Source organism: Microbacterium testaceum StLB037 (assembly GCF_008763945.1).
Lineage (GTDB): Bacteria > Actinomycetota > Actinomycetes > Actinomycetales > Microbacteriaceae > Microbacterium > Microbacterium testaceum_G.
Genome location: NZ_VTQH01000002.1, coordinates 152957 through 268299, shown reverse-complemented (window position 1 = coordinate 268299; position 115343 = coordinate 152957). Strand labels below are relative to the sequence as shown.

The 115343-nt window shown below is 70.5% G+C and carries 105 protein-coding genes, 4 tRNA genes and 1 pseudogene (2 of these 110 running past the window's edge); 83 read left to right on the top strand and 27 right to left on the bottom strand.

Going from position 1 to position 115343, the window contains the following annotated elements:
* Positions 1 to 5, bottom strand: partial view of a type I glutamate--ammonia ligase gene (gene glnA, locus F9B98_RS09910; RefSeq protein WP_150956692.1) — the start only. Its footprint begins 1420 nt before the window's first position; the window shows 5 of its 1425 coding nt (coding positions 1-5); the start codon lies at positions 3 to 5; the stop codon falls past the left edge of the window.
* A 133-nt stretch (positions 6 to 138) separates the two neighbouring features.
* On the opposite strand from glnA, the gene F9B98_RS09905 reads away from it, so the two are divergent.
* Positions 139 to 567, top strand: coding sequence for an RDD family protein (locus tag F9B98_RS09905; RefSeq protein WP_225310300.1), 429 nt, complete (start codon positions 139 to 141; stop codon positions 565 to 567).
* A gap of 47 nt (positions 568 to 614) precedes the next feature.
* Here F9B98_RS09905 and F9B98_RS09900 read toward each other — a convergent pair whose 3' ends face one another.
* Entirely contained in the window at positions 615 to 1325 is a 711-nt protein-coding gene (locus F9B98_RS09900) for a DUF4191 domain-containing protein (RefSeq protein WP_150956687.1), read from the bottom strand.
* Positions 1326 to 1443: 118 nt separating this feature from the next.
* Between F9B98_RS09900 and F9B98_RS09895 the strand changes: the two genes are divergently transcribed.
* Complete coding sequence (locus F9B98_RS09895; RefSeq protein ID WP_150956684.1) at positions 1444 to 2457, top strand: hypothetical protein; 1014 nt, start codon at positions 1444 to 1446, stop codon at positions 2455 to 2457.
* Positions 2458 to 2474: 17 nt separating this feature from the next.
* On the opposite strand, the gene sucB is transcribed toward F9B98_RS09895, so the two are convergent.
* Genes sucB through F9B98_RS09880 form a run of 3 tightly spaced genes read right to left on the bottom strand, consistent with a single transcriptional unit; the run spans position 2475 to position 7162 of the window.
* Positions 2475 to 4271: a 2-oxoglutarate dehydrogenase, E2 component, dihydrolipoamide succinyltransferase gene (gene sucB / locus F9B98_RS09890; RefSeq protein ID WP_150956681.1), complete on the bottom strand. Its 1797-nt coding sequence runs from the start codon at positions 4269 to 4271 to the stop codon at positions 2475 to 2477.
* A gap of 54 nt (positions 4272 to 4325) precedes the next feature.
* Positions 4326 to 5699, bottom strand: a complete 1374-nt coding sequence (gene lpdA, locus F9B98_RS09885) for a dihydrolipoyl dehydrogenase (RefSeq protein WP_150956679.1) — start codon at positions 5697 to 5699, stop codon at positions 4326 to 4328.
* Complete coding sequence (locus F9B98_RS09880) at positions 5696 to 7162, bottom strand: leucyl aminopeptidase (RefSeq protein ID WP_150956674.1); 1467 nt, start codon at positions 7160 to 7162, stop codon at positions 5696 to 5698. The genes lpdA and F9B98_RS09880 overlap by 4 nt, the downstream gene beginning before the upstream one ends.
* A gap of 84 nt (positions 7163 to 7246) precedes the next feature.
* Here F9B98_RS09880 and F9B98_RS09875 point away from each other — a divergent pair, with 84 nt between their 5' ends.
* The 3 genes from F9B98_RS09875 (at position 7247) to F9B98_RS09865 (ending at position 10448) form a co-directional block, all read left to right on the top strand.
* Positions 7247 to 8173, top strand: a complete 927-nt coding sequence (locus F9B98_RS09875) for a proteasome assembly chaperone family protein (protein WP_150956671.1) — start codon at positions 7247 to 7249, stop codon at positions 8171 to 8173.
* A gap of 257 nt (positions 8174 to 8430) precedes the next feature.
* On the top strand, positions 8431 to 9753 hold the full coding sequence (locus tag F9B98_RS09870; RefSeq protein WP_150956667.1) for an RNA polymerase sigma factor: 1323 nt from the start codon (positions 8431 to 8433) through the stop codon (positions 9751 to 9753).
* Positions 9750 to 10448 (top strand): coenzyme F420-0:L-glutamate ligase, encoded by a 699-nt coding sequence (locus tag F9B98_RS09865; RefSeq protein ID WP_150956664.1) that lies wholly within the window; start codon positions 9750 to 9752, stop codon positions 10446 to 10448. Before F9B98_RS09870 ends, F9B98_RS09865 begins: the two co-directional genes overlap by 4 nt.
* 195 nt (positions 10449 to 10643) lie before the next feature.
* Here the strand turns inward: F9B98_RS09865 and F9B98_RS09860 are convergent, their stop codons facing one another.
* Positions 10644 to 11666 (bottom strand): sugar-transfer associated ATP-grasp domain-containing protein, encoded by a 1023-nt coding sequence (locus F9B98_RS09860; protein ID WP_150956661.1) that lies wholly within the window; start codon positions 11664 to 11666, stop codon positions 10644 to 10646.
* A 44-nt stretch (positions 11667 to 11710) separates the two neighbouring features.
* Between F9B98_RS09860 and F9B98_RS09855 the strand changes: the two genes are divergently transcribed.
* Positions 11711 to 12361 carry an alanine racemase C-terminal domain-containing protein gene (locus F9B98_RS09855; protein ID WP_150956658.1) on the top strand — a complete coding sequence of 217 codons (651 nt, stop codon included), beginning with the start codon at positions 11711 to 11713 and terminating at the stop codon, positions 12359 to 12361.
* Positions 12358 to 13401, top strand: coding sequence for an alanine racemase (locus F9B98_RS09850; RefSeq protein WP_150956655.1), 1044 nt, complete (start codon positions 12358 to 12360; stop codon positions 13399 to 13401). The genes F9B98_RS09855 and F9B98_RS09850 overlap by 4 nt, the downstream gene beginning before the upstream one ends.
* A 57-nt stretch (positions 13402 to 13458) precedes the next feature.
* Here F9B98_RS09850 and F9B98_RS09845 read toward each other — a convergent pair whose 3' ends face one another.
* Positions 13459 to 13680, bottom strand: coding sequence for a hypothetical protein (locus F9B98_RS09845; protein WP_150956652.1), 222 nt, complete (start codon positions 13678 to 13680; stop codon positions 13459 to 13461).
* A 165-nt stretch (positions 13681 to 13845) separates the two neighbouring features.
* Here F9B98_RS09845 and F9B98_RS09840 point away from each other — a divergent pair, with 165 nt between their 5' ends.
* On the top strand, positions 13846 to 15915 hold the full coding sequence (locus F9B98_RS09840) for a DNA gyrase/topoisomerase IV subunit B (RefSeq protein WP_412177035.1): 2070 nt from the start codon (positions 13846 to 13848) through the stop codon (positions 15913 to 15915).
* Positions 15916 to 16069: 154 nt separating this feature from the next.
* Here the strand turns inward: F9B98_RS09840 and F9B98_RS09835 are convergent, their stop codons facing one another.
* Positions 16070 to 18535: a DNA topoisomerase (ATP-hydrolyzing) subunit A gene (locus F9B98_RS09835; RefSeq protein WP_150956649.1), complete on the bottom strand. Its 2466-nt coding sequence runs from the start codon at positions 18533 to 18535 to the stop codon at positions 16070 to 16072.
* Positions 18536 to 18606: 71 nt separating this feature from the next.
* On the opposite strand from F9B98_RS09835, the gene F9B98_RS09830 reads away from it, so the two are divergent.
* The gene (locus F9B98_RS09830) at positions 18607 to 19734 is read left to right on the top strand and encodes an alkaline phosphatase family protein (RefSeq protein ID WP_150956647.1); all 1128 of its coding nucleotides are present in this window, start codon (positions 18607 to 18609) and stop codon (positions 19732 to 19734) included.
* A 98-nt stretch (positions 19735 to 19832) separates the two neighbouring features.
* On the opposite strand, the gene sepH is transcribed toward F9B98_RS09830, so the two are convergent.
* Positions 19833 to 20861 (bottom strand): septation protein SepH, encoded by a 1029-nt coding sequence (gene sepH, locus F9B98_RS09825; RefSeq protein WP_150956642.1) that lies wholly within the window; start codon positions 20859 to 20861, stop codon positions 19833 to 19835.
* A 221-nt stretch (positions 20862 to 21082) separates the two neighbouring features.
* Here sepH and F9B98_RS09820 point away from each other — a divergent pair, with 221 nt between their 5' ends.
* Positions 21083 to 21376, top strand: coding sequence for a DUF4193 domain-containing protein (locus tag F9B98_RS09820; RefSeq protein ID WP_055837222.1), 294 nt, complete (start codon positions 21083 to 21085; stop codon positions 21374 to 21376).
* On the opposite strand, the gene F9B98_RS09815 is transcribed toward F9B98_RS09820, so the two are convergent.
* Positions 21351 to 21842, bottom strand: a complete 492-nt coding sequence (locus tag F9B98_RS09815; protein WP_150956639.1) for a DUF3093 domain-containing protein — start codon at positions 21840 to 21842, stop codon at positions 21351 to 21353. The two genes, F9B98_RS09820 and F9B98_RS09815, sit on opposite strands and share 26 nt — an antisense overlap.
* 12 nt (positions 21843 to 21854) lie before the next feature.
* Here F9B98_RS09815 and dut point away from each other — a divergent pair, with 12 nt between their 5' ends.
* The 5 genes from dut to dxs all read left to right on the top strand — a co-directional run bounded on the left by dut (position 21855) and on the right by dxs (position 28961).
* Positions 21855 to 22310, top strand: coding sequence for a dUTP diphosphatase (gene dut / locus F9B98_RS09810; RefSeq protein ID WP_056231552.1), 456 nt, complete (start codon positions 21855 to 21857; stop codon positions 22308 to 22310).
* On the top strand, positions 22307 to 22951 hold the full coding sequence (locus F9B98_RS09805; protein ID WP_150956636.1) for a DUF3710 domain-containing protein: 645 nt from the start codon (positions 22307 to 22309) through the stop codon (positions 22949 to 22951). The genes dut and F9B98_RS09805 overlap by 4 nt, the downstream gene beginning before the upstream one ends.
* Positions 22948 to 23703 (top strand): DUF3159 domain-containing protein, encoded by a 756-nt coding sequence (locus tag F9B98_RS09800; RefSeq protein WP_150956633.1) that lies wholly within the window; start codon positions 22948 to 22950, stop codon positions 23701 to 23703. The genes F9B98_RS09805 and F9B98_RS09800 overlap by 4 nt, the downstream gene beginning before the upstream one ends.
* A 133-nt stretch (positions 23704 to 23836) precedes the next feature.
* On the top strand, positions 23837 to 26677 hold the full coding sequence (acnA, locus tag F9B98_RS09795; RefSeq protein WP_150956630.1) for an aconitate hydratase AcnA: 2841 nt from the start codon (positions 23837 to 23839) through the stop codon (positions 26675 to 26677).
* 334 nt (positions 26678 to 27011) lie between these two features.
* Positions 27012 to 28961 (top strand): 1-deoxy-D-xylulose-5-phosphate synthase, encoded by a 1950-nt coding sequence (gene dxs, locus F9B98_RS09790; RefSeq protein ID WP_150956627.1) that lies wholly within the window; start codon positions 27012 to 27014, stop codon positions 28959 to 28961.
* Positions 28962 to 29379: 418 nt separating this feature from the next.
* On the opposite strand, the gene F9B98_RS09785 is transcribed toward dxs, so the two are convergent.
* The 4 genes from F9B98_RS09785 to F9B98_RS09770 all read right to left on the bottom strand — a co-directional run bounded on the left by F9B98_RS09785 (position 29380) and on the right by F9B98_RS09770 (position 34574).
* A complete protein-coding gene (locus tag F9B98_RS09785; protein WP_150956624.1) occupies positions 29380 to 31518 on the bottom strand; it encodes a 3-hydroxyacyl-CoA dehydrogenase NAD-binding domain-containing protein in 2139 nt (712 codons plus the stop codon).
* The gene (locus tag F9B98_RS09780) at positions 31515 to 32723 is read right to left on the bottom strand and encodes a thiolase family protein (RefSeq protein WP_150956621.1); all 1209 of its coding nucleotides are present in this window, start codon (positions 32721 to 32723) and stop codon (positions 31515 to 31517) included. Before F9B98_RS09780 ends, F9B98_RS09785 begins: the two co-directional genes overlap by 4 nt.
* A 71-nt stretch (positions 32724 to 32794) precedes the next feature.
* A complete protein-coding gene (locus F9B98_RS09775; protein ID WP_150956618.1) occupies positions 32795 to 33991 on the bottom strand; it encodes a ribonuclease D in 1197 nt (398 codons plus the stop codon).
* Complete coding sequence (locus tag F9B98_RS09770; protein WP_150956615.1) at positions 33984 to 34574, bottom strand: DUF3000 domain-containing protein; 591 nt, start codon at positions 34572 to 34574, stop codon at positions 33984 to 33986. Before F9B98_RS09770 ends, F9B98_RS09775 begins: the two co-directional genes overlap by 8 nt.
* Positions 34575 to 34599: 25 nt before the next feature.
* Between F9B98_RS09770 and F9B98_RS09765 the strand changes: the two genes are divergently transcribed.
* Positions 34600 to 35805 (top strand): alpha/beta hydrolase family protein, encoded by a 1206-nt coding sequence (locus tag F9B98_RS09765; RefSeq protein ID WP_150956612.1) that lies wholly within the window; start codon positions 34600 to 34602, stop codon positions 35803 to 35805.
* A 33-nt stretch (positions 35806 to 35838) separates the two neighbouring features.
* Here the strand turns inward: F9B98_RS09765 and F9B98_RS09760 are convergent, their stop codons facing one another.
* Positions 35839 to 36279 carry a SufE family protein gene (locus F9B98_RS09760; RefSeq protein ID WP_150956609.1) on the bottom strand — a complete coding sequence of 147 codons (441 nt, stop codon included), beginning with the start codon at positions 36277 to 36279 and terminating at the stop codon, positions 35839 to 35841.
* A gap of 34 nt (positions 36280 to 36313) precedes the next feature.
* On the bottom strand, positions 36314 to 37216 hold the full coding sequence (locus tag F9B98_RS09755) for a sulfurtransferase (RefSeq protein ID WP_150956606.1): 903 nt from the start codon (positions 37214 to 37216) through the stop codon (positions 36314 to 36316).
* Between the two features lie 118 nt (positions 37217 to 37334).
* Here F9B98_RS09755 and zapE point away from each other — a divergent pair, with 118 nt between their 5' ends.
* The 6 genes from zapE to F9B98_RS09725 all read left to right on the top strand — a co-directional run bounded on the left by zapE (position 37335) and on the right by F9B98_RS09725 (position 42479).
* The gene (gene zapE / locus F9B98_RS09750) at positions 37335 to 38372 is read left to right on the top strand and encodes a cell division protein ZapE (RefSeq protein WP_150956604.1); all 1038 of its coding nucleotides are present in this window, start codon (positions 37335 to 37337) and stop codon (positions 38370 to 38372) included.
* A 165-nt stretch (positions 38373 to 38537) separates the two neighbouring features.
* On the top strand, positions 38538 to 39812 hold the full coding sequence (locus tag F9B98_RS09745; RefSeq protein WP_150956601.1) for an ammonium transporter: 1275 nt from the start codon (positions 38538 to 38540) through the stop codon (positions 39810 to 39812).
* Positions 39813 to 39885: 73 nt separating this feature from the next.
* Positions 39886 to 40410: a type II toxin-antitoxin system PemK/MazF family toxin gene (locus tag F9B98_RS09740; protein ID WP_150956598.1), complete on the top strand. Its 525-nt coding sequence runs from the start codon at positions 39886 to 39888 to the stop codon at positions 40408 to 40410.
* Positions 40411 to 40538: 128 nt separating this feature from the next.
* Positions 40539 to 40919, top strand: coding sequence for a YbaB/EbfC family nucleoid-associated protein (locus F9B98_RS09735; protein WP_150956595.1), 381 nt, complete (start codon positions 40539 to 40541; stop codon positions 40917 to 40919).
* The gene (locus F9B98_RS09730) at positions 40909 to 41229 is read left to right on the top strand and encodes a type VII secretion target (protein ID WP_150956592.1); all 321 of its coding nucleotides are present in this window, start codon (positions 40909 to 40911) and stop codon (positions 41227 to 41229) included. Before F9B98_RS09735 ends, F9B98_RS09730 begins: the two co-directional genes overlap by 11 nt.
* On the top strand, positions 41229 to 42479 hold the full coding sequence (locus F9B98_RS09725; protein WP_150956589.1) for a hypothetical protein: 1251 nt from the start codon (positions 41229 to 41231) through the stop codon (positions 42477 to 42479). The genes F9B98_RS09730 and F9B98_RS09725 overlap by 1 nt, the downstream gene beginning before the upstream one ends.
* A gap of 175 nt (positions 42480 to 42654) precedes the next feature.
* Here the strand turns inward: F9B98_RS09725 and F9B98_RS09720 are convergent.
* Positions 42655 to 42727 (bottom strand) — tRNA-Val (locus tag F9B98_RS09720).
* Between the two features lie 152 nt (positions 42728 to 42879).
* Here F9B98_RS09720 and F9B98_RS09715 point away from each other — a divergent pair.
* The 6 genes from F9B98_RS09715 (at position 42880) to F9B98_RS09690 (ending at position 46399) form a co-directional block, all read left to right on the top strand.
* Positions 42880 to 42952: transfer RNA gene (locus tag F9B98_RS09715), tRNA-Gly, on the top strand.
* A gap of 66 nt (positions 42953 to 43018) precedes the next feature.
* Positions 43019 to 43089, top strand: a tRNA-Cys gene (locus F9B98_RS09710).
* A 27-nt stretch (positions 43090 to 43116) separates the two neighbouring features.
* Positions 43117 to 43191 (top strand) — tRNA-Val (locus tag F9B98_RS09705).
* 404 nt (positions 43192 to 43595) lie between these two features.
* Positions 43596 to 45392: a PPOX class F420-dependent oxidoreductase gene (locus F9B98_RS09700; RefSeq protein WP_150956586.1), complete on the top strand. Its 1797-nt coding sequence runs from the start codon at positions 43596 to 43598 to the stop codon at positions 45390 to 45392.
* A gap of 166 nt (positions 45393 to 45558) precedes the next feature.
* Entirely contained in the window at positions 45559 to 45966 is a 408-nt protein-coding gene (locus tag F9B98_RS09695) for an ATP-dependent DNA ligase (protein ID WP_318527707.1), read from the top strand.
* Between the two features lie 7 nt (positions 45967 to 45973).
* The gene (locus F9B98_RS09690) at positions 45974 to 46399 is read left to right on the top strand and encodes a TIGR03618 family F420-dependent PPOX class oxidoreductase (protein ID WP_225310299.1); all 426 of its coding nucleotides are present in this window, start codon (positions 45974 to 45976) and stop codon (positions 46397 to 46399) included.
* 4 nt (positions 46400 to 46403) lie between these two features.
* On the opposite strand, the gene F9B98_RS09685 is transcribed toward F9B98_RS09690, so the two are convergent.
* Entirely contained in the window at positions 46404 to 47555 is a 1152-nt protein-coding gene (locus F9B98_RS09685; RefSeq protein ID WP_150956583.1) for an SLC13 family permease, read from the bottom strand.
* A gap of 81 nt (positions 47556 to 47636) precedes the next feature.
* Between F9B98_RS09685 and thrS the strand changes: the two genes are divergently transcribed.
* The 3 genes from thrS (at position 47637) to F9B98_RS09670 (ending at position 50892) form a co-directional block, all read left to right on the top strand.
* Complete coding sequence (gene thrS, locus F9B98_RS09680; RefSeq protein ID WP_150956580.1) at positions 47637 to 49622, top strand: threonine--tRNA ligase; 1986 nt, start codon at positions 47637 to 47639, stop codon at positions 49620 to 49622.
* A gap of 107 nt (positions 49623 to 49729) precedes the next feature.
* Positions 49730 to 50242: an HIT family protein gene (locus F9B98_RS09675; protein ID WP_150957774.1), complete on the top strand. Its 513-nt coding sequence runs from the start codon at positions 49730 to 49732 to the stop codon at positions 50240 to 50242.
* A gap of 56 nt (positions 50243 to 50298) precedes the next feature.
* Complete coding sequence (locus F9B98_RS09670) at positions 50299 to 50892, top strand: hypothetical protein (protein WP_150956577.1); 594 nt, start codon at positions 50299 to 50301, stop codon at positions 50890 to 50892.
* 24 nt (positions 50893 to 50916) lie between these two features.
* Here F9B98_RS09670 and pdxY read toward each other — a convergent pair whose 3' ends face one another.
* Together pdxY and F9B98_RS09660 are read right to left on the bottom strand one after the other, a co-directional pair.
* On the bottom strand, positions 50917 to 51768 hold the full coding sequence (gene pdxY, locus F9B98_RS09665; protein ID WP_150956574.1) for a pyridoxal kinase PdxY: 852 nt from the start codon (positions 51766 to 51768) through the stop codon (positions 50917 to 50919).
* Positions 51765 to 53105 carry an aminotransferase class I/II-fold pyridoxal phosphate-dependent enzyme gene (locus F9B98_RS09660; RefSeq protein WP_150956571.1) on the bottom strand — a complete coding sequence of 447 codons (1341 nt, stop codon included), beginning with the start codon at positions 53103 to 53105 and terminating at the stop codon, positions 51765 to 51767. Before F9B98_RS09660 ends, pdxY begins: the two co-directional genes overlap by 4 nt.
* Positions 53106 to 53222: 117 nt before the next feature.
* On the opposite strand from F9B98_RS09660, the gene pdxS reads away from it, so the two are divergent.
* The 10 genes from pdxS to F9B98_RS09610 all read left to right on the top strand — a co-directional run bounded on the left by pdxS (position 53223) and on the right by F9B98_RS09610 (position 63465).
* Complete coding sequence (gene pdxS, locus F9B98_RS09655; protein WP_191966756.1) at positions 53223 to 54107, top strand: pyridoxal 5'-phosphate synthase lyase subunit PdxS; 885 nt, start codon at positions 53223 to 53225, stop codon at positions 54105 to 54107.
* A complete protein-coding gene (pdxT, locus tag F9B98_RS09650) occupies positions 54097 to 54717 on the top strand; it encodes a pyridoxal 5'-phosphate synthase glutaminase subunit PdxT (protein ID WP_150956565.1) in 621 nt (206 codons plus the stop codon). The genes pdxS and pdxT overlap by 11 nt, the downstream gene beginning before the upstream one ends.
* A 10-nt stretch (positions 54718 to 54727) precedes the next feature.
* Positions 54728 to 55486, top strand: a complete 759-nt coding sequence (locus tag F9B98_RS09645) for a YebC/PmpR family DNA-binding transcriptional regulator (RefSeq protein WP_056231653.1) — start codon at positions 54728 to 54730, stop codon at positions 55484 to 55486.
* Positions 55487 to 55534: 48 nt separating this feature from the next.
* On the top strand, positions 55535 to 56137 hold the full coding sequence (gene ruvC, locus F9B98_RS09640) for a crossover junction endodeoxyribonuclease RuvC (protein WP_150956563.1): 603 nt from the start codon (positions 55535 to 55537) through the stop codon (positions 56135 to 56137).
* A gap of 9 nt (positions 56138 to 56146) precedes the next feature.
* Positions 56147 to 56767 (top strand): Holliday junction branch migration protein RuvA, encoded by a 621-nt coding sequence (ruvA, locus tag F9B98_RS09635; protein WP_150956560.1) that lies wholly within the window; start codon positions 56147 to 56149, stop codon positions 56765 to 56767.
* On the top strand, positions 56760 to 57806 hold the full coding sequence (ruvB, locus tag F9B98_RS09630; RefSeq protein ID WP_150956557.1) for a Holliday junction branch migration DNA helicase RuvB: 1047 nt from the start codon (positions 56760 to 56762) through the stop codon (positions 57804 to 57806). Before ruvA ends, ruvB begins: the two co-directional genes overlap by 8 nt.
* Before the next feature lie 80 nt (positions 57807 to 57886).
* Positions 57887 to 58330, top strand: a complete 444-nt coding sequence (locus F9B98_RS09625) for a preprotein translocase subunit YajC (protein WP_150956554.1) — start codon at positions 57887 to 57889, stop codon at positions 58328 to 58330.
* Positions 58331 to 58378: 48 nt separating this feature from the next.
* Complete coding sequence (secD, locus tag F9B98_RS09620) at positions 58379 to 60088, top strand: protein translocase subunit SecD (RefSeq protein WP_150956551.1); 1710 nt, start codon at positions 58379 to 58381, stop codon at positions 60086 to 60088.
* A complete protein-coding gene (gene secF, locus F9B98_RS09615; RefSeq protein ID WP_150956547.1) occupies positions 60088 to 61074 on the top strand; it encodes a protein translocase subunit SecF in 987 nt (328 codons plus the stop codon). The genes secD and secF overlap by 1 nt, the downstream gene beginning before the upstream one ends.
* Before the next feature lie 141 nt (positions 61075 to 61215).
* On the top strand, positions 61216 to 63465 hold the full coding sequence (locus F9B98_RS09610; protein ID WP_150956543.1) for a RelA/SpoT family protein: 2250 nt from the start codon (positions 61216 to 61218) through the stop codon (positions 63463 to 63465).
* Between the two features lie 12 nt (positions 63466 to 63477).
* On the opposite strand, the gene F9B98_RS09605 is transcribed toward F9B98_RS09610, so the two are convergent.
* The 3 genes from F9B98_RS09605 to F9B98_RS09595 all read right to left on the bottom strand — a co-directional run bounded on the left by F9B98_RS09605 (position 63478) and on the right by F9B98_RS09595 (position 66190).
* Complete coding sequence (locus F9B98_RS09605; RefSeq protein ID WP_150956540.1) at positions 63478 to 64041, bottom strand: hypothetical protein; 564 nt, start codon at positions 64039 to 64041, stop codon at positions 63478 to 63480.
* 64 nt (positions 64042 to 64105) lie between these two features.
* Complete coding sequence (locus F9B98_RS09600) at positions 64106 to 65740, bottom strand: DUF349 domain-containing protein (protein ID WP_150956537.1); 1635 nt, start codon at positions 65738 to 65740, stop codon at positions 64106 to 64108.
* 132 nt (positions 65741 to 65872) lie between these two features.
* Positions 65873 to 66190 carry a dioxygenase gene (locus F9B98_RS09595; protein WP_225310298.1) on the bottom strand — a complete coding sequence of 106 codons (318 nt, stop codon included), beginning with the start codon at positions 66188 to 66190 and terminating at the stop codon, positions 65873 to 65875.
* A gap of 94 nt (positions 66191 to 66284) precedes the next feature.
* On the opposite strand from F9B98_RS09595, the gene F9B98_RS09590 reads away from it, so the two are divergent.
* The 11 genes from F9B98_RS09590 (at position 66285) to F9B98_RS09540 (ending at position 78603) form a co-directional block, all read left to right on the top strand.
* Positions 66285 to 67682 (top strand): replication-associated recombination protein A, encoded by a 1398-nt coding sequence (locus F9B98_RS09590; protein ID WP_150956535.1) that lies wholly within the window; start codon positions 66285 to 66287, stop codon positions 67680 to 67682.
* A gap of 188 nt (positions 67683 to 67870) precedes the next feature.
* A complete protein-coding gene (rpsD, locus tag F9B98_RS09585; protein ID WP_150956532.1) occupies positions 67871 to 68500 on the top strand; it encodes a 30S ribosomal protein S4 in 630 nt (209 codons plus the stop codon).
* Between the two features lie 401 nt (positions 68501 to 68901).
* Positions 68902 to 69183 carry an ATPase gene (locus F9B98_RS09580; RefSeq protein WP_225310297.1) on the top strand — a complete coding sequence of 94 codons (282 nt, stop codon included), beginning with the start codon at positions 68902 to 68904 and terminating at the stop codon, positions 69181 to 69183.
* A gap of 62 nt (positions 69184 to 69245) precedes the next feature.
* A complete protein-coding gene (gene alaS, locus F9B98_RS09575) occupies positions 69246 to 71915 on the top strand; it encodes an alanine--tRNA ligase (RefSeq protein WP_150956527.1) in 2670 nt (889 codons plus the stop codon).
* Positions 71912 to 72385 (top strand): Holliday junction resolvase RuvX, encoded by a 474-nt coding sequence (gene ruvX / locus F9B98_RS09570; protein WP_150956524.1) that lies wholly within the window; start codon positions 71912 to 71914, stop codon positions 72383 to 72385. The genes alaS and ruvX overlap by 4 nt, the downstream gene beginning before the upstream one ends.
* Before the next feature lies 1 nt (position 72386).
* On the top strand, positions 72387 to 74375 hold the full coding sequence (mltG, locus tag F9B98_RS09565; protein WP_150956521.1) for an endolytic transglycosylase MltG: 1989 nt from the start codon (positions 72387 to 72389) through the stop codon (positions 74373 to 74375).
* Entirely contained in the window at positions 74369 to 75205 is an 837-nt protein-coding gene (locus F9B98_RS09560) for a shikimate dehydrogenase (RefSeq protein ID WP_150956519.1), read from the top strand. The genes mltG and F9B98_RS09560 overlap by 7 nt, the downstream gene beginning before the upstream one ends.
* A gap of 4 nt (positions 75206 to 75209) precedes the next feature.
* Positions 75210 to 76436 carry a chorismate synthase gene (gene aroC / locus F9B98_RS09555; RefSeq protein WP_150956516.1) on the top strand — a complete coding sequence of 409 codons (1227 nt, stop codon included), beginning with the start codon at positions 75210 to 75212 and terminating at the stop codon, positions 76434 to 76436.
* On the top strand, positions 76423 to 76977 hold the full coding sequence (locus F9B98_RS09550) for a shikimate kinase (RefSeq protein ID WP_150956513.1): 555 nt from the start codon (positions 76423 to 76425) through the stop codon (positions 76975 to 76977). The genes aroC and F9B98_RS09550 overlap by 14 nt, the downstream gene beginning before the upstream one ends.
* Positions 76974 to 78050, top strand: coding sequence for a 3-dehydroquinate synthase (gene aroB / locus F9B98_RS09545; RefSeq protein WP_150956510.1), 1077 nt, complete (start codon positions 76974 to 76976; stop codon positions 78048 to 78050). The genes F9B98_RS09550 and aroB overlap by 4 nt, the downstream gene beginning before the upstream one ends.
* A 16-nt stretch (positions 78051 to 78066) precedes the next feature.
* Positions 78067 to 78603: a GNAT family N-acetyltransferase gene (locus F9B98_RS09540; RefSeq protein ID WP_150956507.1), complete on the top strand. Its 537-nt coding sequence runs from the start codon at positions 78067 to 78069 to the stop codon at positions 78601 to 78603.
* 75 nt (positions 78604 to 78678) lie between these two features.
* On the opposite strand, the gene F9B98_RS09535 is transcribed toward F9B98_RS09540, so the two are convergent.
* The 3 genes from F9B98_RS09535 to F9B98_RS09525 form a co-directional block, all read right to left on the bottom strand.
* On the bottom strand, positions 78679 to 79998 hold the full coding sequence (locus F9B98_RS09535) for an MFS transporter (RefSeq protein ID WP_150956503.1): 1320 nt from the start codon (positions 79996 to 79998) through the stop codon (positions 78679 to 78681).
* A 13-nt stretch (positions 79999 to 80011) separates the two neighbouring features.
* Positions 80012 to 80917 (bottom strand): shikimate dehydrogenase, encoded by a 906-nt coding sequence (locus F9B98_RS09530; RefSeq protein WP_150956501.1) that lies wholly within the window; start codon positions 80915 to 80917, stop codon positions 80012 to 80014.
* A gap of 228 nt (positions 80918 to 81145) precedes the next feature.
* Positions 81146 to 81778: a TetR/AcrR family transcriptional regulator gene (locus F9B98_RS09525; RefSeq protein WP_150956496.1), complete on the bottom strand. Its 633-nt coding sequence runs from the start codon at positions 81776 to 81778 to the stop codon at positions 81146 to 81148.
* A 62-nt stretch (positions 81779 to 81840) separates the two neighbouring features.
* Between F9B98_RS09525 and F9B98_RS09520 the strand changes: the two genes are divergently transcribed.
* From F9B98_RS09520 to F9B98_RS09485, 8 genes and pseudogenes are all read left to right on the top strand, one after another.
* Positions 81841 to 83652, top strand: coding sequence for a sugar phosphate isomerase/epimerase and 4-hydroxyphenylpyruvate domain-containing protein (locus tag F9B98_RS09520; RefSeq protein ID WP_150956493.1), 1812 nt, complete (start codon positions 81841 to 81843; stop codon positions 83650 to 83652).
* A gap of 13 nt (positions 83653 to 83665) precedes the next feature.
* Positions 83666 to 84124, top strand: coding sequence for a type II 3-dehydroquinate dehydratase (locus F9B98_RS09515; protein WP_150956490.1), 459 nt, complete (start codon positions 83666 to 83668; stop codon positions 84122 to 84124).
* A gap of 72 nt (positions 84125 to 84196) precedes the next feature.
* On the top strand, positions 84197 to 84757 hold the full coding sequence (efp, locus tag F9B98_RS09510; RefSeq protein WP_150956487.1) for an elongation factor P: 561 nt from the start codon (positions 84197 to 84199) through the stop codon (positions 84755 to 84757).
* Between the two features lie 2 nt (positions 84758 to 84759).
* A complete protein-coding gene (gene nusB, locus F9B98_RS09505) occupies positions 84760 to 85170 on the top strand; it encodes a transcription antitermination factor NusB (protein ID WP_150956484.1) in 411 nt (136 codons plus the stop codon).
* A gap of 121 nt (positions 85171 to 85291) precedes the next feature.
* The gene (locus tag F9B98_RS09500) at positions 85292 to 88240 is read left to right on the top strand and encodes a DEAD/DEAH box helicase (RefSeq protein ID WP_150956481.1); all 2949 of its coding nucleotides are present in this window, start codon (positions 85292 to 85294) and stop codon (positions 88238 to 88240) included.
* 143 nt (positions 88241 to 88383) lie between these two features.
* A complete protein-coding gene (locus tag F9B98_RS09495) occupies positions 88384 to 88848 on the top strand; it encodes a hypothetical protein (protein ID WP_150956478.1) in 465 nt (154 codons plus the stop codon).
* An 88-nt stretch (positions 88849 to 88936) separates the two neighbouring features.
* The gene (locus F9B98_RS09490; protein ID WP_150956476.1) at positions 88937 to 90529 is read left to right on the top strand and encodes a Rieske 2Fe-2S domain-containing protein; all 1593 of its coding nucleotides are present in this window, start codon (positions 88937 to 88939) and stop codon (positions 90527 to 90529) included.
* A gap of 10 nt (positions 90530 to 90539) precedes the next feature.
* Positions 90540 to 90935 (top strand): annotated as a pseudogene (locus F9B98_RS09485) (VOC family protein).
* Positions 90936 to 91113: 178 nt separating this feature from the next.
* On the opposite strand, the gene F9B98_RS16155 reads toward F9B98_RS09485, so the two are convergent.
* Complete coding sequence (locus F9B98_RS16155; protein WP_225310296.1) at positions 91114 to 92700, bottom strand: hypothetical protein; 1587 nt, start codon at positions 92698 to 92700, stop codon at positions 91114 to 91116.
* Between the two features lie 155 nt (positions 92701 to 92855).
* Here F9B98_RS16155 and pyrR point away from each other — a divergent pair, with 155 nt between their 5' ends.
* From pyrR to trpA, 23 genes are all read left to right on the top strand, one after another.
* The gene (gene pyrR, locus F9B98_RS09470) at positions 92856 to 93386 is read left to right on the top strand and encodes a bifunctional pyr operon transcriptional regulator/uracil phosphoribosyltransferase PyrR (protein WP_150956466.1); all 531 of its coding nucleotides are present in this window, start codon (positions 92856 to 92858) and stop codon (positions 93384 to 93386) included.
* Positions 93383 to 94351: an aspartate carbamoyltransferase catalytic subunit gene (locus F9B98_RS09465; RefSeq protein ID WP_150956464.1), complete on the top strand. Its 969-nt coding sequence runs from the start codon at positions 93383 to 93385 to the stop codon at positions 94349 to 94351. The genes pyrR and F9B98_RS09465 overlap by 4 nt, the downstream gene beginning before the upstream one ends.
* The gene (locus tag F9B98_RS09460) at positions 94348 to 95670 is read left to right on the top strand and encodes a dihydroorotase (protein ID WP_150956461.1); all 1323 of its coding nucleotides are present in this window, start codon (positions 94348 to 94350) and stop codon (positions 95668 to 95670) included. Before F9B98_RS09465 ends, F9B98_RS09460 begins: the two co-directional genes overlap by 4 nt.
* Positions 95667 to 96170 carry a hypothetical protein gene (locus F9B98_RS09455; RefSeq protein WP_150956458.1) on the top strand — a complete coding sequence of 168 codons (504 nt, stop codon included), beginning with the start codon at positions 95667 to 95669 and terminating at the stop codon, positions 96168 to 96170. Before F9B98_RS09460 ends, F9B98_RS09455 begins: the two co-directional genes overlap by 4 nt.
* Entirely contained in the window at positions 96167 to 97336 is a 1170-nt protein-coding gene (gene carA / locus F9B98_RS09450) for a glutamine-hydrolyzing carbamoyl-phosphate synthase small subunit (RefSeq protein WP_150956455.1), read from the top strand. Before F9B98_RS09455 ends, carA begins: the two co-directional genes overlap by 4 nt.
* The gene (gene carB / locus F9B98_RS09445; RefSeq protein WP_150956452.1) at positions 97329 to 100616 is read left to right on the top strand and encodes a carbamoyl-phosphate synthase large subunit; all 3288 of its coding nucleotides are present in this window, start codon (positions 97329 to 97331) and stop codon (positions 100614 to 100616) included. Before carA ends, carB begins: the two co-directional genes overlap by 8 nt.
* On the top strand, positions 100613 to 101473 hold the full coding sequence (gene pyrF, locus F9B98_RS09440) for an orotidine-5'-phosphate decarboxylase (RefSeq protein WP_150956448.1): 861 nt from the start codon (positions 100613 to 100615) through the stop codon (positions 101471 to 101473). Before carB ends, pyrF begins: the two co-directional genes overlap by 4 nt.
* Entirely contained in the window at positions 101466 to 102371 is a 906-nt protein-coding gene (gene gmk / locus F9B98_RS09435; RefSeq protein WP_150956445.1) for a guanylate kinase, read from the top strand. Before pyrF ends, gmk begins: the two co-directional genes overlap by 8 nt.
* A gap of 116 nt (positions 102372 to 102487) precedes the next feature.
* Entirely contained in the window at positions 102488 to 102742 is a 255-nt protein-coding gene (gene rpoZ, locus F9B98_RS09430) for a DNA-directed RNA polymerase subunit omega (protein ID WP_055837405.1), read from the top strand.
* Between the two features lie 115 nt (positions 102743 to 102857).
* Entirely contained in the window at positions 102858 to 104051 is a 1194-nt protein-coding gene (gene metK, locus F9B98_RS09425) for a methionine adenosyltransferase (protein WP_150956442.1), read from the top strand.
* Positions 104052 to 104112: 61 nt separating this feature from the next.
* On the top strand, positions 104113 to 106095 hold the full coding sequence (locus tag F9B98_RS09420; RefSeq protein WP_150956439.1) for a primosomal protein N': 1983 nt from the start codon (positions 104113 to 104115) through the stop codon (positions 106093 to 106095).
* A gap of 50 nt (positions 106096 to 106145) precedes the next feature.
* Positions 106146 to 107063, top strand: coding sequence for a methionyl-tRNA formyltransferase (gene fmt / locus F9B98_RS09415; RefSeq protein ID WP_150956437.1), 918 nt, complete (start codon positions 106146 to 106148; stop codon positions 107061 to 107063).
* Positions 107060 to 108430 (top strand): RsmB/NOP family class I SAM-dependent RNA methyltransferase, encoded by a 1371-nt coding sequence (locus tag F9B98_RS09410; protein WP_191966754.1) that lies wholly within the window; start codon positions 107060 to 107062, stop codon positions 108428 to 108430. The genes fmt and F9B98_RS09410 overlap by 4 nt, the downstream gene beginning before the upstream one ends.
* Before the next feature lie 144 nt (positions 108431 to 108574).
* On the top strand, positions 108575 to 109246 hold the full coding sequence (gene rpe, locus F9B98_RS09405) for a ribulose-phosphate 3-epimerase (RefSeq protein ID WP_150956434.1): 672 nt from the start codon (positions 108575 to 108577) through the stop codon (positions 109244 to 109246).
* 280 nt (positions 109247 to 109526) lie between these two features.
* On the top strand, positions 109527 to 109790 hold the full coding sequence (locus F9B98_RS09400) for a phosphoribosyl-ATP diphosphatase (protein WP_150956431.1): 264 nt from the start codon (positions 109527 to 109529) through the stop codon (positions 109788 to 109790).
* A 46-nt stretch (positions 109791 to 109836) separates the two neighbouring features.
* A complete protein-coding gene (gene hisG / locus F9B98_RS09395) occupies positions 109837 to 110679 on the top strand; it encodes an ATP phosphoribosyltransferase (RefSeq protein ID WP_150956428.1) in 843 nt (280 codons plus the stop codon).
* On the top strand, positions 110679 to 111443 hold the full coding sequence (hisF, locus tag F9B98_RS09390) for an imidazole glycerol phosphate synthase subunit HisF (RefSeq protein ID WP_150956425.1): 765 nt from the start codon (positions 110679 to 110681) through the stop codon (positions 111441 to 111443). Before hisG ends, hisF begins: the two co-directional genes overlap by 1 nt.
* Positions 111440 to 111778, top strand: coding sequence for a phosphoribosyl-AMP cyclohydrolase (hisI, locus tag F9B98_RS09385; protein ID WP_056231816.1), 339 nt, complete (start codon positions 111440 to 111442; stop codon positions 111776 to 111778). The genes hisF and hisI overlap by 4 nt, the downstream gene beginning before the upstream one ends.
* The gene (locus F9B98_RS09380; protein ID WP_150956422.1) at positions 111778 to 112365 is read left to right on the top strand and encodes a Trp biosynthesis-associated membrane protein; all 588 of its coding nucleotides are present in this window, start codon (positions 111778 to 111780) and stop codon (positions 112363 to 112365) included. Before hisI ends, F9B98_RS09380 begins: the two co-directional genes overlap by 1 nt.
* Before the next feature lie 105 nt (positions 112366 to 112470).
* Complete coding sequence (locus tag F9B98_RS09375) at positions 112471 to 112701, top strand: DUF6704 family protein (RefSeq protein ID WP_116239751.1); 231 nt, start codon at positions 112471 to 112473, stop codon at positions 112699 to 112701.
* Positions 112701 to 113480 carry an indole-3-glycerol phosphate synthase TrpC gene (gene trpC, locus F9B98_RS09370; RefSeq protein ID WP_150956419.1) on the top strand — a complete coding sequence of 260 codons (780 nt, stop codon included), beginning with the start codon at positions 112701 to 112703 and terminating at the stop codon, positions 113478 to 113480. Before F9B98_RS09375 ends, trpC begins: the two co-directional genes overlap by 1 nt.
* Complete coding sequence (gene trpB, locus F9B98_RS09365; protein ID WP_150956416.1) at positions 113477 to 114820, top strand: tryptophan synthase subunit beta; 1344 nt, start codon at positions 113477 to 113479, stop codon at positions 114818 to 114820. The genes trpC and trpB overlap by 4 nt, the downstream gene beginning before the upstream one ends.
* A protein-coding gene (gene trpA, locus F9B98_RS09360; protein WP_150956413.1) for a tryptophan synthase subunit alpha crosses the window boundary here: on the top strand, positions 114817 to 115343 show its 5' portion. Its footprint extends 265 nt past the window's final position; 527 of the gene's 792 nt are visible here — the first part of the coding sequence; the start codon lies at positions 114817 to 114819; its stop codon lies off the right edge, out of view. The genes trpB and trpA overlap by 4 nt, the downstream gene beginning before the upstream one ends.

The window sequence follows — 115343 nt, the reverse complement described above, 5'->3', positions numbered from 1 at the left end:
AACATGAAGACTCCAGAGGTAGAACATTCGGGATCATGCCGGCCTCGGCCAGCCTCCTCGACCCTACCCAGAACCGGTGTCCCGGTCATATCTCGCATGTTTCCGGGATGTTACGGAGCGCCGATTACGCTGGATGCCGTGAGCGTCCCCGCCGAGAACGAGTATCCGGGCCAGCGGCTCGGCCTTCCCCGCGAGGGTCGCGGCTCCATCGCCCGCCCAGGACGCCGCATCGCGGCGCTGCTGATCGACACCGCCAGTGCCGGCCTGATCGGATACGCCTTCTTCTCCACGCCCGATCCGGTCACGGGGGTGCCGTTCGCCAACCCGATCGCCACCAATCTCATCTTCTTCGCCGTGCAGATCCTCTTCATCCCGCTCCTGGGCGGAAGCCCGGGGCACCGGCTGATGGGAATGCGTCTGGAGCTGGCATCCGGGGGCTGGGTAGGTCTGTGGCGCCCGATCGTGAGAACCGTTCTTCTCGCCCTCGTCATTCCCGCGGTGGTGTGGGACGCGGATCAGCGCGGCCTGCACGACAAAGCCGTCGGGACGATCCTCGTCCGCAGCTGACACGGAAACGGCCCCCGCGGAAGCGGGGGCCGTCGTCGTAACAGGGATCAGCGAGGACGCGGGGCGCGCATCTTGGTCGGGTCGACACCCTTCGGGATGGGCAGCGACGACAGCCCCTGCGACACCGACGAGACGCGCTTGATCACGGCCGCCATGGTGGCGCGGTCGACCTTCTTCGGCAGGGCTTTGATGGTCGACGCGAGCTTGGCGATCGGTACCTCGTCGTCACCGTGTCCGACGTAGAGGACGGTGACGGGCACGCCGGCCGCGACGCGCGTCACGCGCGAGCGCTCCTCACCGACCAGGCGCGAGAGGCGACTGCGGTTGCCCTCGCCGATGAGGACGACGCCGCCGCGGCCGATGGCGCGGTAGACGGCCTCCTGGGTGCGGGGGTTGACGCCGATGGGAGCCTCGGACGCCTGCCAGTTGCGGCCCAGCGACGACGAGAGCACGTGGCCGGTCGCTCCGGGCATGCCGTCGATCTTCTTGTACATGGCCGTGGTGGACAGCCGCGTCATGGTGATCATCGAGGCCAGGATGCCGGCCAGCAGGCCCGTCACACCCCACAGGATGACGCTCCACGCCGCCAGCGGCGGGATGAGGAACCCGACGAGCACGCCGAGGGCGATGCCGACCAGCACGATGCCGGCCAGCAGGAACGGCAGCCACCGGTACTCCTTCTGGGTGAAGGTGTAGAGGGTCTTGAGCTGCGAGAAGAAGCCCGGACGCTTCTCGGGCGTGGTGGTGCGAGCGGCCATGAGAACGATTCTATCTTCGTCGTCGGACCTTCCTCCCCAGTGCGCCGTTCTCCCGACTCCTCCCCATTCGCGCTCGTGCGGCCATCTTCGCGGACGGCGCTTCCGCCACCATCTCGGCATGAGCAGTCCCGCGGCACCCGTCCTGGCCGAGCCCCTGCACGCCTACCTCCGGCGTCGAGCGCACAGCACACTCCCTCTGACGGCGGGAGAGGCGGTGACCGCCGCCGTCGGACTGCTTCGCGGATGCCGCGGGGGAGGGAGTGCGCGAGGTGGGATGACGTGGTGGCTCACCGCCACCGGGTGCCCGATCGCGGTGGATGACGACGAAGGCCTCGATGCCGTGGCGGCGACGGCCGAGGGCCTCGCCCACCTCGCCGAGATCGCCGACGACGCACCCACGCGGGAGATCGTCGGGCGGGCGCGGGAGAGCGTGTTGACCCGGCCCCCTCGAGACTGGGAGGCCGACGAGAGACGGTTGTTCTCGCACGCAGCCCCTGTCCCGCTCGTGCTCGGACCGCTCACGCCCGCCGCCCGGACGGCGACGGCCGCGCCGACCGCCGAGCGCGACGGCGCGATGGTGCGCGTGCTCGAGCTGGTCGACGCCGATCTCGCCGAAACGGCGCGCTCCGCCCTGGGCGGTCTGCGCGAACGCTGGCGCGCATCACGCGCGCTGCGGCTGGCCAGCGTCGGCGCGGGGGTCGCCGCCGTCGTCGCGATCGGCCTCTCGCTGATCCCCGACCCGCGCGCCCCCGCACCGGTCGCCTCCGCGGTGGCGATCGCGGACCCGGCACCGACCTCGACCACGCCGTGGCTGTCGGATCCGCCGCCGGTCGACGAGCGCCGGCCCTTGTCCGACGATGTCGTGCAGATCGCGCGCGACCTCTTCACCGACATCGACGGATGCCGCGGAGACGCCGTGTGCGCCTCGGCTTACGAAGAAGACTCGGTCTTCCCCCGGGAACCGGTGCTTGCCGACGCGGCTGAAGGAACCGTCACGGTGGTCGACGACTTCGGGGGAGTGACCGTGGTGCGCCTCGACGCGGGCGGTGCGACGCAGTACGTCACCCTCGTCCGGCAGAAAGACCGATGGCTGGTCCGCGCCGTGAGAACGGTCGCGGACCAGCCATCATGAGCCGGTGCCCGGTGGGATCAGATGCCGAGGTCACCCTCGAACTGCGCCGCCTCGAGGCGGGCCTTGACCGTGCCGAGGAAGCGGGCGGCGTCGGCACCGTCGATGATGCGGTGATCGTACGACAGCGCCAGGTACACGTACGAGCGCACCGAGATGGCGTCCTTCCCGTCGACCGAGACGATGCCCGGCTTCTTCACCACGGCACCGAGGCCGAGGATCGCCGACTGGGGCAGGAACACGATGGGCGTGTCGAACAGCGCCCCACGCGAACCGGTGTTGGTCAGCGTGAAGGTGCCGCCGGCGAGCTCGTCGGGCTTCAGCTTGTTGTCGCGCGTGCGGGCGGCGAGATCGGCGATCTCGCGCGCGAGCTGGGCGATGTTCTTGTCACCGGCGTCCTTGACCACCGGGGTCAGCAGGCCGCGCTCGGTGTCGACGGCGATCGACACGTTCTCGTGGGCCGGGTAGACGATCTCGTCACCCTCGACCGTCGAGTTGATGATCGGGTAGGCCTTGAGACCCTCGATGGCCGCGATGGCGAAGAACGGCAGGAACGACAGCTTGTCGCCGGTCTTCTGCTGGAACTCGCCCTTCATACGGTCGCGCAGGGCGGCGAGCTTCGTCACGTCGACTTCGACGACCGTGGTCAGCTGGGCCGTCGCCTGCATCGAGGCCACGGCGCGCTCGGCGATGACCTTGCGCAGACGCGACATCTTCTGCGTCGTGCCGCGCAGGGGCGAGACCTCGACGGGGGCGGGGGCGGCGGGAGCGGACGCAGCCGGAGCCGACGCCGCGGCCGGAGCCGCCTTGGCGGCTTCGGCGGCCTTGAGGACGTCTTCCTTGCGGATGCGTCCACCGACGCCGCTGCCCTTGACCGAGGCCAGGTCGACACCCTGCTGCTGAGCGAGACGGCGCACGAGCGGGGTCACGTAGGTGACGTCGTCGTTCGACGAGGCGGCGGGAGCCGGCTCGGCGGGCTTCTCGGCGGCGGGAGCGGGAGCAGCCGGCTTGTCGTCCGCGGCGGGAGCGGGCTGCTCGGCCGGCTTCTGCTCGGCGGGCTTCTCTTCGGCGGCGGGAGCGGGCTGCTCAGCCGGCTTCTCCTCGGCGGCGGGGGCCGGCGCGGGAGCCTCGGGCTGGGCGGCCGTGGCCGCGCCGCTGCCGATGCGCGCGAGTGCCGCACCGACGTTGACCGTCTCGTCTTCCTGGACCAGGATCTCCTGCAGCGTGCCGGCGACCGGCGAGGGGATCTCGGTGTCGACCTTGTCGGTCGAGATCTCAAGGAGGGGCTCGTCGACGGCGACGTCGTCGCCCACGGCCTTCAGCCAGCGGGTCACGGTGCCCTCGGTCACGCTCTCGCCCAGCTCCGGGAGCTTCACCTCGGTCGAGTCGCCGCCCGCGGCGGGCGCGGGCCGCTCGGCGGGCGCCGACTCCGCCGGCGCGGGCTGCTCGGCGGGGGCCGACTCCGCGGGGGCGGCCTGCTCGGCGGGGGCCGACTCCGCGGGGGCGGCCTGCTCGGCGGGAGCGGCCTCTTCCTCGGCGGGGGCGGCCTGCGGGGCGTCGTCGGACGACGCAGCGCCCGAGCCGTCGCCGATCTTGGCGAGGACGGCTCCGACCTCGACGGTCTCGTCTTCCTGGACCAGGATCTCCTCGATCACGCCCGAGACGGGCGAGGGGATCTCGGTGTCGACCTTGTCGGTCGAGATCTCCAGCAGACCCTCGTCCTCCTGGACGGTGTCACCGACCTGCTTGAGCCATCGGGTGACCGTTCCCTCGGTGACGCTCTCGCCGAGAGCGGGGAGGACGACGGAAGTGCTCATGGATATGTCTCCTTCGTACCGGATGCGGTACCTAGCTTAGTGACCGGTTCGCGGTCAGAGTGCGTGCAGGGGCTTGCCGGCGAGTGCCAGGAAGGCTTCGCCGAGCGCCTCGCTCTGGGTGGGGTGTGCGTGGACGAACGGTGCGATGTCTTCGGGGTGCGCTTCCCAGCCCACCGCGAGCTGCGCTTCCGAGATCAGTTCGCCGACGCGATCACCCACGAGGTGAGCGCCGACGACGGGTCCGTCGACACGTCGGACGATCTTCACGATGCCCGAGGTGCCGATGATCTCGCTGCGGCCGTTTCCGGCCAGGTTGTACTCGTAGGCCCTCACGGCATCGGATCCGTAACGATCCTGCGCCTGAGCCTCGGTGAGTCCCACGGACGCGACTTCGGGGTGGGAGTACGCCACGCGGGGCACGTCGACATCGGGGACGAGTACGGGCGAAAGGCCCGCGATCTCCTCGGCGACGAAGATCCCCTGCTGGAATCCGCGATGGGCCAGCTGCAGCCCGGGCACGATGTCGCCCACGGCCCACACGTGGGCGGCGGCCGTTCGAAGGCGATCGTCCGTCTGCACGAAGCCGCGGTCGAGCACGACCCCGGCCTCGTCGTAGCCGAGGCCCGCGGTGACGGGTCCGCGGCCGACCGCCACGAGGACGTAGTCCGCGACGAGTTCGGAACCGTCATCGAGGGTGACCGTCGCGGAATCGGCCGACTGGGTCAGAGACGAGAAACGACGCCCGAGCTGGAACGCGATGCCTCGCTTGCGGAACGCGCGCTCGAGAGCCTTGCTGGATGCCGCGTCCTCGGCCGGGAGCAGGTGCGGCAGGGCCTCGACGATCGTGACCTCGACGCCGAACGAGCGCCAGACGCTCGCGAACTCGACGCCGATCACGCCGCCGCCGAGCACGACCACCCGCTCGGGGATCACGTCGAGGTCGAGCGCCTGCTCGCTGGTGAGCACCCGGCCGCCGATCTCGAGACCCGGCAGGCTCCGGCTGTAGGAGCCGGTGGCGAGGATGACGTCGGTTCCGCGATAGAGGTCGTCACCGACGCGCACCGCGGGCCCGGCCTCGAGGGCGCCCTGGCCGCGGACGACACGGATGCCCCGGGCGGAGATCAGTCCCTCGAGCCCCTTGAACTTCTTCGCGACGATTCCCTCGCGGTACGAACGCACCCGCGCCGGGTCGATCCCCGAGAACGTCACGTCGACGCCGATCTCCGACGCGCCGCGAGCGGCGTCGGCGACCTCGCCGGCGTGCAGCAGCGCCTTGGTGGGGATGCACCCGCGGTGCAGGCACGTGCCGCCGAGCTTGTCCTTCTCGACGAGCACGACATCCTTGCCCAGCTCGGCGAGGCGGAGAGCGGCGGCGTATCCGCCGCTGCCGCCCCCGAGCACGACGACGTCGGCGGAGTACTCGGTCACCGGGCGCCGTCCGTGGCCAGCATCTCCACGAGCGAGCGGACCGTCGCACCCGTCACACCCTTGTCGGTGTATCCGAACGGCGCCGCCTTGTTCATGCCCACGCCCGCGATGTCGAGGTGCACCCACGGGATGCGGGGCGCGTCGGCCTCGGTCGAGACGCGTCCGACGAAGTGGCGCAGGAAGAGACCGGCGAATAGCGAACCACCGGCGGGATCGCCGATCTTCGCGTTCTGCAGGTCGGCGATGGGGGAGTCGAGGTCGTCGACCATGTGGTCGGGCAGCGGCAGCTGCCACGCGAGCTCCGCGGTGCGGGCCGACGCGGCGAGGTACGTCGCCACGGCGGCGTCGTCGCCCATGACGCCGGTGTGGCGGTTGCCGAGAGCGACCGTGATCGCCCCCGTCAGCGTCGCCACGTCCACGATCAGGTCGGGGTTCTCGCGACTGGCCGCGGCGAGGCCGTCCGCGAGCACGAGGCGTCCCTCGGCGTCGGTGTTGAGCACTTCGACGGTGGTCCCGTCGAGGGTGCGCAGCACGTCGCCCGGGCGCGTTGCACGACCGGAGGGCATGTTGTCGGCGATGCAGAGCCACGCGCTCACGCGAACGGGAAGCTGCATCTCGGCGGCCGCCTTCAGCACCGCCAGCACGGTCGCGGCGCCGCACATGTCGTACTTCATGCCGACCATCGATGCCGGGGGCTTCAGCGACAGGCCGCCGGTGTCGAAGGTGATGCCCTTGCCGACGAGGGCGACGTGACGCTCGGCACCGGCGGGGGAGTAGTCCAGACGCACCAGGCGCGGAGGCCGGTCCGACCCCTGGCCCACGCCGAGGATGCCGCCGTAGCCGCCCTCGCGCAGAGCGTTCTCATCGAGCACCTCGACCTCGACGGGCAGTCCTTCGACGGCCTTCACGGCGGCGTCGGCGAAATCGGCGGGTCCGAGCCACTCGGCCGGGGTCGTCACGAGGTCCTTCACGAGGGCCACGGCACCCGCGACGGCGGACACCGCGGTGGTGTCGGCGTCGGACGGCGCCTCGTCGGCGACGACGGTGACGCGGGTCGCCCGCACCTTCGCGGCCTTCTTCTTGTAGTCGGCGAAGCGGTACCCGCCCAGGGCCGCACCCTCGGCGAGCGGGCGCCAGGTGCCCGGTGCGAGGGACTGCACCGCGACGTGCTCGAAGCCGGTCAGCTGACGCAGGCCCGCGCCCGCGGCATCGCGGAGCGCGGCGTCGGTGGGGTTCGCGCCCGCACCGGCCACGGCGACGGGGGTCGTGACACCCGGAACATGCACGCGCTGGAACGACCCGGCGGCTCCGGTGAAGCCGACCGCTGTCACCGCCGCCGACAGTCCGTCCCAGCCATCCGGATCCGGCGCTCCCTCCGAGAGGGTGGGGACGATCAGAAGGATCGCATCGGCGTCGGACTCGAGAGCGGGGGCGTGGGTGTACGCCACAGAGGGAAACGGCATGGCATCCATCCTAGGTTCGAGCGTGTTCGCTAGGAGCGGGACGCACCGCGACCGTCGCACTCGGCACGCTCGTAGAGTGGAGGTATGCGTTCCTCCGCCCCGCTGTACGACCGCGCCCCCGCGGCGCCGCCCGTGCCGTCGGGCCTGCCGCTCGTGATCGCCCTCACCGGTTTCACCGACGCCGGGGGTGCCGTGTCCCGCCTGGTCCAGTACTTCCGCGACGACGTTCAGCCCAACCCGGTGTTCGTCTTCGACAATGACGCCCTTCTCGATTACCGGGCGCGACGCCCCGCCATCACGTTCGTCGAAGACCACCTGACCGACTACCGCCCGGCGCGTCTCGAGCTCTCGCTCGCGCACGACTCCCTCGGCCAGCCCTTCCTCCTGCTCGCCGGGTACGAGCCCGACTTCCTCTGGGAGGCGTTCGCCGAGACGGTGCTCGAGCTGTCCGCCGGTCTGCAGATCACCTCGATCACGTGGGTGCACGCGATCCCCATGCCCGTCCCGCACACCCGTCCCATCGGTACGACGGTGAGCGGTACGCGCCCCGACCTGGCCGAGGCCCACTCGGTGTGGCGCCCGCACACGCAGGTCCCCTCGACCGCCGGTCACCTGCTCGAGTACCGCTTCGCCGAGGCCGGGGCCAAGGTCGCCGGCTTCGCCCTGCTCGTGCCGCACTACCTCGGAGACACCGAGTACCCCGCGGCCGCCCTCGCCGCCCTCGACAGCCTCACGGTCGCCACCGGCCTCGTGTTCGCGGGCGACGTGCTGCGCGAAGAGAACCGCGACTTCCTCGGCAAGGTCACCGAGCAGGTCGAGGGCAGCGACGAACTGACCCGCATGCTCGAGAACCTCGAGGAGCGCTACGACGCCTACATGGCGGGCTCGACGCAGGCGACGCCGATCATCCACACCGGCGACCTCCCCAGCGCCGACGAGCTCGCCGCTGAGCTCGAGCGCTTCCTCGCCAGTCGTCCCGGCGACGACGACCGCCGCGGCAAGCTCGGCTGAGCCCGCTCGCCCCGCGCTCGATGGGATGCCGAGGAGTCGGCATCCGGGAATGTCTCCTCCTCGAAAGGCGTTGTCTACGCATAAACACCCGGCCTACGTCAAGTCCCGGTCCGGGAATGTGAGACAATGAAGAACCTGACCCGTTGTCAACCGGACCAGGAGCCCCCGCTCCTCGGTTCGGGACTTGACAAGGGTCTTACTAGTGTCCGAGAACGACCGGTGGCCGTGCAGCGTACGTTCCCGGTGAAAGGCGAAACGTGGCAGACACGACAACCAAGACCCGCTCCCGGAGTGCGAAGGACACCGAGCTCGAGAACTCCGAGGAGACCGTGACGGCGTCGAAGACGACGACCGCCAAGAAGGCCCCCGCGAAGAAGGCCCCGGCCAAGTCCAAGGCTGCTCCCGCCAAGGCGAAGACCAAGGCCAAGAAGGACGACGACCTCGACGAAGACGAGGAAGACGTCGAAGAGGGCGACATCGAGATCGACGACGCCGATGACAGCGACGACTCCGACGACGCCGGCAAGACCGACGCGAAGAAGAGCGACGACGACGACGAGGACGAGACTCCGGCGGCGCCCGCCGAGGCCCTGCCCACCGGCGCGATCGTCATCTCGTCGAGCGATGAGGACGACGTCCCCGTCTACTCGGCGCAGATCACCGGTGCCACCGCCGACCCGGTCAAGGACTACCTGAAGCAGATCGGTAAGGTTCCGCTCCTGAACGCGGCCGAAGAGGTCGAGCTCGCGATGCGCATCGAGGCCGGTCTGTTCGCCGAAGAGAAGCTGTCGAACATGTCGGCGGCCGAGAAGACGAGCCAGCTCGGACTCGACCTGCAGTGGGTCGCCCGTGACGGCCAGCGTGCCAAGAGCCACCTGCTCGGCGCCAACCTCCGCCTCGTGGTCTCGCTCGCCAAGCGCTACACCGGTCGCGGCATGCAGTTCCTCGACCTCATCCAGGAGGGCAACCTGGGCCTGATCCGTGCGGTCGAGAAGTTCGACTACACCAAGGGCTTCAAGTTCTCGACCTACGCCACGTGGTGGATCCGTCAGGCCATCACGCGCGCCATGGCCGACCAGGCCCGCACCATCCGCATCCCGGTGCACATGGTCGAGGTCATCAACAAGCTCGCGCGCGTCCAGCGCCAGATGCTGCAGGATCTCGGTCGCGAACCCACGCCCGAGGAGCTCAGCCGCGAGCTCGACATGACCCCCGAGAAGGTCATCGAGGTGCAGAAGTACGGCCGCGAGCCGATCTCGCTGCACACGCCCCTCGGTGAAGACGGAGACAGCGAGTTCGGTGACCTCATCGAGGACACCGAGGCGGTCGTCCCCGCCGACGCGGTGGGCTTCACCATGCTGCAGCGCCAGCTCGAGTCGCTCCTCGACTCGCTCAGCGAGCGCGAGGCGGGCGTGATCCGCATGCGCTTCGGCCTCGGCGACGGTCAGCCCAAGACCCTCGACCAGATCGGCGACACGTTCGGCGTCACCCGCGAGCGCATCCGCCAGATCGAGTCGAAGACCATGGCGAAGCTGCGTCACCCGTCGCGTTCGCAGTCGCTGCGGGACTACCTCGAATGAGCGCGGAGGCCAACGCCGGCAAAGCGCTCACCGTCACCGTCGAGGGCACGTCATACGCCCGCATCCCGATCCGCACGCGGGTCGTCATGCCGGGCGACGACCTCGACGCGTTCATCCTCGAGTACGCGAAGGATGCCGTGCAGCCGGGCGACCTGCTGTTCGTCACCGAGAAGATCGTCGCGATCACGCAGGGCCGGTCGTACAAGCTCGACTCGATCAAGCCGCGCAAGCTCGCGCTGTTCCTGTCGAAGTACGTCACCCGCACGCCGTACGGCATCGGTCTCGGCATGCCCGAGACGATGGAGATGGCGCTGCGCGAGTGCGGAACGCCCCGCATCCTGTTCGCCGCGGCCGTCTCGGCCGTGACCAAGGCGATGGGCCGCAAGGGCGACTTCTACCGCATCGCCGGCGACAAGGCGCGCGCGATCGACGGCCCCACCAAGGGCACGATCCCGCCGTACAACCAGGCCGTCGTGCTGGGCCCGGAGCGTCCCCGCGAGGTGGCCGTACGCCTGAAGTCGCTGCTCGGCGGTGACCTGCAGGTGGCCGTGGTCGACATCAACGACCTGGGTGGCAACATCCTCGGCTCCACGATGGACAAGGCCGGCGAAAAGCGCCTCGTCGCGATCCTCAAGGACAACCCGCTCGGTCAGGGCCACGAGTCGACGCCGCTCGGCATCGTGCGCCACAGCTGACACAGCTCGTCGAAAGGCCCGCCCCGTTCTCGGGGCGGGTCTTTCGCGTTTCCGGATGCCGGCACCCCGGCGAACCGCGGTGGCCGAGCCCATCGACGCCATCGCACCCCACGACGGCCCCGTCGTCACGCTCGGACGGTCACCACGACGAGAGGCCCGTCCCCGCGCGGGGGACGGGCCTCTCGGCATCCGGGATCAGAATCCGATGGCGGCCTGATAGCGCGGCTTGTGTCCGGTGCGGATCCCGGTGACGCTCGGCTTGTTCTCGTAGACGCCGGCGCCCCAGTTGCCCTCGACGAGCACGGGGCCGTCAGGGCCGACGACGATGTCCCAGCCGACGTACTGCACCTGGGGCACGACGCGCGCGACCTGATCGACGAAGGCCTTGACCTCGTCGATCATCGGCAACTGGAAGTCCGCGATGCGCACGCCCGAGTCGGGGTGCCGCTCGTGCACGTGGCCGTGCGAGTCGTAGCCGGCGCCGAGGGCGTGGCCGTTCTCGTCGAGCATCGTGTAGAAGCCGCCGAAGGTCATCTGGTCGCTGACCGCGCCCCGGCCGAACTTCTGCGCCATCGCGAGGATGTGGGTCTTCTCGCCGTCGAAGAACGCCGTCACGCGCGTGGTGTTGACGGTTCCGGGGCAGACGGCCGCGAGGTCGTCGTGCTGGCGGATGACCTCTTCGACGAGGATCTCGCCGCGCTCGAGCAGGCCGCGGTGGAAGGCGCTCCAGTCCTCGACCTCGGCCGCGTAGTAGCGGTGCACGCCGGTGCCGGCCTGGCCGACCGGCTCTTTCGTGACGACCGTGCCGAGGCGCTCGGTGAAGGCGCGCAGCTCGTCGGCGTTGTCGGCATCCACCACCATCCAGTCGCGGCGGAGGAACTCACTGAATTTCCGGTCGAACTCGACCTTGTCCTGGAACAGGCCGCGGTAGTCGGGGTGGTCGTACTTCTGCGAGATCTGGTTCGACACCGGGTGCGTCATGTACGTGGCACGCTCGGCGGGGGTGAGGATCGCGAAGTCGTAGTCGATGTAGTCCTGGAAGCCGACGTTCTTCACGCCGGCCTGGAAGAGCATGTCGGCGACGACGAGCGGCAGCGACTTGCCGTGCTGGGCCGAGGCCTCTCTGGCTCGTTCGACGACGGATCCGACGTCGATGCGGCGGGCGCGGCCGGCGAGGTAGCGCAGGCGCGTGACGGGGGAGAAACCCTGCTGAGGCATGTGGCTCCGGGGTCGGGGATCACGGACCTCGTTAGTCTAGAGGGGTGACCTCCACGCTCCCTGCCCGCTCGCTCGAGGCCGGGGGAGTGGCACCCGTGGCGCTCGTCTCGGAGTCCGCCCTGCGCCGCAACGCCCCCCTCGCCCTCGCCGCCGGGTCCGGTTCGGGCGCCGACGACGTCCTCGCGGCCGATGCATGGGGGCACGGCGCCGAGTGGGTGGCATCCGTTCTCTCGGATCTCGGGATGGATGCCGCGCCCCTCGACGCCGCGGTCTTGTTCGGGCTGCCCGGATCACACGCGCAGCCCGTGCTGTCGCTGCGCGGGAAAGCGCTCGGCACCAAGCCGCTGCTGCGCGGAGAGGGCGTCTCGTACGGCTACACGCACCGCGCCCCCCACGACACCACCGTGGCCCTCGTGACCGGCGGCTACGCCCAGGGCGTCGTCCGCGCGCTCGGCAACGCGGCTACGGTCGGGATCGCGGGCCGCCGCCATCGCATCGTGGGGCGCGTGGCAATGGACGTGTGCGTCGTCGACGTCGAAGACGCGAGCGTTCCGCGCGGCACCGAGGTCGTCTTCTTCGGCGACCCGGCCGAGGGCCATCCGTCGCTCTCGGAGTGGACGGATGCCACGGGCCTGACGGCCGCCGAGATCGTCGCCGTGGTGGGAGCCCGGGCCGATCGACGGGTGGCCGTGTGAGCGCCGTCTACCGCGTCGATCTCGACGCCTTCGCCCGCAACCTCCACCGGGTGCGCGAAGCCGTCGAGCCCGCCGCGCACATGCTCGTGGCCAAGGACGACGCCTACGCGCACGGGCTGGAGCCGATCGTGACCCGCGCCGTCGCGGAGGGCGTCCGCTGGATCGGGGCCTTCGACGTGATCACCGGCGCGGCCGTCCGCCGTGTCGCCGGGCCCGACGTGCGGATCTTCGTGTGGCTGATCGGCGGCGCCGACGATCTCGCGGCGGGGGTCGCGGCCGATCTCGACCTCGGCATCGGCGATGAAGCCCTGCTCGACGACCTCGCCGGGCTGGACGCCGGTCGACCGGCCCGCGTGCACCTCAAGATCGACACGGGCCTGCACCGCAACGGCATCCGTCCCGAACGGTGGGAGGCCGCCCTCGCGCAGACCTCCGCGCTGATCGGCGCGGGCCGCGCGAGCTTCGAGGGCATCTGGTCGCACATCTCCGAGGCGTCGGATGCCGATGACGACGACGCTCGCGAGGTCTTCCTGACCGCGCGCGATGCGGCACGGGCGGCGGGTCTGGAGCCGACGTTCTCGCACCTGGCGGCCAGCGCGGCCGGCTTCGCCCGCGGCGAGTTCCGCGAGGACCTCGTGCGGGTCGGGGCCTTCTCGTACGGCATCCGTCCCGCCGGCGGGCCGGGGGAGCAGGAGCTGGGGATCGAGCCCATCGCGACGCTGCGAGCCACGGTGACCGCGGTGGATGCCGCGGGCGTCCACCTCGACGTGGGCAGCCTGCACGGGGTGCCGAGCACTCTGAGCGGCCGCTTCGACGTGCGGACGCCCGAGGGTCCGCGCCGCGTCGAGACGATCACACCGGTCGAGACGGTCCTGGCACCGTGGGCAGGGGCTCGCACCGGGGACGAGATCGCGGTGTTCGGTCGTGACGCGCTCCACACAGCCACCGACCTGGCCGAACTCGTCGACACGATCGGCGAGGAGATCGCCCTCCGCGTCTCACCCACGGTCGCGCGGGCCTACATCGACTCCGACGCCTGACACGCAGAACGGGCCCCGACGCATCGAGTGCGCGGGGCCCGTTCTGGCGGTGAGGTCTTATTCGGCGGCGTTCAGTCGCGCCGTCTCATCGTGCCACGACGTGGCGACGCTGCGGAGCTTCTCTTCGTACTTGCGGCCGTGGTGCGCGCAGAACAGCAGTTCGCTGCCGTTGACCGTCGCGGCGATGTAGGCCTGCGCGCCGCAGGAGTCGCAACGATCGGCCGCCGTCAGGCGGTGATCGAGGACGGCTGACGCGTCGGGTGCAGTCGTGGTGGTCATGTCGGGTGCCCTCCTCAGGTGGTCGTGGGCGAGTCTCCATATACAACCACGCGGATGTTTCCCCTATGCCGCGGCTTGATCACATTTCGCTGTGCGCGTACGGTGACCCGACCGTCCTGTGTGTCTGGCAGTCGATGTCGGTGGCCCCGATTACGCTGGGAGATCGTGACGTCCGAGTACTCCGCCCATCATCTGCAGGTCCTCGAGGGCCTCGAAGCCGTGCGCAAGCGCCCGGGCATGTACATCGGGTCGACCGACTCCCGCGGTCTCATGCACTGCCTCTGGGAGATCATCGACAACTCGGTCGACGAAGCCCTCGGCGGCTTCGGCTCGCGCATCGACATCGTGCTGCACGCCGACGGCAGCGTCGAGGTGCGCGACCGCGCCCGCGGCATCCCGGTCGACGTCGAGCCCCGTACGGGTCTCACGGGCGTCGAGGTCGTGTTCACCAAGCTGCACGCCGGCGGCAAGTTCGGCGGCGGCTCGTACGCGGCCTCCGGTGGTCTGCACGGCGTGGGCGCCTCGGTCGTCAACGCGCTGTCGGAGCGCCTCGACGTCGAGGTCGATCGCGGCGGCAAGACCTACGCCATGTCGTTCCACCGCGGCGAGCCCGGTCTGTTCGCCGGTGACAGCCCCGACTCGGCCTTCACGCCCTTCGAGCGCAGCAGCGAACTCCGCGTCATCGGCAAGGCGCCGCGCGGGATCACCGGCACACGGATCCGCTACTGGGCCGATCGCCAGATCTTCACGAAAGACGCGACCTTCGGGCTCGACGAGCTCGTGCAGCGCGTGCGCCAGACGGCGTTCCTGGTGCCCGGCCTCGAGATCGTCGTGCAAGACGAACGGGGCGACGAGCGCGTCGAGACCAGCTACCGCTTCGACGGCGGCATCTCGGAGTTCGCCGACTTCCTGGCCCCCGACGCGCCCGTCACCGATACCTGGCGGCTCAGCGGCACGGGCACTTTCACCGAGACGGTTCCGGTGCTGCAGCCCGGCGGATCGATGATCCCCACCGAGGTCTCCCGCGAGTGCGAGGTCGACATCGCGGTGCGCTGGGGCACCGGCTACGACACCACGACCCGCTCCTTCGTCAACATCATCGCCACGCCCAAGGGCGGCACCCACCAGCAGGGCTTCGAGCAGGGCCTCATGAAGGTCCTGCGCGCGCAGGTCGAGCAGAATGCGCGCAAGCTCAAGGTGGGCAACGACAAGATCGAGAAAGACGATCTGCTCGCCGGCCTCACCACGGTGCTCACCGTGCGCCTTCCCGAGCCGCAGTTCGAGGGCCAGACCAAAGAGGTGCTGGGCACCCCCGCGGTGCGGCAGATCGTGGCATCCGTCGTTCAGAAAGAACTCGCGGCACGGTTCGCCTCGCCCAAGCGCGATGACAAGGCGCAGACCGCCCAGCTGCTCGAGAAGGTCGTCTCCGAGATGAAGGCGCGCATCTCGGCGCGCACGCACAAAGAGACGCAGCGCCGCAAGAACGCGCTGGAGTCGTCGTCGCTGCCCGCCAAGCTCGTCGACTGCCGCTCGAACGACGTGAACGACTCCGAGCTGTTCATCGTCGAGGGCGACTCGGCGCTCGGCACGGCCAAGCTCGCACGCAACAGCGAGTTCCAGGCGCTGCTGCCGATCCGCGGCAAGATCCTCAACACGCAGAAGGCCTCGATCAGCGACATGCTGTCGAACGCCGAATGCGCCTCGATCATCCAGGTGATCGGCGCGGGCTCGGGCCGCTCGTTCGACCTCGAGGCCGCCCGCTACGGCAAGATCATCCTCATGAGCGACGCCGACGTCGACGGCGCGCACATCCGCACGCTCCTGCTGACGCTGTTCTTCCGGTACATGCGACCGCTCGTCGAAGAGGGCCGCGTCTTCGCCGCGGTGCCGCCGCTGCACCGCGTGATCGTCATGAACCCGGGCTCCAAGCCGAACGAGACCATCTACACCTACAGCGAGCAGGAGTTGCACGCCCTGCTGACGAAGCTCAAGCGCTCGAACAAGCGCTGGCAGGAGCCCGTGCAGCGGTACAAGGGCCTCGGCGAGATGGATGCCGATCAGCTCGCGACCACGACGATGGACCGCGCCGGCCGCATGCTGCGCCGCGTACGCGTGCAGGACATGGAGGCCGCGGCATCCGTGTTCGACCTGCTCATGGGCAGCGACGTCGCCCCACGCCGCGAGTTCATCATCGACTCGAGCGACCGGCTCGCGCGCGAGCGCATCGACGTCTGACCCCCCTCACCGGGGGGTCGTGACGGGCCGGCCGCGCCGGCGAGCACAACGGCGGATGCCATCACCGACACGCCGCGCTGACACCCCGACGACCGGAGTGTCGCCGGAAGCGCCCGCCGATGTGCACGCCGCGGCAGCGCAGCCGCGGCGCGGGCTAGCGGACGACGGTGCCGATGGCGCCGACGACGGCCTCGAGGGGCTGCCCCGACGCATCGCGCTTGGCGCCCGACTCGGGAAGGGCCCGCACCGAACCGTCGGGGCCGACCGCGCGCGGATCCGTGCCCACCCACGCGAGCACGAGGGCGTCTTCACCGCGCAGCAGGCGCTGGGCGCGCACACCGCCGGTGGCACGGCCCTTCGCCGGGAACTCCGTGAACGCCGACACTTTCGCACTGCCTGCATCGGTACCGGGAAGCGCCGCCGACGACCCGGCGACCGTGACCACGACCGCGTCGAAGGCCGAGGCCCCGACGACGGCGAACGCGATCACCCGTGCGCCATCGGAGAGACGGATGCCGGCCATCCCGCCCGCGGATCGCCCCTGGGGCCGCACGGATGACGCCTCGAAGCGCAGCAGCTGGGCGTCGCTCGCGATGAACACGAGCTCGGCGTTGTCGCTCGCGGGAGCCGCGCCCACGACCCGGTCTCCGTCTCGGAGTGAGATGATCTCGATCTCGTCCTTCGTGCCCAGCTCGGTGGCCGCGACGCGCTTGACCACACCCTGCTCGGTGCCGAGCGCGATCGTGGGGGAGTCGACCAGCGGCACGAGGGACACGACCTTCTCGCCCTTCGCCAACGCCAGGTACTGCTCGACCTTGGTGCCCGCGGCGACCTGGACCGAGTTCGCCGGCACCGAGGGCAGGTCGACCGGCGAGAACCGAACGAGGCGGCCCGTCGAGGTGACCGCGCCGATGTCGCCGCGCGTCGTGGTGTCGACCGACGAGCGGATCGCATCGTGCTTCGACCGGCGCGCGGGCGGCACCACCCCACCGGCCGGCGCGTCGGCGACGAGCTCGGCCCGGATCATGCGACCCGTTGCCGAGAGGTACACGCGACACGGGGCGTCGGCGATCTGCAGATCGGCCGCCGCAGCGGCCTTCGCCGAGCGCGGCTGCACGGGACCGCCGTTGAGCAGCATCGTGCGCCGCGGGGTGCCGTACGCCTCGGCCGCGGCGTCCAACTCGCGAGCCACCTGCTGGCGCAGCAGCGTCTCGCTGCCGAGGAGCTCGACCAACTGGGCGATCTCGGCGTTCAATTGGTCGCGCTCGGCCTCGAGCTCGATGCGCGAGAACTTCGTCAGGCGGCGCAGGCGCAACTCGAGGATGTACTCGGCCTGCGGGTGCGAGAGGTCGAAGACCTCCTGCAGCTTCGTGCGGGCCTGCTCGCCGTCGTCGGAGGAGCGGATGACCTGGATGACCTCGTCGATGTCGAGGATCGCGATGAGCAGACCCTCGACGAGGTGCAGACGCTCGCGCTTGCGGGCCAAGCGGTACTCGCTGCGGCGCGTGACGACGCGGATGCGATGGTCGATGTAGACGCGCAGCATCTCGCGCAGCCCCAGGGTCTGGGGCTGGCCGTCGACGAGGGCGACGTTGTTGATGCCGAACGAGTCCTCGAGCGGGGTGAGGCGATACAGCTGCTCGAGAACGGCCTTCGGGTCGAACCCGGTCTTGATGCCGATGACCAGGCGCAGACCGTTGTTGCGGTCGGTGAGGTCGGTGACATCGGCGATGCCGGTGAGCTTCTTCGCCTGCACGGCGTCTTTGATCTTCTCGATCACGCGCTCGGGTCCGACGAGGTAGGGCAGCTCGGTGATGACGATGCCGGTGCGGCGCGGGCCGAGCGACTCGATCGAGGCCTTCGCTCGCGTGCGGAAGGTGCCGCGGCCGTTCGTGTAGGCGTCCTTGATGCCGTCGAGCCCGACGATGATGCCGCCCGAGGGCAGATCGGGGCCGGGCACGAACTCCATGAGCTCGTCCACCGTGGCATCCGGGTGCTGGAGGAGGTGGATGGCGGCGGCGACGACCTCGATGAGGTTGTGGGGCGCCATGTTCGTGGCCATGCCGACCGCGATGCCCGTCGCCCCGTTGACGAGGAGGTTCGGGAAGGCCGCCGGCAGCACCTCGGGCTGCTGGAACTGCCCGTCGTAGTTGGGGATGAAGTCGACGACGTCCTCGTCGAGGTTCTCGGTCAGCGCGAGGGCGGCGGCCGCCAGGCGCGCCTCGGTGTAGCGGGGAGCTGCCGGACCGTCGTCGAGCGAGCCGAAGTTGCCGTGCCCGTCGACCAGGGGCACGCGCAGCGAGAAGTGCTGGGCGAGGCGCACGAGGGCGTCGTAGATGGGCGCGTCGCCGTGGGGGTGGAGCTTTCCCATGACCTCGCCGACGACGCGGGCGCTCTTGACGTGCCCGCGGTCGGGTCGAAGGCCCATCTCGGCCATCTGGTACAGGATGCGCCGCTGCACGGGTTTGAGGCCGTCGCGGGCGTCGGGCAGAGCGCGCGAGTAGATGACCGAGTAGGCGTATTCGAGGAACGACCCCTGCATCTCGGTCGAGACATCGACGTCTTCGATGCGCTCGACGACGGATGACGTCGCGGAAGAAGAGGAACGGGAATCGGGCATAGGTACGGCCTCGGGTCGGGCGGGCGTCGCGTCTCGACGGGGATCGGGGCTCCTGTGGAAGACTGGGCCCGATGTCACTCAGCCTACCGGCGGACCCGCCGCGCTCCCGCAGCCTCACCGGTGTGGTGACGCAGTCGATCGCCGCCCTGACGGGCGAGTCGGAGTGGTTCGCGCCGGCCCGCAGCGCCATCGTCATGCTCGTCGACGGTCTGGGCTCTCACAACCTCGCGGCCCGTCGCGGTCACGCACGCTTCCTCAGCTCGGTCGGCGGCCGCAAAGACGTGGCTCGCACCGTCTTCCCCTCGACCACGGCGGCGGCGCTCACGAGCCTGCTGACCGGCACCGATCCCGGCAGCCACGGCATCGTCGGTTACCGCACGCGCATCCCGGGTACGGCCATCGCGTCGAATCAGCTGCACGGCTGGGAGACCGACGGTCTCGACCCGCTCACCTGGCAGCGGCGCACGCCCCTCTTCGCCGCGCGGGCCGAGGCGGGCCTGCCCAGCTTCGTCGTGTCGCGCCCGTCGTACACCGGCACCGGCTTCACCGAGGCCACGCTGCGGGGAGCCGAGTTCGCCTCGTCCGACGACCTCGACGAGCGGGTGCGCCTGGCGGCCGATCTGGCCGCGCGGCATCCGGGATCCCTCACCTACCTCTACGCGCCCGAGCTCGACACCGCCGGGCACCGGGACGGGTGGGAATCCGACCGGTGGACCGACGCCCTCGAGCGGGTGGATGCCGCCGCCCGACGCCTCGCCGAGACCATCGACCCCCGTACCGGCGTCGTCGTCACGGCCGACCACGGCATGGTCGACGTCCCCGCCCACAAGCACGTGCTGCTGCGCGACGGCGATTCTCTGCTCAGTGGCGTCACACTGATCGGCGGCGAGCCCCGCATGCTCCACCTGTACACGCAGGACGGTCGAACGGATGCCGTGGCCGCGCTGTGGCGCGAGTCCGAGGCCGCGCGGGCCTGGGTTCTCACCCGCGACGAGGCCATCGCGGCGGGTCTGTTCGGCACCGTCGACGACGAGGTGCGCCCGCGCATCGGAGACGTGCTCGTCGCCGCGCGCGGACGCTTCGCGTACTACGACGACCGCGAGGCCGACAAACGCCCGCAGCGGATGGTGGGCCAGCACGGCTCGCTCACCGACGAGGAGCGCACGGTGCCCCTATTGCGCCTCGGCGCGTTCGCCTGAGTCGGAGAGGGGCGCCGGGATGCCGGTATCCACCGTTCCCGCTCCATCCCGAGGCGACCGGTCCGAGGCGAGCTCCGACCGGGGATGCGTCGGGCGCGTCAGCTCTCGTCGGATCGGGCGCCGAAGACGATCTCGTCCCACGACGGCATCGAGGGGCGTCCCTTGGTGCGGCGGGCGTTGTCGGCCGCGGGACGCTCCGGCTCGCTCGGCTTGTCGTCATCGGTGTCGGCGTACCCCGGCTCGACGGCGTCGAACAACGCGACCGGCGGGCTCGACGGACGCGGCTCCGGGTCGGCGACCTCGGAGGCGCCCGGCAGCGGCTCGCGCTGCCCGCGGCGACGGCGGAGGGCCTCGAGGAGGTCGGCGGTCTCGGCCGAGGTCACGGGGGCGTCGGGCGCGCGCTTGATCGCGGCGGCCTGGACGGCGGTGGCGACGGGGCCGGTGGCCTCGACGCCCGGCTCGTCGTCGATGTCGATGCGACGCGGTCCGAACGCCCCGCTGTCGAAGCGCGAGTCGTCCTTCGATACGTTGTCGAGGGCCCGCAGGCGGGGGATGAGCCCCTCGGGGAGGGAGCCCTGGCGAGAGAGCTGGATCGCGTCGGCGTTCTGCGGCGAGAGGATGCTGCGGCGCGGATCGAAGCTCCAGCGCGCGTCGTGATCGATGCCGTTGGCGGTGAACTCGAGCTTGACGAACCAGCCCGCGCTCTCTTTCCAGCTCGTCCAGCGCTCGGCCGAGGCGCCGGCTTCGGCGAGCTTGGCACGCACGGCCGCGCCGAAGGTGATGGGGGAGTCGTGCTCGAGGGTACCGCCCAGCAGCACCGGCACGGCGAGGGCCTGAGCCACCACGTGTTCGCGCTCGGCGAGCACCGGGCCTTCGAAGCGCTCGACGTCTTCGACGCGCGCGCTCAGCAACGTCGCCACTTCGCGCGCCGACAGACCGGCGCGGATGTGCGCCTGGATATCGCGAGGGCTCGGGCGCGGGGCGCGGTCGTCGTCCTCACGGTCCCGACGCGCGCGGCGCGCCTCGGCGCGCAGCACCTCATCGAGCGCGAGGGCGAAGCGTTCGCCCGCCTGCGTCGCCACGACGAGGACGTCATCTTCGGTTCCGATGACTTTGAGCTGTTCCATACGAAACACCCCTCCGATCTGCGGTCAGCGTTCATGCTGTCACGCGCGAGGCCCGCTTCCGGGAATATCGCGGGCGCGCCGCGAGTTTCCCGTCAGGCCTGACACGCTCACCCCTCCCGGAGCATTTGCTTATCGAGGACGGGTCATGCAAACTATGGCCGCCCGATCGGGCACCCGATGGGGCACAGCACCACGAAATCCGGAAGTAGAGACCTGCACGCATGGCAACCGATTACGACGCACCGCGCAAGACCGAGGACGACAGCGAGTCGATCGAGGCCCTCAAGGAGCGCGTGCCCGACAAGGCGTCGGGGTCGATCGACAACGAGGATGCCGACAACCCCTCGGGCTTCGAACTGCCCGGCGCCGACCTCTCCGACATCGAGCTCGATGTCGTCGTCCTCCCCGCTCAGGAAGACGAGTTCACCTGCATGAACTGCTTCCTCGTGAAGCACCGTTCGCAGATCGCGGAGGAGAGCGGCCCCGGCTTCATCTGCCTGGAGTGCGCAGCCTGACCTGAGCACGCTGGATCGCCGCCACCAGGCGATCCGGCGTGCGGGTGGACACCACCCACGACGGGGTCGGGTCGTCGGGATCGATCACGGGGACCGTGACGATGCCGTCGATACCTCCCCGGATCACATGCCACGCCCGGTGGTCGAAACCACTCCCACGGGCGGTGCGGGCCTCTTCGGCGACGACGCCGGTGGGCTGCCCGAGAAGATCGACCGGGATGTGCGCACGCCCCGCGCGCAGCTCTCCGTCACGGACCTCGATGACCGGCGCGATCGCCAGCAGGCCCGACACGATGCCCACCGACACGAGCAGCCCGACGAACAGGGCCAGCGTCGTGTCGAGCGGCGAGAAGACGACGGCGGCCATCGGACCGCACACGGCTGCGGCGACCAGCGCCCACAGCGACGGGCTGAGACGCTCTCGATACTCGGCTGCGGTGCGGATGCCGCACCCCCTCTTCTGCATTACCCTCGTGGGGTGACCGAAACGGTGGACGTCCTCATTGTCGCATCCGAGCCTCCGGTCTTCGCCCACCCCGGCGACGCCGGAGCCGACCTGACCGCCGCCGAGGCGGTGCGCCTGGAGCCCGGGCGCCGCGCTCTCGTCTCCACGGGGGTGCGCATCGCCCTCCCCGAGGGGTACGCCGCCTTCGTCGTTCCGCGCAGCGGCCTGGCCGCCAAGCACGGCATCACGATCGTGAACGCGCCGGGAACCATCGACGCCGGCTACCGCGGCGAGATCAAGGTCGCCCTCCTCAACACCGACCTCGACGAGGCCTATGACATCGCGGTCGGAGACCGCATCGCCCAGCTCATCGTGATGCCCGTCCCGGCCGTGCGCTTCGTCCCCGTCGACGAACTGCCCGACAGCGTGCGCGGCCAAGGCGGCTTCGGATCGAGCGGATATCAGACTCTGCAAGGGAGCACCCGATGACCGACGACGAGTCGCAGACCACGCCCGACACCGCCGAGGCCGAGACCGAGACGCCGGGGACCGAAACCGTCCAGGCGGGCAAGAGCGGCCCGGCCGACCGCGACACCGCGGGCCCGTTCGACGAGGCCGAGGCCAACCCGGTCCGCCCCTACATCGACCTGGGCGGGATCAAGATCCTCCCGCGCGAGGGCCTCAACCTCCGCCTCGAGGTCGAGGAGCAGACCAAGCGCATCGTGGCCGTCGGCCTCGACTACGCCGAGTCCACCCTGCAGGTGCAGCCCTTCGCCGCTCCGCGCTCGAGCGGCCTGTGGGAAGAGACCCGCGACCAGATCCGCCAGCAGGTCAAGCAGCAGGGCGGCCGCGTCGAGGAGCGCGAGGGCCCGCTCGGCCCCGAGCTGCTCGCCGAGGTCCCCGTCGCCGGCGCGGACGGAGCGAGCAAGCGCCTCGCCCGGTTCGTGGGCGTGGACGGACCCCGCTGGTTCCTCCGCGGCGTCGTCGGGGGAGCGGCCACGAGCGACGTCGAGGCCGCCGCCGCGGTCGAAGACCTCTTCCGCTCGATCGTCGTGGTCCGCGGATCGTCGCCGATGCCGCCGCGTGATCTCATCCCCCTCCGGATGCCGTCGAGCCCCGGAACCGCATGAGCGACGACTCCACCCGTCCGGCGCGAGAAGACGACCGCGTCCCCCTCGACCCGCCGTCCGCGGCGGAGAGCGTGAGCGCGGCTCTCGGAAACGCCGCGCGCCGCGCGGGCCTCGACCCCGCCAAGCACACCTCGACCGGCGCTGCGGTGTGGTCGGCGATGGGCGGGGTGCGCGGCATCCTGGAATCCGTCCTTCCCTCGCTCGCCTTCGTCGTGCTCTTCACGCTGACGATCGACCCCGAGACGCGCCAGGGGAACCTCTGGCTGAGCCTGGGGGTGTCGGTCGGGCTCGCGGTCGTGTTCACCCTCGCGCGTCTGATCGCGAAGTCGCCGCCGAGCGCCGCCATCGGCGGCCTGCTGGCGACGGCCGGAGCGGCGGTGCTCTCGCTGGTGACCGGGCGCGGTCAGGACAACTTCGTCCTCGGGTTCTTCACGAACGGCGCGTACGGGACGGCGTTCCTCGTGTCGGCGCTGGTGGGCTGGCCGCTCATCGGCCTCGCCGCGGGCTATCTGCTCGGCGAGGGGACGCGGTGGCGTGCCGACAAGCGCAAGCGCCGCGCCTACACCTGGCTGTCGATCGCCTGGGCTGCGCTGTTCGCCGCGCGATTGGCCGTCCAGCTGCCGCTGTATTTCGCGGGAGACGTGACCGCGCTCGGCACGTTGAAGATCGTGATGGGCCTGCCGCTGTTCGCCCCGATGCTCGCCGTGACGTGGCTCGTGGTCCGTGCTCTCCACCCTCGGCGCGAGTCCTGATAATATCTTGACATCAAGATAAATCCGTCGCCTCGAGCGGTTAGGTCGGCCTTCCTGGAATCGACCGCTCCACGCGGGGAAGATGGAGAAATGCGGGCTGACGCCTGCGCATTCGCCGACGAAGGAGACGATCGTGTCCACGGTTGACAGCTTCGGTGCCAAGAGCACCCTGACGGTCGGCAGCACCGACTACGAGATCTTCCGCATCGACACGGTCGCCGGTCACGAGAAGCTCCCGTTCAGCCTCAAGGTGCTGCTCGAGAACCTTCTGCGCACCGAGGACGGCGCCAACGTCACCAAGGAGCAGATCGAGGCCCTCGGCTCGTGGGTCCCCACGGCCGACCCCGACACCGAGATCCAGTTCACCCCGGCCCGCGTGGTCATGCAGGACTTCACCGGCGTGCCCTGCATCGTCGACCTCGCCACCATGCGCGAGGCCGTGACCGCCCTCGGCGGCGACCCCAACAAGATCAACCCGCTCTCGCCCGCCGAGATGGTCATCGACCACTCGGTCATCGCCGACCTGTTCGGCAGCGAGAACGCCCTCGAGCGCAACGTCGAGATCGAGTACGAGCGCAACGGCGAGCGGTACCAGTTCCTCCGCTGGGGCCAGACGGCCTTCGACGACTTCAAGGTCGTCCCCCCGGGAACCGGCATCGTGCACCAGGTCAACATCGAGCACCTCGCCAAGGTCATCTACGACCGCACGGTCGACGGCGTGCTCCGCGCCTACCCCGACACCTGCGTCGGCACCGACTCGCACACCACGATGGTCAACGGCCTGGGCGTGCTCGGCTGGGGCGTCGGCGGCATCGAGGCCGAAGCGGCCATGCTCGGTCAGCCCGTGTCGATGCTCATCCCGCGCGTCGTCGGCTTCAAGCTCTCGGGCGAGATCCCCGCGGGTGTGACCGCGACCGACGTCGTGCTCACCATCACCGACATGCTGCGCAAGCACGGCGTGGTCGGCAAGTTCGTCGAGTTCTACGGCGAGGGCGTCGCATCCGTCCCGCTCGCAAACCGCGCCACCATCGGCAACATGAGCCCCGAGTTCGGCTCGACCGCCGCGATGTTCCCCATCGACGACGTCACGCTCGACTACCTGCGCCTGACCGGCCGCGACGAGCAGACCGTGGCCCTCGTCGAGGCGTACGCCAAGGAGCAGAAGCTCTGGCACGACGCCGACCGCGAACTGGTCTTCAGCGAGTACATGGAGCTCGACCTCTCGACGGTCGTCCCCTCGATCGCCGGTCCGAAGCGCCCGCAGGACCGCATCCTGCTGTCCGAGGCGAAGAACCAGTTCGAGAAGGACATCCTCAACTACGCCGGTGCGTCGGTCTCCGACTCGATCGTCGACCTCGAGGTCGACGGCACGTTCCCGGCATCCGACCCGGGCTCGGTCCCCGGCGAGGAGCACGAGGAGGTCACCGAGAGCGAGGTGCTGATCTCGTCGGGACACCCCGCGAACGCCTCGAACCCGGTCAAGGTCACCACGCCCGACGGCCAGTCGTACCTGCTCGACAACGGTGCCGTGACGCTCGCGGCCATCACCTCGTGCACCAACACCTCGAACCCCTCGGTCATGATCGCGGCGGGTCTGCTCGCCAAGAACGCCGTCGATAAGGGCCTCAAGCGCAAGCCGTGGGTCAAGACGACGCTCGGACCCGGCTCGAAGGTCGTCACCGACTACTACGAGAAGTCCGGTCTCGACAAGGCGCTCGAGGGCCTCGACTTCTACACCGTGGGCTACGGCTGCACGATCTGCATCGGTAACTCCGGTCCGCTGATCGAAGAGGTGTCCGAGGCCATCAACGAGAACGACCTCGCCGTCACGGCCGTCCTCTCGGGCAACCGCAACTTCGAGGGTCGCATCAGCCCCGACGTGAAGATGAACTACCTGGCATCCCCGCCGCTGGTCGTCGCCTACGCCCTCGCCGGGTCGATGAACTTCGACTTCGAGACCGACGCCCTGGGCACCGACCAGAACGGCGACGACGTCTTCCTCAAGGACATCTGGCCGGCTCCCGACCAGGTGCAGACGATCATCGACGCGTCGATCTCGCGTGAGCAGTTCATCCAGCAGTACGCCACCGTCTTCGAGGGCGACGAGCGCTGGAAGAACCTGCCCACCCCGACCGGACCGGTCTTCGAATGGGATGCCGACTCCACCTACGTGCGCAAGGCTCCCTACTTCGACGGCATGACCATGCAGCCGGATGCCGTGCGCGACATCACCGGTGCGCGCGTGATGGCGACGCTGGGTGACTCGGTCACCACCGACCACATCAGCCCCGCGGGCAACATCAAGGCCGGCACCCCGGCCGCGCAGTACCTCACGGAGCACGGCGTCGCGCAGAAGGACTTCAACTCCTACGGCTCGCGCCGCGGAAACCACGAGGTCATGATCCGCGGCACGTTCGCGAACATCCGCCTGAAGAACGAGCTCACCGCGGCGGTCAACGACGGCACCGTGGTCGAGGGTGGCTACACGCGCGACTTCACGCAGGAGGGCGGCCCGCAGTCGTACATCTTCGACGCGAGCCAGAACTACCAGGCGCAGGGCACCCCGCTGGTCATCTTCGGCGGCAAGGAGTACGGCTCCGGCTCGTCGCGCGACTGGGCGGCCAAGGGCACGAACCTGCTCGGCGTCAAGGCGGTCATCACCGAGAGCTTCGAGCGCATCCACCGCTCGAACCTCATCGGTATGGGCGTCGTCCCGCTGCAGTTCCCCGCCGGCGAGAGCTGGAAGTCGCTGGGCCTCGACGGCACCGAGATCGTCTCGATCGAGGGCCTCGAGCAGCTCAACGAGGGCGTCACGCCCAAGACGGTGAAGGTCACCGCCGAGCCGAGCGAGTTCTCGCCCGAGGGAAAGCAGACCATCACCTTCGACGCCGTGGTCCGCATCGACACCCCCGGTGAGGCCGACTACTACCGCAACGGCGGCATCCTGCAGTACGTGCTGCGTTCGCTGGTCTGACGCACCCGCGTTCCGAGCGCCTGCCCCGATCCGTCGGGGCGGGCGCTCGTCGCGTTCGCCGGGGTACGGCATCCCTCCCCGAGGCGCGGCGTCGGGGCACGGCATCCCTCTGATAAACGCTCGCTGCGCGGAGAAACGCCGTCCGAGGGCGTTTCCCGGTGCAGCGAGCGTTTATCGCGCAATGACCGGGGGCGCCGCGTGGCGCGGGGGCGCCGGGTCCGATCGAGACCACCGATCGCCCCACCCCGCAAGCCGTTGCCGGGCCCGGACCGGCCCCCGAGACTAGAATCGACCAGTACGCACGTCCCCGCGCGCACAGCACGAGAGGAGTCATATGGCTCTCCTACCCGGCATTCACGGCCCCCGTGACCTCGACGGGCTGACCCCCGACCAGTTGCGACAGCTGGCCGCCGAAGTCCGTTCCTTCCTCGTCGAGAACGTCGCCCGCACCGGCGGGCACCTCGGTCCGAACCTCGGCGTCGTCGAGCTGACGATCGCCCTGCACAAGGTCTTCGACTCCCCGTCCGACCCGATCATCTTCGACACCGGGCACCAGTCGTACGTGCATAAGATGCTCACCGGGCGCCAGGACTTCTCGGCCCTGCGCTCCCGGGGCGGTCTCGCCGGCTACCCGCAGCGGTCCGAGAGCGAGCACGACGTCGTGGAGTCCTCGCACGCCTCGAGCTCCCTCAGCTGGGCCGACGGCGTCTCGCGCGCCTTCAGCCGCACTGGTCGCCGCGACCGGCACGTCGTCGCGGTCGTCGGCGACGGCGCCCTGACGGGCGGCATGACCTGGGAGGCGCTGAACAACATCAGCGACGACAACGACCGCAACCTCGTCATCGTCGTCAACGACAACGGCCGCTCCTACGCCCCGACCATCGGCGGCATGGCGCGCTACCTGAACCGCGTGCGCACGAACGACGCCTACCGCACCCTGCACCGCGGCTCCGACACCCTCTTCCGCCGGCTCGGACCCGCCGCTCGCGCGGTCTACCGCGGGGTCCGCGGCGGCACGCACGGCTTCCTCTCGCGCTTCACCAACAACGAGGCGCTCTACAGCAACCTCGACATCAAGTACCTCGGCCCCATCGACGGGCACGACTTCGAGTCGCTGATCGAGACCCTCGAGCTCGCCAAGTCGTACGGCGCCCCGGTGATCGTGCACGCCATCACCGACAAGGGCAGCGGCTACGCCCCGGCGATGAGCGACGAGGCCGATCAGTTCCACGCCGTCGGCAAGATCGATCCGATCACCGGCGAGGCGCTCGGCTCGGGCGGCGGTCTGCAGTGGACCGACGTCTTCGCCGAGGAGCTCGTCAAGATCGGCACCGAGCGTCAGGACATCATCGCCATGACCGCCGCGATGCTGCGCCCCACGGGTCTGCAGCAGTTCGCCGAGCGCTTCCCCGAGCGGGTGTACGACGTCGGCATCGCCGAACAGCACGCCGTGGCATCCGCCGCCGGTCTCGCTTTCGGCGGGCTTCACCCGGTCGTGGCGATCTACGCCACCTTCATGAACCGCGCGTTCGACCAGGTCATGATGGACGTCGCCCTGCACAAGGCGGGCGTGACCTTCGTGCTCGACCGCGCCGGGGTCACCGGCCCCGACGGCCCGAGCCACCACGGCATCTGGGACCTGGCGATGCTGCAGCTCGTTCCCGGCATCCGGATCGCCGCTCCGCGTGACGCGGCGCGCCTGCGCGAGGTCTTCCGCGAGGCCGCGGCGGTCGAAGACGCGCCCACCGTGGTGCGCTATCCCAAGGGCAAGGTCAACGACGACGTCGAGGCGATCGAGCGTCTCCACGACGGTGTCGACGTGCTGAGCCGGGGAGCGGGCGAAGACGTGCTGCTGGTCGGTATCGGCCCGATGGTGCACCTCGCCCTCGAGGTCGCCGAGCGGCTGAAGGCGCAGGGCATCGGCGCCACCGTCATCGATCCGCGCTGGGCGATCCCCGTGCAGCCCTCGATCGTCGAACTCGCGCGCGAGCACCGCCTGGTCATCACGATCGAAGACGGCATTCGCGTCGGCGGTGTCGGCACCCGCGTCCGCCAGGTGCTGCGCGAGGCCGGCGTCGACACGGCGGTCGACGAGCTCGGCATCCCCGACGAGTTCATCGACCACGCCACGCGCGAGCAGATCCTCGAAGACGCCGGTCTCACGGCCTCGAAGATCGCCCACGACGTCGTGGCCCAGGTCCTGGGCACCCGCATCCCCATGGCGCGTCAGACCCCGACCGGCTCGATCCCCACGATCGAGCAGTGGGAGAAGTCGCGGCCCTAGTCGATCAGGGCGAAGAGGACGGGTCGGGATGCCATATCCCGGCCCGTTCCGCATGTCCGGCGCCGCCGCGCTCTGTCACCAGAACAGGACGATGCACCGAGAACAGGCCGAAACCGGCGCGAACGGCCTGTCCCCGCCGCGCCCCCTGTTCTCGTGACGCTCCGCACCACGGTGCCGCCCCGCGCCCCGCGCGAACGCCAGCGGCGCCGCCCCTGTTCTCGTCACACCGTCCCCGCGCTTCCCCGCCGTCACGAGAACAGGGCGATACACCGAGAACAGGCCGAAACCGGCGCGAATGGCCTGTCCCCGCCGCGCCCCCTGTTCTCGTGACGCCCGACACCACGGTGCCGCCCCGCGCCCCGCACCAACGCCAGCGGCGCCGCTCCTCGGGGGACGGCGCCGCTGTCGTATCCGGAGCTCAGGCCCCGATGCCGCGGATCGGCGGGTGGTGGAACGTGTCGCCGAAGGCGCGCTCCGAGGCCCCCTCGCGGTCGAGGTAGGGCGACGCCCCGCCGTCGATGAACGGCCAGCCCGCGCCGAGGATGAGGCACAGGTCGATGTCCTGCACCTCGGGGACGACGCCCTCATCCAGCATGATCTTGATCTCCTGCGCGAGGCCGTCCTGCACGCGGCCGAGGATCGTCTCGGGCGCGACGGGCGTCTTACCGGTGACGAGCACCTTCTGCGCGGCCTTGGTCCAACCGGTCACGCGGCCGCCCTTGTCCTTCTCGACGACCTCGGGCAGGGCCGCGAGCTCGTGGAAGTTCTCCGACGAGAAGAACCGCTCGGGGAAGGCATGGGCCATCGTGTCCTGCACGTGAGCGGCGACCTTCCAGCCGACGAGGTCGATCAGCTGGAACGGCCCCATCGGCAGCCCGAGCGGCGCGAACGCCTTCTCGACCACCGTGATGGGTGTGCCCTCGTACACGGCGCGCGCTGCCTCGCCCATGACCTTCGCCAGCAGGCGGTTCACGACGAAGCCCGGCGCGTCGGCGGTGAGCACCGCATTCTTGCCCAGGCCCTTGGCCACCACGAAAGCGGTCGACAGCGCGGCGTCGGAGGTGGCATCCGTCTTCACGACCTCGATGAGCGGCATGACCGCGACGGGGTTGAAGAAGTGGAAGCCCACCAGCCGCTCGGGGTTCTGCAGCACCGAGCCGATCTCGGCGACCGAGAGCGACGAGGTGTTGGTCGCGAGGATCGCGTCGTCGGCGACGATCTTCTCGATGGCCGAGAACACCTCCTGCTTCACGCCCACCTCTTCGAACACGGCCTCGATGACGAAGTCGCAGTCGGCGAACTCCGAGCGGTCGGTGGTGCCGTGCACGAGCGCGCGCAGCTGGTTCGCCGTGTCGCCGTCGAGGCGCCCCTTGGCCTCGAGCTTGCCGATCTCTTCCCGAATGGATGCCACGCCCTTGTCGACCCGGCCCTGATCGAGGTCGGTGATGATCACGGGCACCCGGAGCTTGCGCACGAACAGCAGCGCGAACTGCGAGGCCATGAGCCCCGCGCCGATGACGCCGACCTTGGTGACCTTCTTCGCGAGCGCCTTATCGGGGGCACCGACCGGACGCTTGGCGCGCTTCTGCACGAGGTCGAAGGCATACATGGATGCCGCGAACTGATCGCCCGTGATGAGCTCGGCCAGTGCCTCGTCCTCGCGCGCGAAGCCCTCTGCCTTCGTGCCGCTCTTGGCCTTGTCGAGCAGGTCGAGCGCGACGTAGGGGGAGCGGGGCACGGTGCCGATCTTCGACTCGAGCATGCCGCGGGCCATCTTGATCGCGATGGGCCACTTGGTCAGGCGCTCGAGCTTGCCCGGCTCGTTCTTGCGCTCGACGCGGACCCGACCGGTGAGCACGCCATCGGCCCAGCGCAGCGAGTCCTCGAGGTAGCTGGCCGCGGGGAAGATGGCATCCATGATCCCGAGATCGAACGCCTGCTGCGGCTTGAGCATGCGGTTCTGCTTGAGCGGGTTCGAAATGATGACCTCGAGCGCGTTCTCGATGCCGATGAGGTTCGGCAACAGGTAGGCACCGCCCCAGCCCGGGATGATGCCGAGGAACACCTCGGGCAGCGCGATCGCCGCGGCGGAGGCGTCTACCGTGCGATACGTCGAGTTCAGCGCGATCTCGAGACCGCCGCCGAGGGCGAGGCCGTTCACGAACGCGAACGAGGGGACGCCGAGCTCCGACAGCGAGCCGATGATCTGGTGTCCGCGCTGCGCGATGAGGCGAGCGACCTCTTTCGAGGGCAGCTTCGCCACGTCCGACAGGTCGGCGCCGGCGGCGAGGATGTACTGCTTGCCGGTGATCGCGACGGCGTGGATCTCGCCGGCGGCCGCGCGCTTCTTCAGAGACTCGAGCGTCTGCCCGAGCTCGGCGAGGGTCGCGGGCCCCAGCGTATTGGGCCGGGTGTGGTCGCGGCCGTTGTCGAGCGTGATCAGCGCAAGCACGTTGCCCGAGGGCAGCCGAACGTCGCGGACGGGGGAGTGGGTCACCACCTCGTCGCCGGTGAGGGCGTCGAGGGGCGTGAAGTCGATGGATGCGTAGTCGGTCACTTGCGCTTCTTCTTTCCGTCGAAGAACGGGTTCTCCCAGATGACCGAGCCGCCCTGGCCCAGCCCCACGCACATGGCCGTCAGGCCGTAGCGCACGTCGGGACGCTCGGCGAACTGCGCCGCCAGCTGGATCATGAGACGGACTCCGGATGCCGCGAGCGGGTGGCCCAGGGCGATGGCGCCGCCCCAGGGATTCACGCGCGGGTCGTCGTCGGCGATGCCGAAGTGATCGAGCAGCGAGATCACCTGGATGGCGAACGCCTCGTTGAGCTCGAACAGGCCGATGTCGTCGATCGTGAGTCCGGCCTTCTTGAGGGCCTTCTCGGTCGAGGGGATGGGGCCGATGCCCATGATCTCGGGCTCGACGCCGGCGAACGCGAACGAGACCATGCGCATCTTGGGCGCCAGACCGAACTCCTTCACGGCGTCGCCGCCCGCGAGCAGGCTGATGGTCGCACCGTCCGTGAGGGGCGACGACGTGCCGGCCGTGACGCGTCCGTGGGGACGGAACGGGGTCTTGAGCGTCGCGAGACCCTCGAGCGTGGTCTCGGGGCGGCGCCCCTCGTCCTCGGTGGCGAGGCCCCAGGCGCCCTCGGCGTTCTTCACGGCCACGGGCACGAGGTCGGGCTGGATCTTGCTCGCGTCGTACGCGGCCTGCACCTTGTGCTGGCTGGCGACACCGAAGCGGTCCGCGCGCTCCTTCGTGAGGTGCGGGAAACGGTCGTGGATGCGCTCGGCGGTGACACCCATGTTCAACGCGCCCGGGTCGACGAGCTTCTCGGCCACGAAGCGGGGGTTGGGGTCGACGTTCCCGCCGATGGGGTGGCGGCCCATGTGCTCGACACCACCGGCGAGGGCGAGGTCGTACATGCCGACGCCGATCGAGGCGCCCATCGTGGTGACGCTCGTCATCGCGCCGGCGCACATGCGCTCGATCGCCAGGCCCGGCACGGTCATCGGGAGCCCCGCGAGGATCGCCGCCGTGCGCCCCAGGGTGAGCCCCTGGTCACCGGTCTGCGACGTCGCGGCGATCGCCACGTCGTCGATCCGGTCCTTCGGCACGTCGCCGTTGCGCTCCATCAGACCGATGATCGCCTTGACCACCAGATCGTCGGCGCGCGTATTCCAGTACATGCCCTTTTCGCCGGCGCGCCCGAACGGGGTGCGCATTCCATCGACGAAGAAGACGTCCGTCATCTCGGCCACTCTGCCTCCATTGTTTGGGATGACCCCAGCCTAGGAAGGCGGATTCGACGGAATAAATCGGTTGTCCGAACCTACGAATCCGTGGCAGACCCGTCGTCGTCCGCGTTGAGGGAAGCTACAAAGCTATCGACGATCACCTGTGCAGTCTGGTCAATCTGCCAGGGGCGAGCGCCGAGCTCTGCGAGAGCCGCGCCGACCGCCTCGACCGTCGTCTCCGCCGGCGGCGCCCACGCCACGCGGCGCAGCGTCTCGGGGGTGAGGAGGTTCTCGGTCGGCATCCGCAGCTCTTCCGCGCGCGCTTCGACGGCGGGCCGGGCTTTCTTCAGCCGCCGGTCGGCCTCGGGGTTGCGGTCCGCCCACGCTCGCGGCGGGGGAAGGGTGTCGCTGGGTACGCGGTCGGCGGGCAGATCGGTCGACTCGCGACCGGCGACGATCGCGTTCCACCACCGGTCGAGCTGCGTGCGGCTCGCTCGACCGTTGAACTCCTTCACGCCCGCGAGCGCCTGCTTGGTCTGCGGGTCGGCGAGCACCGCGGCCACGAGGGCACGGTCGGGAACGAGCCGGCCCGGAGCGATGTCCTGCTCGCGGGCGTAGTCCTCGCGCGCCTGCCAGAGCGACCGCGCGACGGCCAGGGAGCGGCGGCCGCGCACGCTGTGCAGGCCGCTGAGCCGTCGCCACGGGTCATCGCGCGGCGGCTTGGGCTCGCGGTCGAGGACGGCCTGGAACTCCTGGCGGGCGATCTCGGTCTTGCCCTGCTCGGTCAGCTCCGCGTCGAGCACGTCGCGGACGTCGACGAGGTGCTCGACGTCGAGAGCGGCGTACTCGAGCCAGGATGCCGGCAGCGGGCGCGTCGACCAGTCCGCGGCCGAGTGGGCCTTGGCCAGGGTGATGCCGAGCGTCTGCTCGACGACGGCGCCCAGGCCCACGCGCTCGTGACCGAGAAGGCGCGAGCCCAGCTCGGTGTCGAAGATGCGCGGGGGCTCGAGGCCCCGCTCGCGCAGCGACGGCAGGTCCTGGCTCGCGGCGTGGAAGACCCACTCGACGTCGCCGATGGCGGCCTGCAGCGGCGAAAAATCCTCGATCGTCGAGGGGTCGAACAGGAACACCCCGGCCTCGCGGCGGAACACCTGGATCAGGTAGGCGCGCTGCGAGTAGCGGAAGCCCGAGGCGCGCTCGACGTCGACCGCGACGGGACCGCTCCCCGCGGCCAGGGTCTCGCAAGCGGCGAGGAAGCTCTCGGCATCCTCGATGACGATGTACTCAACCACGCGTGGGCCTCCGGGCTCCGAGAACAGCGACGCCCTCCGACCCCGGGGGGAGGCCGGCGAGCATGCACACGAGCTCCGCCCACGCCTCGAGGTGCGGGCGGAAGGGACCGCGCGGCGACCACGACGCGCGAAGTTCGATCTGCGACCCCTCGCCCTGGGCGGCCAGGGCCCCGAAGCCGGTGGAGAGGGTCTTGGTGGCGGTGCCCGACTCCGAGTGCCGCTGCGCCCCGCGCGAGTCCAGCGCGTCGATCAGCCACGACCAGGCGACCTCGGCCAGCAGGGGATCGACGCCGATCTCGGGCTCGAGCGGAGCCTGCGCGAAGCACACGATGCGCCACGCGCCGCCCCAGGGCTCGGGCTCTTCGGGATCGTGCAGCAGGATGAAGCGCCCGGTCCCGAAGGGGGAATCGGTGGCGTGCTCCTCGGGCCGCACGTCTCCCGCGAGAGCGAGAGAGAACGGGGCGAGGCCGGAGGGCGACGGGATCTGACGGACGACGAGATCGTCGCGGAACGCCGTGTCGCGCACCTCGGCGACGGCTCGCGCGAAGGGGCTGTCGGCCTCCGCCGGGCGCTGGTCACTCACGGCCACAGACTAGAGTGAGGCCTCGATGAACGCTCCCAGGCGCGCCGCGGGTCCTCGCGCATCGCAGCGCACGACCGCCGCCCTGCGCCTCACCCTGTCGGCTCTCGGCCTCGCCCTCGCCGCCTCGGGCACCGCTCTCGGGGCCGTCTCGCTCCGCGTGGCGCGCACGGTCGTCCAGCCCGCGGGGCGTCGCCCCGACACGCGCATCGTGCGGCTCGACGCCGCCGCGCAGACCATCACCCTGGAGCGCACCCCCGATACCGCGCTGCCCGGTCGGTACGGCCTGTTCACCGTCGGGTCGACCGACTATCTGCGCCTCGGCTCCATCGTGAGCGAAGACGCGGAAACCGTCACCCGCAAGCTCCTCACGCACGTGCCCGCCGACGGAGACCTCGCCGCCGAGGCCGCCTTCAGCGGCTGGTACTTCGACCGACCCGAAGACCTCCTGCTCCCGTTCCACGCGCTCGACATCGACACCGGCGTCGGGGCCTGCCCGGCGTGGGAATTCCCGGCGGACGTCGACACCGACGTGTGGGTCGTGCAGGTGCACGGGCGCGGCACGACCCGGTCCGAGACCCTGCGCGCGGTTCCGGCCTTCCACGCGCTCGGCATCACGAGCCTGGTGGTGTCGTACCGCAACGACGGCGACGCTCCCCGCAGCCCCTCGGGCACCTACGCCCTGGGCGCGACCGAGTGGCGCGACGTCGACGCCGCGATCGGCTATGCCCGTCGCCACGGGGCTCGCCGCGTGCTCCTGATGGGCTGGTCGATGGGCGGAGCGCTGTCGCTGCAGGCCGCCCTCGAGTCGCCGCACGCCGACGTCATCGCCGGGCTCGTGCTCGACTCGCCCGTGGTCGACTGGCGCACGGTACTGCGGTTCCAGGGCCGCGCCATGCGCCTGCCGCAACCGGTGATCGCTCTGGCCCAACGCACGCTCGGCTCCACCTGGGGAGCCGCCGCGTTGCGCAGCGGCGAACCGATACCCCTCGACCGCCTCGACGGCGTCGCGCGGTCCGCCGAGCTGCGGCATCCGGTGCTCATCCTCCACAGCGACGACGACGGGTTCGTCCCCTCGGACGCCTCGCACGCGCTCGCGGACGCACGCCCCGATCTGGTGACGATGGAGACGTTCTCGATCGCCCGCCACACGAAGCTCTGGAACTACGACGAGACGCGCTGGAGCACCGCGATCCAGGATTGGGTACGACGCCAGGGACTCGCCCGAAGTTGATCCGGGATGCCGAGCCCCGGCGGAGCGGAAGGCTCAGGCCTCGCGCTTCGCGCGCACCTGGCGCTTGGCGCGCATGAGCATGCCGGTCATGCCGGCGATGCGCAGCGGGCTCACGGCGCGGGTGAGGCCGATGCTCTGCGGGAAGTCGTCGGGCACGGCGAGCACCTCGTCGGCGCCGAGGCCGGTGAGTCCCTGCGCGAGGATGCTGGCGAAGCCGCGAGTGGTCGGTGCCTCGGCCGGGGCCGTGGCGTGCATCGCGACTCGATCGTCATCGTCGACCGTGACGATGATGAAGACGGGGGACTGGCACTCCACGACGCGCTCACGCAGCTCGGGGTGATCGGCCAGGTCGGCCGGCACCTCGGGCAGCTCCTGCGAGAACTCCAGCAGCAGCTGCAAGCGGTCGGGCTCGTCGAGCTCGAGGAACTCGTCGCGGATCTCGGCGAGGCGGGCGGGGAGGGCGTTGTCGGTCATCACCGTCATCCTCCCACGCCCGCGACGAGCCGGCTCAGCGTCCGGGGACCTCGCCGGGCTCGGAACCCGAGACGATCGGCACGCGCACCGCGCTGCCCCACTCGGTCCACGAGCCGTCGTAGTTGCGCACGTCGTCGAAACCGAGCAGGTGCTTCAGCACGAACCAGGTGTGGCTCGAACGCTCGCCGATGCGGCAATACGCGACGATCTTGTCACCGTCGGCCAGACCCGCGCCGTCGCGGTAGATCGCGTCGAGCTCCGCGCGCGACTTGAAGCCGCCGTCCTCGGCGACCGCCTTGCCCCACGGCACGCTCTGCGCGCTCGGGATGTGGCCGGCGCGCAGGGCGCCCTCCTCGGGGTAGGCGGGGGCGGTGGTCCGCTCGCCCGAATACTCCTCGGGGGAGCGCACGTCGATGAGGGGGTTGCCGAGGTGAGCGAGCACGTCGTCCTTGTACGCGCGCAGCACCGAGTCGTCGCGCTCGACGACCGGGTAGTCCGTGGCCTCGACGACCGTCTTGTCGGTGGTGATCGGGCGGCCCTCGGCGATCCACTTGTCACGGCCGCCGTCGAGCAGACGCACGTCGTCGTGACCGAAGAGCGAGAAGACCCACAGGGCGTACGCGGCCCACCAGTTGTTCTTGTCGCCGTAGATCACCACGGTGTCGTCGCGCGAGATGCCCTTGCTGCTCAGCAGCTTCGCGAAGCCCTCGCCGTCGACGTAGTCGCGCACGACCGGGTCGTTCAACTCGGTGTGCCAGTCGACCTTCACGGCGCCGGGGATGTGGCCCGTCTCGTAGAGCAGCACGTCTTCGTCGGATTCCACGACCACGAGGCCGGGCTGACCGAGACGCTGCTGCAGCCATTCACCCGTGACGAGCCGGCCGGGCTCGGCGTAGTCGGCGAACTTGGGGGACGTGGTGTCGAACTCGACGGTCACGGATGCTCCTCGGTCAAGGCGGTGGATGGCGCGGCATAGGGTGGACACCGCACCATCGACCCTAGATCCGCGGCATGGGGCACGCACCCTCCCCGTAAGACTTGGACACAGGACGGCCATGACCTCCACTCCCGCCACGACCGGCCTCATCCACCTCACCGAGCGCGATCCCGCGGTCTCGGGTGCCGAGATGGTGAACGCCCTCGTTCCGCCGCCGCAGTTCAATGGCGCGACGTTCGAGTCGTACCGCGCCGACGACGCCTACCCCTCGCAGCAGGAGGCGAAAGAACTGCTGCAGCAGTTCGCGGGGAAGCAGTCCGCCCCCGCCAAGAAGGGCGGCTTCTTCCGCCGCGCCGAGAAGGTCGCCCCCGTCAAGCCCGGCGTGTACCTCGACGGCGGCTTCGGCGTCGGGAAGACCCACCTCCTGGCCTCTATCTACCACGCCATGCCCGCCCGCCGGAAGTACTTCGGTTCGTTCATCGAGTACACCGCCCTCGTCGGCGTGCTCGGCTACGCCAAGGCCGTCGAGCTCTTCCGCGGCTCCGATCTGCTCTGCATCGACGAGTTCGAACTCGACGACCCGGGCGACACGATGGTCATGACGCGCCTGCTCGGCGAGCTCGTGGCATCCGGAACCCGGCTCGCCGCGACCTCGAACACCCCGCCGAACGCGCTGGGCGAGGGGCGCTTCGCCGCCCAGGACTTCCTGCGCGAGATCCAGTCGATGTCCGACAGCTTCCGCACGATCCGCATCGACGGCACCGACTTCCGCCAGCGCGCGATCGACGGCGAGGCGAAGGTGCTGTCCGACGAGGGATATCGAGAGGCGATGGATGCCGCGGCCTCGGGCTCCGTGGCATCCGACGACGCCTTCTCCGACCTCGTCGGCCACCTGGCACGCGTGCACCCGTCCCGCTTCATCCGTCTGATCGACGGGGTCGACGTGATCGGCCTGCGCGACGTGCAGGTGCTGCACGACCAGTCGGCCGCCCTGCGCCTGGTGGCGTTCGTCGACCGCGCCTACGACGCGCAGATCCCGATCCGCGCGACCGGCGTGCCGCTGAACACCGTGTTCAGCGACGAGATGCTGGGCGGGGGCTACCGCAAGAAGTACCTGCGCGCAGTGTCGCGACTGGTCGCCCTGACGCATTCCTGAGCGGCCTTCATCACCGGTTCGCGGGCGCACGAAACGCGATGTTTACCGGAACGGGCCGCCTGTAACACGTCCGAAACACGGGGCGAACGACGACGGAACCGGGGCTGGGAACACTGAGGGGACCCGACGCTTTACCTGCGTCCCTGCAGAGAGGTTCCCTCCGAGATGGATCAAGGCAACACCGCATTCATCCTGATAGCAGCCGCCCTCGTGCTGCTGATGACGCCAGGACTCGCGTTCTTCTACGGCGGACTCGTCAAGGCCAAGAGCGTCATCAGCATGATGATGATGAGCTTCGGCGCGATGGGTCTGATGGGCGTCCTGTGGGTGCTCTACGGCTACGCGATCGCGTTCCCCGCGACCGAGGCCGGCACCACCAACGTCCCCTGGCTGATCGACTTCAACGAGCTGAGCCTCTCGGGTGTCCTCGAGACGCCGGAGGGCGCCGCTTACCCGCCGCTCGCCTTCGTCGCCTTCCAGGCCACCTTCGCGATCATCACGGTCGCCCTCGTCTCCGGCGCCATCGCCGACCGCGCCAAGTTCGGCGCGTGGATGATCTTCGCCGGCATCTGGGCGACGGTGGTCTACTTCCCGGTCGCGAGCTGGGTCTTCAACTTCGGCCTCGCCGAGGACGGCACCTTCAGCTACGGCGGTTGGATCACCCACGGTCTGCAGGACGTCTTCGGCGTCGGCGCGATCGACTTCGCCGGTGGTACGGCGGTCCACATCAACGCCGGTGCGGCCGCTCTCGCCCTGGCCCTGGTCCTGGGCAAGCGCGTCGGCTTCCAGAAGGGCGCCCACGTCCCCCACAACCCGCCGTTCGTCCTGCTCGGCGCGGGCCTGCTGTGGTTCGGCTGGTTCGGCTTCAACGCCGGCTCCGAGCTCGCCGCCGACGGCACCGCCGCTCTCGCGTTCGTCAACACCATCGCCGCTCCCGCCGCAGCCCTGCTCGCCTGGCTGATCGTCGAGAAGGTCAAGGACGGCAAGCCCACCTCGGTCGGCGCCGCCTCCGGTGCGGTCGCGGGTCTGGTCGCCATCACCCCGGCCTGCGCCGCCCTCACGCCCTTCTGGGCGATCGTCCTCGGCCTCGTCGCCGGAGCCGTCTGCGCGCTGGCCATCGAGCTGAAGTTCAAGCTCGGCTTCGACGACTCGCTGGACGTCGTCGGCATCCACCTCGTGGGTGGTCTGATCGGAACGCTGTACCTCGGCTTCTTCGCCAACGGCTCGGGCCTCATCTACAGCGGTTCGCTGAACCAGCTGATCGTCCAGGCGATCGCGGCCTTCGCGGTGCTGGCGTACTCGTTCGTGCTCGCCTTCGCCATCGGCTTCGCGATCGAGAAGACCATCGGCTTCCGCGTCAAGAACGAGGACGAGATCGCGGGCATCGACACCGTCGTGCACGGCGAAGAGGGCTACGTCCTCTCCGACGTCCGCGGCTGACACCCGCCTCACCCCGAACGGGGCGTCGCCGATTCGTCGGCGGCGCCCCGTTCCGCGTGCCTAGGGTGTGGGTATGGGTACCGCGTCTCGTCTGCTGTCCACCGTCCTGGGCATGTTCCGTTCCACACCGACGGCCCCGCCCGCGCGCCGCTCCGCCCCCGCGCGTCCCGCGTCGCGGCCGAGTGCGCCCCCAGCGACCGAGACGGTGGAGATCGCCCCGCCGAAGCGCCTGACGCTGTCGTACGCACCCGAACGCGACAACGCCCCCGACGGCGGCGAGATCGTGTGGACGTGGGTTCCGTACGAAGAGCGCGACGGGCGCGGCAAGGACCGACCCGTCCTCGTCATCGGTCGAGCGGATGCCACCCGCTCGTACGCCGTACGACTGACGAGCAAGCCGCACGACGGCGACCGACAGTACCTGTCCCTGGGAACGGGGGAGTGGGACCCCCAGCGCCGCCCCTCGTGGGTCGACATCGAGCAGCTCTATCTGGTACATGACGCGGGCATGCGGCGCGAGGCGGCCGCCCTGGACCGCACGCGCTTCGACGCCGTCGCCTCCGCCCTCGCGGCGCGATACGGGTGGTCGCGCCGCTGACGCCACCGCTCCTCCCGCCCGGGCCGGCGCGGAGCCCTTCGTGAGAGCAACGTGAGAGTTCTCTCATCTGGCGGAATTCGTCACGGCCGGGCGTTCGTTCTCGGGCAGGCTCTCGGTACATTTCTGCCGTGCCGTTGGATCCCGATGAGTCGTTCGCACAGGTCGAAGCCGACGTTCGGCGTGCCGAGGTGCGCGCCGCGCAGATGCCGGCCTTCGAGGCGACCGTGGCAAGCATCCGCGGAACGGGCCGCTCGCGCGGCCGAGACGTCGTCGCGCAGGTGGATTCCGCGGGCCGCGTCGTCGACCTGCGGCTGAGCGAAGCCGCCCTCGCCCGAGGGGCGCAGCGCCTGAGCGCCGAGATCCTCGCGACCATCCGCCAGGCCGAGGCCGATGCCCGCGAGAGCACGCTCACGGCTGTGGCCGACCTGCTCGGCGCCGACGACCCCATCGTCGCGCAGTTGCGCGATGCCGAACCCGCCTCGCCCGAGAGGACTCTTCATGGCCGATGACATCGCCGTCGACTTCGATCGACTCCGCCAGCACGCCGCTTTCGTCGACTCCCTCGTGGGCGATGTCGGATCGGCCCTCTCCGTCCTCCGCGGCGGCGATCTGCTCCCCGAGGCGTTCGGTCTGCTGTGCGCCTTCCTGGTGCCCCCCGGGCTCGCTCTGTCGGCGGCCGCCACGGGGCTGCTGGGCGAGGACCAATCCCTCCTCCTGCGCACCGCCGGAGAGCTGCGTCAGACCGCCGACCAGTGGGAGCAGTTCGAGAGCGACACCATCGCGACGATCCGGTCGCTCGAGTCGGCGATGGGGGCGTGATGACCACCGTCGCCCCCGGCACCACCTTCTCGGGCACCCGCGTGATCGAATCGGGCCGCGCTTTGGCCGAGGCTCTGAAGAGCGGCCACTGGCTCGAGGGAGGTATGGCCTTTCTCGACACCCTGGGAGATGCGGCTGCCGCGCTGAGCGATCCCATCGGCACTCTGACCTCGTGTGGTCTCGGCTGGGTCATGGAGCATCTCAAGCCCCTGAGCACCTGGCTCGAGCAGCTCGCCGGCAGCGCCTCGAACGTCGCGTCCGTGGCGTCGCAGTGGGTCTCCGCCGGATCGTCGATGCGTCAGGCCGGTGCCGACCTCACCCGCCGCCTGAGCGATCTCGACGGGATGAGCGGCGGCAGCATCGCCGCGTACGTACGCTTCGCCACCGACGCCGCGGCTCACCTCGGAGCCTCGGGGGAGTGGGCCGAGGCCGCCGCGAGCGGCCTGACTTCCGCCTCGACCCTGGTGGCGAAGATGCAGGGCGTCGTGAAGTCGGCGATCTCGAAGGTCATCGCGACCGCGATCGAGGCGATGGCGGTGGTCGCGGCCTCGTTCGGTCTCGGCATGGGCTACGCCATCGCGCGCGTCGTGATGAAGGTCAACGAGATGGTCAACAAGGTCGTCCGGCCCCTGCGCGCCGTCCTCGGCTCGGTGAAGGCCCTGACCGGTCTCGTGCAGCAGTTGCGCGGCGTCTTCGACCGGACGTCGACCACGACCGCCGCGGCCCTGCAGAAGAGCGCCCAGACCATCCGGATCGACTCCGGGGCCGTCGTCGATGCATCGGATGCCACCCGCTACGGAAACATCGCCGCACACGACCTCACCGTCAAGGGTCAGCGCGCCGACGGGGTCGCCTACCGCCCCTTCGCCGTCTCGGGCGAGCACGCCTCGGGGGATTTCTCCCTCAGCGGCTCGGGGGCGCTCTCCGGCGCCCCGACGCCGGATGGCGCCGTGATGGGTCAGGCCTCCGGCGGGGCCGGCAGTGCGGGCGGTGCACTCGGGGGAGTGTCCGCGCTCGATGCGAAGTCCGTCTCCGGCGTCCACAGCGGAAGTACCGGAGCGCTCATCGGCGGGACCGCCGGGGGAGCCGCCCTGGCTGCGACCTCGGTGTCGTCCGCTTCCGGCACGGGTCCCGGTGGCCTGCGCCCGCCGATGGCCGGGGCCGGCACCTCACAGGGAGCAGGAGCGGGGAGCCGTCAGAAGCTCGGTCAGCGCCGCCGCGATCTGCGCGTGGTCATCGAAGACGACTGACCCGCGGTTCGACGACGCCCCGGCGTCCGGCTCACGACGGCCGGGTGCCGGGGCGATTCGTCGTGGCGTGGCACGCTCCGGACGGATCGCAGGAGCACGAGCCGCGCGAAAGCGCGCCGAGCACCCCGCGGCATTCGGAAAGCAGAAAACCCCCGGAGAACCGGGGGTCTGACTGTGGGCGATGCCGGACTCGAACCGACGACCTCTTCCGTGTGAAGGAAGCGCGCTACCAACTGCGCCAATCGCCCTCATCCCGAACGGGACTCATCGATCGTACCGGATGCCGAGAGGTGCTTCGAACCAGTCCGCGAAGACACGCGCGGGCCGCGCCCCGTTTTGCGCCCGCGCTGAGATCGGGTAATGTCTTACGAGTGCTCGGGGCAAGCCCCGGGAACGAAATGCGGATGTAGCGCAGTTGGTAGCGCACAACCTTGCCAAGGTTGGGGTCGCGAGTTCGAGTCTCGTCATCCGCTCGAGTGGAGGGATCTCCGTCTGGGAAACCGGCGGAGAATCACGACACGTGGGTCGAACCACATCACGGTGGCGTGGCCGAGCGGCTAGGCACCGGCCTGCAAAGCCGTTTACACGGGTTCGAATCCCGTCGCCACCTCAACTCACAAGAGAACAGCCTGTACAGGCGCGATTGGCGCAGCGGTAGCGCGCTTCCCTGACACGGAAGAGGTCACTGGTTCGATCCCAGTATCGCGCACCACCTGAGAAGCCCCCGGTTCGCCGGGGGTTTCGTCGTTTGTGGTCCTTCATCCTTCCCGGACTGCGTCGTCTGCACGATGTGCGCCGAAGAAGGACCGGGTGTCGAACCCCGCGCGGGCCGCGACGGCGACGAGGGGGCGGGGTGATCGTTCCCGCCGCCAGAAAGGGGGGCTGCGGAGTGCCTGGCGGCGGGAACGAGACGACACTATGACGTGTCCACCGTATGGGGGACACGATCGGGAGACTCTTGCGGTCTCCTTGCGCTGATCTTGCGCTCGCTTTGAGCTTGGGGCGACCGCGCACAGTGGACGCATCGACGGCTCTCAGTATCGTGACCGGCACGTCTGCCGTCCCCGCGCAGATGCCCGGTTCCGCACCGGGCGGATCAGGAAGCGAGACCACGCGATGAGCGAAGCCCCCCTCTTCTCCACCCCGTCTGGACTCATCCGCGGTCGTCGCGACGGCTCGGTGGTGCGGGCCACCGGCATCCCCTATGCCCGTGCGGAGCGCTTCGAGAAGCCGCAGCCCGTGGCGGACCGACCCGAGGGCGACGTCCTCGATGCGGTGGACCCCGCGCCCGCCTCGCCGCAGGCCCCCACCGAACTCATCGACGCCCTGGGCGATCAGACCGGCGGGCTCCCGATCGACGAACACTGCCAGCACCTGTCGATCACGCTCCCGTCCGACCGAGCCGACGACGCGGAGCTTCTGCCGGTGATGGTGTGGGTGCACGGCGGGGGCTATACGAGCGGCGCCGGCGACCTCCCCGTGTACGACCCGGCGGTGCTCGTGACCGAGCAGAACGTCGTCGTCGTCACCGTGACCTACCGCCTCGGCGTGTTGGGGTACCTCGGCGACGGAGCGGATCGCCCCGCCAATCTCGGCCTGCTCGACCAGCTCGCCGCCTTCGAGTGGGTGCAGCGGAACATCTCGGCGTTCGGGGGAGATCCCGGCCGTGTGACAGCCTTCGGTCAGTCCGCGGGTGCCGATGCCGTCCTGCACCTCATGGCGATCGACCGCGCCCGCGGACTCTTCTCTCGCGCGATCGTGCAGAGCGCGCCGCTGGCGACCATGGGCGCGCGCACGAAGCTCGCGGCGACGATGAGCACCGCCTCCGCGCGCCTCACCCGGGACACCCCGGAGGGCGACCTGATGACCGTGCAGGCGAAGGCCCTCGGAGCCGCTCGCGGCTTCGGGCGTTTCTCGCTGATGCCGTTCGCACCGCAGCCGGGCTTCGACCCGCTCCCGCCCGAGGACGAGATCGCCGACCGGTGGTTCGAGCGGGCCGCCGGCATCCCTCTGCTCATCGGCGTGACCGCGGAGGAGACGCGTCTGTTCCTGCCGCGGGTCCCCGCGCTGGAGCGCCTCCGCGCCGTGCCGCGCCTGCACGCGCTCGCCTCGACGGCTCTCGACACCGCCATGAACGCCTTCGTGTACGGCCGGCCCGCCCGTCGCCTCGCTCGCGCCTACCGCCGCGCCGGAGGGACCGTGCTGCGCTACGTCTTCCGGTGGCGGGCGAACGAGATGTACCGCGCGTCCCACGCGATCGAGGTGCCCTTCGTGTTCGGCACCGAGACGATCGGCACGCATCTCGCCCCGTACGCCGGAGCGCGCCCCGACGATCTCGCCGAGGTGGGCCGACGCATCCGCGCCCTGTGGGGCGGCTTCGCGCACGGGCGCCTCGGTGAGATGGCATCCGTCCCGGGGGTTCTCGACCTCTACGGACAGCGAGGCGGGCCCTCGGCACAACCGGTCATGGCCGATCCGCCGGCGCGCTACGGTGACAGCATGACCGTTCCCGACACGCAGTGGCGTGAGATCGCCGCGTCGCCGTTCGTCTCGCTCGGCACATACCGCCGCAACGGTGCGCGCGTCGCCGTTCCGGTGTGGATCGCGCGCGACGGCGATGAGCTGGTCGTCACGAGCGAGCGTGCCACGGGCAAGGTCAAGCGCCTTCGCAACGACCCTCGCGTGACCCTGCAGCCCTGCAGCCGGATGGGGAAGGTGGAGCCGGATGCCATCCGGGTCGAGGCCCAGGCCCGCATCGCCGGACCCGCGACCGACGACACCCGCGCGGATGCCGCCCTCAAGCGCAAATACGGCCTCCAGTACCGCGCGATCCTCGGCTTCGAGGCCTTGGTGCGACGGGTCCAGCGCAAGCCCGGTGACCGCGTGATCCTGCGCATCTCGCGCGGCGCCTGATCCGCGGCATCCCTCCGTCCGCTGCGCGCGCCTCGTTATCCTCGAACCGCAACATCGCGCAAGGGGGTTTGCGTTCCCGGGTGTTTCGGGAGACGGTGCACGAAGAGAGAACGGTTGCCGCCCCCCGACCTCCGTGTTCCACTTCTCGCCGAGAGGCGCCGGGTCCGTGGCGGCGGTGACGGGGGTCGACATGGGCAAGTTCATCTACGACGGCAACATCAAGGTCGATTTCGAGGATCGGCTGCTCGCGCATCTGCAAGCCGTGATCATGGCGAAGGTCCGCCGCGGCGAGAGCTTCCCGTTCACGTGGAAAGACGACATGAGCACGGGCGGCGGTCGAACCACCGTCTACATCCACCCGTACGTCTCGCTGGTGTTCAAGTTCCACGGCAGCCGCACGCCGCAGCTCAGCACCCCGTGGCTGCACGCGCTGACCTACAACGCCAACTCCGGCCGCGGGCTGTACGTAGTGACCGAACCCGACGAGTTCACCCCGCGCGACGGCGCGCGGCGCGAGGAGATGGTGTTCAGCGAGGTTCCGAACGACCAGGCTCCGCACTCCGTCCACAGCTGAGCGGGGAATGGATGCCGACACCCCGGCGGTTGCACCGGTCATGAGCGACTGGACCACCGCCAAGCCGTACTTCGAGACCGACGCCGTCGCCCACCTCGCGACGCTGATGCGCGACGGCTCCCCGCACTCCATCCCGCTGTGGGTCGGGGTCGACGGCGAGCGGCTCATGCTCTTCACCGAGGTCGACACCCTCAAGGACCGCAACCTCACGCGCGACCCGCGCGTGGCCATCTCGGTCACCGCCGCCGACAACGCCTACTCGATGGCCTTCGTGCGCGGGGTGGCCGTCGAGCGGATCGACGGAGACGCCGCCCTACCCTACGTCGACCGCATCGCGCGGCTGTACACCGGCGAGGACTACGGCCTGCGCGAGGGGCTCGCCGTCTGGTTCATCGAGCCGCGCAAGGCGTGGTCGCGCTCCTACGAGGACTGAGCGCTCACCACACCAGCGGCAGGACACCCAGGAACAGGATCAGCGGGGCGATCACCGCTCCCAGCAGGACGAAACGGCTCCAGCGCACCTCGACACCCGCGGCCACGAGCCGGTCGTGCCACAGAAGGGTCGCCAGCGACGCCCACGGCGTGACGATGGGGCCGGCGTTCACGCCGATCAGCAGCGCCGCGAGGCGCGCGGGCGAGCCCGCCACCGACTCGAGGGCGAGGTAGGCGGGCAGGTTGTTGATGCCGTTCGCCGCGAGAGCGCCGACGCCCGCCACCTGCCAGAGCGAGACGAGATCGTCGCCCGAACCGGCGAGGACGGCGGTGATCCGACCGATGCCGAGCGCCTCGAGGGCACCGACGGCGAGGAAGAGGCCGCCCGCGAACACCAGGAGCGACCACGGCACCAGACGGATGCCGAGAGCCCTGGGCGCGCGCCAGGCGAACGCGGCGATGAGCACGACCGCGGCGCCGGTGGCCGGCATCCAGGGTTCGAGTCCGACGACCAGCAGCGGCAGGAGCGCGACGGTCACGATCGCCGAGACGCGCAGCAGGAGCCGATCCGAGACCTCGGGGGCGGCGGCATCCGGATACGTCTTCGGAAGGCGCCGCAGGAACACCACCGTCAGCACGATGACCGACACCGCGATCGCTATGAGCGCCGAGGGGCCCAGCAGCGCGAGGAAGGCGATCGGGTCGTGCCCGCCGCCCAGAGCCTCGGATGCCAGCAGGTTGGTGAGATTCGACACCGGCAGCACCAGCGACGCGGTGTTGGCGAGCACGACGGTGACGAACGCGAAGGGAAGGGGGTTCAGTTTGCGGGCGACGGCCATCGCCACGACCACCGGCGTCAACAGGACCGCGGTGGTGTCGAGCGAGAGAAACGCCGTCGCCACGGTGGCCAGGGCCACCACGAGCACCCACAGCAACGCCGTGCGCCCGCGCGCGAGCCTCGCCAGGCGCGCGGCCACGACGTCGAACAGCCCCGCCTTCGACGCCAGTTCGGCGACGATCGTCACCGCCACGACGAACAGCAGGATGGGCCAGACGCGGTCGGCGACGGCGAGAGCGGCGTCGGCGGGGAAGACGCCGGTGAGCAGCGCGATGATCCCGAGGACCCAGAGCACGCCGCCGATGATGGCCAAAGTCACCGCTCCACTATGAGGCACGCCGCGTGCCGCCGAGACCACGACCGCCCGGTAGCCTGGAAAGGACCCTTCAGGAGATGTTCTGTGACTGATTTCCCCGCCGATGGCTTCGCCCTCTTCCCCGACCGTTCGGTCGTCGCTCTGCGCGTGAACGGGGAGTTGAAAGACCTGGCCACGACCGTGACGGCCGCCGACCAGGTGGAGCCGGTCACCATCGACAGCGCCGACGGCCTGTCGATCCTGCGCCACTCGACCGCGCACGTGCTCGCGCAGGCCGTGCAGCGTGTCAAGCCCCAGGCCAACCTCGGTATCGGTCCGCCGGTCACCGACGGGTTCTACTACGACTTCCAGGTCGACGATCCCTTCACCCCCGACGACCTCAAGGTCATCAAGAAGGAGATGGAGCGCATCGTCCGCGAGAACCAGCGGTTCGTGCGCCGCGTCGTCACCGACGAGGAGGCCCGCGCCGAGCTCGCCGGCGAGCCGTTCAAGCTCGAGCTGATCGGCCTCAAGGGCGGATCGGCCGAGGCGGCAGAGGGCGCCTCCGTCGAGGTCGGCGCCGGCGAGCTGACGATCTACGACAACGTCACCCGCGACGGCGAGACCGCGTGGAAAGACCTCTGCCGCGGACCCCACGTGCCCGGCACGCGCCTGCTCGGCAACGGCTGGGACCTCACCCGCATCGCGGGCGCCTACTGGCGCGGCAGCGAGAAGAACCCGCAGCTGCAGCGCATCTACGGCACCGCGTGGCCCACGAAGGACGAGTTGCGCGCCTACCAGCACCGTCTCGAGGAGGCCGCCAAGCGCGACCACCGCAAGCTCGGCAAGGAGCTCGACCTGTTCTCGTTCCCCGACGAGATCGGGCCCGGGCTCTCGGTGTTCCACCCCAAGGGCGGCATCATCCGCTACGAGATCGAGCGCTACATGCGCGAGCGGCTGCTCGCGAGCGGCTACGAGGTCGTGAACACCCCGCACATCACCAAGGGCGACCTGTTCATGACGAGCGGTCACCTGCAGTGGTACGCCGACGGCATGTACCCCCCGATGGTGCTCGACGAGGTCGTGGACGCCGACGGGCACGTCTCGCGCGAGGGCCAGGAGTACTACCTGAAGCCCATGAACTGCCCGTTCCACAACCTGATCTTCCGCTCGCGCGGTCGCAGCTATCGCGAGCTGCCCCTGCGCCTCAGCGAGTTCGGGTCGGTCTACCGCTACGAGAAGAGCGGAACCCTCGCGGGCCTGACGCGCGTGCGCGGCATGACCCAGGACGACACGCACATCTACGTCACCGCCGACCAGGTGAAGGGCGAGCTGACCCACAGCCTCGACTTCGTGCTGCAGACCCTGCGGGACTACGGCCTCAACGACTTCTACCTCGAGCTGTCGACGAAGGAGGAGGGCAACCCGAAGTTCATCGGCGACGACACCCTCTGGACCGAGGCGACCGAGACGCTGCGCGAGGTCGCCGAGGCTTCGGGCCTGGAGCTCGTGCCCGACCCGGGCGGGGCGGCGTTCTACGGCCCCAAGATCTCGGTGCAGGCGCGCGATGCGATCGGGCGCACCTGGCAGATGTCGACCATCCAGCTCGACTTCAACCAGCCCGAGCGCTTTGAGCTCGAGTACACCGGCCCCGACGGCGAGAAGCATCGCCCGGTGATGATCCACCGCGCCCTGTTCGGCTCGGTCGAGCGCTTCTTCGCGATCCTGCTCGAGCACTACGCCGGCGCCTTCCCGGTGTGGCTCGCCCCCGTGCAGGTCGTGGCCGTTCCCGTCGCCGCCGAGTACGGCGACTACCTCCAGGGCATCGTCGCCGACTTGAAGTCGAAGGGCGTCCGGGCCGAGGCCGACCACAGCGACGACCGCATGCAGAAGAAGATCCGCACGCACACCACGCAGAAGGTGCCGCTCATGCTGATCGCTGGAGAGCAGGACCGCTCGAACGGGACGGTCTCATTCCGCTTCCGCGACGGCACGCAGCTCAACGGCATCCCGGTCGACGAGGCGGTCGCGCGCATCACCGGCGCGATCACCGCCCGCACCCTCGTCAACACCGCCGAGGACCTCGCGTGACGAGCGATCCGGATGCCGCTGCGGCGGGCTCGTCGCCGATGACCGGTCCGACGCCCGCCGTCGGCGGGTCCGGATCACCGACGACCGACGCCGAACTCGTCGACGCCATGACCCTGCCGGGCGTGCCCGACGAGTTCCAGCGCCTCTGGACGCCTCACCGGATGGCCTACATCTCCGCCGGGCGCGAGCCGATGGAGCAGAACTGTCCGTTCTGCGCCGCCCCCGAGAAATCGGACGAGGACGGCCTGATCGTCGCGCGCGGCAAGACCGCCTACGTGCTGCTCAACCTGTTCCCGTACAACTCCGGACACCTGCTGGTGTGCCCGTATCGCCACATCGCGACCTACGACCAGGCCACCGATGAGGAGGTCGCCGAGATCGGCGCCCTCACCCAGCGCGGAATGCGGGTGCTGCGCGCGGTGTCGAACTGCGACGGCTTCAACCTCGGCATGAACCAGGGAGCGATCGCGGGGGCCGGCGTCGACGCGCACCTGCACCAGCACATCGTTCCCCGGTGGGCGTCGGATGCCAATTTCTTCCCGATCATCGCGAAGACGAAGGCCCTGCCGCAGCTGCTCGGAGACGTGCGACGCACGGTCTCCGAGGCCTGGGGTGCGTGAACGGGGTTATCCACAACCCCCGCCCACGGGGAGCGCGCTCTCGCTAACGTGACGGCATGAACGCTCGGACTCGCCCCCTGCTTCTCTCCGCGATCCTCACCGCCGTGCTGCTCGCGACCACAGCCTGCATCCCGCTCCCGAGTCCTCTCCCGCCCGACGCCGCGGCCTCGGCTTCCGACGCCGCGCAGAGTCCCGCGCCCGAGGAGTCGACCACGGTCGAGCCCGACGACGTCGGCGACGTGTTCGCGGAGCGCGAGGAGTACTTCCGCGAGCAGCAGCTGCCGATGGACGGCTCGCCCCTGGTCGCCGTGACGCCCGCGCAGAAGGAGTTCATCGCGGAACAGCGGGCCTACGTCGAGCAGCAGGGGTCGACCTGGACCTCTGCCGACGAGAACCTCGCCCTCGCCCTCGCCGGGGACGCGTGCGAGACGGCGATCCTCAACCGCCACCAGGTCGACGCCACGACCCTGAACACGCACGTCGCCACCTCGCCGCTGTTCGCCCAGCTCGTACCGAGCGATCTGCAGGGAGCCGCTCGCATGCAGGCCGAGAAGCCGATCGCGAGCGTCATGGTCTTCGGCGCGACCTTCATGTGCCCCGAAGACGGAGACGCCTGGGTCGCGGCGTACCGAGAGGTCTACGGGGGCTGAACCGCCACACCCCGTCGAGGCGGGTCAGCGCACCTGACGGACGGCGAACTGCAGGCGCGGGTGGGCGTAGGCCTCTTGCGACTCCACGAGGCGCAGTTCGCGCGAGCCCGACTCGAACGTGTTCGAGAGCAGGTCGAACACACTGGATGCCGTGCGGGCCAGCGCATCGGCCGCGTCGCCGCTGCGGCGATAGTGTGCGGTGAAGAGAGCTGCGGTGACATCGCCCGAGCCGTTCGCCTTCATCGGGATGAGCGGCGTCTGCACGATCCAGGCGCCGGAGTCGTCGATGACCATCATCTCGATGGTGTCGGGCTCACGGTCGGGGCGTTCGACGCTCGTGACGAGGATCGTGCGCGGGCCGCGCTCGCGCACGAGGTCGGCCGACGCGAGGGTCGAGTCGATAGTGTCGGGCTCAGTGCCGGTGAGGAAGCCGAGCTCGAACTGGTTCGGGGTGAGGATGTCGGCCACCGGCACGACGCGCTCGCGCAGAAGGTCGGGGATCGCGGGCGCCACGAAGCAGCCCGACTTGGCGTTGCCCATCACGGGGTCGCAGGCGTAGACGGCATCCGGATTCGCCTTCTTGACCCGCGCGACGGCGTCGATGATGACGTCGGCGATACCCTCGCCGCCCTGATAGCCGGAGAGAACGACGTCGATCTCGGGGAAGACGCCGCGATCTTCGATTCCCGCGAGCACATCGGCGACGTCGGAGGGCGAGATCAGCGGTCCGCGCCACGCGCCGTAGCCGGTGTGGTTCGAGAAGTTGACCGTGTAGACGGGTAGAACCTCGACGCCGATGCGCTGGAGGGGGAAGACGGCGGCGGAGTTGCCGACGTGCCCGAACGCGACGGCGGACTGGATCGAGAGAACCTTCATGCCTCGATCCTCCCACCTCGGCCACCCGGGCGGAGCGCGCCCGCCGCGGCGGCGAGGTCGTCGGCGAGGGCGGCGGCCGAGGCCTCGTCGAGATCGTGCACGGTGAGGCGGAGGAACGCCCCCGCGGGGTCGGGGGAGAGGAAGAAGGGGTCGCCCTCACGCACCAGCCAGCCGCGACGCATGAGCTCCTCCCGCACACGGGCCGCGGGCACCGGAAGGGGCACCCAGAGGTTCAACCCGTCGCCGGGGGTCACGGGGAGCCCGCGTCCGGTGAGCGCCGCCGCGAACGCCGCGTTGCGCGCGGCGTAATGCTCGGCGGCCGCCTCGATGCCGGCGCGCACGGCGTCGTCGGTGACGAGGGCGAGGGTCATGCGCTGCAGGATGTGGCTCACCCATGTCGTGCCGGGCGTGAGGCGCACGGCGAGGCCGTCGGCGGTATCGGGATCGGATGCCGTGACGGCGAGGCACGTGTCGGGTCCGAGGAACTTCGACATCGAGCGGATGCGCGCCCAGCGCCGCTGCGCCGGACCGATGACGGAGTGCAGGGGAGCACGCGACAGCAGGGAGAAATGGTCGTCCTCGATCACGAGGACGTAGGGGTGCCCGGCCAGCACCTCGCGCAGGGCCGCGGCGCGATCGGCGCTCAGGCTCGCCCCCGTGGGGTTGTGCGCGCGGGGCGTGCAGATCACGGCGCGAACGCCGGCGTCCAGGGCCGCGCGCAGTCCCTCGACGGTCATGCCCTCGGCATCCACCGCCACCGGCACCGCCCGATATCCGCCGGTACGGACCGTGTGCAGGGCCGACAGGAAGCACGGGTCCTCCAGCGCCACGGCGTCGTCGCGCTGCAGGGCCTGGGCGAGCAGACGCTCGATCGCGTCGCTCGCACCGCTCGTGACGGTGATGAGCAGGTCGTCGTGGGGGAGCTGGTCGGCCATCCATCCGCGGGCCCAGGCCTCGAGGCCCGGGTCGATGACCGGCTCGCCGTAGAGCACGGGTCGGGTCGAGCGCGCGAGCGCGGCGGTGGGGTCGGGGATCAGGGCGGGGTCGGGGTTGCCCGTGCCGACGTCGCGCAGCACCGTGCCGGGGGCGTATCCCTCCTGGGCGACCGCGGTGCGATCGGCCACGCGCGTGCCGCTGCGGCCGCGGGCCTCGACGAGCCCGGCCTGAGCGAGCTGACGGTAGGCGGCGACCACCGTGTTGCGGTTGACGCCGAGGTCGGCGGCCACGGCCCGCACCGAGGGCAGCAGCGTGCCCGGAGCGAGTTCTCCGCGCTCGATACGCTCTCGCAGATCGGCGGCGATACCGGATGCCGAACGGCCGGTCATGTCGATGGTCATAGGCCCCCCTGGGTCGTCGTCCAGCCTATGTCCTGCGCCATGCTACGGTTTGGCCTAAGCCAATGAATCGCGCCCCGAAGCGCGGAACGCGCACCCACGGTGCGGAACGGAGTGGACATGACCGACACCGGAACCTCCCGCGTCAAGCGCGGTCTCGCCGAGATGCTCAAGGGCGGCGTCATCATGGACGTCGTCACCGCCGAGCAGGCCCGCATCGCCGAAGACGCCGGCGCCGTCGCCGTCATGGCGCTCGAGCGCGTGCCCGCAGACATCCGCGCCCAGGGCGGCGTCGCCCGCATGAGCGACCCCGACCTGATCGACGACATCATCGCGTCGGTCTCGATCCCCGTCATGGCGAAGGCCCGCATCGGCCACTTCGTCGAGGCGCAGATCCTGCAGGAGCTCGGCGTCGACTACATCGACGAGTCCGAGGTTCTCTCGCCCGCCGACTACGTCAACCACATCGACAAGTGGAACTTCACCGTCCCCTTCGTCTGCGGCGCGACGAACCTCGGCGAGGCCCTGCGTCGCATCACCGAGGGCGCGGCGATGATCCGCTCCAAGGGCGAGGCGGGCACCGGAGACGTGTCCGAGGCCACCAAGCACATCCGCACGATCCGCAGCGAGATCAACGCCTTCCGCGCCAAGACGAAGGACGAGCTCTACGTCGCGGCCAAGGAGCTGCAGGCCCCCTACGACCTCGTCGCCGAGATCGCCGAGACCGGCGAGCTCCCCGTCGTGCTCTTCACCGCCGGGGGAGTGGCCACTCCGGCCGACGCCGCCATGATGATGCAGCTCGGCGCCGACGGCGTGTTCGTCGGCTCGGGCATCTTCAAGTCGGGCAACCCGGCTCAGCGCGCGGCGGCGATCGTGAAGGCCACCACCTTCCACGATGACCCCAAGGTCGTGGCCGACGCCTCGCGTGGGCTCGGCGAGGCGATGGTCGGCATCAACGTCGCCGACCTCCCCGCCCCGCACCGCCTGGCCGAGCGTGGCTGGTAACACCCCGCGCGTCGGCGTTCTCGCCCTCCAGGGCGATGTGCGCGAGCACCTCGCGGTGTTGACCGCCCTCGGCGCCGACGCGCGACCCGTGCGTCGGCCCGAGGAGCTCGCCGCCGTGGAGGGCCTGGTCCTTCCCGGCGGCGAGTCGAGCGTGATCGACAAGCTCGCACGCGCCTTCGCCCTGTTCGACCCGATCCGTGCGGCGATCGCCGACGGGATGCCCATGTACGGCACGTGCGCGGGACTCATCCTGCTCGCCGACCGCATCGACGGCGCGATCACCGGTCAGCGCACCTTCGGCGGCATCGACGCGCGCGTCGCCCGCAACGTCTTCGGCAGCCAGACCGCCTCGTTCGAGACCGACCTCGACGTCCCCGCCCTGGGCGACCCGCCGGTCCACGCCGTCTTCATCCGTGCGCCCGCCGTGGTGGAGTGGGGTCCGGATGCCACGCCCCTGGCGACCCTCGCCGACGGGCGCGTCGTGGCGATCGAGCAGGGTGCACTGCTCGGCACCGCGTTCCACCCCGAATCGACGGGGGAGACACGGTTTCACCGCCGCTTCCTCGACCACGTCGCCGCCAGACGCGGCATCCGTGCCCCCGCGCTCTAGACTGGAAGCTATGTCCGGACACTCCAAATGGGCCACGACCAAACACAAGAAGGCGGTCATCGACTCCCGTCGCGCCAAGTCGTGGGCCAAGCTCATCAAGAACATCGAGGTCGCGGCGAAGCTCGGTGGAGCCGACCTCCAGGGCAACCCCACCCTCTTCGACGCCGTCCTCAAGGCGAAGAAGACCTCGGTCCCCAAAGACAACATCGACCGCGCCATCAAGCGCGGTGCCGGTATCGGCGGCGAAGCCGTCGAGTACTCCTCGATCATGTACGAGGGCTACGGACCCAACGGTGTGGCCTTCCTCATCGAGTGTCTGACCGACAACAAGAACCGCGCCGCGGCCGAGGTGCGCACCGCCCTCAGCCGTAACGGCGGCACCCTCGCCGACCCGGGCAGCGTCGCCTACAACTTCAGCCGCAAGGGCGTCATCGTGGTCCCCTCCGAGGGCACGACCGAAGACGACGTCATGCTCGCCGTCCTCGAGGCGGGCGCCGAAGAGGTCGAGCCGCACGGCGACGGCTTCGGCGTCATCACCGAGGCCTCCGACCTCGTGTCGGTGCGCAGCGCGCTGCAGGATGCCGGCATCGAGTACGACTCCGCCGACGTCGAGTTCGTCCCCTCGCTCAAGGTGGAGGTCGACGCCGACACCGCCCGCAAGGTGTTCCGCCTCATCGACGCCCTCGAAGACAGCGACGACGTGCAGAACGTCTACACGAACTTCGACATGAGCGCCGAGGTGCAGGCCGAGCTCGAGAACGACGAGTAAGGGCGCGCCCTCGATCGCGACACGGCCCCTGCGCTTAGCGTGGGGGCCGTGTCTCGTTCCCTCCGCGTCCTCGGAATAGACCCCGGCCTGACCCGCTGCGGCATCGGGGTCGTCGACGTCTCGCCCAACCGCACGGCATCCCTCGTGCACGTGGGTGTCGCGCGTTCCGCGCCGGGCGATCCGATCGAGAAGCGTCTCGCGGCGATCGCCGCCGGCATCCGCGAGGTCCTCGTCACCCACCAGCCGCACGTCGTCGCCGTCGAGCGGGTCTTCGCCCAGAACAACCGGCACTCGGTGATGGGCACGGCCCAGGCCAGCGGCATCGCGCTGCTGCTCGCCGCCGAGCACGGCCTGACCGCCGCGACCCACACCCCCAGCGAGGTGAAGGCCGCTATCACCGGATACGGCTCCGCCGACAAGCTGCAGGTGCAGACGATGGTGGCTCGAGTGCTGCGGCTCGATGCGCTTCCCCAGCCCGCGGACGCCGCCGATGCCCTGGCCATCGCCCTGTGCCACGCCTGGCGCGGGGGAGCGGTCGCCGCCTCGGGCGAGGATGCGCTGACCCCCGCACAGAAGGCGTGGAGGGATGCCGAGAAGAAGCGCACCCCGCCGACGCGTGTCGCTCGAACACATGTACGAACCGGCGCGTAGGCTGTCGGGATGATCTCCTCGCTGCACGGAACGGCGGCTCACGTCGCCGACGACTCGTTGATCATCGTGGTCGGAGGAGTCGGCTTCTCCGTCTCGGTCACCGCTCAGCTCGCGCGCACGGTGCACGTCGGCGACGACGTCCACCTGCACACGAACCTCATCGTGCGCGAGGACGCCCTGTCGCTCTTCGGCTTCGAAACCCGCGAAGAGCTCACCGTCTTCACGCAGCTGATCAGCGTCACCGGCGTCGGCCCGAAGTCTGCCCTCGGGGTGCTGTCGTCGCTCACCGTGCCGCAGATCGCCCAGGCGGTGGCCGACGACGACGACGCCCCGTTCCGCCGGGTCTCGGGCATCGGCCCGAAGACCGCGAAGCTCATCGTCGTGCAGCTCGCCGGCAAGCTGCAGGTCGCGCCGTCCGCGGCTCCCGCAGCCACCTCACCGCACGGCCAGGTGCCCGTACAGGTCACGCAGGCCCTCGTGGGCCTGGGTTGGACGGAACGGACGGCGGCCGAGGCCGTGGCATCCGTCGCCGAAATCGCCTCCGAAGCCGACCGCGCCTCGGTCCAGTCGTTGCTCCGACTCACGCTCGCCCTGCTGGGCCCCGCCCGCAAGGAGAGCGTGAGTGGCTGACGTCCGAGACGCCGGTACCCCCGACGACGAGGTCGAACTCGCGATCGAGGGCGCGCTGCGTCCCACCTCGCTCGCGGAGTTCGTCGGCCAGCAGAAGGTGCGCGGACAGCTGCAGCTGCTGCTCGACGCCGCGCGGATCCAACAGCGCTCGCCCGACCACATCCTGCTCTCGGGTCCTCCGGGGCTCGGCAAGACCACCCTCGCGATGATCGTCGCCCACGAGAGCGGGCGGCCGCTGCGCTTGTCGAGCGGTCCCGCGATCCAGCACGCGGGCGACCTCGCGGCCCTGCTGTCGTCGCTCACGCCGGGGGAGGTGCTCTTCATCGACGAGATCCACCGCATGGCACGCTCGGCCGAAGAGATGCTGTACCTCGCGATGGAGGACTTCCGCATCGACATCATGGTCGGAAAGGGCGCGGGTGCGACCAGCATCCCCCTCGACCTCGCCCCGTTCACCCTGGTGGGGGCCACGACACGCGCGGGGCTGCTGCCGAATCCCCTCCGGGATCGGTTCGGTTTCACCGCCCACCTCGAGTATTACGAGCCGGAAGAGCTGGAGCGGGTCGTGTCGCGCTCGGCATCCATGCTCGACGTCGGTCTTCCGGGCAACGCGCGCTCCGAGATCGCCCGTCGCTCGCGGGGGACGCCGCGTATCGCGAACCGACTGCTCCGGCGCGTGCGCGACTACCTCGTCGTCAACGGACCCTCGACCGGTACCGACGAGGGGCACGCCGATGTGCGGACGGTCGGCGCCGCCCTCGATCTGTACGACGTGGATGCCATCGGGCTCGACCGCCTCGACCGAGCCGTCCTCGACGCCCTCGTTCGCCGGTTCCGCGGGGGACCGGTGGGGCTCAGCACCCTCGCCGTGGCGGTGGGAGAAGAGCCCGAGACCATCGAATCCGTCGTCGAGCCCTACCTCGTGCGCATCGGATTCATGGGCCGCACGCCCCGCGGACGCGTGGCCACTCCCGAGGCGTACGACCACCTCGGCGCCCCCCATCCCGACGGCATGCTCCGGTTCAGCCAGGGGTCATGACCTATACTCGGCGGGGGATTCCCCGACCCACGCTAGGCAGTGCCGCACGGCGCGCCTGATCTGAAAGGTGCACCGCCTCCATGGACTCCAGTTTCCTCCTGCTCATTCTGTTCGCGGGCCTGCTCGTCTTCATGTTCCTGAGCTCCCGCCGTCGCATGAAGAAGCAGAAGGCCGAGCTCGAGCAGAAGGCCCGCGAGACGGTCCCCGGCGCCGAGGTGCTGCTGCAGGGCGGGCTCTACGGCACCATCGTCGAGTACGACGGTGAAGACCTCGACAAGCCCGCGCACGTCGAGATCGCGCCCGGCGTGGTCATCAAGGTGCACAGCCAGGCGATCCTCCGCATCGTCGACTCCGCTGCGGGCACCGTGACCGAGGACGAGTACATCGAAGCCGAAGAGACCGAGGCCGAGTACGTCGCCGGTGTCGCCGACGGCGACATCACCTCGATCAGCGACGACCAGCGCGCTGCCCGCCAGCACGCCGCCGACGCCGAGCGCGACGACAAGGACCGCCCCGCGGTCTGATCGCCCTCACCCGCCTTTTCGTTCACCGCCGCACAGAAAGCCGACTCCGTGGCGCCCTCGACTCCCGTCCGTCACGCCTGGCGCGTTTTGACCGGATTGCTCGCCATCACCGGCGTGCTCTTCGGCATCAACGCGCTGGGCGTGTACGTGTTCAACGCCAGTTCCTGGACCCCCGAGCTCGCGCTCGACCTCCAGGGCGGTACGCAGATCATCCTGCAAGCCCAGACCACCGACGGCGCCGCGCCCGACGGCGAACAGCTGGCGCAGGCCGTCACGATCATCCGCCAGCGCGTCGACGCGTCGGGCGTGGGTGAAGCCGACGTCGCCACCGAGGGTGGCCGCAACATCGTCGTGCAGATCCCCGGCCAGGCCGACGAGGCCACGCGTCAGCGCATCCAGAGCTCGGCTCAGCTTCAACTGCGCCCGGTGCTCTTCACCGGTTCGCCGGCGACCACGTTCGTGGGGCAGGACGGCGTGACCACGCCGTACCCGACGCCCGACCCGAACCTGCCGTCGACGCCCACCGCCTCGCCGACCAACGCGAGCGACCCGGCGTACATCACCCCGGCCCTGCAGGCGCAGTTCCTCGCGTACGACTGCGCGAACCCGCCGAGCAACCCCGCGCAGGCCCCGGCCGACCAGCCGATGATCACGTGCGGGACGAACGACGGGCAGAAGTACATCCTCGGCCCCGTCGAGCTCGACGGCACCGACATCTCGAACGCGACCAACGGCCAGGAGCAGAACACAGGGCAGTGGGCGGTCAACCTCGTCTTCAACGACCAGGGCACGCAGAAGTTCGCCGAGATCAGTCAGCGCCTCTACGGCGCGCAGCCGCCGCTGAACCAGTTCGCGTTCGTGCTCGACGGCTCGGTGCTGTCGGCCCCGTCGATGAACGGCATCATCGTAGACGGTCGCCCCAGCATCACCGGCTCGTTCACGCAGGAGTCGTCGAAGGCCCTCGCCGACCAGCTCAAGTACGGCGCGCTGCCGCTGAGCTTCCAGGTCGTCAGCTCCGACACCGTGTCGGCGACGCTCGGATCGCAGCAACTGCAGGTCGGCTTCATCGCCGGTCTCATCGGCCTCGGGCTCGTCGCGATCTACTCGCTGATCGTGTACCGAGCGCTCGGGACGGTGATCATCGCCTCCCTCGGCGTGATGGCGGTCCTGACCTATCTGGCCCTGTGCATCCTCGCTTGGCGCGCCGGATTCCGCCTGTCGCTGGCCGGTGTGGCCGGCCTCATCGTGACCATCGGCTTCACCGCCGACTCGTTCATCGTCTACTTCGAACGAATACGAGACGAGTTGCGCGACGGCAAGTCGATCACCGCCGCCGTCGAGGACGGCTGGTCGCGCGCCAAGCGCACGATCTACATCTCGAAGTCGATCAACATCCTCGCGGCCGTCGTGCTGTACATCCTCGCGGACGCCACGGTGAAGGGCTTCGCGTTCACGCTCGGCCTCACGACCGCGATCGACATCCTCATCTTCATCCTGTTCACCCACCCGGTCATGCAGCTGCTGGCCCGCACGCGGTTCTTCGGCTCCGGTCACCCGCTGTCGGGCATGGACCCCAACGCTCTCGGCGCCGTGTACCGCGGTCGTGCGGAGTTCCGCGCGCCGGTGGTCGACGCCGGTCGCGCGAAGAAGTCGCGCGGAGAGGCGCAGCGCCGCCAGACGATCGCCGAGCGCAAGCAGGCCGAGCTGGCCGCCGCGAGCCGCGGCGATGGCCGCTCCACGAAGGAGGGAGACGACTGATGCGCTCCATGTCTCAGCTCGGCAACGACCTCTACACGGGCAAGACCTCGTTCCCGTTCGTGCAGCGTCGTCGCCTGTGGTTCATCATCGCCGCGGTACTGGTGATCGGTGCGGCCCTCGTGCCCTTCATCCGCCCCGTGCAGTTCTCGATCGAGTTCACCGGCGGTTCGCAGTTCACGGTTTCGAACCCGGCGACCTTCGACCAGGCCCTCGCCACGCAGGCGGTGACCTCGGTCGTCCCCGACGCCACGACTCGCGTCACCACGATCAGCGACCAGTCGGTGCGCGTGCAGACCGACCAGCTCGACAACGACCAGACGCAGGCGGTCTCGGCCGCCCTCGCGACGGCGTACGACGTGCCGGCCTCGGAGATCACGAACTCCTTCATCGGCCCCACCTGGGGTAATGACGTCACGCGTCAGTCGCTCTGGGGTCTGTCGATCTTCCTCGCTTTGACGTTCCTGATCCTGGCGCTGTACTTCCGCACCTGGAAGATGTCGGTTGCCGCGATCATCGGCCTCGTCGACGTCCTCGTCATCACGATCGGCGTCTACGCGGTCTTCGGTTTCGAGATCTCGCCGGCCGCGGTCATCGGGTTCCTCACGATCCTCTCGTACGCGCTGTACGACACCACTGTCGTCTTCGACAAGGTGAGAGAGAACACCCGGGAAGACGGGGAGATCTCCGGTCGCACGTTCGCGGAGTCGGTCAACCTCGCCGCGAACCAGACGCTGATCCGCTCGATCAACACCACGGTCGTCGCGATCCTCCCCGTCGGCGCGATCCTCTTCATCGGTGTGCCGCTCGGCGCACGCACGCTGAGCGACATCTCGCTGTCGATCTTCGTGGGAACGATCGTCGCCGCGTACTCGACCCTGTTCGTCGCCGTCCCGATGTACGCGCTGCTGCGTGAGAAGGAGAAGCCGATCGCCCAGCGCGACGCGCGCGTGGTGGCGGCTCGCGAGAAGGCGGGCGTCCCGGCCTGAGGCCGGGGCCCCGCCCCTCGGGTCCGAACCCGGGATTCCGCCCTCGGGACTCTGACCCCGGGATTCCGACCCCGGGGCTCCGACTCGGACCCCTGCCGCGGGGCATAGACTTGATCGACTGGCCGAACGGAAGGGGTGGTGATGGCTGAGACCACGTCCTCCGCGCCGCCGCCGTCCTCTCTGCGACGTCTGGTCCCGCGCATCTTCTCGCGCGCGGCTCGCCGCGACGACGTCGACAAGCTCCTGCGCACGGTGCGCACGCACCACCCCAAGGGCGATCTCGCGATCATCGAGCGCGCCTACGCCGTCGCCGACAAGGCGCACGACGGGCAGAAGCGTCAGAGCGGCGAGCCGTACATCACACACCCGCTCGCCGTCGCGCAGATCCTCGCCGAGCTGGGCCTCGGCCCCAAGGCCATCGCCGCGGCGCTGCTCCACGACACCGTCGAAGACACGGGCTACCCCCTCGACGAGCTCGCCGCCGACTTCGGCGACGAGGTCGCCATGCTCGTCGACGGCGTGACCAAGCTCGACAAGGTCAAGTACGGCGACAGCGCGCAGGCCGAGACGGTCCGCAAGATGATCGTGGCGATGTCGAAAGACATCCGCGTGCTGCTGATCAAGCTCGCTGATCGCCTGCACAATGCGCGAACCTGGGGCTTCGTGCCCCCGCACAAGGCCGCGAAGAAAGCGACCGAGACCCTCGAGATCTACGCGCCCCTCGCGCACCGCCTCGGAATCCAGGCGATCAAGAGCGAGCTTGAAGACCTCTCGTTCGCGGTCATGCACCCGAAGCTCTACGCCGAGATTGACAGCCTGGTCAAGCAGCGCACCCCGCAGCGCGAGCAGTACGTGCAGAACGTCATCGACGCCGTCGACGCCGACCTGCGTGAACTCCGCGTGCGCGGGCGGGTCATGGGCCGACCCAAGCAGCTGTATTCCGTGTACCAGAAGATGGTCGTGCGCGGTCGCGAGTTCGACGACATCTACGACCTCATCGGCATCCGGATCCTCGTCGGCACCGTGCGCGACTGCTACGCGGTGCTCGGCGCGATCCACGCGCGGTGGACGCCGCTGCCGGGGCGCTTCAAGGACTACATCGCCACGCCCAAGTTCAACCTGTACCAGTCGCTGCACACGACGGTGATCGGCCCGGGCGGTCGCACGGTCGAGATCCAGATCCGCACGAACGAGATGCACCAGCAGGCGGAGTTCGGTGTCGCGGCGCACTGGAAGTACAAGGAGCGCATGGCGGGCGGCAAGGCCGATGCCAAGGCCGTCGACGCCGACATGGCGTGGATCGCGCACATCTCGGACTGGCAGGCCGAGACCGCCGACCCGGGGGAGTTCCTCGACTCGCTGCGCTTCGAGATCGGCGCGAAAGAGGTCTACGTCTTCACGCCGAAGGGCCGCGTGGTGGGCCTTCCCACCGGAGCGACGCCCGTCGACTTCGCGTACGCCGTGCACACCGAGATCGGCCACCGCACGATGGGGGCCAAGGTCAACGGCCGCCTGGTGCCGCTGGAGTCGACGCTGCAGAGCGGCGACGTCGTCGAGGTCTTCACCTCGAAGAACCCCGACGCCGGCCCCAGCCAGGACTGGCTCGGCTTCGTCAAGAGCACCCGCGCGCGCAACAAGATCCGCGGGTGGTTCACGAAGGAGCGCCGCGAAGAGGCCATCGAGCAGGGCAAGGACTCGATCGCCCGCGCCATGCGTCGGCAGAACCTGCCGCTGCAGCGCCTGATGAACCAGGACTCCTTCACCGAGGTCGCCCGCCTCTTCCACTACGAAGACGTGTCCGCCCTGTACGCCGCCGTCGGCGAGGGGCACGTGTCCACGCAGTCGGTGATCGAGAAGGTAACCGCTCTCGTCAACGTCGAAGAGACCAACACCGGGCCGATCGACATCCCCGTCGGTCGCAGCCGCGCCCCGCGCGGGGGCGACTCGGGCGTGCTCGTGCGCGGTGCCCCCGACATCCTCGTGAAGCTCGCCAAGTGCTGCACGCCCGTGCCGGGCGACGAGATCGTCGGCTTCGTCACGCGCGGCAGCGGCGTCTCGGTCCACCGCGGCGACTGCACGAACGTCAAGGCGCTGAAGGAGGAGCCCGACCGTCTCATCGACGTGGAGTGGGCGCCCACCACCAAGAGCGTCTTCCTCGTGCAGATCCAGGTCGAGGCCCTCGATCGCTCAGGCCTATTGAGCGATGTGACCCGTGTGCTCAGCGAGCACCACGTCAACATCCTCTCGGCGACGGTATCGACGACGAACGACCGCCTCGCCCTGAGCAAGTTCGTCTTCGAGATGGGCGACACCGTACACCTCGACCGGGTGCTCAACGCCGTGCGGCGCATCGACGCGGTCTACGACGTGTACCGCGTCACCTCGTCCTGACCCCTCGCGGCCTCATCGCGCCAGCGGCATCCCGCCTCCTTCCGAGCGGGCGTCCGCCAACAGCGCATCGCCTCGACGCCTGAACGGGAAGCGCGGATGCCGCTCGAGCCAGGCCTCCGCCTCACGGCGCGCCGCCGGGTCGGCCGCGGCCCATGCGAGCGCGACGGATCGCTGACTCTCCTCATCGGAACGGGCGAGATCGGCGAGCGTACGCCCCACCGTACTGAGGTGTACGCCCGCGAGGGACACCGTGTCGACCGCCGGGAGCCGGACGTCGTGGAAGACCGTGCCGCACTCGCCCGGGGGGCGCCGACGGGTGTCGTCGAGGCGCTGCAGATGATGCCGCCTCGGCTCGGTCGGCATCCCTCCATGGATCCACGCGGCGGTCAGCCGGGCCCCGACCCAGCGGTCGCCCAGGAGTGGGGCGAGGCTGCGGGCCCGCATCCACGCCGTCTCGACCGCGTCGGCGGGTATGAAGCCCTCGCCGAGGGGGACGAGCAATCCGTCGAGGCACGCGGCCCGCAGCTCGCTCAGGGCGAGACGCTCACCGGGGAAGTACAGAAAGGGCGACACCATCCCGCCAGTGTGGCGGGGCGGTGTCGCCCGTGTCGGCCGTAACCGTCGACCTGTGGAGAACCGATCAGCCGCCGAGGGCGCGCAGCCAGGTGCGACGCGCTTCGAGGGCCTCCGATGCCTGAGCGGCGGCGCGCTTGTCGCCGCGGGACTCGGCGTCGGCCAGCTCGGCCTCGAGCTTGTCGATCGCGTCGGTCAGCTGGCGCGTCATGTCGTTCGCGCGCGCCTTCTGCTCGGGGTCGTTGCGCTTCCAGTCGGCATCCTCGCGCGTGCGCACGCTCTGCTCGATCTTGCGGAGCTCGTCGTCGAGAGCGCGTTCCTTGTCGCGCGGGAAGATGCGCCCGATCTCGTCCCACTGACGCTGGATGGCCGTGAGCTTCTGGCGAGCGGTCGCGAGGTTCTTCTCGTCGACGATGGGGGCCGCCTGCTCGAGGAGGACGCGCTTCTGCTCGATCTTCTCCTTCGAGGCTTCGGCGTCGGCGGACTCGCGCTCGATGCGGGCACCGTACAGCGCGTCACCGGCGGCCTTGAAGCGGGCCCACAGCGCGTCGTCGACCTTGCGGCCGGCACGCCCCGACGCCTTCCAGGCGTCGAGCAGGTCGCGGTAGGCGCCGATGCCGTCCTCGCCGCGCGGGGCGAGGGCCTCGGCGCGCTCGACGAGACGCGTCTTCGCCTCACGAGCCGCCTTGTGCGTCTCATCCAGCGACGAGAAGAACTCGCGACGGTGGCGGTCGACCGTGGCGCGGGCGTCGCGGAAGCGGCGCCACAGCTGCTGCGCGGTCGACTTCGACAGGCGCGGACCGTTCTGCTGGTGGGCCTGCCACCGGTCGAACAAGGCCGTCATGTCGGCCGTCATCTGCTTCCACTGCACCGTCTGTGGGTCGCGGGCGGCGAGGGCCTCGGCCTCTTCGACAATGGCGGTGCGCTCGCGCACGGCTTCTTCGGTGGCCTGCTTGGCAGCGACGGCCTCGGTCTCGCTCGCCTCGGCGAGCTCGGCGGTCAGCGCGTCGACGCGGGCGATCAGGGCCGCGAGGTCGCCCACCGCGGCGGCACCGTCGAGCTTGGCACGGAGGGTCTTGGCGGTCGAACGCAGATCGGATGCCGAGGCACCACCGCGACGGTGACGCGTCTCGATCAGCGAGACCTCGCCGGCGAGGTCGGAGAACTTGCGCTGGTAGTAGGCGAGCGCCTCGGCGGGGGTGCCGTCGGGGTACTGACCCACGACGCGCCACTCCTCGCCCTCGCGCACCGAGACGGTGCCCTCGTCGTCGACCCGGCCCCAGGGCTGCGTGGTCGTCGTGGAGGCGGTCTTGCCCGGGGGCGGTCCGGGGATGCGGGCGCCGGGACGCGGGGCGGCGGGCTGGGCGGTGGGCGCCTCGGCGACGGTCTCGGCCGGGGCTTCCTCGGCGGGTGCGTCGTCGCCCGTGGGTGCTTGTTCGGAGGGCGCGTCGACGTCGGCGGGCGCGGCGTCGGTAGCGGCGGCGTCGGCCTCGGGCTCAGCGGCATCCGTCGACGGATCTGCGAGCGGCGCGTCGTCGGCCGCACCCTCCTCGGCGGGGGCGGCGACGTCTTCGGGGGAGGACCCCTCGACCACGGGGGCGTCGGTCTCCGCCTCGACCGAGGTCGCAGCGGTGGGATCGACCTCGGCGGCGCTCGCGTCGTCGCGCGGGTCGGAGGTCTCGGGAGTGGGGACGGAAGTCACGGATAGCACCTCATCGCGGCAGGACCGCCTGGGGGAGAAGGACCCTCCGAGCCTAGTACGCGCGGCCGCTCCGACACAGGATCGAGGGCCGCGTCCCGTCTCCCGATCGGTCGGTGGGTGTCGCCCGAGAGGTCAGGGGGTCGTCGATTCCGACGGCTGCGGCGCCGGGGTCCCGGTCGGCGCGGGCGTCGCGGGGGTCTCGGTGGACGACGGCGTCGGCTCCGGAGCCCCCGGGCCCGCGACGAAGTACGCGGTCTGCACGCCGATCGCTCCGGCGATCACGATGAGTCCGACAGCGAGACCGACCAGGTTGTCGCGCCGACGTCGCCGACCCTGACGCTCGTGGAGCTCCACCCGTGCCCGGTAGGCGCGAGCGCGCTCGCGCTGCTCGCGTGTCTGCCGGTCTTTTCCGCGCGCCGCCACATCGACCTCCTCCGCCCGTCCGGGCACGTCGATCCTACAAAGAGGCGCCCGGCGCCCCGGTTCCCCGCGCGCGAACACCTCGCGCGGACGCGGTGTCGGAGGCCGCGGTTAGCCTGGAGGGGTGACCCCTTCCTCCGCGTTGTTCCAGGGCCAGACGCCGCTCGCGGTGCGCATGCGGCCCGTGAGCCTCGACGAGGTCGCCGGCCAGGGGCATCTGCTGCGACCGGGGTCTCCGCTGGTCACGCTCGCCACGACCGACTCCTCGGCATCCGGATCGGCCGTCTCGGTCATCCTGTGGGGGCCGCCCGGCACAGGCAAGACGACCCTCGCGCAGGCGATCGCGCGATCGTCGGGGCGCCGCTTCGTCGAGCTGTCGGCGATCACGGCGGGCGTGAAAGACGTGCGCGAGGTCATGCAAGAGGCCCTCTCGCAGCGCGATCTGTACGGGCAGTCGACCATCCTCTTCCTCGACGAGATCCACCGCTTCACCAAGGCCCAGCAGGACGCGCTTCTCCCCGGTGTCGAGAACGGCTGGGTCGTGCTGATCGCCGCGACCACCGAGAACCCCTCGTTCTCGGTGATCTCGCCGTTGCTCTCCCGCTCGCTCCTTCTCACCCTGCGCCCCCTCGGCGACGACGACCTCGGCGCGCTGGTCGATCGGGCCGTGACCGACCCGCGCGGTCTGGCCGGTCGGGTGGTGCTCGACGACGAGGCCCGAGCCGCCCTGGTGCGTCTGGCATCCGGAGACGCGCGCCGCGCCCTGACGGCCCTCGAGGCCGCGGCCTCGGTCGCCGGCGACGACGCGGGGCTCCCCGCGCCCGCGGAAGACGACGAAGAAGACGAAGACGATCCGGGCCCGTTCACCGGCGCGGGCGACGAGCTCCCCGTCATCACCGCCGACCACATCGCGCAGGCCGTCGACCGCGCCCTGCTGCGCTACGACCGCCAGGGCGACGAGCACTACGACGTCATCAGCGCGTTCATCAAGTCGGTACGCGGTTCGGATCCGGATGCCGCGATCCACTACCTCGCGCGGATGATCGAGGCGGGGGAGGACCCCCGCTTCATCGCGCGGCGCCTGGTCATCTCGGCCGCGGAAGACATCGGGATGGCCGACCCGCAGGCTCTGCAGATCGCGGTGGCCGCGGCCGACGCCGTCGCCTTCATCGGCATGCCCGAGGGGCGCATCCCCCTCGCCGAGGCCACGGTGTACCTCGCCACCACGGCCAAATCGAACGCCGCCTACAACGCCATCAACGCCGCGATCGCCGACGTGCGCGCGGGCGGCTTCGGACGTGTGCCGATGCATCTGCGCGACGCCCACTATCCCGGGGCCAAGCGCCTCGGGCACGGCAAGGGGTACAAGTACGCGCACGACAGCGAGATCGGCATCGTCACGCAGCAGTATCTGCCAGACGAGCTCGTCGGCAGGCGGTACTACCAGCCCACCAGCCACGGCGCCGAACGCGACGTGTCGGCGCGCCTCGAGAAGATCCGCCGCATCCTCGAGGGGCGCTGACACGGCATCCGGAATGCGCCCGGCCCGCTCTGATAACATGAACCGGCTCGAAACAGGGTTTTCGGGCATCCCCTCCTTCCTGTGATCACCTTCCGGTGCGCCCCGGCGTGCGCTCCGGATCGGGCGGAAGGGGGCGATACGCCCGCGAGCCGCGAAAGGCGCGGCCGCGTCATCGGAAGGAGCACTTCGTGACCACGAAGTCTCAGGACCGCCGCAAGGTGCGTCTGTCGCGCGCCCTCGGCGTCGCACTCACCCCCAAGGCCGCCCGCTACCTCGAGAAGCGTCCCTACGCTCCCGGCGAGCACGGCCGCACCAAGCGCAAGGCCGACAGCGACTACGCCGTCCGTCTGCGCGAGAAGCAGCGTCTGCGCGAGCAGTACGGCATCCGCGAGAAGCAGCTGCGCATCGCGTTCAACGAGGCCCGCCGCACCGAGGGCCTGACCGGTGAGAACCTGGTCGAGCTGCTCGAGATGCGTCTCGACGCCCTCGTCGTGCGTTCGGGCTTCGCCCGCACCACCGCGCAGGCTCGCCAGCTCGTCGTGCACCGCCACATCCTGGTCGACGGCCAGCTCGTGGACCGCCCGTCGTTCCGCGTGAAGCCGGGTCAGCAGATCCACGTCAAGCCGAAGAGCGAGGGCCTCGAGCCCTTCCAGGTCGCCGCCGCCGGTGGGCACGCCGAGGTGCTGCCCCCCGTTCCGGGCTACCTCGAGGTCGACCTCGCAACGCTCCAGGCGAAGCTCGTGCGTCGCCCCAAGCGCGCCGAGGTGCCCGTCACGTGTGACGTGCAGCTCGTCGTCGAGTACTACGCCGCCCGCTGATCCCAGCGAGCACACGCAGGGCGTCGGGTTCTCCCGGCGCCCTTCGTCGTTCCCGGTTCCGCGCGCGCCGCTCCCGCGACACGACGCAAGACTTTTCCCGACCACACCTCCGCGTGTACCGCGCACGCGCGCCGGGCCCGCCGGAACTCCTGCGCCGTGTCCCCGCGGCGGGCGCGCCGGGCGGGCAGCCACCGCGCAGAGCGGCGTCGTGTCCCCGCGGCGGGCGCACCGGGCGGGCACATCACCGCGCCGAGCTTCCCCGTCGGGTCCGCGGGGCGAAAGCGGAGAATGGATGCCGGAAGGCACGGCATCCCGTCGCTCGACGCGCGTTCGGCGGAAGCGCTCGCCTACGATGGGGGATGCCGCGTCCGCGGCGTCGTATCGAGGAAGAAGTGGTGATCGTGAGAAGCCTCGTCTGGTTCGCGTTGGGCATCATCGGCGGGTTCGTCGCCGCCCACCTCGTCAACAAGGACCCCCGCGGGCAGGAGGTGCTCGCGCAGCTCGACTCGCGCATCGGCGAGTTCACCGATCGCATGAGCGACGCCTATCACGCGCAGGAGACCCGCCTCTCCGAGATCATCGACGACGCGAAGAGCGTCGCCTCCTCCGCGGTCGAGAAGACCGCCGACGCCGTCGACGACGCCACCAGCGCCGCCAAGAAGGCCGTTTCCCCCTCCGACTGACCCCCTCCGGCCTCCCGCCCCCACCCGCGGGGCGGATCCGCATGCGTACGGAAAGACCCGCCATGAAAACCGCCGAGATCGCCCAGCGCTTCCTCGACTTCTTCGAGAAGAAGAACCACACGATCGTCCCCTCGGCCTCGCTCGTCACCGACGACCCGGCCCTGCTGTTCACCGTGGCGGGCATGGTGCCCTTCATCCCGTACCTCAGCGGAGTCGTACCGCCGCCGTACCCGCGCGCGGCCGACGTGCAGAAGTGCATCCGCACCAACGACATCGAAGAGGTCGGCAAGACGCCGCGTCACGGCACCTTCTTCCAGATGCTCGGCAACTGGTCGTTCGGCGACTACTTCAAGGAAGACGCGATCCGCTTCGCCTGGGAGCTGCTCACCGCTCCCGAGGCGGAGGGCGGCCTCGGCTTCGACCCGAAGGACCTCTGGGTCACCGTCTACGAAGAGGACGACGAGGCGCGCGAGCTCTGGCTGAAGCTCAGCACCCTGCCCGACGAGCGCATCCAGCGCCTGGGCAAGGACACGAACTACTGGTCGACGGGCCTCCCGGGGCCCGCCGGACCCTGCTCGGAGATCTTCTTCGATCGCGGCCCCGACTACGGCATCGACGGCGGTCCCGCCACCGACGACGACCGCTACGTCGAGATCTGGAACCTCGTCTTCATGCAGTACGAGATCACCAACGTGCGCTCGAAGTACGACTTCGACATCGTCGGCGAGCTCCCCGCCAAGAACATCGACACCGGCATGGGCCTCGAGCGCATCGCGTTCATCAAGCAGGGCGTCGACAACATGTACGAGACCGACCAGGTGCGCCCCGTGCTCGATCTGGCCGCCAAGCTGGCCGGCAAGTCGTACGGCCAGGAGTCGCACGAAGATGACGTGCGCCTGCGCATCGTCGCCGACCACGTGCGTTCCTCGCTCATGCTGCTCGCCGACGGCGTCACCCCCTCGAACGAGGGCCGCGGCTACATCCTGCGCCGCATCATGCGCCGCGCCATCCGCTCGATGCGCCTGCTCGGCGTCGAGGGTGCCACCTTCCCCGAGCTCTTCGCCGCCTCGCGCGATGCGATGAAGGAGTCGTACCCGGAGGTCGAGGCCGACTATGCGCGCCTCTCGGCCTACGCGATCGCCGAGGAGCAGACGTTCCTCCGCACCCTCGCGGCCGGGTCCGCGATCCTCGACCAGTCGGTCGTCGAGGCCAAGAACGGCGGCGGCACCACCCTGTCGGGCTCCGAGGCGTTCCTGCTGCACGACACCTACGGCTTCCCGATCGACCTCACCCTCGAGATCGCCGAAGAGGCGGGGCTGTCGGTCGACCGCGCCGCGTTCGACACCCTCATGCAGGAGCAGCGCACGCGCGCCAAGACCGACGCCCGGGCCCGCAAGGGGGCGATCGCCGACCAGAGCGCGTACCGCGAGTTCCGCGCGCAGGGTGAGACCGTCTTCACCGGCTACACCGAGATGCAGACGGAGTCGAAGGTGCTCGGCATCCTCGTGCAGGGTCAGGGCGCCGACCGCGCGTCGGAGGGCCAGATCGCCGAGGTCATCCTCGCCGAGACCGCCCTGTACGCCGAGTCGGGCGGCCAGGTCGCCGACAAGGGCGTCATCGTCGGCCCGGGCTACGAGCTCGAAGTGCTCGACGTTCAGCGCCCGGTTCCGGGCCTGGTGAGCCACACCGTCGAGGTGACCACCGGCGAGGTGTCGGTCGGCGCCCCGGCGACCACGGTCGTCGACGCGCTCAACCGCCACGCCGCCCAGCAGGCGCACACCGCCACGCACCTCGTGCACGCGGCGATCCGCGACACGCTCGGCAAGACCGCGACGCAGACCGGTTCGCTCAACCGCGCCGGATACATGCGCTTCGACTTCAGCTGGGGCTCGGCACTGTCGCCCGAGACCCGCACCGAGATCGAAGACATCGCCAACAACGCCGTGCGCGACAACCTCGAGGTCACCACGCGCGTGATGTCGCTCGACGAGGCGAAGGCCGCCGGCGCCATGGCGCTGTTCGGCGAGAAGTATGGCGACACCGTGCGCATGGTCGACATCGGCGGCCCCTGGTCGCGCGAGCTGTGCGGTGGCACCCACGTCGCCCGCAGCGCCGAGATCGGCCTGGTCAACCTCGTCGGGGAGCAGTCGGTCGGCGCGTCCAACCGCCGTGTGGAGGCCCTGGTCGGCCTCGACGCCTTCCGCGACCTCGCCGCCGAGCGCGCGATCGTCTCGCAGCTGAGCACGAGCCTGAAGACCCCGCGCGAGCAGCTGCCCACGCGCATCGCGGAGCTGGCCGCCAACCTCAAGGCCGCCGAGAAGAAGATCGCCGCCTTCGAGGCGCAGGCCCTGACCGGTCGCCTTCCGCAGCTCGTCGAGTCGGCCGTCGCCGTCGGTACTGTGCGCGTCGTCGCGCAGAGCCTAGGCGAGGGCGCGTCGGCCGACGACGTGCGCTCGCTCGCCCTGCAGGTGCGCGACCGCCTGGGCAATGACCCCGCGGTCGTCGCGCTCGCGAGCGTCGCGGGTGGTCGTGCCACGGTCGTCGTCGTCACCAACGACGCCGCGCGCGAGCGGGGTCTCGCCGCAGGAGCCCTGGCGAAGAACGCCGCGGGCGTGCTCGGCGGCGGCGGCGGGGGTCGTCCCGACGTCGCCCAGGGTGGCGGGACGGATGCCACGGCTCTGCCGCAGGCGCTCGACGGCATCGTCGCGGACGTGCAGGCGACCACCGCGTGACGGCGTTCCGGCGCGGCATCCGGTTCGGTATCGACGTCGGGCGTGCCCGCGTGGGCGTGGCACGGTCGGATCCGGACGGGGTGCTGGCCGTTCCGGTCGAGACCGTGCCCCGCAAGGGGGAGCCGATCCGCCGGATCGCGGCTCTCGCGACGGAGTACGATGCCTTCGAGATCCTGGTCGGGCTTCCGCTCAACCTGCGCGGGGAGGACACGGCATCGACCACCGACGCCCGGACCTTCGCGGCTGCCCTGGCGGACGCGCTCCCCATGCCCGTGCGGCTGGTCGACGAACGACTGAGTACGGTCTCCGCGCATGGCGTGTTGAGAGAAGCAGGGCGTTCCCAGCGGGATTCTCGTAGCATTGTGGACCAAGTCGCCGCTGTGGTCCTTCTGCAGCAGGCGCTCGACGTGGAGCGACAGTCTGGCGAGCCGGCCGGACCCACCGTCACCCCGGGACAGGAGCCCGCCTGACATGCCCGAGAATCAGCCCCCCGACAACGATCCGTTCGCGGATCTCTACGGTCGTCTTCCCGACCCGCGCACCGGTGCGCGCTCTTCCCCGCGTTCCTCGGGCGACAAGCAGGCGACGCCGCCGTCGCGTCGGGCGGCCCGCGAAGCCCGACGCGCCGCGACCGAGGCCACGCCGATCGTCTCGTCGGAGCAGTCCTCGGCGGCGATGCCGACGGAGCCCGGTACCGCTGCCCCTCGCGGCGCCGTGACCCCGCAGACGTCCGACGAAGGCGTCGACCTCGGCCGGAGGGCCGACGCGCCCGCCGAGCGCCCCGCGCAGGCCGCCCCCCGTGCCGCCACCGCCCCGTCCACGCCGCGGGCAGCCGAACCACTCCGCCGCGCTGACGCCGAGGCGCCCCAGGGCCCGGCATCCGCCCGCCGGAGCGACGAGACTCCCGGACCGCGCCGCACGGGCGAGCGCCCGGCCCCCGCGGCCCGCCGCGTTGACGATGACGTCCCGGGCCCCCGCCGCACGGGGAGCACCGCGGCCACTTCCGCAGCCGTCGACGCCGGCTCGGCCGCCCCGGCGTCCCGCCAGAATGCCTCGGGCTCGCGTTCATCCGCGCCGCAGCCGACCCGCGACACGCAGTCCGCCGCGTGGCAGGCAGCGGCCCGCCGCGCCGATGCCCCCGCCGCACGTTCCGCCGCCGACTCCCGTCCCGCCTCCGAGCCCCGCCGCAGCGAGCCCGCGCGCAGCGCCGAGCCCGCGCGCGATCGCGAGCCCGTCCTCGTCGGCGCCGGTGCCGGCACGGCCGCCGCCGCCTCCGCGACGCCCGGCTCCGCGGCATCCGGATCCCTGGAAGATCTCTTCACGGGCCAGACGACCACGCAGCAGATCGGCTGGGCTCCGCAGAAGCCCCCGAAGCGTCGCCGCGGGGTCGGTCGGTGGATCGCCCTCGCAGTGGTGCTGCTGCTCGTGGGCGGTGTCGCCGGCGGTGGCTTCGCCCTGTGGAACACCTACGGCGAGCGGATCCAGGCCTTCCTCGGCAACGGGGAGTCCCTCGACTACGAAGCCGGCCAGGCCACCGGCGAGGCGCGCGTGACGATCGTCTCCGGCGACACGGGCGCGTCGGTCTCGCCCAAGCTGTTCGAGGCGGGAGTGACGAAGGCCTCCAATTCGCTCTACAAGTACATGGTCGACAACGCGGTCGCGTTCACGTTCCAGCCCGGCGTCTACAAGCTCCAGCAGCAGATGACCTCGGAGGCGGTCCTGGCGGCCCTGCGGGACCCCGCCAGCCGCCTCGACAACTCGGTGCAGCTGCGCGAGGGCCTGACCATGAAGCAGTCGCTCGACATCATCTCGGAGCAGACGGGTATCGCCCGCGCCGACCTCGACGCCGCGGTCGCCAACCCGGCGGCCTACGGGGTGTCGGCCTCGACGCTCGAGGGCTGGATCTTCCCGGCGACGTACGACTTCGACGACGGGGTCAGCGCTCAGCAGGTCATCGACCGGATGGTCAAGCGCACGATCGAGTCACTCGACAAGGCCGGGGTCGCCCCCGACGACCGGGAGCGCGTGCTCACCATCGCCTCGATCATCGAGCGCGAAGCCCGCAGCAGCGAGGACTTCTACAAGGTCTCCCGCGTCATCGAGAACCGCCTGCAGCCCGACAACACCGAGACGCACGGTCTGCTGCAGATGGACTCCACCGCGCAGTACGGCGCGAACGAGCTCGACGCCGGTGCGTCGTCGTCGAGCGCGAACGCCCTCGAGAGCGACAACCCGTACAACACGTACAAGTACCCCGGGCTGCCCGTCGGACCCATCGCCAACGCCGGAGATCTCGCGATCGACGCGGCGATGCATCCGGTCGACGGCCCCTGGTACTACTTCACGACTGTGAACCTGTCGACGGGGGAGACGGTGTTCTCGACCAGCTACGACGACCAGCTCAAGGCCGTCGCGCAGTTCCAGCAGTGGTGCCGCGAGAACCCGAACGGCGGATGCTGACCGGCCCTCGCCGCCTCGCCGTCTGGGGCGACCCGATCGCGCACTCGCGGTCGCCCCGGCTGCACTCGGCGGCGTACGGCGTGCTGGGCCTTGACTGGGAGTACGGGCGTCGTCAGGTCGACGAGGCGGGCTTCACCGCTGCGATGGACGGATTGGATGCCGACTGGCGCGGCCTCTCCCTGACCATGCCGCTCAAGCACGCCGCCGCTCGCGCCGCCGTCTCGCTCGACGACGATGCGCGCCGCACCGGCGCGGTCAACACCCTCCTGCTGTCGGCGGACGGACCCCGGGGGTTCAACACCGACGTGGGCGGTCTCGCGCGCGCCCTCGACGAGTTCGGGGTGCGGGAGCCCGCGAGCATCCGCGTGCTGGGCGCCGGCGCGACGGCGACCTCCGCGGTCGTCGCCGCCGCCCGTGCGGGAGCGGGACGGGTCGAGGTGCGTGCCCGCCGCCCCGAGGCGGCCGCACCGATCGCCGCTCTCGCGGACGAGCTCGACATCGACCTCCACGTCGCTGCCCTCGACGACGCCGCGCTCGAGCCCGTCGACGCCACCATCGCGGCTCTGCCCGGGGGCACCGACCTCGGCCGTGTCGCCGATGACCTGGCATCCGTCTCCGGTCCGCTGGTCGACGTGGTCTACGGCGGCTGGCCGACCCCGCTCGCGCGGGCGTGGCAGCGCGCCGGCGTTGCCGCGCACGACGGTCTCGCGATGCTCCTGCACCAGGCGCTGCTGCAGGTGCGCGTGTTCGTCGGAGGGGATCCCGCGCTCGCGCTCGACCGCGAGGACGCGGTGCTGTCCGCAATGCGCACCGCGCTCATGGGAGACTAGGACCATGCTTCGCGTTCTCACCGCCGGCGAGTCCCACGGCCCCGAGCTGATCGCCCTCATGGAAGGGATGCCGGCCGGCGTCCCCATCTCTTCGGCGCAGATCCGCGCCGAGCTGGCGCGTCGTCGCCTGGGCTATGGCCGGGGTTCGCGCATGAAGTTCGAGGAAGACGAGCTGTCGCTGTCGACCGGCATCGTGCACGGCTTCACGATCGGCAGCCCCATCGCGCTGCGCATCGGCAACACCGAGTGGCCGAAGTGGACCGAGGTCATGAGCCCCGAGCCGGTCGAGCTCTCCGACCGCTCACGCGGCCGCGGCGCCGCCCTCACCCGCCCCCGCCCCGGTCACGCCGATCTGGTCGGCATGCAGAAGTACGGCTTCGACGAGGCCCGCCCCATCCTCGAGCGCGCCTCCGCTCGAGAGACCGCCGCGCGCGTCGCCCTCGGCGCCGTCGCCCGTTCGTTCCTGAACGAACTCGGCATCCGCCTCGTCAGCCACACGCTCTCGATCGGTCCCGTGCGCGTCCCCGACGACGCGGAGTTCCCGACGCCCGATGACGTCGACCGCCTGGACGCCGATCCGCTGCGGTGCTTCCACGCCGACACGAGCGCCGCGATGGTCGCCGAGGTCGACGACGCGAAGAAGGCGGGCGACACCCTCGGCGGTGTCGTCGAGGTCCTCGCCTACGGTCTGCCGCCCGGACTCGGCTCCCACGTGCAGTGGGATCGTCGACTGGATGCCAAGCTCGCTCAGGCCCTCATGAGCATCCAGGCGATCAAGGGGGTCGAGGTCGGCGACGGCTTCCTCACCACCACCCGCCGCGGCTCGCAGGCGCACGACGAGCTCTTCGCCACCGGTGACGGGATCACGCGTTCGTCCGACCGCGCGGGCGGCACCGAGGGCGGCATGTCCACCGGCACCGTGCTGCGCGTGCGTGCGGGCATGAAGCCGATCGCCACGATCCCCAAGGCCCTGCGCACGGTCGACGTCGCCACGGGCGACACCGCCGCGGCCCACCACCAGCGCTCCGACGTCTGCGCGGTGCCCGCCGCCGGTGTCGTCGCCGAGGCCATGGTCGCGATCACCCTCGCCGACGCCGTGCTCGAGAAGTTCGGCGGCGACAACATCGTCGAGACCCGTCGCAACGTCGAGACCTACCTCGCGAACCTGCCCGAGACGCTGCGCACGACCGACGCGTCCGACGCGGCGCTCCTCGCGCATGACCTCGCCTGACGCCGCTTCGAAGACCGCGTCCGCGGGTCCCGCCGTCGTGCTCATCGGGCCGATGGGGGCGGGAAAGACGAGCGTGGGCCGCCGCGTGGCGCGCGCGCTCGGCACCCCGTTCACCGACACCGACAAGCTCGTCGTGCGCGACCACGGTCCGATCCCGGCTCTGTTCGTCGCCCACGGCGAACCGCACTTCCGCGCCCTGGAGCGCGAGGCGGTCGTCGAGGCCCTGGCCCGCGGCGGTGTCGTGGCGCTCGGCGGGGGAGCGGTGCTCGACCCGCTGACGCGCGAACGCCTGCGCGAGCATCACGTCGTGCTGCTGACGGTGGCGCCGCATGTGGTGGCATCCCGGATCCACGGCGACGACCGCCCGTTGCTCGGCGGAGAAGACCCCGTCGACCGCTGGCAGCGCATCTTCGACGAACGGCGGCCCGTGTACGAGCAGACCGCCGACATCGCATTCGACACCTCGTCGGGCCCGCTCGCGCGGGTCGTCGACGACATCGTGGCCTGGGCACGCCGTGTGCCGGCCGGAGAGACGGCATGACCGACACCACCACCATCAGCGTCGCCGGCGATTCCGGCTACGACATCACGATCGGACGGGGCCTGCTCGCCTCGCTCGGCGAGACGCTCCCGGCGGGGGCGCAGAAGGTGCTCGTGGTCCACCCGCCGACGCTGGCGAAGCAGGCCGAAGAGCTCCGCGCCCAGCTCATGGGCGATCGCCAGGTGCTGCTCGCCGAGATCCCGGATGCCGAGGCCGGCAAACGCGTCGAGGTCGCGGCGTTCTGCTGGCAGGTCATGGGTCAGGCCGACTTCACGCGCACCGACGTCGTGGTCGGGTTCGGCGGGGGAGCGGTGACCGACCTCGCGGGCTTCGTCGCGGCGACCTGGCTGCGCGGGGTCGCGCTCGTCCAGGTGCCCACGACCGTTCTCGGAATGGTGGATGCCGCCGTCGGGGGCAAGACCGGGATCAACACCGCCGAGGGCAAGAACCTCGTCGGCGCGTTCTGGCCGCCGGTCGCCGTGGTGTGCGACCTCGACCTGCTCGACACGCTGTCGAAGAACGAGGCGACCGCCGGGTTCGCCGAGGTGGTCAAGGCGGGCTTCATCTGGCATCCGGAGATCCTCGATCTCATCGAGGCCGACCCGGAGGGGATCGTGAACCCGCGCGGCGACGCTTTCCGCCGGTGCGTCGAACTCGCGATCGACATGAAGGCGCGTGTCGTCGGTGAAGACCTGCGCGAGGCGGGGCTGCGCGAGGTGCTCAACTACGGACACACCCTGGGCCACGCGATCGAGCACGCCGAGCGCTACCGCTGGCGTCACGGCGCGGCGATCTCGGTCGGCATGGTGTTCGCCGCCGAGCTGTCGCGTCTCGCGGGTCGCCTGTCCGACGACGTGGCTCAGCGTCACCGCACCGTGCTGGAGTCGCTGGGGCTTCCCACGACGTACCGCGCGGGGGCGTTCCAGACGCTCAAGGCCACGATGCAACGCGACAAGAAGAGCCGCGGCAGCATGCTGCGCTTCATCGTGCTCGACGACCTGGCCCGGCCGACCGTGCTGCAGGCACCCGATGAGTCGCTGCTGTTCGCGGCGTACCAGGAGGTCGGGGCGTGAGCGGGGCGCCGCGGGCATGAGCATCACCGTGCGCCGCGTGCGCGCGGGCGAGGGCGATCGCGTGCGCGCGCTGCGACTGCGCGCGGTGAGCGACCCGGTGGCATCCATCGCCTTCCTCACCACCGCTGAGGAGGAACTCGAGCGCGACCCGTCGTTCTGGGAGGATCGCGCCGCAGCCGGGGCGACCGGGGGTTCGGCGGCGATGTTGGTGGCCGAGGACGCCGAGGCGTGGGTCGGCTCCGTGACCGTGCTGGTGCGTCACGCGGGAGAGGTCGACCACACGGGTCGGCGGCTCAGCGTCGGACGCGCCGACGTCGTGGGCGTGTACGTCGCGCCCGAGGCGCGGGGGACCGGTGCGATCGACGCGCTGCTCGACGCCGCCGCGCGGTGGACGGCCGCGCAGGGCTTCGAGACGCTGTCGCTCGATGTGCACGTCGACAACCTGCGAGCCCAGGCCGTCTATCGTCGCGCTGGCTTCGTACCGACGGGCGAGGAGTTCACGGGCCCGATCGGCGCCGAGCTCGCGATGAGCCGGTCGTTGCGCACGCTCTGACGCGCACCGCCCGACGGCGAGATCGACCCACGCGCGGCCCCGCCTCCCGGAGGAGACGAGGCCGCGCGCGAGGGGTCAGACCGTGGCCGGGACGCGACGCTCGGCCGCGAGACCCAGCTGATCGGTGGGCACGTCCTTGGTCTCGCGAGCTGTCAGAGCGCTCACCGAGGCGATCACCGCGATGACCGCGGTGAAGACGCTGATCACGACCCAGCCGCCGGCAGAGCCTCCGCCGAGCGCCGCGACGATGCTCGGAGCGAACCCGGCCATGAGGAAGCCGAGCTGCGTGCCGATCGCCATTCCCGAGAAGCGCACGCGAACACTGAACATCTCGCCGTAGAACGAGGGCCACACGGCGTTGGCGGCCGCGTACCCGCACGAGAAGGTGAGGATCGCGAGACCGAAGGTGACGAGGGTGTTCCCCGCCCCCATCGACAGCATGTAGAACGGCATGAACACCGCCGACGACAGCGCCCCGTAGACGAAGACGGGCTTGCGGCCGATCCGGTCGGCGAGCTTGCCGAACAGGGGCTGGGTGAGCAGGGCGACGACATTGGCCACGACGACGAGCCACAGGGTGACGCTGGCATCGAGTCCCTGCTCCTTGCCGTACGCGATGGCGAGCGTGCCGAACACGGTCGACACGGCGGCGATGAACGCGCAGCAGATGACGCGCAGCACGTCGCGCCAGTGGTTCCTCAGAAGCGGCACGAGCGGCATGCGGGCGATCTGTCCGTCGGCCTTCGCCTGCTCGAACTCGGGCGTCTCGTGCAGGCTCCGGCGGATGAAGAACGCCACGACCACGACGACCGCGCTCAGCCAGAACGGCACGCGCCAGCCCCACGAGAACTTGATCTCATCGGGCAGGGCGACGACCGGGATGAAGATGAGGGCCGCGAGGATCTGTCCGCCCTGGGTGCCGGTGAGCGTCCACGAGGTGAAGAACGAGCGGCGCGAGTCGGGGGCGTGCTCCAGGGTGAGCGACGACGCGCCCGCCTGCTCGCCGGCGGCCGAGAGCCCCTGGGCGAGGCGGCAGAGAACGAGCAGGGCCGGAGCGAACCAGCCGATCTGCGCGAAGCCGGGGAGGCAGCCGATGATGAAGGTCGAGAGCCCCATCAGCAGCAGGGTGAACATCAGCACCTTCTGGCGACCGATGCGGTCTCCGAAGTGGCCGAGGATCACGGCACCGACGGGACGCGCGATGTAGGCGAACCCGAAGGTCGCGAACGACATCACGAGTGCGGCCTGGTCTCCCGACGGGAAGAACACCGTCGGGAAGATGAGGGCGGCGGCCGAGCCGAACAGGAAGAAGTCGTAGTACTCCACGGCGCTTCCCATGAAGCTGGCGGTGGCCGCCTTCACGGGAGTCTTCCGCGTCGTTGCGGTGGTGGTCATGGACGAGTGCTCCTTAGCGGGCGAGGGCCGGGTCGACGATCAGGTCGACAGGCTGATCGGAAGAGACGAGGTCGAGGAAGTGGGCGGTCATGCGGTCGGGATCGGGTCGCGTCCCGGTGATGAGGGCGAAGGCGTCGACGGCCTGGTGGACCGCCATGCGTCCGCCGCTGAGGGTGCGGCATCCGCGCTCGCGCGCGGCGACGAGGAGTTCGGTGTCGAGGGGTCGGTAGACGATGTCGGCGACCCACAGCTCGGACCGCAGCAGGTCGGCGTCGAGGGGGAGTCCGGGGTGCTCCGCCATGCCGACGGGGGTGCAGTGCACGAGGCCATCGGCGTCGGCGAGCACGGCGGGCAGGTCGGCGGGGGAGGCGGTGTCGACGACGGCGAGCGGATGCCGCGCCCCGAGGTCGTCCGCCAGGCCCCGCGCTCGCGCCGGATCGAGGTCGACGATGCTCAGCCTGGCGGCGCCCAGGCGCAGCAGCGCGTCGGCGACGGCCGACCCCGCCCCACCGGCGCCGAGCTGGATGACATGCCGGGTCTCGGCATCCGGAAGCCCATCGGTGAACGCGGCGGCGAAACCGGTCGTGTCGGTGTTGTGGCCGACGCGCCCGGTGGGGGTGAAGAGCACGGTGTTGACCGCTCCGAGGGCCGCGGCGACCGGGTCGATGCGATCGAGGTGGGCGAGCACGCTCTGCTTGCAGGGGTGGGTGACGTTGACGGCGTCGTAGCCGAGACGTTCGGCCCAGGAGAGCACGTCGCCGATACGGTCGGGGTCGATGCCGAGAGCGGTGAGGTCGAGCGGGCGGTACACGTAGGTGAGTCCGAGCGCACGCGCCTCGGCCATGTGCATGGGCGGCGTCAGCGACGGGAGCACGCCCGTGCCGATGAGGCCCACGAGGTAGGGGTGCGAGTCGATCACGGTACTCCTTCGTCTCCGCGACACCGGCGTATGTACTAACCGGTACGTTCAGAGGAAACCACGGTCGCTCCGTGCTGTCAACGACGGAATCCGGATGCCGAGTGCCCGGGCCACCGCGCCGGCGCGGCGCCCGGCCCGCCCGCTCTGCCGCGGACGGAACTCCCGACCGCAGAGAACACGCCGATCTCCGGCAGACTCGCCCCTCGAGGGCCGGCGCCGCCCGTGCGATCAGCGCGCGGGAGCTGTGAGCCAGCCGACGACGACATCGCCGATCACCGCGCGCAGGTGGGAGCGTCGGTCGGGGGCGGCGAGGTCGACGTCGAACAGGTGCCCGAACGTGTACTGGTTGGCGACCTGGAACACGCAGTACGAGCTGATCACCAGGTGCACGTCGATCGCGTCGACGTCGGCGCGGAAGATGCCGTCGGCGCGACCGCGCTCGAGGATCTCGTCGAGCAGGCCCTTGGCCGGCTGCGACAGGGTGCGCAGCCCTTCGATCTGCCGGATGAAGGCGCCGCGGTGGATGTTCTCGATCGCGACCAGCCGGATGAAGGCGTCGTGCCCGACGTGGTGGTCGTAGGTCAGTTCGGCCAGGGCGCGGATCGCGTCGACCGGGTCGGCGTGGTCGACGTCGATCGCCCGCTCGGCCTCGCGGATCCCGCGGTAGGCCTCTTCGAGGACGGCCCGGTAGAGCCCCTCTTTGCTGCCGAAGTAGTAGTAGATCATCCGCTTCGTGGTGCGCGTGCGGGCGGCGATCTCATCGACGCGGGCGCCCGAGAAGCCGTCCTCGGCGAACACCTCCGTCGCCACCGCGAGCAGTTCGGAACGCGTGCGTTCGGCGTCTCGACGTGCCTCGGCCATGGCTTCAACCTACTGGACGGGGGAGTGGACCCCGTTTGTACTAACTGGTACATTCGGCCGCCATGAGGACCTCGATGGCGACCGTCTGCATCAGCGGCACCCTGGCCGACAAACTCCACGCGTGCGCCGACGCCGGCTTCGACGGCGTCGAGATCTTCGAACCCGACCTGCTTGCGGCCCCCGAGAGCCCCGAGGAGATCGCCGCGCTCGCGGTGCGCCTGAACCTCACCCTCGACCTCTACCAACCGATGCGCGACGTGGAGGGCGTCGACGAGGTCGCGTTCTCCGCCGTCCTCCGCCGCGCCGAGGCCAAATTCCGGCTCATGAACCGCCTCGGCATCGACCTCGTGCTGTGCTGCAGCAATGTCGCGACCGCGACGATCGACGACGACGAGGTGTCGGCCGGGCAGTTGCGCCGACTCGGAGACCTCGCACAGAGGTACGACATCCGGATCGCCTTCGAAGCGCTCGCGTGGGGCCGCTTCGTCGACGACTACCGCCGGGCCTGGCACATCGTCGAGCTCGCCGCGCACCCCGCGGTCGGGGTCTGCCTCGATTCGTTCCACATCCTCTCTCGCGGGCACGACCCGGCCGACATCGCCCGGATCCCCGCCGAGAAGATCTTCTTCGTCCAGCTCGCCGACGCCCCGCGCCTGAGCATGGACGTGCTCTCATGGAGTCGCCACCACCGCCTCTTCCCCGGCGAAGGGGACTTCGACCTCGTGGACTTCACGGCGAGGGTCGTGGATGCCGGCTACTCGGGGCCCTGCTCGCTCGAGGTGTTCAACGACACCTTCCGCCAGACCGACGCGCTGCGCACGGCCCGCCATGCGCGGCGGTCGCTGCGCTGGCTCGAAGACGCGGTGGCGCGCGCTCGGCCCACAGCGCCGGCCGCGCTGCGCATGCTCCCCGACTCTGCGGCCCCCTCGGGGGTGGACTTCGTCGAGATCAAGGCGGAGGACACCTCCGCCGTCGAGGAGCTCCTGGGACAGCTCGGCTTCACCTCTCGCGGACGCCACCGCACGAAGCCCGTGACCCTGTGGACCGCCGGGAACGCGCGCGTCGTGCTGAACGAACAGCACGCGCGGGGATGGAAGCCGCGACTCGCGGCCATCGGCCTCGAGGTCGACGACGCCGAAGCGGTCGACCTGCGCATGGACGAACTTCGCGTTCCGCGCGCCTGGCGTCGCACCTACGCGAGCGAAGAGCGACTCGACGGTGCCGTCGCTCCCGACGGCACCGAGGTGTATTGGGCCCAGGCCGCAGACGAGGGTGAGCCGGCGTGGGTCGCGGAGTTCGAGCACGGCGAACCCGAGCGCCCGAGTGAGGTGATCGGTGTCGACCACGTGAGCCTCTCGCAGCCCTGGCAAGCGATCGAAGAAGCGACCCTCTTCTACACCGCCGGGTTCGCCCTACGGGTCGACAGCAGTACCGAGGTACCGGGGCCGCAGGGGCTCGTCGCGAGCCGCGTACTCGGCGCCCCCGGCGGTGGAGTGCGACTGCCCCTCAACGTCGCACCGCCGATTCTGGCGGGCGAGCGCGCCGGCGCCGCCCTGCCCCAGCACGTCGCGTTCACGTGCACCGACGTGCGCGCCCTGGCCCGCGCCGCACGAGGCCGGGGCTTCGCTCCCCTCGCGATGCCTCGCAACTATTACGACGACCTCGCGGCACGGTTCGAGATGACGGATGCCGCGATCGATGAGCTGCGTGAGCTCCACCTCGGCTACGACCGCGACGCCGCGGGGGAGTACCTGCACTTCTACACGCGCACGATCGGCGAGGTCTTCCTCGAGTTCGTCGAGCGCGTGGACGACTACGCCGGATACGGCGCGGGGACCGCTCCGGTCCGCCTGAGCGCGCAAGGTCGGCGCTGATAGCGTGCCAGGCATGACCACGCCCCGCCGCCTCCTGCTCGTCAACGGTCCGAACCTCAACCTGCTCGGCACCAGGCAGCCCGAGATCTACGGCCGCGACACCCTGGCCGACGTCGAGCGCGTGACCACCGAGGCGGCCGAGCGCCACGGTCTCGAGGTGCGGGCGATCCAAAGCAATCACGAGGGCGTGCTGATCGATGCGATCCACGCCGCCCGTCTCGACTGCGCCGGGATCGTGATCAACGCCGGCGGGCTGACGCACACCTCCGTCGCACTGCGCGATGCCCTGGCATCCGTCCACCTTCCCGTCGCCGAGGTGCACATCTCGAACATCAAGGAGCGCGAGGAGTTCCGCCACTTCTCGTACATCGAAGACGTCGCGGTCGTGCACGTCATCGGAGAGGGCGTGCCCGGGTACGCCCGCGCGGTCGATCTTCTCGTCGAGGTCGTCTCGGGTCGGGCCGACGGCTGACGGCGCGGATCGCGTAGACTCTGACGTCGGGCTCTCGCCCACTTCGACTCACGAAACGGAATATCGGCACTCATGGCATCCACCGCAGACATCAAGAACGGCATCGTCCTGAACATCGACGGTCAGCTCTGGAGCGTCGTGGAGTTCCAGCACGTCAAGCCCGGAAAGGGCGGCGCGTTCGTCCGCACGAAGCTGAAGAACGTCATGAGCGGCAAGGTCGTCGACAAGACCTTCAACGCCGGCGCCAAGATCGAGACCGAGAACGTCGACCGCCGCGACTTCACCTACCTCTACAACGATGGTGACGGCTTCGTCTTCATGGACGTCGCCGACTACGACCAGATCACGGTCGGCGCCGCCACCGTCGGCGACGCCGCGAACTTCCTGCTCGAGAACCAGCAGGTGCAGATCGCGCTCAATAACGGCAACCCGCTCTACGTCGAGATGCCGCCGTCGGTGATCCTCGAGGTGACCTACACCGAGCCGGGCCTGCAGGGCGACCGCTCGTCGGCCGGCACCAAGCCCGCCACCGTCGAGACCGGCTACGAGATGCAGGTTCCCCTGTTCCTCGAGACCGGCACCAAGATCAAGGTCGACACTCGCACGGGCGAGTACCTCGGCCGCATCAGCTGACCTTGAGCGCCCGTACCAAAGCGCGAAAGCGCGCCCTCGACATCCTCTTCCAGGCCGACGTGCGCGGCGAGGACCTTCCCGTCATGCTCGCCACCGAGGCCAAGCGCGCGGCATCAGAGCCCGACCGCCAGGCGTCGTGGCTCTACGCCCGCGACATCGTCGACGGCGTGATCGACAATCGCGATGCGATCGACGAGCAGATCACCACGTTCTCGAAGGACTGGTCCCTGCAGCGCATGCCCGCCGTCGACCGTGCCCTGCTGCGCATGGGAACGTGGGAGATCCTCTACAACGACGAGGTACCCACGGCCGTCGCGATCGACGAGGCCGTGGAGCTCGCCAAGGAGTTCTCGACCGACGACTCGGGGTCGTTCGTGCACGGCGTTCTGGCGCGGATCGCGCGTTCGTCCTGACCCGGATCGACGTGTTCCGACGCGGCCCCGACCCCCGGTCGGCGGTCGCGTCGCGTCGTTTCCGGAGGGGGACGGATGCCGCGTCCGCGGGCATATCGGAGGTTCGGGGGAGGATCGCGGCATGACGTCGTGGCGTGAGCTGATCCCCGGCGGCGCGGCGCCGTCGTACGCGGGGCTCGCACTCGGGATCGAACTGCGCCAGCGCGAGGCCTACGACCCGGCGCGGTGGGAGGCCCGGGCCGTCGTGCCGGTGACTCCGCGCATGCTCGCGCGGCGGCAGGACGACCTGCAGCTCGTCGCCCGCCCCCTCGTCCGGGGAGCGCGCGATGCGTGGATCAAGGCGGATGCCACGTGGGATGCCGTGCGTCGATCCTCCGGCACCTTCGACCCGGCGCACGTGCGGTGGTTCGCCGAACTGCACGCCCTCGCCCAGGCCCTGCGCACGGCGGGACCGTTCGCGCCCTCCGGCGACACCGTGGCCCTCGACACCGTCGACTCACCGCTGCTGTGGCCGCACCTGGCTGCGGCCGAGGGGCTCGGCATCCCTCTCGTGTCGATGCACGCCCAGCAACAGGTGCGTCTCGCGCGCGAGGCGACGGCACGGGTGGCGCTCGACGCGGTGGGTGGGGGAGCGCTGCGCGTGTCGGCGGCCGTTGACATCGAGGGACGGGCGATGGATGCCGCGCACGTCCGCGCAATCGGCGGTTCAGGGCTGTTCGCCTACGCCGTCGAGGTGGATCCGGTGCCGATCGTGCTCGCGGCTGTGCATCTGCCCGACCCCCTTCCGGCCCTGGTCGGGACCGCCGGCGTCGACGTGCCCCGCGGGGAAGCGGACGAGTTCGTCGCCGAGGTGTACCCCCGACTCGCGCGACGCGCACCGCTGTCGGTGGGGGCGGGGGTTCCGCCTCCTCCTCCGGGTCGTCCGACGCTCGAAGTGGCCGTGGGCTACGCCGACGACGACGTCTCGTATCGCCTCGAGTGGGTCTATCCGGGGGCTCGGCGCCTTCCGTACGACGATGCCGGACGCGACACCGAGCGTGACCTGCGCGTCGAGGCGCAGATCGGCGAGCGGTTCGAGACGGCGTGGATGGCGGCATCCGACCTGCCCATCACGCCTCTGGCTGTTCTGCGCGACGCCGACGCCGCGGTGTTCGTCACGCGGGTGCTCCCCGCGGTCGACGTGGTCGACGAGGTGCGCGTGCGCACGACGGGGACGGCGCCGACGTTCCGCGAGCTGAGGGGAGACCCCTCGCTGCGGATCACGGCGGTGGAGTCGCTCGACCGCGACTGGTTCGACCTCGGGATCGTCGTCACCATCGAGGGGCGCATGATCCCGTTCGGGATGCTGTTCTCGGCGCTGTCACGGGGGCGGACGCGCATCAAGCTCTCGGACGGCGCGTGGTTCTCCCTCGCCCACCCGGCTCTGCAGCGACTGCGCGAGCTGCTGGAGGAGGCGGCGGCGCTCGACGAGTGGGAGACGGGTCCGCGCCTGCCCCGCACGCACCTGGCGCTGTGGGCCGAGTTCGAGGATCTCGCCGATCAGTCGGAGGCGGCCGTCGAGTGGCGCGGATTGGCCCGCGCTCTGCGCGACGTGGCGGAGGTGCCGCAGGTGCCGACGCCGCCGGGGTTCCGTGCGGAGTTGCGCCCGTACCAACGCGAGGGGCTGTCGTGGCTCGCGTTGTTGCACGCGCACCGGCTCGGCGGCATCCTGGCCGACGACATGGGGCTCGGCAAGACGCTGCAGCTGCTCGCCCTCGTCGCCCACGCGAAGTCCTCGAGGGAGCAACGGCCGTGGCTCGTGGTGGCTCCCACCTCGGTACTGCCCACGTGGAGGGACGAGGCGGCGCGGTTCGCTCCCGATCTGCGGGTCGCGGTCGTCGAGGCCACGGCGGTGCGTCGCTCGCGATCGATCGCCGAGATCGCCGCGGGGATGGATCTCGTGGTCGCCCCCTACGGGGTGGTGCGGACGGATGCCGAGGAATTCGGCGCTCCGCACTGGGCGGGCGTCGTGCTGGATGAGGCGCAGTTCGTGAAGAACCCGGCGACGCGGATCCATCGGGCGATCGCATCCCTCGAGACGGATGCCGTGTTCGCGGCGACGGGGACGCCGATCGAGAACGGCCTCGACGACCTCTGGGCGTTGCTGGCGCTCACCGCCCCGGGACTGTTCCCCTCGATCCGCCAGTTCCGCGAGGACTACACCCGCGCGATCGAACAGCTGCCGACGGATGCCCCCACCGCTCTCGCGGCCGCCGCGGCGAGCGCGCATCGCGAGAAGACGCTTGATCGTCTACGTCGGCGCGTGCGGCCCTTCCTGTTGCGGCGTACGAAGGACGTCGTGGCATCCGATCTCCCTCCCAAGCAGGAGCAGGAGATCGCCGTGCCCCTCGGGCCCGCCCACCAGGAGCTGTACGACCGGGTGCTGCAGCGCGAGCGGCAGAAGGTTCTGGGGTTGCTCGACGATCTCGATCGGCAGCGGTTCATCGTGTTCCGCTCCCTCACGCTGTTGCGCATGCTCGCTCTCGCCCCGGGGCTGGTGGATGAGCGAGACGCCCATCTGGGGTCGGCGAAGCTCGATGTACTGCTCGAGCGTCTCGTCGAGGTGGCGGCCGAGGGGCACCGTGCGTTGGTGTTCAGTCAGTTCACGTCGTTCCTCGGTCTCGCCGCGGAGAGATTGGATGCCGCGGGCATGTCGTATGCGCACCTCGACGGTTCCACCGCTCGGCGGGGAGAGGTGGTCGACGGATTCCGCGGGGGAGATGCACCGGTCTTCCTCATCAGCCTGAAGGCGGGTGGGTTCGGGCTCACCCTGACGGAGGCCGAGTACGTCTTCGTGCTCGATCCGTGGTGGAATCCCGCCGCGGAATCCCAGGCCATCGACCGGGCCCATCGGATCGGGCAGACCAAGAGCGTGTTCGTCTACCGCCTGATTGCGGCCGGCACGGTGGAGGAGAAGGTGCGAGCGCTGCAGCACCGGAAGGCGGCTCTGTTCGATGCGGTGATCGATGACGACGACGCGTTCGCCGCTTCGCTCGACGCGGACGATATCCGGGGGTTGCTGGCGCCGTGAGCGCCTCTCCGTCGTGTGAAGCGTGCCAGGGTGGACGAACCGACGAAGCGAGGGGTTGAGCGATGGACGGTCCGAGATCACCCCGGGAGTCCGGGTACCATCCGCCGACGTTTCCCCTCTTCGAAGCGGTCTTCGGCGACGGCGTGACGGAGCCGCAGCGCTGGCTCGCCGGGTGGAGCGGGCTGGTCACGGAGCCGGCGACCGACGTGACGCTCGCCGCGCGGTCTGCCGACGAGGTCGCGCTCGTGACCTCGTCGACGTGGACGTCGGAGCTCGATGCCCGTGTGGCGGCGTGCCTCCTCGCCGGGGCGTTGTCTCCTGCGCGGGAACGCCCCTCGACCGAGGCGCTGTTGGCGCTCGCCCAGGACGACTCCTCGTGGACCGAGACGCGGGTGCACGTGGGCGGGCACGCGCGGCAGGGCTCTGCAACGGTTTCTCAGGGGGTCGTCGCCACCTGCTGCCGCCACGGCATGTGGGCGGTGGCCGTCGCCTCCCGCGTCGCCGTCGCGCTGCGGCGGGTCGACCCGCGCAGCGCCGATACCTACGTCGCGAATCCCTTCACCGCGCACGCCTACGGAACGTTGCCGCCGATGCCGCACGGGGAGTGACCGCGTGATGTCGACACCCGGCGCTCCCCGGACGCTCGCAGCCGTGCGCGCGTAGACTCTTCGGGTTCGCCAACGACACAGGAGCGGCATGAAGATCACCGGCCTCGGCCACGCGGGAATGTTCATCGAGACGCGCGGCGGCAGCATCATCTGCGACCCCGTCATCGGTCCGAGCTTCTTCGGCTCGTGGTTCCCGTTCCCCGACAACCGCGCTCTCGACTGGGAGCGCTTCGGCAAGGCGGACTTCCTCTACATTTCGCACCGCCACCGCGACCACTTCGACCCGGCGATGCTCGAGCGGTACGTGTCGAAGGACATCAAGGTCCTGCTCCCGGAGTATCCGACCGACGACCTCGAGCAAGACCTCATCGCCCTCGGCTACACGAATCTCATTCGCACCGAGGCCGGCGTGCCCCTGCAGTTCGGTGACCTGAAGCTCATGGTCACGCCGCTGCGCGCGCCCTCGGACGGACCGATCGGCGATTCGTCGCTGTCGCTCGACGACGGCACCGCGTCGATCCTCAACCAGAACGACTCGCACCCGCTCGATCTCGAGAAGCTGTTCGACTTCGGCAAGCCCGACGCGTACTTCACTCAGGTCTCCGGTGCGATCTGGTGGCCCATGGTCTACGACCTGCCCCAGGACGCCAAGCAGAACTTCGCCCAGCTCAAGCGCGACGCGCAGAACAAGCGCGCGATGTACTACATCGACAAGGTCGACGCCGAGCACGTGTTCCCCATGGCGGGTCCGCCGATGTTCCTGCGCGAGGAACTCTTCCGCTACAACGGCACCGGGCTCGAGAACGACTCGATCTTCACCGACCAGCGCGAATTCCTGGCGCATATGAAGGAGCAGCGGCCCGACCAGAAGGGCTACCTGTTCCTGCCCGGCACGGAGGTCGAGGTTCGGGGATCGGATGTCACGGTCGCCCAGACCCTGTACACGGATGCCGAGATCGAACGCGTCTTCGGCGACAAGTGGAACTACCTGGCCGAGCAGCGCGACAGCCGTCAGGCCGAGGTCCGCGCCGAGGAGGCCACGCGTGCCGAGGTCATCCCGCCAGCCGAGATGCTCGCTGCCCTGAAAGAGTGGTGGGAGCCGCTGCTGCGTCGCGCCCGCACGATCCGCAATGGCGTGGGTGGCATGGTGCGTTTCCGCATCGGAGAGCTCGACATGGTCGTGGACTTCCCGAAGGCGAAGCTTCGCGAATACGCCGGCGAGGAGTGCATCTACTGGTACACGATCCCCGCCGATCTCGTCTCGACGAACATCCGCGATCACGAGATCGACTGGTCGAACTCGATCTTCCTGTCGATGCAGTTCGAGGTGGGTCGTTCGGGCAAGTTCAACGAGTTCCTGACGACGTTCCTGAAGTGCCTGTCGCGCGACCGGATCGAGTATGTCGAGAACTGGTACGCCGAGCAGTCGGATCAGACCGAGGATGCCGAGATCGACGGCTGGACCGTTCAGCGTCGCTGCCCGCACCTGCGCGCCGACCTGACCAAGACCGGCAAGATCGAGGACGGCGTGCTGACGTGTTCGCTGCACGACTGGAAGTGGGACCTGGCCACCGGTCGGTGCTTGACGACCACCGGGCACCCGATCCGTTCGACGCCCATCCGTTCGACGCCCAGCGGCGAGCGCGCAGCCGCCGAGCGTGCCGAGGTCGCCGCGAGCTGAGAGCTGTCTCGTGCCGGGCTTTCATCACGTCGAGGTGTGGGTGGCCGACCTGCGCGCGGCGCAGGCCGAGTGGGGCTGGCTGCGTCGTGCGGTAGGTTTCGAGCGAACCGGGCAGTGGGCTGACGGCGAGACGTGAAGTGCGGGTTACGGTCCGTACCTGACTCTGACGACTTCGCCGAACCTATCGGGGCCGGACCACGACCGGCGCGCTCCCGGCGTGAACCACCTGGCGTTCCTCGGCGGCACTCGGGCGCAGGTGGATGCCATCATGTCCGCGGCGAGCGCGCATGGGTGGCGCCCGCTGTACCAGGAGCGGTACCCGTTCGCCGGCGGTCCCTCGCACTACGCCGGGTGGCTGGAGAACTCCGCGGGTTTCAAGGCGGAGATCGTCGCCGACGAGGAGTGACCCGAGCACGCGCGTCGTGCTCGGTCACGAGCGTCGCACTCGGCGACCCGCTTCGCGCTCGGCCGCGAGCTTCTCGCTCGGCCACGAGCGCCGCGCACAGTCACGCCGCATCGCGCACAGTCACACCGCATCGCGCACGGTCTCAAGCAACGCCCGCATTCACAAGCAACGCGCGCAGTCACGTGAGTCGCGTTCTGTCACGCCGCGCCGAAACGGCGCGGGGATCTCGAGCGCAGCAGCGTCGGTGGCCGAACCTCGCCCGTGTGCGGATCCGGAGGTCCGTGCAACCAGTAGGTGTCTCGACCGGTGACGGGATCCCGCTCGCGCACGATCCTCTCGCCCCGATTGTGGAGACCCAGGTGGTGGTTCCGGCAGAGGGGGACGCCGTCGTCGACGTCGGTCCTACCCCGATCCGCCGCCCAATGGTCGATGTGGTGCATCTCGCACTGCGAGATGGGGGCACGGCATCCGATACCGATGCACCCGCCGTCGCGCACCGCGATCGCGATCCGCTGGGCGCGGGTGAACAGTCGCTGATGTCGGCCGACGTCGAGCGGCCTCCCATCGGTACCGAAAGAGACCGGCACGGCACCCGCATCGCAGAGATAGCTCTCGACGACCCCGCCGGGGAGGGCTCCTCCGCCGTCTTCGAGATGCCCGACCCCGCGCACGGCAGCCCCCACCCCTGACGGCACTTCGTTCCTAGGCCCGACCGCACCTCGGTCCCCACCCCAGATCCCACCTCGGTTCCCACGCGCGATCGCTCGACACGATCCGCCTCGCCCGAAACCAGAGCCGACGCCTCGAGCACGATCCTCCCCCCGGGCTGCCGATCGCCGAACGCCTGCGCCGGATCGGCGGCCGCGCCGGTGCGCAGGACGGCGATCAGCGTGTCGTACGCGATCTGCTCCCCCGACCGATCGTCGGGGGCGTCGGCGATAGCGGCATCCGGATCCACGAACCGAGGGCCACGCCGCGGACGCAACGCCGCCTGCAGGATCCCGTCGACCCACGCCGCGGCGTCGTCATCGAACACGAAACGCCCGTGCCGCTGTCCGTGCTCGTCGATCCACGAGCGAAAGGATCGCGCGGCGAAGCGCTCCTCGAACCGCAGCGTCACACCGACCGGGTCGAGGCGATCCCGAGCGATCCGCGCCGACGCGCGCAGCTCTTCGACGGGCAGGTGCGGAGCCTCCGCGACGAGCCTCTCCACGGCGGCCTCCCAGGCGCGCGGCAGGAATTCCGGATCGAGGTCTGGATACCTCTCGACGGGCGGCTCACCCAACCCCACCCGGATCGCTTGGAACTGCGCGTGGCTGAGCGCCCCATCTCGAAGCGCGCCGCTCATCCGGCCGAGCCACTCCCCGCCGGAGTCCTCGGACACAGCGATGGGCACGGGCTCAGAACGATCGCCGTCGGGCCCGACCGCGGGAGGAATCGCCGGCAATAGATCCCTCCCGGTCTTCATCGACCGGACCACTTCGCTTCGACTCTGCCCGGTCAGCGTCTGCAACAGCTCCGTCGCGTTGCGGTGCCCCCGGCTCTGGGCCAAGCCCGCCCCACCCCGCTCGCGCACCGAGCGCGCCTCGATCACCCGCGCCGCGCATGCGGCCAGTACGTCGAGGGCATTCCGCGCCGCGGCGACCTCGGCCATCAAGCCCACGACCTCGCGATCGTCCAGCGCCTCGACATCCCGCGCCGCGATCAGCGCGGCGACGCGCTCGCTCGCCGCCCGAAGCCGGTCGGTCGTCGCGCGCAGTTCCATAGAACAAATGTACGAACGCGAAGACCAGATCGCCAGGGCGGAACCACGACACCACCCGATCGCGCTCAGGATTCACCCGCCCCCACCCGCTAGACTCGACGCCGAACCACAGCAACCTTTAACCCCGTCCCGTGAGGCGGAGAAGGGAGCGGCGGATGAATACGCGCACCGTCATGCACGATGCCGATATCGCCCGCGCTTTGACGCGCATCTCGCACGAGATCCTGGAGTCCAACAAGGGACCGCAAGGACTCGTCCTCCTCGGCATCCCGACCCGCGGTGTGACACTCGCGAACAGGATCGGCCCCCTGGTCGGCGACTTCGGCGGCGCACCCGTCCCGGTGGGCTCGCTCGACGTGACGATGTACCGCGACGATCTGCACCGCAATCCCACGCGGGCCCCGCGCAAGACCGAGATCCCCGCGGGCGGCATCGACGGCAAGACCGTCGTGCTGATCGACGACGTGCTGTTCTCGGGCCGCAGCATCCGCGCCGCTCTCGACGCGCTGCAGGACATCGGCCGCCCCGCCGCCGTGCGTCTGGCGACGCTCATCGACCGCGGTCACCGCGAGCTCCCGATCCGCCCCGACTTCGTGGGCAAGAACCTCCCCAGCGCCCGCGACGAGCGCGTCAACGTGCGCCTCGCCGAGATCGACGGCATCGAGGAGGTGACGATCGAGTCATGAGGCACCTCCTCGACACCCAGCACCTCTCGCGCGCGGACGCCCTCGAGATCCTCGACGTCGCCGAGGACATGGCCGACACACAGCGTCGCGAGGTCAAGAAGCTCCCGACGCTGCGCGGCAAGACCGTGGTCAACCTCTTCTTCGAGGACTCCACCCGCACGCGCATCTCGTTCGAAGCCGCGGCCAAGCGCCTCTCCGCCGACGTCATCAACTTCTCGGCGAAGGGCTCGAGCGTCAGCAAGGGCGAATCCCTGCAGGACACCGCGCAGACCCTCCAGGCGATGGGGGCCGATGCCGTGGTCATCCGCCACGGCGCGTCCGGCGCCCCGCGCACCCTCGCCACCTCCGGCTGGATCAGCGCGGGGGTGGTCAACGCCGGCGACGGCACGCACGAGCACCCCACGCAGGCGCTGCTGGACGCGTTCACCATCCGCAAGCGGCTGTTCGCCGACGACAGCCGCGGCCGCGACCTCGGCGGCATCCGGGTCACGATCGTGGGCGACGTGCTGCACTCGCGCGTCGCGCGCTCGAACGTGTGGCTGCTGCACACCCTGGGCGCCCACGTCACGCTGGTGGCTCCGCCGACGCTCGTTCCGCAGGACGTCAGCGGCTGGCCCGTCGAGATCGACTACGACCTCGACCGCGCGATCGCCGCGGGTCCGGACGCTCTCATGATGCTCCGGATCCAGCTCGAGCGCATGAGCGCCGCGTATTTCCCGACTGAACGGGAGTATTCCCGACGCTACGGTCTCGACGCGCGGCGTCTGCAGGCTTTGCCGGACGGTAGCATTGTCCTGCACCCCGGTCCGATGAACCGGGGTCTGGAGATCTCCGCCGAAGCCGCCGATTCGCCTCGCTCGACGGTGCTCGAGCAGGTCACGAACGGCGTCTCCGTGCGGATGGCCGTGCTGTACCTGCTACTGGCGGGCGAGCGGCCCCACACCGAGAAAGAGGACCTCCGATGAGCCACGCCACCCCCCAGACGCTTCTGGTGCGCGGCGCGCGCATCGAGGGCCGGGATGCCACCGACCTCCTCGTCCGCGACGGGATCATCGCCGAGACCGGTTCCGGCCTGTCGCACGCGGGGGCCACGGTCGTCGACGCCGACGGGCTCGTCGCCCTCCCCGGCCTGGTCGACCTGCACGTGCACCTGCGCGAGCCCGGGTACGAGGCCTCCGAGACGATCCTCACCGGCTCCCGCGCCGCGGCGGCGGGCGGGTTCACCACCGTCTTCGCCATGCCGAACACCTCACCCGTCGCCGACACGGCGGGCGTGGTCGAGCAGGAGCTCGCCCTGGGCGAGGCCGCCGGCTACGTGCACGTCCAACCGATCGGTGCCGTGACCGTGGGACAGAAGGGCGAGCGCCTCGCCGAACTCGGCGCGATGGCCGACTCGCGCGCCCGGGTCCGCGTGTTCAGCGACGACGGCTTCTGCGTCTTCGACCCGCTCATCATGCGCCGGGCGCTGGAGTACGTGAAGGCGTTCGACGGCGTGATCGCCCAGCACGCGCAAGACCCGCGACTCACCGAGGGCGCCCAGATGAACGAGGGTGCCGTCTCGGCCGAGCTCGGCCTGACCGGCTGGCCGGCCGTCGCCGAGGAGTCGATCATCGCCCGTGACGTGCTGCTGGCCGAACACGTCGGCTCACGCCTGCACGTGTGCCACCTGAGCACCGCGGGTTCGGTCGACATCATCCGTTGGGCCAAGAAGCGCGGCGTCGACGTCACCGCCGAGGTCACCCCGCACCACCTGCTGCTGACCGACGAGCTCGTGCGCGACTACGACGCGCGGTTCAAGGTCAACCCTCCACTTCGCCGCGAAGAAGACGTCCTCGCCGTGCGCGAGGGCCTGGCCGACGGCACGATCGACATCGTCGCCACCGACCACGCGCCCCACCCCACCGAGGCGAAGGCCTGCGAGTGGGCGGCCGCCGCGAACGGCATGGTGGGACTCGAGAGCGCCCTGCGCGTCGTACAGCAGGCCATGGTCGACACGGGGCTTCTCGAGTGGACCGACGTCGCGCGCGTCCTGTCGAAGACGCCCGCGCGCATCGGTCGCCTCGACGGCCACGGCACGCCCGTGGCCGCGGGGCAGCCCGCGACGTTCACGCTCTACGACCCGCGTCCCTCGCGTGCCTTCGCCCTGAACGACCTCGCGGGCCGCAGCACCAACTCGCCCTACCTCGGCCGGGAGCTGCCCGGCGAGGTGCGCTGGACCGTGCGCGCCGGCATCCCGACCGTCGTCGACGGTGCCGTGCTCGACGCTCCCGGAGTGCTCGCGTGAGCCGCGAGGGCGCCCTCGTCGTGATGATCGGCGTGGCCCTCGTCCTGCTCGCGCTGCTCGCGTGGGCCTGGGTGCGACGAACGCGGCGCGATGCGCGCTACTCCGCCCCGGTGGGGGAGCTGCCCGAAGGCGCCGTCGAGACGGCCTCTTTCTCGGGCTTCTACGTCGCCACGACCCGACACGACGAGCCGCTCGAACGTCTCGCCATCAAGGGTCTCGGCTTCCGCTCCCGCGTCGACGTCACCGTCACCTCGGCCGGCGTCGCCCTCGACCTGCAGGGCCAGCCCCGCATCGCTCTCACCCGCGACCGCCTCGTCGACGCCGCTCAGGCCACGGTCGCCATCGACCGCGTGGTCGAGCGCGACGGCTTGACGCGCGTCAGCTGGCGCATCGACGACGACACGATCGTCGACACCTACCTCCGACCCCAGGATGCCTCGGCGAAAGCCCTCGCCGACGCCATCCGTCCCCTCATCACCCCGACAGGAAGCGACGCATGACCGCCCTGATCCCGTCCTCGCGCCTCTCGCGCGATCCCGCCGTCCTCGTGCTCGAAGACGGCACCCGTTACACCGGCCGCGCGTACGGTGCACGCGGCGAGACCCTCGGCGAGGTCGTCTTCGCCACCGGCATGACCGGCTACCAGGAGACGATCACCGACCCCTCGTACGCCGGCCAGATCGTCCTGCAGACCGCGCCGCACATCGGCAACACCGGCGTGAACGACGAAGACCCCGAGTCGCGTCGCATCTGGGTCGCCGGCTACGTCGTACGCGACCCCTCGCGCATGGTGTCGAACTGGCGCGCGAATCGCTCGCTCGACGACGCGCTCGTCGAAGACGGGATCGTCGGCATCTCCGGCATCGACACCCGCGCCGTCACCCGCCGCATCCGCTCCGAGGGCAGCATGCGCGGCGGCGTCTTCTCGGGCGAAGCCGCGAACCTGGACGCCGAGGAGCAGCTGCGTCGCGTGCTCGAAGCACCGGGCATGGCAGGCCGCAACCTGTCGGCCGAGGTCTCGGTCAGCGAGGTCGAGGTGACCCCCGCGACCGCCGAGCGCATCGGCAACCTCGCCGTGCTCGATCTCGGCGTGAAGCAGTCCACGATCGTCAACCTCGCCGCCCGCGGGTTCGACGTGCACGTGTTCCCGCAGTCCGCGACGATCGACGAGATCCGCGCGATCGAGCCGGTCGCGGCGTTCTACTCGAACGGCCCGGGCGACCCCGCGGCATCCGACCAGCACGTCGAACTGCTGCGCGCCGTGCTCGGCGACGGCCTGCCCTTCTTCGGCATCTGCTTCGGCAACCAGCTGCTGGGCCGCGCCCTCGGCTTCGGCACCTACAAGCTGCCCTTCGGTCACCGCGGCATCAACCAGCCCGTGCTCGACAAGACCACCGGCCGCGTCGAGATCACCTCGCAGAACCACGGCTTCGCCGTCGAGGCGCCGCTCGATGAGATCGTCGACAGCCCCGCCGGCTTCGGCCGCGTCGAGGTCAGCCACATCGGCCTCAACGACAACGTCGTGGAGGGCCTGCGAGCCCTCGACATCCCCGCGTTCAGCGTCCAGTACCACCCCGAGGCCGCCTCCGGCCCGCACGACGCCAACTACCTGTTCGACCGCTTCCGCGAGATGGTCCTCGCCACCCAGGAGAAGAAGAATGCCTAAGCGCGACGACATCACCTCCGTCCTCGTCATCGGCTCCGGCCCGATCGTCATCGGTCAGGCCTGCGAGTTCGACTACTCCGGCACCCAGGCGTGCCGCGTGCTGCGCGAGGAGGGCGTGCGCGTCATCCTCGTCAACTCCAACCCGGCGACGATCATGACCGACCCCGACTTCGCCGACGCGACCTACATCGAGCCGATCACCCCCGAGGTCATCGAGTCGATCATCGCCAAAGAGAAGCCGGATGCCGTTCTCCCCACGCTCGGCGGACAGACCGCGCTGAACGCGGCGATCCAGCTGCACAAGCGCGGCATCCTCGAGAAGTACGACGTCGAGCTCATCGGCGCCGACTTCGACGCGATCAATCGCGGAGAGGACCGCCAGATCTTCAAGGAGCTCGTCCTCGAGGCGGGCGCCGATGTCGCGGCATCCGTCATCTGCCACTCCATGGACGAGCTGCTCGCCGGCGCCGAGAAGCTCGGCTACCCGCTGGTCGTGCGCCCGTCGTTCACCATGGGCGGCCTGGGCTCGGGCTTCGCGTACGACGAGGCCGACCTGCGCCGCATCGGCGGTGCGGGCCTGCACGACTCGCCCACCAACGAGGTGCTGCTCGAGGAGTCGATCCTCGGGTGGAAGGAGTACGAGCTCGAGCTCATGCGCGACACCGCCGACAACACGGTGGTCGTCTGCTCGATCGAGAACGTCGACCCGGTCGGCGTGCACACCGGCGACTCGATCACGGTGGCGCCCGCGCTGACCCTCACCGATCGCGAGTACCAGAAGCTGCGCGACATCGGCATCGACATCATCCGCGCCGTCGGCGTCGACACCGGTGGCTGCAACATCCAGTTCGCGGTGGACCCGAAGACGGGCCGCATCATCGTGATCGAGATGAACCCCCGCGTCTCGCGCTCCTCGGCGCTGGCGTCGAAGGCCACGGGCTTCCCGATCGCCAAGATCGCCGCGAAGCTCGCGATCGGCTATCGCCTCGACGAGATCCCGAACGACATCACCAAGGTGACCCCGGCGAGCTTCGAGCCCACGCTCGACTACGTCGTGGTGAAGGTTCCGCGCTTCAACTTCGAGAAGTTCCCGGCCGCCGACACCACCCTCACCACCACCATGAAGTCGGTGGGCGAGGCGATGGCGATCGGTCGCAACTACACCACGGCCCTGCAGAAGGCGCTGCGTTCGCTCGAGAAGCGCGGATCGAGCTTCCACTGGGGCGAGGAGTCGCGCTCGGTCGAGGAGCTGCTCGAGATCGCGAAGACCCCGACCGACGGCCGCATCGTCGTGCTGCAGCAGGCGCTGCGCAAGGGCGCGACGCCCGAGCAGGCGTTCGACGCCACGGCGATCGACCCCTGGTTCATCGACCAGATGGTGCTCATCAACGAAGTCGCCGCCTTCATCGGCGAGGCTTCGGAGTTGGATGCCGACACCCTCCGCGTCGCGAAAGAGCACGGTTTCGGCGACGCCCAGATCGCCGAGATCCGCGGGCTCGACGAGGCCGAGGTGCGCGAGGCGCGCTACGCCCTCGACGTGCGCCCCGTCTACAAGACCGTCGACACCTGCGCGGGGGAGTTCCCGGCCCTCACGCCGTACCACTACTCCTCGTACGACGCCGAGACCGAGGTCACGCCCTCCGACCGCACCAAGGTCGTCATCATCGGCTCGGGCCCCAACCGCATCGGCCAGGGCGTCGAGTTCGACTACTCGTGCGTGCACGCCTCGTTCGCCCTGTCGGACGCCGGCTACGAGACCGTCATGGTCAACTGCAACCCCGAGACCGTGTCGACCGACTACGACACCAGCGACCGCCTGTACTTCGAGCCGCTGACGCTCGAGGACGTGCTCGAGGTGCTGCACGCCGAGAGCCAGTCGGGCACGATCCTCGGTGTCGTCTGCCAGCTGGGCGGTCAGACCCCGCTCGGCCTCGCCAAGGGCATCGAGGCCGCGGGCTACACGATCCTCGGCACGAGCCCCGAGGCGATCGACCTCGCCGAGGAGCGCGAGCTGTTCTCGCGCCTGCTCGACGACGCCGGTCTCGTGGCGCCCCGCAACGGCACCGCGATCGACGTCGAGGGCGCCGCGCAAGTGGCCGAGGAGATCGGGTACCCCGTGCTGGTGCGCCCGAGCTTCGTGCTCGGCGGCCGTGGCATGGAGATCGTCTACTCGACCGAGGCGCTGCGCGACTACTTCGTGCGCGTCGCCGACCAGGCGATCATCGGCCCCGGTCTGCCGCTTCTGGTCGACCGCTTCCTCGATGACGCGATCGAGCTCGACGTCGACGCGCTGTTCGACGGCACCGACCTGTACATCGGTGGCGTCATGGAGCACCTCGAGGAAGCCGGCATCCACTCCGGTGACTCCTCGTGCACGCTCCCGCCGGTCTCGCTCGGTCGCACCGAGGTCGACCGCGTGCGAGAAGCGACCCTCGCCATCGCGAAGGGCGTCGGCGTGCGCGGCCTGCTGAACGTGCAGTTCGCGATCTCGGCGGGCGTGCTCTACGTCATCGAGGCGAACCCGCGCGCCAGCCGCACGGTGCCGTTCGTGTCGAAGGCCCTGGGCATTCCGCTCGCCAAGGCCGCCAGCCGCATCATGGCAGGTAACACGATCGCCGAGCTCATCACCGAGGGGCTGCTGCCCGAGCAGGACGGCTCGCGTGTGCCGCTCGACGCCCCCGTCGCCGTGAAGGAGGCCGTGCTGCCGTTCAAGCGGTTCCGTACCGCCGACGGCGCGACCGTCGACAGCGTCCTCGGCCCCGAGATGCGCTCGACGGGCGAGGTCATGGGCATCGACCGCGACTTCCCGACGGCGTTCGCGAAGTCGCAGGAAGCCGCGTACGGCGGGATGCCGACCTCCGGTACCGTCTTCATCTCGGTCGCCGACGCCGACAAGCGCGCCGTCATCCTGCCCGCCCACCGGCTGCAGGAGCTCGGGTTCTCTCTGCTCGCGACGGAGGGCACCGCGGAGATCCTGGCGCGCAACGGCATCCGGGTGAAGGTCGTCGAGAAGTACTCCGAGACGCAAGGCTCCGACCAGCAGAACGTGGTCGACCTCATCAACGCCGGCGAGATCGACATGATCGTCAACACGCCCTCGGGTGGCACGGCCCGCGCCGACGGCTACGAGATCCGTGCCGCCGCGGTGGCCGCCGACAAGGCTCTGTTCACCACGATGGCCGTGCTCGGCGCCGCGGTCAGCGCCCTCGGTGCGATGAAGAACGGCTTCGAGGTGCGCAGCCTGCAGGAGCACGCCTCGGATCGCGCGGGACGCCTGTGAGCGACACTTTCGGGCAGCGACTCAGCGCCGCCCTCAGCCGTCACGGCGCCCTGTGCGTCGGCATCGACCCCCACGCCGCCCTGCTGTCGGCGTGGGGGCTGGATGCCACGGCCGAGGGCGCGCGCGAGTTCGGCCTGCGCACGGTCGAGGCGGCCCAGGGCCGGGTCGGTGTGGTCAAGCCTCAGGTCGCGTTCTACGAGCGCTACGGCTCTCGCGGTTTCGCCGCGCTCGAGGACGTCCTCGCCGCGGCGCGTGACGCGGGCCTCCTCGTGATCGCCGACGCCAAGCGCGGAGACATCGGAACGACCATGGAGGGCTACGCCCACGCGTGGCTCGAACCCGGTTCGCCTCTCGAGGCGGATGCCGTGACCCTGTCGCCCTACATGGGCGCCGACTCGCTGCGCGACACGCTGTCGCTCGCCGTCGGCCACGGCAAGGGCGCGTTCGTGCTGACCGCGACGAGCAACCCCGAGGCGCGCGCGCTGCAGAGCGCGATCGTCGACGACGCGCAGGCCGTGGGCGACCACGAGCACGTCGCCGCCCGCGTCGCGCACGACGTCAACCAGGCGAACATCGGGGCGCCCGGCGCCCTCGGTCCCGTAGGCGTCGTGGTCGGTGCGACCGTCGACCGTCCGGCCTTCGGCCTGGGAGATGTGGCCCTGGCCGGCATGCCCATCCTCGCCCCCGGCTTCGGAGCGCAGGGGGCCGCCCCCGCCGACCTGCGACGCCTGTTCGGCTACGTGGCATCCGCCGTCGTCGCCAACGAGAGCCGGAGCATCCTCGCGGTCGGACCCGACCGTCTCGCCGCCCGTATCGATGAGCGCGCCGCGCTCTACCGGGAGTCCCTGCATGGCTGATACCCGCCGCCCACCCGAGGTCGACCGCGCCGCCGCGTCGCGCCGCGCCGTCGAGGCCCGCCGCGAGCGCGCCGCGCTCAAACGCGACGTGTCGACCCGCGTCATCTCCCCGCAGGAGCTGCTGCGCCGCGGGCTCGCCGACCCGCTGTCGGCGGCCGGGGCGATGCGTGTGACCGAGTTCCTCACGGCGATCCCCGCGATCGGCGAGAGCAAGCGCGACCGCATCCTCACCTCGCTGTCGATCTCGCCGGTCAAGCGGCTGGGCGGCCTCGGCACGCGCCAGCGCGATGCGCTGCGCCGCTACCTCGACACCCGCTGGCCGGAGCCCGGCCCGCGCGAGGGCCGCAGCCGGCTGATCGTGCTCGCCGGGCCCACCGCGGTCGGTAAGGGCACGGTCGCCGCGCACATCAAGGAGAACTACCCCGAGATCCACCTCTCGGTCTCAGCGACGACGCGCACCGCGCGGCCGGGAGAGGTCGAGGGCGAGCACTACTACTTCGTCGACGACGCCGAGTTCGACCGTCTGGTCGCCTCGGGGGAGCTGCTGGAGTGGGCCGTGGTGCACAACAAGAACCGCTACGGCACCCCGCGCGCGCCGATCGAGCGCGTGCTCGCCGAGGGCGGCACGGCCCTGCTCGAGATCGACCTCCAGGGCGCGCGCCAGGTGCGCGCTGCCGACCCGTCGGCGACCCTGGTGTTCCTGCTGCCCCCGAGCTGGGACGAGCTCGTCCAGCGGCTGGTCGGGCGAGGGACCGAGGATGCCGAGGAGCGGGCCCGACGCCTGCGCACGGCCCGCGTCGAGCTCGCGGCTCAGAACGAGTTCGACTATCGCGTCGTGAACGACGAGGTGGCTCACGCCGCCGTCCAGGTCGTGGCGCTGGCCGCTGCGCAGCACTGATCCGACCCACCCGATGCCCCTCGGCACAGCCCGAGCCGACGTCGGCTAGAATAAGAGGATGCTTCGGCGCTCCCGGCGCCGCATCCACCCCATCCCGCCGAACCAGGAGGTTCCCCATGGCCGGACGTGACAAGGGCATCATCGACCCGCCCATCGACGCTCTGCTCGACAAGGTCGACTCGAAGTACCAGCTCGTCATCTACGCATCCAAGCGCGCGCGTCAGATCAACGACTACTACTCCGACCTGCACGAGGGAAACCTCTTCGACAACGTGGGACCGCTGGTCGACTCCACCGTCGAAGACAAGCCCCTCACGATCGCTTTGCACGAGATCCACGAAGACAAGCTGCGCCTGCGCGCTGCGGAGTGATCCACAGCCGACGCATGTCGTGATCTGTTCACAGATGTGACGATGCCCCGGGCGGCTCACCGCCGCCCGGGGCATACTTGTGCCCATCCCCGCCCCACACTTCTCCGGAGTCGCTTTGACCGACCTGCGCCTGTTCACGTCCGAGTCCGTCACCGAGGGACACCCCGACAAGATCTGCGACCAGATCTCCGACAGCATCCTCGACGCCATCCTCACCGAAGACCCCGCCGGCCGCGTGGCCGTCGAGACCCTCGTGACCACCGGTCTCGTCCACGTCGCGGGCGAGGTCTCCACGAGCGCCTACGTCGAGATCCCGGCGATCGTGCGCGACGTCGTCAACCGCATCGGGTACACCTCCAGCGACACCGGCTTCGACGGCGAGTCGTGCGGCGTCTCGGTTTCGATCGGCGCGCAGTCCTCCGACATCGCCGCGGGCGTCAACAAGGCGTTCGAACAGCGCGAGCGAGGCTCCGTCGACCCGCGCGACCTCCAGGGTGCGGGCGACCAGGGCATCATGTTCGGTTTCGCGACCAACGAGACGCCCCAGCTCATGCCCATGGCCGCCTGGACCGCGCACCGCATCGCCGAGCGCCTGGCATCCGTCCGCAAAGACGGCTCGCTGCCGTTCCTGCGTCCCGACGGCAAGACCCAGGTCACGCTCGGCTACGACGGCCTGGTTCCGCGCACGGTCGACTCGGTCGTGCTGTCGACCCAGCACCACCCCGACATCTCGCAGGAAGACCTGCGCGCCGAGGTGCAGGCCGCCGTCATCGATCCCGTCCTGGCCGAGACCGGCCTCGAGCTGCCCGACGTGAAGTACTACATCAACCCGGCGGGTCCCTTCGTCATCGGCGGACCGAAGGGCGACGCGGGCCTCACCGGCCGCAAGATCATCATCGACACCTACGGCGGCGCTTCGCGTCACGGCGGTGGCGCGTTCAGCGGCAAGGACCCCTCCAAGGTCGACCGCTCGGCCGCGTACGCCATGCGGTGGGTCGCCAAGAACGCCGTGGCCGCGGGCCTCGCCGACCGACTCGAGGTGCAGATCGCGTACGCGATCGGCAAGGCCAACCCGGTGGGCCTCTACGTGGAGTCGTTCGGCACCGCGCACGTGTCCGACGAGGCGATCGTGCGCGCGATCCGCGAGGTGTTCGACCTGCGCCCGGCCGCGATCGTCGAACAGCTCGACCTGCTGCGCCCCATCTACGCCCAGACCGCGACGTACGGTCACTTCGGCCGCGAGCTGCCCGACTTCACGTGGGAGCGCACCGACCGCGTCGACGAGCTGCGTACCGCCGCCGGACTCTGAGAGTGCGTGGGGGAGTGCGCCCCGGCATCGACGACCGCCGCCGCACCGGGGGAGTGAGCTCGTGAGCGAGCGGCGCGTGGCGCGCGTGCAGCTCGAGTCGCCCGTCCCGCAGCTCGACCGGCTGTTCGACTACGCCGTCCCGCACCCGCTCGTCGCCGACATCGCGCCGGGGGTGCGAGTCAAGGTGCCTCTGCGTTCGGCGGGGCGCATGATGGACGCCTTCGTCATCGACGTGGTGGCCGACGACGGCTCCGAGCGGCCGCTGTCGGCGGTCGAGGCCGTCGTCTCGCCCATGCCGGTGCTGCCCGAGCGCCTGTACACGCTGGCGCGCCGTGTGGCCGATCGTGCGGCGGGCTCGGTCAGCGACATCCTGCGGCTGGCCATCCCCAAGCGTATGGTCCGCGCCGAGAAGGCGTGGGCCGCCGCCCCCGCTCCCTCGGTGACCGAGGTCGTCCCGGCCGCCCTCGAGCGCGCCACCGCGATCCTCGCCCCGTACGGCGGGCTCTCCGCCGCCCTCGACGCGGGGGAGCGGATCGCCGTCGACGCACCTCCCCACCCGCACGCCGAGCTGCCGCGCGGAGCGTGGGCCGACCTCCTCGCCGCCGCCGCGGTGCACACCCTCGCGCGTGGCCGCAGCGCCGTGCTCGTGGTCCCCGACTATCGCGACCAGGCACAGCTGCTGGCCGCGCTGGGCGAGCTGGTGAGCCCGGATGCCATCGTCCGCGACGACTCCGATCAGTCCGGCCCCGCGCGCTACGCGCAGTACCTGCGCACCCTCGCCCCGGTGCCGTGCATCGTCGTCGGCCGCCGCTCCGGCGTCTACGCCCCCGCGCACGACACGGGTCTGGTGGCGATCTGGGACGACGGCGATACGCTCCTGGCCGAGCCCCTCGCCCCCGGGGTCCACGCGCGCGACGCGGCCCTCGTTCGTCAGGAGCTCGAGGACTCGGCCCTGCTGTTCGCCGGACACACCCGCACCACCGACGTGCAGCGTCTGGTCGAGGTGGGGTACGTCCGCGACATCCCCCCGACGCGCAAGTCGACCCCCCGCGTGGTGCTCAGCGCCACGCGCGAGGGCGAGCAACGCCAAGCGCGCGTGCCGTCGTCCGCGTTCGCCGCGGCGCGCGAGGCCCTGCAGCACGGCCCGGTGCTCGTGCAGGTCGCCCGCCCCGGCTACGCGCCGTCTCTCGTCTGCGCCGACTGCCGGCGCCCGGCCCGCTGTCCGCACTGCGCGGGGCCCCTGCGCGCCGCGCGCCCCGGGGCGACCCCCGTGTGCGCCTGGTGCGGGCGCAGCGCCCACGCCTGGGCGTGCGGACACTGCGGCTCCGCCAAGCTGCGCATGGCCTCTTCGGGCAGCGAGCGCACCGCCGACGAGCTCGGCCGAGCGTTCCCGAACACCCGCGTGATCGTCGCCGACGGCGCGCATCCCGTCGCCGAGGTCGACGCCGCGCCCGCGCTCGTGATCGCCACGCGGGGCGCCGAGCCCCTCGCCCGGGGCGGATACCGCGCCGTCATCCTGCTCGACGGCGACCGCATGCTGCAGAACGAAGCCCTGCGCATCGGCGAGCACTGCCTGCGGTGGTGGTCGAACGCCGCGGCGCTGGCCGCCCCGGGGGCTCCCGTTCATCTCGTCGGGGTCGCCGGTCCCGTCGCCCGAGCGCTCGCCACGTGGACGCAACCCGCGTACGCCCGCGCCGAGCTCCTCGACCGCCTGCCGCTGCGCATGCCCCCGGCGGTGCGCGTGGCCAGCGTCGACGGACACGCCCGAAGCGTCGACGTGCTGCTCGAGTCGCTGCGCGAGGCCGTGCCCGATCTCGACCCGATGGCGGTCCTCGGTCCGGTCGACACCTCGCCCGGCCCCGACACCTCGACCTCGCGCGCCCTGGTGCGTTTCGACTACGCCCACGGCCGCGCCGTGGCCGAAGCCCTCCGCGCCGCGGTCATCGCCGACGCCCTGCGCGCGCGCAAGTCCCGCAAAGATCGCGGCCCCCAGCCGCGCAGTACGCTCAGAGTCCGCCTCGACATCCCCGAGCCCGACCTCTGAGCGGGGGCGCCCCACCCCGTCCGCCCGTTCCCGAGAGTCTGAGGAGACCCATGCGCCTCGTCTTCGCCGGCACACCCGCCGTCGCCGTCCCGTCGCTCCGCGCTCTGGCGGCAGGTCCGCACGAGATCGCCGCCGTCATCACCCGAAGCGACGCGCCCCTGGGACGCAAGCGCGTCCTCACCCCCTCGCCGGTTGCACAGGTCGCCGAAGAGCTCGGTATCCCTGTCATCAAGGCCGACCGTCTCGACGCCGAGGTGACCGCCCGCATCGCGGAACTCGAGCCCGATCTCGGGGTGATCGTCGCGTACGGCGGACTCGTGCGCGAGCCGCTGCTGTCGACGCCCGCGCACGGCTGGATCAACCTGCACTTCTCACTACTCCCGCGCTGGCGCGGTGCGGCTCCCGTGCAGCGCGCGCTCATGGCGGGCGATGCGGTCACGGGCGCGAGCGTCTTCCAGCTGGTCGCCGCCCTCGACGCCGGCGACGTGTTCGCCGAGGAGCGCTACGAGGTGCCCGCCGGGGCCACCTCGGCCACGGTGCTCGACGACCTCGCCGAGATCGGCGCGCCGCTGCTCGCCCGCGTGGTCGACGACATCGCCGACGGCACCGCCGTCGCCGTCGCGCAGCAGGGCGAACCGACCCTCGCCCCCAAGCTCACCCTCGACGACGGTGCCCTCGATCTGACCCGGGATGCCGAGAGCCTCCTGCACCAGATCGCCGGGGTCACGCCCGAGCCCGGTGCGCACACTACGCTCGAGGGGGCCCGGTTCAAGATCCTGCGCGCCGCCCCCGCCGAGGCCCCGCCGTTACCGCCCGGCCGGGTCACGGCATCCGGAAAAGACGTCGTCGTCGGCACGGGGAGCACGCCCCTCCGCCTCGAGACGGTCCAGCCGGCCGGCAAGGGCGCGATGGCCGCGGGCGACTGGTTCCGGGGTCTGCGCTCGAGCGAACCGGTGCTGGGCGCATGAGCGTGCAGGGAGCACGCGCCGTCGCGTACGAGGTGTTGCGGGCGGTGTCGGGGGACGAGGCCTACGCCAACCTCCTGCTGCCGCACGCGATCGCGCGACAGCGACTGGATGCCAAAGACGCCGGGCTCGCGACCGAGCTGACGTACGGCACCCTCCGTCGACGCGGCACCTACGACGCGATCATCGCCGCCGCCGCGGACCGCACGATCGATCGGATCGACCCCGCCGTCCTCGACGCCCTGCGGCTCGGCGTCCACCAGCTCCTGTCGACCCGGGTGGCCTCGCACGCCGCGGTCAACGAGTCCGTCGAGCTCGCGCGTCGCCACGGAGGCGGCAAGGGCGCGGCGGGCTTCGCCAACGCCGTGCTGCGCCGGGTCTCGCGCGACAACCCCGGTCAGTGGATGCAGCGCATCGCCGCCGGCGCCCGCAGCGACGACGAGCGCATCGGCCTGACCACCTCGCACCCGGTGTGGATCGTGCGGGCGCTTCGTCGGGCCCTGACCGCCGAGGGCCGCGCCGACGAGCTCGACGGTTTGCTCGAGGCGGACAACGTCGCCCCGCACGTCGCGATGATCGCCCTGCCGGGCCTTGCCGAGGTGCCCGACGAAGCGACGCCCACGCGCTACGCCCCGACGGCGTTCACCACCCGCGGGGGAGACCCCGAGGGGCTCATTCGTTCGTCCGACGGACGGATCCGCGTGCAGGACGAGGGTTCGCAGCTCGCGGCCCTGGCCCTCAGCCGCGTCCTGCCCGTCCGCGAGGGCGAGCGCTGGCTCGACCTGTGCGCGGGCCCGGGAGGCAAGACCGCGCTGCTCGCCGCCGAAGCCCTCGCGCACGGGGCGACGCTGGATGCCAACGAGATCGCCCCGGCCCGAGCGGGATTGGTGCGCCAGGCCGTGGCATCCGTCCCCCTCGACGTCGAGGTGAGCGAAGAGGACGGGCGCGAGCGCGCGGCCCGGACGCCGGGGGAGTACGACCGCATCCTCGTCGACGCCCCGTGCACCGGGATCGGCGCACTGCGACGCCGACCCGAGGCGCGCTGGCGCAAGACGCCGGCCGACGTGCCGGATCTCACCGCGCTGCAGCAGGAGCTCGTGCTCGCGGCGTTCGAGGCCCTGAAACCCGGGGGAGTGGTGGCCTACGTCACGTGCTCGCCGCACCTGGCCGAGACCTCGGGCGTGCTGGCCGAGGTCAAGCGCACGCTGGGCGAGACCGCCGAAGAACTCGACGCCCGCGCCGTGGTCCGCTCGATCGCCCTGGACGACATCGACCTGCCCGACCAGGCCGACGGATCGCTCCGCGCACAGCTCTGGCCGCACAGGCACGGCACCGACGCGATGTCGATCGCGCTGCTGCGCAAGCGCTGAGCCCCGCGCGCGCCCCTCTCGTCCGCGTATCCTCGCGTGAGGGGTCACTTCTCGTCGCCTGGGCGCGTTCCCGGCGACGGGTTCTGACCCCTCACGCCGCCGGGCGAGCGCGGCGCGGCCGCTGGACGCGCCCATAATGGTCGGGTGCCTACCGACGCCCCGCGCATCAACCCGAGCATCCTCGCCGCCGACTTCGTGAACATGGAGGCCGAGCTCGCGCGCATCGCGGGGGCCGACTTCGTCCACGTCGACGTGATGGACAACCACTTCGTGCCGAATCTCACGTTCGGGCCGCAGATGGTGGGCCGCATCCAGGAGACGAGCCCCGTCCCGCTCGATGTGCACCTGATGATCGACGACCCCGACCGCTGGGCTCCGGCGTACGCCGAGCTCGGGGCGGCATCCGTCACCTTCCACCTCGAGGCCGCGGCATCCCCGATCACCCTCGCTCGTCGGCTGCGCTCGATCGGAGCACGCGCGGGCGTCGCCGTGAAGCCCGGCACCCCCGTCGAGAACCTCTTCGAGGCGCTCAACGAGTTCGACCAGATCCTCGTGATGACCGTCGAGCCCGGCTTCGGCGGGCAGTCGTTCATGCCCGAGACCATGCCGAAGCTCCGCGCCCTCGCCGACGAGGCGAAGCGCCGGGGTGCGAGCGTGTGGCTGCAAGTCGACGGCGGCATCGGCGAGTCCACGATCGCCCAGGCAGCCGAGGCCGGGGCCGACACGTTCGTCGCCGGTTCCGCGGTGTTCGGCGCCGATGACCCCGACCGTGCGATCCAGTCGCTGCGCGCCTCGGCAGCCCGCCACCGCCACTGACGGCCCGGCGCGGGGAGGTTCACTGCCCCACCGCTGATAAACGCTCGCTGCACGGGGAAACGCTCGCTGCGGGCGTTTCTCGGTGCAGCGGGCGTTTATCACGACCCGCCGCCCGCCCCGCCGCGCCCTGCGCCACCGCCAGCGCCCGTCGCCGCCGGCGCACCCGCACGCGCCCGCCGCCCGTCCCGCACCCCCGCCCGCCCCGCCGCGCCCCGCGCCCCACGCCGCCCACACCGCCCCGCGGGCAACCCCACCCCCGCCGACCCGATACCCTGGAACCGTGAAGACCTTCGACGACCTGTTCGCGGAACTCAGCGCCAAGGCCGTCGAGCGACCCGCCGGCTCCGGCACCGTCGCTCAGCTGGATGCCGGCGTCCACGCGATCGGCAAGAAGATCGTCGAAGAGGCCGCCGAGGTGTGGATGGCCGCCGAGTACGAGTCCGACGAGGCCGCGGCCGAAGAGATCTCGCAGCTGCTCTACCACCTGCAGACGCTCATGCTCGCGAAGGGCCTGTCGCTCGAGGACGTCTACCGACATCTCTGAGCCGCGCCCCTCCTCCCACAGCTCACCCCACACGAAAGCCCCCGTCATGCTGCGAATCGCCGTGCCGAACAAGGGGTCGCTCGCCGAAACCGCCGCCGAGATGCTCTCGGAGGCCGGGTACACCGGACGACGCGACTCGAAAGACCTGTACACCGTCGACCCCGTGAACGAGGTCGAGTTCTTCTACCTCCGTCCGCGTGACATCGCGACCTACGTCGGCTCCGGCGCGCTCGATGTCGGCATCACCGGCCGCGACCTCCTGCTCGATGCCCGCATGCCCGGTGCTCGCGAGGTCGAGTCGCTCGGCTTCGCCGGCTCCACTTTCCGCTTCGCCGGTCGCCCCGGCCGCTTCACCGACGTCCAGGACCTCGAGGGCCTGCGCGTGGCCACCGCCTACCCGGGCCTGGTCGACGCCTTCCTCGACGAGCGCGGCATCGCGGTCGACATCGTCCCGCTCGACGGAGCCGTCGAATCCGCCGTCCAGCTCGGAGTGGCGGATGCCGTGGCCGACGTCGTCTCGACCGGAACGACGCTGCGTCAGGCGGGGCTCGAGATCTTCGGTCCGGTGCTCCTCGAGAGCGACGCCGTTCTGATCTCGGGTCCGAACGAGGTCGAGGGCACCGAGACGCTGCTGCGACGCCTGCGCGGCGTCCTCGCCGCGCGCAAGTACGTCCTCGTCGACTACGACCTGCCCGCGCACCTCGTCGAGCAGGCCATCGCCGTCGCCCCGGGCCTGGAGTCGCCGACCATCTCGCCGTTGCGCGACCCCGAGTGGGTGGCGGTGCGCGTGATGAGCCCGCGCCGCGACGTCAACCGCGTCATGGACGAGCTCTACGCGATCGGTGCGCGCGCGATCCTCGTCACCGAGATCCTCGCCGCGAGGCTCTGATGACCCTCGCGCGTCGCGTCATCCCGTGCCTCGACGTCGCCGCGGGCCGCGTCGTCAAGGGCGTGAACTTCCTCGACCTGCGCGACATGGGCGACCCGGTCGAGCTCGCCAAGCTCTACTTCGAGCAGGGAGCCGACGAGGTCACCTTCCTCGACGTCACCGCGACCGTCGACGAGCGCTCGACGACGTACGACGTCGTCCGCCGCACGGCCGAGCAGGTCTTCATCCCGCTGACCGTCGGCGGGGGAGTCCGCTCCGCCGACGACGTCGCCCGTCTCCTCTCCGTCGGTGCTGACAAGATCGGCGTCAACTCCGCCGCGATCGCGCGGCCCGACCTGATCGGCGAGATCGCGGACCGCTTCGGCGCACAGGTCGTGGTGCTCTCGCTCGACGTGAAGCGCTCGGCATCCACCCCCTCCGGTTTCGTCGTGACCACCCACGGCGGCCGCGCCGAGACCACCCTCGACGCCCTCGAATGGGCGCGCGAGGCCGTCGAGCGCGGAGCCGGCGAGCTGCTGGTCAACTCCATCGACGCCGACGGCACCAAGCAGGGCTTCGACCTCGAGCTCGTGCGCCTCATGCGCCAGGTGGCCGCGGTTCCGGTCGTCGCCTCCGGTGGCGCGGGCGAGCTCGAGCACTTCGCCCCCGCGATCCAGGCCGGCGCCGACGCCGTGCTCGCGGCGTCCGTGTTCCACTCCGGCCAGCTGACCGTGGGGCAGGTCAAAGACGCGATGGCCGCCGACGGGATCGAGGTGCGCCGATGAGCGTCGACCGCGTGAAGTACGACGCCGACGGCCTGGTGGCCGCGGTGATCCAGCAGTTCGACTCGCGCGAGGTGCTGATGGTCGGGTGGATGGATGCCGAGGCCCTGAACCGCACGCTCACCACCGGCCGCGTGACGTTCTGGTCGCGCTCCCGCCAGGAGTACTGGCGCAAGGGCGACACGTCGGGCCACATCCAGCTCGTCAAGGGCGCGCGCCTGGACTGCGACGGCGACACGCTGCTCATCGAGGTCGACCAGATCGGCGCCGCCTGCCACACGGGCGACCACACCTGCTTCGACGCCGACGACCTGCACCCGGTCGTGGGGGAGCGCTGATGCGTCGCGCCCGCTCGACGGCGGTGCTCGCGATGCTCCTGGCCGGAGCGATCGGCGTGATCGCCTCGACGCAGACCTGGATCGACGTCACTCTCGACGACGGCGCGCAGCAGACGCTGGCCGTTCCGGGCGCCGAGGCCCTGCCCGTTCTGACCCCGCTGAGCCTGGCGGCCCTCGCCCTCGGGGCCGCGATGTCGATCGTCGGCCCCGTGCTGCGGTACGTCTTCGGCGCGCTCGGCGTGCTGATCGCCGCCTTCGTCGGCTTCGGCACCGCGCAGATCCTCTTCGCGACCCCGGTCTCGGCCACCGCGGCCACCGTCACCGACGCGACGGGGATCTCCGGAACGGATGCCGTGGCCTCCCTCGTCTCGGGCCTGTCGCTGACGCCGTGGCCGGCGGTGACGCTGCTCGCGCAGGTCGTCCTGCTCGCGGCATCCCTCTTCACCCTCGTCACCGCTCGCCGGTGGGCGTCGGGGGCGAGCCGGAAGTACCGCACCGCGACCGAGGCGGGGGCCGAGACCGGTCGCCCGCACGACGCCATCGACTCGTGGGACGACCTCTCGCGCGGCGACGACCCCACGGCCTGAGCCCGACCTCGCGACATCGAGACGTCGGCGCCGGGACGGCACCCCCGCTTCGGTAGACTGGACGAACGCTTTCCCCCGCGCTCGCGCGCGACTGTAAGGAGCCCCATGAGCAACCCCATCGGCGACCCCGGCCACGGACACTCGCCCGCCGCCTGGACGGCCGTGATCATCATGCTCGTCGCGTTCACGCTCGGCACGCTGTTCTTCTGGCTCGACATGCCCGTCCTGGTGTGGGCCTCGGTGGGTCTGCTCGTCGTCGGTGCGATCGTCGGCTGGGCCATGACCAAGGCCGGTTACGGCGCGAACGGCGCGAAGTCCAACCCGAAGGCCCACTGATGGCACTGGCCGATCTCACGGCCGGAGCGGTAGAAGACGCCGAGGAGCGCGCTCAGGCGCGTCCCCTCGCCGCGGTAGAGCGCGAGGCCCTCGCGCAGACGCCCGCGCGCGACGCGCTGGCCATGCTCGCTCCCGCCGACCGCGTGAAGATCATCGCCGAGGTCAAGCGCGCGAGTCCCTCGCGCGGCGATCTCGCGGCCATTCCCGACCCCGCGCGTCAGGCCCGCCTGTACGAAGAGGGTGGAGCCTCGGCGATCTCGGTGCTCACCGAGCGCCGCAAATTCAAGGGGAGCCTCGCCGATCTCGAGGCGGTGCGCTCGGCCGTGAGCGTCCCCGTCCTGCGCAAAGACTTCATCGCCACGCCCTACCAGGTGCTCGAGGCCCGCGCGTCCGGCGCCGATCTCGTGCTGCTGATCGTCGCGGCCCTCGACCAGAAGACGCTCACCGAGCTCTACAGCCTCGTCACCGACCTGGGCATGACCGCTCTCGTCGAGACGCACTCGGCCGAAGAGCTCGAGCGCGCCTCCGACCTGGGCGCGAAACTCATCGGCGTCAACGCCCGCAACCTCTCGACCTTCGAGCTCGACCGCGACCTGTTCGGCTCCCTCGCCGACCGGTTCCCGGCCGATGCGATCAAGATCGCCGAGTCCGCGGTGCTCGCCCCCGCCGACGTCGCGCACTACCGCGCCGCCGGAGCCGACGTGGTGCTCGTGGGCGAGGCCCTCGTCACCGGTGACCCCGTCGCCACTCTGCGCGCGTTCCTCCAGGAGACGACATGACCACCGCTGTCCCTTCGAACCTGCGCGACCAGAGGGGGCCGTTCTTCGGCGACTTCGGTGGCCGGTTCATGCCCGAGTCGCTCATCGCGGCGATCGACGAGCTCACCGAGGTCTACGAGTCAGCGATGGCCGATCCCGAGTTCCACACCGAGCTGCGCGCGCTGCTGCACGACTACGCGGGTCGCCCCTCGGTGCTCACCGAGGTGCCGCGCTTCGCCGAGCACGCGGGAGGCGCACGCGTCTTCCTCAAGCGCGAGGACCTCAACCACACCGGCTCGCACAAGATCAACAACGTGCTCGGCCAGGCGCTGCTGACCAAGCGCCTGGGCAAGACCCGCGTGATCGCCGAGACCGGCGCGGGCCAGCACGGCGTGGCCACCGCGACCGCCGCCGCTCTGTTCGGCCTCGAGTGCGTCGTGTACATGGGTGAGGTCGACACCGAGCGTCAGGCCCTCAACGTCGCTCGCATGCGTCTGCTCGGTGCCGAGGTGATCCCCGTGACGACCGGCTCACGCACCCTGAAGGACGCGATCAACGAGGCGTACCGCGACTGGGTCGCCTCGGTCGAGACGACCAACTACATCTTCGGCACCGCCGCGGGCCCGCACCCGTTCCCGGCTATGGTGCGCGACTTCCAGAAGATCATCGGCGAAGAGACCCGCGCCGAGTTCCTCGAGCGCCTCGGTCGCCTGCCCGACGCCGTGTTCGCGTGCGTCGGCGGTGGATCCAATGCGATCGGCATGTTCGAGGCCTTCCTCGACGACGAGGGCGTCGCCCTCTACGGGGTCGAGGCGGCCGGTGACGGCGTCGACACCCCCCAGCACGCGGCTTCGATCGAGCGGGGTCGCCCCGGCGTCCTGCACGGCGCGCGCACCTACGTGCTGCAGGACGAAGACGGCCAGACCACCGAGTCGCACTCGATCTCGGCCGGGCTCGACTACCCGGGCGTCGGCCCCGAGCACGCGTGGCTCGCCGACATCGGTCGCGCGCAGTACATCCCCGCGACCGACGACGAGGCGATGCAGGCCCTGCGTCTGCTGTCGCGCACCGAGGGCATCATCCCCGCGATCGAATCCGCCCACGCCCTCGCCGGCGCTCTTCGGGTCGGTCGTGAGCTGGGCCCGGATGCCGTGATCGCCGTCAACCTGTCGGGTCGCGGCGACAAAGACATGGACACCGCCGCGCGGTACTTCGACCTGTACGACGCCGAGCACGCACCGGAGGGCCCCGAGGGCGCTCCGCAGACGAGGGCGGCCGAGGCCGTGGCATCCGCCCCGGGTTCTCCCGTCGACGTGACCCCGGCCCCGGATGCCGCGAGCGGCGCGGGGGTCGAACTGTGACCTCGCGCGTGTCCGCGGCCATCGACGCCGCCCACGCCGAAGGCCGCGGGGCGTTCGTCGGTTACCTGCCCGCGGGCTTCCCCGACGTGGCGACGAGCATCGAGGCGGCGGTCGCATTGGCCGAGGCCGGCGCCGACGTCATCGAACTCGGCCCGCCCTACAGCGACCCGGTGATGGACGGCCTCGTCATCCAGGAGGCGACGCAGACGGCCCTGGCCAACGGCTTCCGCATGGCCGATCTGTTCACGATCATCCGCGAGGTGAACGCGCGCACCGACGTGCCCATCCTCGTCATGACGTACTGGAACCTCGTCGAGCAGTACGGGGTCGATCGCTACGCCGACGAGCTCATCGCGGCGGGCGGCGCCGGGCTCATCACGCCCGACATCACCCCCGACGCCGGCGCCGCGTGGATCGCCGCGAGCGAGCGCACGGGTCTCGACCGCGTCTTCCTCGCCGCCCCCACCTCGTCGGACGAGCGCCTCCGGATGATCGTCCAGGCGTCCACCGGCTTCGTCTACAC

Coding starts and splice junctions, on each gene's coding strand:
- F9B98_RS09690 (WP_225310299.1), top strand. CDS start 45,974: ATGGATGCCGACACCCCGGCGGTTGCACCGGTCATGAGCGACTGGACC.
- aroC (WP_150956516.1), top strand. CDS start 75,210: ATGCTTCGCGTTCTCACCGCCGGCGAGTCCCACGGCCCCGAGCTGATC.
- pyrR (WP_150956466.1), top strand. CDS start 92,856: ATGAATACGCGCACCGTCATGCACGATGCCGATATCGCCCGCGCTTTG.
- fmt (WP_150956437.1), top strand. CDS start 106,146: ATGCGCCTCGTCTTCGCCGGCACACCCGCCGTCGCCGTCCCGTCGCTC.
- F9B98_RS09645 (WP_056231653.1), top strand. CDS start 54,728: ATGTCCGGACACTCCAAATGGGCCACGACCAAACACAAGAAGGCGGTC.
- gmk (WP_150956445.1), top strand. CDS start 101,466: ATGGCTGATACCCGCCGCCCACCCGAGGTCGACCGCGCCGCCGCGTCG.
- pdxY (WP_150956574.1), bottom strand. CDS start 51,768: ATGAAGGTTCTCTCGATCCAGTCCGCCGTCGCGTTCGGGCACGTCGGC.
- carB (WP_150956452.1), top strand. CDS start 97,329: ATGCCTAAGCGCGACGACATCACCTCCGTCCTCGTCATCGGCTCCGGC.
- F9B98_RS09560 (WP_150956519.1), top strand. CDS start 74,369: ATGCTGACCGGCCCTCGCCGCCTCGCCGTCTGGGGCGACCCGATCGCG.
- F9B98_RS09375 (WP_116239751.1), top strand. CDS start 112,471: ATGAGCAACCCCATCGGCGACCCCGGCCACGGACACTCGCCCGCCGCC.
- F9B98_RS09760 (WP_150956609.1), bottom strand. CDS start 36,279: ATGACCGACAACGCCCTCCCCGCCCGCCTCGCCGAGATCCGCGACGAG.
- F9B98_RS09845 (WP_150956652.1), bottom strand. CDS start 13,680: ATGACCACCACGACTGCACCCGACGCGTCAGCCGTCCTCGATCACCGC.
- F9B98_RS09610 (WP_150956543.1), top strand. CDS start 61,216: ATGGCTGAGACCACGTCCTCCGCGCCGCCGCCGTCCTCTCTGCGACGT.
- F9B98_RS09540 (WP_150956507.1), top strand. CDS start 78,067: ATGAGCATCACCGTGCGCCGCGTGCGCGCGGGCGAGGGCGATCGCGTG.
- F9B98_RS09880 (WP_150956674.1), bottom strand. CDS start 7,162: ATGCCGTTTCCCTCTGTGGCGTACACCCACGCCCCCGCTCTCGAGTCC.
- F9B98_RS09725 (WP_150956589.1), top strand. CDS start 41,229: ATGACCACCGTCGCCCCCGGCACCACCTTCTCGGGCACCCGCGTGATC.
- trpB (WP_150956416.1), top strand. CDS start 113,477: ATGACCACCGCTGTCCCTTCGAACCTGCGCGACCAGAGGGGGCCGTTC.
- F9B98_RS09535 (WP_150956503.1), bottom strand. CDS start 79,998: ATGACCACCACCGCAACGACGCGGAAGACTCCCGTGAAGGCGGCCACC.
- F9B98_RS09765 (WP_150956612.1), top strand. CDS start 34,600: ATGAACGCTCCCAGGCGCGCCGCGGGTCCTCGCGCATCGCAGCGCACG.
- F9B98_RS09805 (WP_150956636.1), top strand. CDS start 22,307: ATGACCGACGACGAGTCGCAGACCACGCCCGACACCGCCGAGGCCGAG.
- F9B98_RS09380 (WP_150956422.1), top strand. CDS start 111,778: ATGCGTCGCGCCCGCTCGACGGCGGTGCTCGCGATGCTCCTGGCCGGA.
- F9B98_RS09675 (WP_150957774.1), top strand. CDS start 49,730: ATGACCCTGCCGGGCGTGCCCGACGAGTTCCAGCGCCTCTGGACGCCT.
- F9B98_RS09800 (WP_150956633.1), top strand. CDS start 22,948: ATGAGCGACGACTCCACCCGTCCGGCGCGAGAAGACGACCGCGTCCCC.
- F9B98_RS09745 (WP_150956601.1), top strand. CDS start 38,538: ATGGATCAAGGCAACACCGCATTCATCCTGATAGCAGCCGCCCTCGTG.
- F9B98_RS09670 (WP_150956577.1), top strand. CDS start 50,299: ATGAACGCTCGGACTCGCCCCCTGCTTCTCTCCGCGATCCTCACCGCC.
- F9B98_RS09900 (WP_150956687.1), bottom strand. CDS start 1,325: ATGGCCGCTCGCACCACCACGCCCGAGAAGCGTCCGGGCTTCTTCTCG.
- secF (WP_150956547.1), top strand. CDS start 60,088: ATGCGCTCCATGTCTCAGCTCGGCAACGACCTCTACACGGGCAAGACC.
- ruvA (WP_150956560.1), top strand. CDS start 56,147: ATGATCTCCTCGCTGCACGGAACGGCGGCTCACGTCGCCGACGACTCG.
- F9B98_RS09740 (WP_150956598.1), top strand. CDS start 39,886: ATGGGTACCGCGTCTCGTCTGCTGTCCACCGTCCTGGGCATGTTCCGT.
- F9B98_RS09605 (WP_150956540.1), bottom strand. CDS start 64,041: ATGGTGTCGCCCTTTCTGTACTTCCCCGGTGAGCGTCTCGCCCTGAGC.
- F9B98_RS09660 (WP_150956571.1), bottom strand. CDS start 53,105: ATGACCATCGACATGACCGGCCGTTCGGCATCCGGTATCGCCGCCGAT.
- F9B98_RS09875 (WP_150956671.1), top strand. CDS start 7,247: ATGCGTTCCTCCGCCCCGCTGTACGACCGCGCCCCCGCGGCGCCGCCC.
- F9B98_RS09550 (WP_150956513.1), top strand. CDS start 76,423: ATGACCTCGCCTGACGCCGCTTCGAAGACCGCGTCCGCGGGTCCCGCC.
- hisI (WP_056231816.1), top strand. CDS start 111,440: ATGAGCGTCGACCGCGTGAAGTACGACGCCGACGGCCTGGTGGCCGCG.
- F9B98_RS09860 (WP_150956661.1), bottom strand. CDS start 11,666: ATGCCTCAGCAGGGTTTCTCCCCCGTCACGCGCCTGCGCTACCTCGCC.
- F9B98_RS09730 (WP_150956592.1), top strand. CDS start 40,909: ATGGCCGATGACATCGCCGTCGACTTCGATCGACTCCGCCAGCACGCC.
- trpC (WP_150956419.1), top strand. CDS start 112,701: ATGGCACTGGCCGATCTCACGGCCGGAGCGGTAGAAGACGCCGAGGAG.
- sepH (WP_150956642.1), bottom strand. CDS start 20,861: ATGGAACAGCTCAAAGTCATCGGAACCGAAGATGACGTCCTCGTCGTG.
- sucB (WP_150956681.1), bottom strand. CDS start 4,271: ATGAGCACTTCCGTCGTCCTCCCCGCTCTCGGCGAGAGCGTCACCGAG.
- F9B98_RS09820 (WP_055837222.1), top strand. CDS start 21,083: ATGGCAACCGATTACGACGCACCGCGCAAGACCGAGGACGACAGCGAG.
- F9B98_RS16155 (WP_225310296.1), bottom strand. CDS start 92,700: ATGGAACTGCGCGCGACGACCGACCGGCTTCGGGCGGCGAGCGAGCGC.
- rpoZ (WP_055837405.1), top strand. CDS start 102,488: ATGGCCGGACGTGACAAGGGCATCATCGACCCGCCCATCGACGCTCTG.
- dxs (WP_150956627.1), top strand. CDS start 27,012: ATGGCTCTCCTACCCGGCATTCACGGCCCCCGTGACCTCGACGGGCTG.
- pdxS (WP_191966756.1), top strand. CDS start 53,223: ATGACCGACACCGGAACCTCCCGCGTCAAGCGCGGTCTCGCCGAGATG.
- mltG (WP_150956521.1), top strand. CDS start 72,387: ATGCCCGAGAATCAGCCCCCCGACAACGATCCGTTCGCGGATCTCTAC.
- efp (WP_150956487.1), top strand. CDS start 84,197: ATGGCATCCACCGCAGACATCAAGAACGGCATCGTCCTGAACATCGAC.
- F9B98_RS09515 (WP_150956490.1), top strand. CDS start 83,666: ATGACCACGCCCCGCCGCCTCCTGCTCGTCAACGGTCCGAACCTCAAC.
- F9B98_RS09525 (WP_150956496.1), bottom strand. CDS start 81,778: ATGGCCGAGGCACGTCGAGACGCCGAACGCACGCGTTCCGAACTGCTC.
- F9B98_RS09625 (WP_150956554.1), top strand. CDS start 57,887: ATGGACTCCAGTTTCCTCCTGCTCATTCTGTTCGCGGGCCTGCTCGTC.
- F9B98_RS09830 (WP_150956647.1), top strand. CDS start 18,607: ATGTCACTCAGCCTACCGGCGGACCCGCCGCGCTCCCGCAGCCTCACC.
- F9B98_RS09465 (WP_150956464.1), top strand. CDS start 93,383: ATGAGGCACCTCCTCGACACCCAGCACCTCTCGCGCGCGGACGCCCTC.
- F9B98_RS09815 (WP_150956639.1), bottom strand. CDS start 21,842: ATGCAGAAGAGGGGGTGCGGCATCCGCACCGCAGCCGAGTATCGAGAG.
- F9B98_RS09895 (WP_150956684.1), top strand. CDS start 1,444: ATGAGCAGTCCCGCGGCACCCGTCCTGGCCGAGCCCCTGCACGCCTAC.
- F9B98_RS09410 (WP_191966754.1), top strand. CDS start 107,060: ATGAGCGTGCAGGGAGCACGCGCCGTCGCGTACGAGGTGTTGCGGGCG.
- F9B98_RS09490 (WP_150956476.1), top strand. CDS start 88,937: ATGAAGATCACCGGCCTCGGCCACGCGGGAATGTTCATCGAGACGCGC.
- F9B98_RS09835 (WP_150956649.1), bottom strand. CDS start 18,535: ATGCCCGATTCCCGTTCCTCTTCTTCCGCGACGTCATCCGTCGTCGAG.
- carA (WP_150956455.1), top strand. CDS start 96,167: ATGACCGCCCTGATCCCGTCCTCGCGCCTCTCGCGCGATCCCGCCGTC.
- zapE (WP_150956604.1), top strand. CDS start 37,335: ATGACCTCCACTCCCGCCACGACCGGCCTCATCCACCTCACCGAGCGC.
- F9B98_RS09500 (WP_150956481.1), top strand. CDS start 85,292: ATGACGTCGTGGCGTGAGCTGATCCCCGGCGGCGCGGCGCCGTCGTAC.
- hisG (WP_150956428.1), top strand. CDS start 109,837: ATGCTGCGAATCGCCGTGCCGAACAAGGGGTCGCTCGCCGAAACCGCC.
- alaS (WP_150956527.1), top strand. CDS start 69,246: ATGAAAACCGCCGAGATCGCCCAGCGCTTCCTCGACTTCTTCGAGAAG.
- F9B98_RS09520 (WP_150956493.1), top strand. CDS start 81,841: ATGAGGACCTCGATGGCGACCGTCTGCATCAGCGGCACCCTGGCCGAC.
- F9B98_RS09700 (WP_150956586.1), top strand. CDS start 43,596: ATGAGCGAAGCCCCCCTCTTCTCCACCCCGTCTGGACTCATCCGCGGT.
- F9B98_RS09865 (WP_150956664.1), top strand. CDS start 9,750: ATGAGCGCGGAGGCCAACGCCGGCAAAGCGCTCACCGTCACCGTCGAG.
- aroB (WP_150956510.1), top strand. CDS start 76,974: ATGACCGACACCACCACCATCAGCGTCGCCGGCGATTCCGGCTACGAC.
- F9B98_RS09460 (WP_150956461.1), top strand. CDS start 94,348: ATGAGCCACGCCACCCCCCAGACGCTTCTGGTGCGCGGCGCGCGCATC.
- hisF (WP_150956425.1), top strand. CDS start 110,679: ATGACCCTCGCGCGTCGCGTCATCCCGTGCCTCGACGTCGCCGCGGGC.